Source organism: Paenibacillus cymbidii (genome assembly GCF_004764705.1).
In the GTDB taxonomy this organism is placed as follows: Bacteria; Bacillota; Bacilli; order Paenibacillales; family NBRC-103111; genus Paenibacillus_AN; species Paenibacillus_AN cymbidii.
This window is the reverse complement of record NZ_SHLX01000016.1, coordinates 57,672-172,690: the sequence shown is the minus strand read 5'-3', so window position 1 is coordinate 172,690 and position 115,019 is coordinate 57,672. Positions and strand designations below refer to the sequence as shown.

Genomic DNA, 115,019 nt, shown 5'->3' with positions numbered 1-115,019 from the left:
AGTGGTCGTTGGCAACATCGGCTCCTATTTGCGGGTCGACTATACGGCAATCGGCGACAACGTCAACACGGCGGCGCGGATCGAATCGAACACGCAGCCGAACCAGGTGCTTGTTTCCGAAGCTACCTACGAATTGACGAAAGATTATTTCGAATACAACTGCATCGGCGAAAAAATGATGAAAGGCAAATCGGTGCCGGTCAAGCTGTACGAAGTGCTCGGCATCGTCAAGGCGCCGGCCTAAGCGTCCCCGTCACGAAATAGCCATCAAAAAATGGCTTATTCGCCTGCTTTCACCCCATTCATTACAAATAGCCAGTAAAAATACTGGCTATTGGGGCCAAATCGCTTCAAAATCAAGCTTTTCAAAGAAATAGCCAGCGATTTCGCTGGCTATTTTGCTGCTACCCGCCATTTTTGGCGGAATAGCCAATCAAACATGGCTTATTTCAAAACAGACGAAAAAGGACCTCCTGTTCCGCCGCCAAGCGGAGCAGGAGGTCCTTTCATGATCGAGCTGCCTCAACCGCGTTTCACCCGCTCGAGAAATTGCGCCAGCCGCTCCATCTGCGCGTCGTCGAGCGAGCTGTAGGGCAACCGCCGCCACCTTTCGGCTACGCCGGCCAGCTCCATCGCGCCGTGAATGACGGCGTCGAAGTTCATGCCGAGCTCCGCGATGAACGCCATGAACGGCATGTCGACTTCCTGGACGATGCTCGCCGCTTCGGATATTGCGCCCGTCTCCACCGCGGCCCAGTAGCGGTGGGCGACAGACGGCATAAACCGCATATACATCGACAAGTACGCTTCCGCTCCATAAGGCAGCACATCCAGATGGTTCTCCTTGCGCCCCCCGGACAGAAACGACCAGCGACCGTTCGCCATACCGGCAAGCTTGCGTCCGTAAGCGCCGCAAATATCGTCCTTCACCGCCACGATGCCGTTGTCCCGCTCCAGCAGCCGCGCAATCGCAGGCAGCGGAACGCCGACGCCGGGGCCAAGCGCCGTCACCAGCATGACCGGCATAACTTCGGCAATTTGCTCGAAGTGAGCGATCAACGTTTCCTCCGTGCACGAGCCGGCCCAGTTCGGCGGCAGCGGCATGAAGACGTCGACGCCAATTTCGCGGCAATACGCCGCGAAACGAATCGATTCGCCGGTCCACCAGTTGCCGGCGCCCACGACCAGTCCGCGCCCGGCCGTTTGTTCGGTGACGATGCGCGTCACGTCCCCGATCTCGCGGTCGGTAAGGACGCTGAACAGGCTGTCTCCGTACGTCAGCAGAATCGTGCCGCTGTCTGCGGCGATCGCGTATTCCACGCAGTTGCGCAGCCCTCGCTCGTCGATATTGCCGTCCTTGTCGAACGGCGTGCTGATCGACGAAATCGGCCCTTGAATGCCATGCCGAATGCGTTCCCGGTCCATCATTGCCGCAACTCCCCCTCTTTTTGCCCGGCCGGTGCGATGCTGCGCAGCGATTCAATCAACAGCTCGCCTTCCGCCTCAAGATGAAAACGGACATAAGAAACGCCGCCGCCGCGCTCAAGCTGCGGCAGCATGCCGGCGAACGCGCCGTTTGCCCGCAAGGAGGCCAGCTCCCGCGTGCAATCCCAGCCAATGACAAACTCGCGCCAGCCGCCAGCGTCCGCAGCCGCAGCACCGTTCGCGCCCGCAACAGCCGCCGGCTTTTTCCCGGGCAGCGGCAAATACGGCCCTTCGTTGGCACGCTGAACCGACAAGCCTCCTTCCGGCTCAATCCGCATCCGGAACAGGCCCGCCTGACGGTTGCCCGGCAGCAGGAACGACTCCGCCAGCGTCAAGTAGGCGCCGGCGAATCTGTTCCCTGTGCGAAGCTTTATCGCAAGTTCTCCTTTGGCGAGCAACGGGAAATTCCAGGTCACGCCGGCTGAAGGCCCATTTTCCTCTACATTCAACCGCAACGCGCCGGCACCTTCCCGCCCGGGCGCCATGTCCACCCCTGCCTGCGTCGCCGCCACTTGCGCGAACTGTTCCTCCCCGTACAACTCCTTACCCAGCGCCGCCTCCGGCTCCGCCAGCCAGGCCGGATCGAAACGCACCGTTCGAAACACCAGCGATTGTTCAAACCGGGCCAGATGCACATCGTAATAGCCGACAAGCACGCCGCCGTCTTCCAGCTCGGCCATCCACGGATAACAATACAGCTGATCATCGTCGTCCCCGCGCCGCATGCCGACAATTTCGCGATATCCGCGCCATGTGCCGTCCGCGCCGCGAATCGCGGCAACAAGCGACTGCCGCGCATAGCTGATGCCGCCGCGGAACGGTTCGCCGTTGCAATGGTTCCAGACCATCACAATCGAGCCGTCCTTCAAACGCAGCAGTCCGGCCGGCGCGTTCGAGGAAACGAACGCCGTCGGCGACGGCGCGCTCCATGTCGTCCCGCCGTCCGCCGAATACGACTCGTACAGCTTGCCCGCTTGCGTGCGGATGACCATCCAGACGCGGCCGTCCGGCAGTTCGACGGTGACGGGTTCGACGGCGCCGGACTCGCTTTCGCTGCCGCCGTTATCGAGCGCCAAATCGCTGTCCGCACGCCGCCAAGACTCCCCGTGATCGTCCGAGTATATCGCCGTGCTGACGAAACAACCCGTTTGGCGCTGCGACAAATAAGAGAACGGCACAACGATGCGTCCGCTGCCCAGCACCGTAACGGCGTTGATCGAACCCGTATACGAATGGCCGTAATCGATCAGCCGCGGTTTCGACCAAGTGCGTCCTTCGTCCGTCGACGTTATCGCGCGCATCTCGATCTTCCGCTCCGCATACGGCAGATGCTCCTCCCAGTCGAACAACACCAGATACAACTGGTGAATGCGCCCGGCCGCATCCGCAAACAGCGCATAACCGAGCGCCAGCGCCCCTTGTTCGGGATGGGAGACGATCGCCTCCGGCTCGCTCCATGTACGTCCGCCATCGGACGATCGGCGCAACAGCAAATGCTGCGCGACGTCAAGCTTCCTCCACTCCGCCGACTTCCGTCCTTCCACGTAAATCGACAGCAAACTGCCGTCCCCGAGCACGATGAACGGCCCGATTTTTCCCGACGGCATCATGCGCCGCGGGGCTTGTGCCTGTTTCAAGGCCAGCACCTCCGTACCTTCCCTGGATTGAGGCCAAACTCATGGCCTACCCTTTGATCGAACCGATCAGAACGCCTTTGACGAAATGCTTCTGCAGAAACGGATAAACGAACAAAATCGGCAGCGTCGTTACGATAATCATCGCCCCGCGCAGCGACTGCGGCGACGGGCGATGCAACAGATCGGCCATCAGCTCGGCGTTCATGTCGCTGCTTGTCATCGACAGCACGACGCGCCGCATCAGCACCTGCACCGGCATCAAATCGAGATTGTTGATGAAGATCGCCGCGTCGAACCAGGCGTTCCAGTGCCACACGGCGTAAAACAGCCCGATCGTCGCCATCGTCGGCTTGCTGAGCGGCACGACGATGCGGATAAGCAGCTGCAACGGCGTCGCGCCGTCGATCGTTGCGGCTTCCTCCAGACTTTCCGGAATTTGCGCGAAGAAGCTTTTCATAATCAGCAAATTCCATGCGCTGATGAGCGAAGGGACGATCATTACCCAGAACGTATTGACGAGATACAACGATTTCAACAGCAGAAACGTCGGCACGAGGCCGCCGCCAAACAGCATCGTGGCGAAAACGAGCGAAATGAATGTCCCCCGCCCCGGCAACGATTTGCGCGACAGACCGTACGCCATCATCGCCGTAAACAGCAAATTCAGCATCGTGCCGATCGTCACGCGAAGCAATGTAATGCCGTATGCCCGATACAGCGCGGATCCTCCGTCCAGCAGCGTCCGATACGCCGCCCCGTCGAGCCGGTGCGGGAACAGAATGAAGCTGCCGCGACGGATCAGTTCGTCCTCGCCGACAAGCGAAGTCGCAGCGACGATCAGGAACGGCAGCACGAACAGCAGCGACAACGCCGCAAGAAAGCCGTAATTGAACACGCCGAACGCTTTTTCTCCGAATGACTGGCGCATGGGATCACCTACCAGATGCCTTCCTGGCCGAATTTGCGCGCCGCAGTGTTCGCCCCTACGATCAGGATCAGCGCGATCACCGATTTGAACAGGCCGACTGCGGTGCCGAACGAATATTTCAACTCCACGAGCCCCATCCGGTAAACGTACGTGTCGATGATGTCGGCCACCTCGTACACCGGCGGAGAATACAACAGAAAAATTTGCTCAAACCCCGCGTCCATCACATGCCCGATCTGCAGAATCAGCAAAATGATCGCGATCGGCCGAATGCCCGGCAGCGTAATATGCCAGGTCTGGCGCAGCCTGCCGGCGCCGTCGACCTTGGCGGCCTCGTACAGCTGCTGGTCGATGCCGGCGATGGCGGCCAAATAAATGATGCTGCCCCAGCCGATTTCCTTCCAGATGCCCGATACTACCAGCACCGAACGAAAATACGACTTGTCCGCGAGGAACATAACCGGCTCGATGCCGAGCTTTAGCAACACCGTATTGACGAAACCGCCATCCATGTTGAGCAGCGTGGTCGTCAATCCCGCGAGAACCACCATCGAAATAAAGTGAGGCAAATACGAAAGCGTCTGGACCGTCCGCCGGAACAGGACGTGATGTGCCTCATTCAGCAGCAGCGCGAGCACGATCGGCGCGGGAAACCCGAATCCGAGCCGGTAAGAGCTGATCGCAAGCGTATTGCCGATGATGTTCCAGAAGTAATAGGACTGGAAAAAATGGCGAAAGTGCATAAATCCGACCCAATCCGCCGCCAGCATGCCGGAAAGATTCGCAAACGGCGATACGTCCTTGAAGGCGATAATAATGCCGTACATCGGCGCATAATGGAACACGATAAAATAGGCCAGGCCCGGTACAACAAGCGCGTAATAAAGGCGATGGCGTTTGATCCTGCCGACGGATTGCGCAAACATGACGAACGATCCTCCTTCCGCCGGTCGCCGCGCCCGCCGCTATCGCTGCTTGCGCAAGGAAAGACGGACGCGGCATTCGCGCTTACTTCTTGAATTTGTTGTATTCCTCGGTAAGAACGGCGCTCAGGGTGTCATGGCCCGCCTTGCTAAGCTCGGCGAGAAACTTGTCGTATTCCGCCATCGGACGAGCGCCCATGACGAACTTGACAATTTCCTGGTCGATCGTCCGGTCGATATCCGCCATCATCGGTACCTTTCCCGAAATCGCCTTGCGGTCAAACTGATAATCGACGGTCGCGATGCCGTACGCCTTCGACTTGCTCGGATTGAACTGCACGTTTTTGATCAAATAGTCCGAATAATCCACTTTGCCCGGCAACGGCGCTTCGGTGACGATCACCGACTGCATCGTATAAGCGAGCGTCGTGAACGGAAGCAGATCGCCGAGATAATCGTAGTTGAGCCTGATTTGCACCTGATTTTTCGATTTGTCAAGGTATTTCCAGTTGTCGTTCTCAATGCCGAAGAACAACAGGAAATAGTTTTTGATATCGGAGAAAATCCAATCGAGCAAACGCATCGCAGCTTCCGGGTTCTTCGAGTTTTTGTTCAGCATGATTCCGGAGCGGCTGGCGCTGCCGCGGCTGGCGGCAATCCCCTTCGGTCCTTTCAGATCGAGCGCAACGTATTCGGCTTCCGGCGCAACCTTGCGAAGCTCGTTCAAGTTTGTGCCGCCCATGAGCGTTTGATAGATTGCCGCGGCACCGACCCGATTTTGTTTGATCAGTTCGTTCTGCCGGTCGCGGTTTAACGCAAACGATTCCTTGTAGATCAGCCCTTTTTTGTACCAATCGGCCATTGCGCCGACGAACGTCTTGTAGCCGGGATTGTAGACCACTTTCTTCACTTTGCCGTCCGTATCGAGGAAATCCCCGTAGCCGACGTCCATGAAACCGCCCGCCAGCGCGCCGTTCATGCCGTTCAATCCGGCCGAAGGATTGTAATCCGTCAGCAGCGGGATCGTCTGGCCGTTGCCTGCCGGATCTTTGTCTTTAAACGCCTGCAGCACGGTTTCGAGCTCCTCCATCGTCGTCGGCTGCGGCAATTTCAGTTTGTCCAGCCAGTCCTTGCGCACGAGCACCAGGTTGCCCGAATTGGCCATGTTGGTCGGAATGCCCCATATTTTTCCGTCCGGCGTCGTCAGCGCGTCCCAACCGATGCTCCAATCGGACCGCCATTGCTTGCGAATGTTCGATCCGTACTTGTTCAGCAGGTCGTTCAGCGGCATTGCCGCGCCGTTCACCTGGTGCTGCTCCATCGTGCCGACGAACAGATCGAGCGGATCGTTCGAGGCCAGCAGCAGGTTGAGCTTCTCGTTCGGCGAATCGGCCGACCGCGGTACAGTGACGATTTCGATGCCGGTCTGCTCAAGCACGATTTGCTGCACCTTCTTGACCGCTTCCGGCTTGCTCGATTTGCCGAGACTCGTTGCCAGCCCGATGTCGTAGATGTACACTTTTTCGGGCGCCTTCGGTTTTGCGCTGGCGCTTGCAGCCGGCGCTGACGATGCCGACGGGGAAACGGTCGCATTCGCCCCCTTCGAGCCGCCTTCCGAACAAGCGGACAGCGCCGTTACCGCGAACAGCGTCGTCGCCAGCAGCGCATACGGCAACGCGTGTTTCTTCATAGCCATGTCATGCCCTCCCTTGTGATGGTACAAACGTGCAACTGTCACCTTCGTCGCTTGCCCTTTGGCCGAGTGCAAACGATTTCATTCCGGCGTCCGCTTTGCCGGCGAAGCGGCCGTTGCCTGTATTGTAGGTCGGTTTCGGCGCAGGAAACAGGCCCGGGTCATTGTTTTTATGGCCACGTCGGTGACATCCGGGATGCCCGGTTGATTGCCGCAATGGCGGAGTATGAGTCGCCGGCCGGCCGGCATCATTCCTCCTGCGGCGCGTCGATCCCGTTCTGCTTGCGGAATTCGCCGGGCGATACGCCGCAGTACGTTTTGAACAATTTGATGAAATAGCTCGTTTTGTAATACCCGACCTGCTGGCTGATTTCCTTGATTTTGTCATTGCTGTCCAGCAGCAGCCGTTTGCTCTTTTCCATGCGGAGCCGGGTCAAATAATCGGAGAACGTTTCGCCCGTATTTTCCTTGAAAATGCGACTCAAGTACGAAGGGTTCAACCCCAGACGGTCGGCGACTACCGCCAGCGATATTTGTTCGCCGTAGTGCTGCTCGAGCAGACGCATCGTCTGGTCGATGTGACGGTTGTATTTTTCCCGGAAGGCATCGCCGATCCGCAGCGCCACATTGTCGATCATCCGTTCGAACCAGGAAACGATGGCGTGCCAGTCGTTCATTTGCAGCAGCACGCTGTACAAGTTGCGGTCGGTTTGCATCAGTTCGTTTAAATCGACCCGCAGTTCGTTTGCCGCCGCCACGAAGCTGCTCAGCAATCGCACGAACGTATGCTGGATATGGTGATGGGGGACGAACCCGTTCTGTGCCCGGATGTCCCGCAGCATTTCGGCGAATACGCCCCGGGCGCGGGCCGGTTCGCCGCCGATTACATAGCCCAGCAACGCCGTTTCCTTCTCCTTCGGATACGACAGCAGCGGCGTGCCTTCCAGACGAACGTCGTCGATATAAATGACGTCGCCCGTGCCCGTGACGCTGCGATAACGAAGCGCCTCCTGCGCCTGCTCGAACGCCCGCTTCAGCCCATACATGTCGCCGGCGTATTCGCCGATGCCAACCGAGCAGCGGATGCCGAATTGATGCCATGCCTGCGAAATGATTCGTTCGGCGATCGCCGTCTGCTCCTGCAAGTCGTGTTCGCTGCCGTTCAGCACAACGACGAATTGCCCTTCGGCCAGTTCCATCACGATCCGTTTCCGCCCGGCCGGCAGTTCTTCCTCGATTCGATCCAGAAGTCGCAGGGCGTCGATTTTTTCGCGTTCGATGTCGGGCTTGCCGAGTTTCGCCTCCTCCACCGCAACAAGCATCAGCAACAACCCGTCCAGCCCGATATCCAGTCCGAAAAACCGCAGCCGGTCTTCGATTTCCGCACGACCGATCGTTGTGCCCCGCAGCAGGGAGCGGACGAATTTCTCCTGGCTCGCCGGCATGCTGTCGCGCAGCCGCTGCTGCAAGTTCGTGCGATCCTCATAAGCTTGCTCGAGGCTGCCGCGAATCAACCCGAATTCCCCGGGCTCCTGCGAATCGTTCGAATCGGCATCCCGGCCCGGTACAAGCGGATCCTTGTTGCGGATAAATTGCAGCAGCCGGGGAATCGGGTGGTAAATACTGCGCGTGGTGACCATGACCAGCAGCCCGGTGGCGGCTGCGAGCAGCATGCAGGTAATCAGCGCAATCCGGCGCATATTGACGACGCTGCTGTACAAATCGTCAAGTGCGGTCGCCGTCACGAACGTCCAGCCCAGCTTGTCGGAAGCGAGCGCGGTAAGCAGCATCTTGTTGCCCGCGTACGTATTCACGACCGGGATGGCCGGAGCGGAACGCAGCTGCCGCAGCATCGATTCATCCGCGCCGATCGTCGCATTCAGCGGATTCGCCGAATCGTAAAGCATCATGCGGCCCGATTCCGACAAGATGAAGAATGCGCCGCTGCGCCCGTCGCTGAGCGGATTGACGAAGCTGCGGTAAAGCGCTTCCGCATCCAGATTGACGATCAAATAATTGCCGACGGCCGGAGACAAATAAACGATCGGAATCACTTCCTTGACGCTCCCGTCCTTCAACCGCGCCATCCGCGGCTCCGCGAACGTCGGAACGGACCTCATCGCATCGCCGAACGATTGCCAGCCGGGATCGTAAAATTGCTCCGGCCGATATTGCCCGCCGTTCGATTCGATCAATAATTGCTTGGCGCTGTCGAACAAGTAAACCGAATAAATGTACTCGTTCGCTTCCTTGAGCGCGTCAAGTCCCGCGTACAGCCGCTTTTTGGTGCTGATGTAGCTGTACAAACCGGGCAATTCCTCGTCGCGGTAAACGCCGTCCAGCGTTTCATAGTAGGCCCCCCGCGGGAAAGTTTCGAATTCGCGCAGCGCCTTGTCGAACGAAAGCAGGCGGAAGCTGTTGCCGATTTGGCGGCTGACGATTTCCATCGCATTGACCGTCTGCCGCAAATAATCGTTGTTGGCGTCCTGCAGCTCCCGCTGCATCGTCTCTTTGGCGTTGTAGTAAAACAACAGACTCGTCGCCACAATCGGAGGCAAGGAAACTAACAGCGTAAAGACGATCAGCTTGACATAAAATTGCCGTTTTACCATTGCGGTCCCCCCGGACTGGTTCAAGCAACCGTTTTCATCAGCGTAGCACAACGGCGGCAAGCCTCGCCAACCCAAATTGCGCCTCTCCCCGGGAAAGAGCCTGTCGCGTCATCAACCTGGCCACAAAAGTAAAAAAGCGGGTACGCCCCGGGCGTCCCGCAAACCGCTTGCATCGACCAAATCAGTTGTGCCCGAGTTGGCCGCAAACACGCAAAAGCCGGCATCCGCAATTGCGGTGCCGGCTTCGGTCGAGAGGAGGCTTATTTATTAAACGGCGAGTCGCCCACTTTGATTGAATCGGTCGGGCAGCCGTCTTGCGCGTCTTGCAGATCGTCGTACAGGTCTTCCGGAATTTCCGTCGTGCCGTGGTTGCCGTCGCCGTCGAAAATGACTTCCGCAAGTCCCTCGTCGTCGTAATCGTAAATGTCGGGTGCCGTCGCTCCGCATGCGCCGCAGGCGATACATGTATCTTTCTCCACCCAGGTGTATTTTGCCATGATAAAACCTCCTCAAAAGTGTCCTCTATGATATCCTCAAACTCAAATATAATATAATTCGTCCCAAAGTTCAAATACGGATAATCGATGAAATGTTTCGCCCGTACAGAACGATTGCCCTGCCGGAACGTATATCCCGCAAGGCCCGGAGCCGCTCGCATCCCCTCTCGGCTACTCTTCGAACGGATTGTCCCCGTCGCGCTTTTCTTTCAGATGATCCATCTGCAGCGAAGTCCCCCGCCGCTTCCGATCGCGGATCAGCGCGGAAGGGTCGTCGCCGATCATGCCCAGCGTCAGAATGGCGCTTTCGCCGAACTTGTCGCGAATACGGTCCATCGTCCGGTTGAGCTGCTCCTTGCGGGGCTGCTTCTCGTAATCGAACAGATCCAGCTGGATGGCCGCGCGCTCCCGCTCCACCAGCGATTGCAGCGTAATGCCGAGCAGCCGGACCGGCTTGCCTGGCGTCCAGTGCCGCTCGAACAACGCGCATGCTTCGCGGTAGAAAACATCGTAGTCGTTGGTCGGCGTATCCATCGTGCGCGAGCGGGTGATCGTTTTCATATCGGGGTCGCGAATCGTAATTTGCACAGTCGTCGCCACCAGCTCCTGCCGGCGCAGCCGGCGGCCGACCTGATCGGCCAGGTTGAGGAACACGCGGCGCACATCGGCGGCTTCGGTCAAATCGTGCGGCAGCGTCGTCGTATGGCCGATCGACTTGTTCGCTTCCTGCTCCGGGTTGACCGGGGACTCGTCGATGCCGTGCGCCGCCAGCTTCAGCCAGCTGCCGACCACGCCAAAATGGCGAACGAGCAGCTTCTCGTCCGCCGCCGCCAGCTCGCCGATCGTGCGGATGTTCAGCCGCTTAAGCTTGTCCTCGGTGCGCCCGCCGATGCCGTACAAATCGCGGCACGGCTTGCTCCACAGCACCTTCGGGACGTCGCGGCGGCGCAGCACGACAAGGCCGTTCGGCTTTTTCATATCGGAAGCGATCTTCGCCAGCAGCTTGTTCGGCGCAATGCCGATCGAACAAGGCAAGCCCAGTTCGCCGCGAATGCGCCGCTGGATCGTTTCCGCAATCTCAAGCGGCGTGCCGAACTGCTTGGAGCCGGTAACGTCGACGAACGTCTCGTCGATCGACATCGCTTCGATCAGCGGCGAGTAATCGTAGGCGATCGCCATAAACCGGCGGGAAAACTGGCGGTACAAGTCAAAGTCGGGGCGAATCAAAATAAGCTCCGGGCATAATTTCAGCGCTTCGCTGACAAGCATGCCGGTTCGGATCCCTCTCGCCCGCGCCGCATACGAGGACGTCACCAGAATGCCCTTGCGCAGCTCGACGCTGCCGGCAACGGCATTCGGCTTGCCAGCGTACAATTCCGGCTCGACCGCTTCGTGCACGGAGCAATAAAACGCGTTCATATCGATATGGAGGATGACGCGGCCCTGCTTCGGATAATAGTCGTCAATCCGCCGCATATTCGGCACGGACTGTCGTATAGATGCCCCCGCGCACGTTGAATTTGCCGACTACCTGAAGTTTGCGCGGCTGGATTTGCTCGACGAAATCTTTCAGGATGCGGTTCGTTACATCCTCATGGAAGTGGCCTTCGTCGCGGAAGCTCCACAAGTACAGCTTGAGCGACTTCAGCTCGACGATGGACGGGCCGGGAATATATTTGAACGTAATCGTCGCAAAATCGGGCTGGCCGGTTACCGGGCAAAGCGCCGTAAACTCCGGGCACTCGATTTCCACTTCGTAATCGCGGTCCGGATGCGGGTTAGGCACGGGCAGCAGTTCTCTGGTCGGTTTGGTCGACATGAAACAAACACCTCCGGGTAAGATACTATTCAGCATACCGAACGCGCACTGTCCGGTCAAGGCCACCTGGCCGTTCCGCCGCTGCCTTGATCCCGCTCCCATGCTTCTTCACGTGTGCAAAACGGATGCAATTGCCGGAAAAGTTATGGTATAATAATCTTTATTGATCGAATCTTAGGAGGACGTTTCATGGCCACTACCATCTCGGTGTTCGACACGACGCTGCGCGACGGAACGCAAGGCGAAGGAGTCAGCTTGTCGGCCGAAGACAAATTGAAGATCGCACTCAAACTAGACGCGCTCGGCGTTCATTATATTGAAGGCGGCAATCCGGGGAGCAACAGCAAGGACATCGAATTTTTCGAACGGGTCAAGGCGCTGCGCCTGCAAGCGAAAGTGACGGCATTCGGCAGCACGAGACGCAAAGGCATTCAAGCCGATCAGGACGTCAGCCTGAACCGGATTATCGATTCCGGGGTACGCGCCGCGACGCTGGTCGGCAAAGCATGGGACTTCCACGTCACGACGGCGCTGCAAACGACGCTGGAAGAAAACTTGGCGATGATTTACGACTCGTTCTCCTACTTGAAGCAGCAAGGGCTGGAAACGATCTACGACGCCGAACATTTTTTCGACGGCTACAAGCATAACCCGGATTATGCGCTGGCGGCGCTGCGCAAGGCAGCCGATGCCGGCGCCGAATGGATCGTGCTGTGCGATACGAACGGCGGCACGCTGCCGAACGAAGTTTTCGAGATCGTAGGGCGCGTGCGCGCGGAAATCAATGCCCCGATCGGCATCCACACCCACAACGACTGCGAACTGGCGGTCGCCAATACGCTTGCGGCCGTGCAAGCCGGCGCCAGACAAATTCAAGGCACGATCAACGGCTACGGCGAACGTTGCGGCAACGCCAATCTGTGTTCGATCATTCCGAACCTGCAGCTGAAGCTGAACTATCCGTGCCTGAGCCCGGAACAACTGCAGATGCTGACCGGAACGGCGCGTTACGTCAGCGAAATCGCCAATGTGCATTTGCCGGTCAACCAACCTTATGTCGGCGTCGCCGCATTCGCGCACAAGGGCGGCATTCACGTGTCGGCGATCATGAAGGATTCCAAAACCTACGAGCACATCGCCCCCGAGCTTGTCGGCAACAAACAGCGCGTCCTCGTATCGGAGCTGTCCGGCCAAAGCAACATCATCGTCAAGGCGCAGGAATTGAACTTGAACATGAACCTCGAGAACAAGGAAACGCGGGCAATCATCGACAAGATCAAGGATCTGGAGCATCAAGGCTACCAGTTCGAAGGCGCCGACGCCTCGCTGGAGCTGCTGCTGCGCGAAGCGAGCGGCGATCTGAAAGAAATTTTCAAGCTCGAGTCGTTCAAGATATTGGTCGAAAAAAATGCCGCCAGCGCCGTCGTGTCGGAAGCGATCGTCAAGCTCAAGGTACACGGCGAAACGGTTTATACGGCCGCCGAAGGCAACGGACCGGTGAACGCGCTCGACAGCGCGCTGCGCAAAGCGCTGCTGCAGTTTTATCCGGCCATTCAGGAGATGCACCTGTCCGACTACAAAGTGCGCGTGCTTGACGAGAAGGACGCCACCGCGGCCAAGGTGCGCGTTCTGATCGAATCGACGGGCTTCGGCAGCACATGGAATACCGTCGGCGTATCGGAGAACATGCTGGAAGCAAGCTGGCAGGCGCTCGTCGACAGCTTCCGTTACGCCCTCATCGGCAAAACGCGCATCGGCCAATCGCACGAAACGAACCGGGACCAACTCGGGTTGGTCAATCATTAATGGCAGGCAAAAACGCGAAAGCCGCTTAAAGACGAATCCTTCGTCTTCAAGCGGCTTTTTTCGTTTACCTGCCCGCCGGACGGCTAACCGTCGATCAAACGCTGCATCTTGCGCGACAGCTGCTCGTACGGGAGCCCATGGAACGTATCGACGACATAACCGTCGCGGTCGATCAGGAAGCTCGTCGGAATAACGGAGAAGCGGTATAACGACGCCGCCTCGAGTTTTTTGTCCAGCAGGATAGGGAAGGTGAGCTTGTTGCCCGCAACAAACGACCGCACCGCCTTCATCTCGTCCGTCTTCGTCACGTTAACGGCGTACAAGTCGAACTGCCCGCCGAACGCCTCGAACAGCCGCTGCAAATCCGGCGCTTCCTCCGCGCACGGGCCGCACCAGGACGCCCAGAAATTGAGCAGCACCGGCTTGTCCCTTTTGCCGCCGACCGTATACGTTTTGCCATCCAGTCCATCCAGCGCAAAAGCGGGAGCCAAAGCACCGACTTTCGGCGCAACGACCGCGTCAGCTTGCGGCGAAGACATCGCGGCAGCATTAACTGCCGGCAAAGGCACCAACGCCAGCCAAACAGCCGTGGCCACCAAAAGCCATCTCCATTGTCGTTTCATGTTCGCCGTCCTCCTCACGCGTTTCAAGACTGCCGGTTCTTCTTTTCCCAGCTTGCCCGATTTTACCGGTTTTATCCTTCTTTCACCGGTATGCCGGAGCCCGGCCCAGGGAAAACTGAAGCGGAAATCTTGTCCGCAGAGGAGTCGTAACGCCAATGGAAAAAACAAAACCGAAGCGGCTTTCCATTTCGTTCGAAAGTTTGATCGAGCCGCGGGAAGCAAGCGACCAGCGTTCGGCAAAAACAGCGGACAACAAACCGCAAAAATCCCGCGCGTTGTGGCTGGAGTTCGCTGCGCTGGCGACGGTGCCGCTCGTGCTGGTGCTCGGCAATTCCATGCTCGTGCCGGTGCTGCCGCAGCTCGCCGACAAGCTCGGCATCAGCAAGTTTCAAAGCAGCCTGGTCATTACGCTGTTTTCGCTGACGGCGGGCCTCGTTATCCCGATTTCCGGCTACTTGTCCGACCGCTTCACGCGCAAAGCCGTGCTGATTCCTTCGCTTATCGTTTACGGCGCGGCGGGCATATTGGCCGGATTCGGCGCCGTATGGGGTTCTTATACGATCGTCATCGTCTCCCGCGCGATTCAGGGCATCGGCGCCGCCGGCACCTCTTCCGTCGCCATGGCGCTCGTTGGGGACAAATACAAGGGCGGCACGGAAAGCCAGGCGCTTGGCTTGATCGAAGCGGCCAACGGCACCGGCAAAGTCGTCAGCCCGATCTTCGGCTCCTTGCTGGCGTTGATCGTCTGGTTCGCGCCGTTTTTCGCCTTTCCCGTCTTTTGCCTGCTGTCGCTGCTTGCCGTTATCTGGATGATCGACGAACCGGCCGATCAGTCTCCCCCGCTCAAGCTGAAAGCTTACGTCAGCGCCATCGGCGGTATTTTGAAAGAGAAGGGCCGTTGGTTGTTGACCTCGTTCGCCGCCGGATCGATTGCGCTGTTCCTGCTGTTCGGCGTGTTGTTTTATTTGTCCAACATGCTGGAGGAGAAGCCGTACGAGCTGGGCGGCGTCATCAAAGGGCTTGTGCTGGCGATTCCGCTGCTCGGCATGGTCGTTACCTCTTACACCACCGGAGCATCGATCAAAAAAAACGGCATGCTGATGCGATGGCTGATGAACATCGGATTGTTGACCATGACCGTTTGTCTGACGCTGGCCATTTTTTTCAATACCAATCTGTATGTGTTTATCGGCCTGCTGACGCTGAGCAGCATCGGCTCCGGCCTGGTGCTGCCTTGCCTGAACACGCTCATCACCGGCGCCGTCGAACGGGCGCAGCGCGGCATGATTACCTCGCTCTACAACAGCCTGCGCTTCTTCGGCGTCGCCGCCGGACCGCCGGTATTCGGCTGGATCATGGACCGCTCGCTCACGTGGATGTTCGCTTCCTGCGCCGCGCTGTCGCTGGCGATGCTTGCGCTCGTCTTTTTCCTCATTCGGCCGCCGAAGGAAGCGGGTTAAAACTCGTCCCCGTCGCCCGCCGTGCGCTATAATGATTTCATTGATCGAAGCAACTCAGCGAAGCAGGCTCGGCGCTAGTTGTAAAAATCATTGCCGATTGGCCCTGAAGAGCGGCCCAATGCGGTAATGGAAGAAAACCGATGGGGACGGGATTGTGTTGCAGGAAATTTCAATCGCAGCAAACGAGTATGCCGCGCTCATCGACTATTTGTCCGGCCAACTGCCGTACGAGGGCTGCGCCGCGCTCATCGGGTTTGGCGGCGGAACGGATGGCCCCTTGCACATCTTGCGCATCAAGCCGCTTGCGAATGTCGCGCCGGACAACCGCCGCAGCCGGTTCGTCGCCGATCCGCGCGAGTGGACGAAGCTGCTGTTCGCGGCGCCGACGGACGGCGCCCGGCTGGTCGGCATCGCCCATTCGCATCCGTCCGCCGCTCCCGCTCCGTCCGCGGAAGACGCCGGCACGTTGTGGCATACGCTGCCGACCCACTGGATCGTTTCCTTCGCCGCACCCGCTCGCCCCGTCGTCCGAGCTTACCAAATAAGACCCTGCCTCCCGGCGCGGGAGCAGAGTCTTCGGATTGTCAATGGATGAAGCCTCAATAGTCAATAATGGCTCAGCTTCGCATACAAATCGCCCAGCGTCGATACGTCGCGATCGCGGATGCGGCCCACCATCTTCGACCACATGCGCGCCGTCATGAGCGAATCCTCCAGCGCATGATGCCGCTTCGTCACCTGGATATCGTACGTTTCCAGCATCGAATCGAGGCAGTAGCTCGGCCGCTTCGGATGAAGCCATTTGGCGATCATCATCGTATCGAGCAGCCGGTGCGACAAGCTGACTTTGGACGTTTTCCACAGAGCGGAATTAAGGAAATGTTTGTCGTGTCCGGTGCCGTGAGCGATCAGCACCCGCTGCTTGACGAAATCGAGAAAATCGTGCAGCGCTTCGATCAAATCCGGCGCATCCGCCGCCAAACGATTCGTGATTCCGGTCAGTTGTTCGACGTCTTCGGATATTGTCCGCTTCGGATTGACGAAGCTATGGAACGTTTCGTTTTCCTTCACCTCGTCGCCGACCATCACAACCGCGCCGATCGAAATGATTTCGTCGCCATTGTACGGGGAAAAGCCCGTCGTCTCCAGATCGAACACAACGGACTCCATATCGTCAAGCGTCACCTCGTACAGCGAGTTTTTGCGCTGCTCCTTCATTGCCGATCGAATGAAAGCCATCTGCTGGGCGCTTTGCGCATTAAACATCGACGTAATCGCCGGCGTAATGCCGCCCATTTTGTACAAATGCCACATTCGCCCGGCAGGGGTCATGTCTTTCATCCTCTTCACCTTCTCTGCCGATTACTCCGTCCGTTATTCTCCCTTTTCAATCGCCTCGCGAATATGGGTATTCACGTATCTCTGCAGCTGCGTGCCAATCTTCAAACAAAGCTTCAAATCGTGCTTGCGCTCTTTCGTCAAGTCCGTCGCCGCCAACTTGCCGCGCGATGTATAACGGCCGTCCTCAAGCTGAAACGGCGTCAGCGAACGCAGCCGCAAGTTGATCTCGAGCGCCTTCTCCCAGGCCCGCATTTCTTCCGCCCTGTCCGGACACGCGGCGCCCAGCGCTTCGATTCTCCCGACCGTGCTCGTCGCCCCAATGCCGTGCGCCATCGCCAGCAGCCGGATGGCATTGACAAGCGGAATATACGACCCGTACTTGATGTCGACGCCGCCCGCGTCTTCTCCGTACCGCTCGCGGATCAACTGGCCGAACGGACCGAGCGACACCTTGCGGTGCAGCGTGTTGTGCAGCAGGTGCTCCAGTATGTCGCGATGCTCGTTTACGTAGGCAAGCAGGTACGCTCGAATCGCCGCCGCAAGCTTATCGTCACCGGCAAAACAACGCATATCGGCCACGATCAGCAAATAGCGCATGTGCTCCCAATCCGGTTCGGTCAGCCATGACCGCAGCGTCCCGATCCACGCCGACAACGGCTTGCGCCATGCCGGATTCGTGCACACCACATCGCCTTCGCAGCGCGGATACCCCGCCTCCTCCAGCCCCTCGACAAGTGCCCCTCCGAACTGCTCGTAGTAGCGCTCCGCCTCGGTCTCCTGCCCGTCTTCCGGGTCGGCGTAGACGAGGCCGTTGTCCTGGTCGCTCCAGAGAGTCTGTTCCCGCCTGCCGCCGCTGCCGAACAGAAGGAACGCATAGGGCGCCGCTTCCGGCATCGCCAGTCCGCCCTTCTGCAGCTTGCGCTCCGTCAAGGCGACAACCCGCGCGACGATCGCATCATGCACATCGTTCATCAACGCGTTCCAGGCGATGCCGTCCAGCAACAGCGGATACCCATGCAGCGTTTCATGCGCCCGATCCCTTATCGTCCGCAGATGTGCGATCGTTTCCGACCGCGCAACTTCCGAACGAAACGTCTCAAGCTGAAATCGCTGCATGGGTGGCATCCCCTTTATCGACTAAGGTGCTTATCTCTCGACGGCGGGTCTTACGCCGAAGTCGTATGCGAAGCTTTTTTCAGGTGCTCCGGATAACCGTACGTACCGTGCTCGCTCAAGTCGAGACCGATAATTTCTTCTTCTTCCGAAACGCGCAGACCGATCGTTGCCTTGATTATACCAAGGATAATGAAGCTGAGCACGAGGACAAAAGCGAATGCGCCGACCACGCCGAGCGCCTGCACGCCCAATTGATGCAAACCGCCTCCGTAGAATAAGCCCGCACCGCCTACTGCCGCACGCTCTGCCAGCTCCGGCGTTGCGAAGAAACCGGTGGACAACGTACCGATGACGCCGGCAATACCGTGAACGGAAAATGCATAGACCGGATCGTCGACTCCCATTTTCTCAAACCATTGCGAGGTGAAGAAGGTGATGATGCCCGCGATCGCGCCGATGACGGCCGCCGCCCACACTTCGACGAAGGCGCAGGATGCAGTGATGGCAACCAGTGCGGCCAGCACGCCGTTCAGCATCGCCGGAACGTCGGCTTTGCCGAAGTACATCCAAGATACGATGATCGCCGCTACGCCGCCTGCCGCCGCGGCCATGTTCGTCGTCATGGCAATATAGCCGAAGTAGCCGTCATTGAGTGCGCCAAGGCCGCTGCCGGGGTTGAAGCCGAACCAGCCGATCCACAGAATGATTACGCCGAGCACGGACAACACTTGGTTATGGCCCGGGATCATGTTCGGAGTTTTATCTTTATTGAATTTGCCGATCCGCGGCTTGAGCAGAATGGTGGCGACCAAAGCCGCCGTTGCGCCTTGCAGATGCACGACCGTCGAGCCGGCGTAATCTTGCATGCCGATCTTGGCGAGCCAGCCGCCGCCCCATACCCAGTGAGCTACGATCGGATAAATGATGGCCGTAAACAGAATACCGAAGATGAAGTAGACCGGCAGCTTGCCTCTTTCGGCGAAGCCGCCCCAGGCGATCGCAAGCGAAACGCCGGCGAAGGCGAGCTGGAACAGGAACTTGATGCTGATCGGCACATCGGAGAAGGACAACGAGCTGAAGGCCGCTTGTTCCTGCGCCGCCGTACCGTCGACGAAAAAGCCGTGAAGCCCCATAAAGCCGTTGCCGCCATCGTCGCCGAAGGCGAACGCAAAACCGAATGCCCAGAACACGATGGCGCAAATACCGAAGGTCAGAATCGTTTTGCCTGCGACGTGGCCGGCATTTTTCATCCGGGTCGACCCGGCTTCCAGCAGCGCAAAACCCGCCTGCATGAAAATGACGAGCACGGCCGCGAGCAAAATCCAGACCGAGTCGATGGCCGTTTGCAGTGCTGCCGGTGTCGCGTCGTCCGCAAACGCAAGCGTCGGGAAGAGCAGCGACATAATGCCTGTTGCCATTAGTAACTTCTTGACCAACGAGACCACATCCTTCTTCTTTGTGTTAGTTTATATAACACGTTTTGAAAATCTTAATGTCATTATATACAGAGGTGTAAGTTTTGACAACACATATTTTTGCAAAATACGAAAAATAACCGCCGTTTGACGAAAATAATTCGTGTTTTGACCCTATTGTGTAATGTATATTAACACTTACTCTCGTGTAGACCTATTCGTCGCCTGGCAAAAGCATCACGTTTGACTGTATGGTTCATTTTCAGTATCATGTGGCTATACGCGCTATATAGAGGAAGGAATCATTTGCGGCTTGCATGGGAAAGGACGGAGAAGCCAATGGGGAGTTGACGCTGTACCGCATCGGACAATTGGCGAAACTGTCGGGCGCCAGCCCGCGTACGATTGACTACTATACGAAGATCGGGCTGATCGAGCCGGAGAAACGATCGGATAGCAATTATCGGTTTTATAGCGATGAAACTTTGCTGCGGCTGAAACGTATTGAAGTGATGAAACGCGAGAAGTATACCTTAGAAGAGATCAAAGTCAGCCTGGACAACATGCACAAAGTAAGCAGCGACGAACACGTGGCAGATAAATTGACATCATTGCAGCTGCATTTGCGGCAGTTGGAGCAGGAAGCGAAGGAACTCAGTCCGATCATCGACCAGCTTAAGCCGACGCAGCTCAAACGCATGTACAAGCTGCTTACGCCGCAGAGTGTCGCTTGTATCGAGGCCTTACTGATTTTGCTCGGCAAGGGTCCGCTTCTTTAAAAGTACTTTTTAACGACTCGAGGAGGGAACGCGGTTATGCTTTTTCATCCGATGGACATCCTGATCTTTATCGCTTTCGGCCTGTCGATGTGGGCATCGTTCCGGGTCAGAAGCACCTTCAATCGCTGGGCGGAAGTTCGCGCGACGTCGGGCATGACCGGATATGACGCGGCGCGTCGCATGCTGGACGCGGGCGGGCTGTACGACGTGGCGATCGAAGCGGTTCCCGGCACGCTGAGCGACCATTACGATCCGGTCCATCGCGTGGTGCGGTTGTCCGAGCCGGTTTATTACGAAAGCTCGATTTCGGCCATTTCCGTCGCCTGCCACGAAATCGGCCATGCGATCCAGCACAAGGAGCACTACCCGATGCTCGTCGCCCGGCACAAAATTTTCCCGGTCGTCAACTTCGCATCCGGCGTGGCGCCCATCCTGCTCATTATCGGCATGCTGCTGTCGATGGCCAACCTGGTGCTGATCGGCATCATCTTCTTTTCGGTAGCGGTGGCGTTCCAGCTCATTACGCTTCCGGTCGAGTTTGACGCAAGCAACCGCGCCCGCAAGTTGATGCTGTCGTACGGGTTCGTGACACGCGAGGAAGAACACGGCGTCGCCAAAGTATTGAACGCCGCCGCGCTCACTTACGTCGCCGCCGCGCTGATCTCGCTGCTGCAGCTGCTCAAGTTCGTTATGATCTTCGCGAACAATCGCGATTGATGCGCTTTGCTCCACTCAGCTCAAAAAGGCAACCATCGGGACCCCGAGAGGTTGCCTTTTTTGTGTCGAACCGATCCCCGCCATACCTTTCCATCCAAAATAGGCCACAAAAAATAACTTATACGCGCCATTTTGCTGCTCTCGTCGAAAATAACCAGCGAAATCACTGGCTATTGTGATCCAACCTCGACAAAATCAACATTTCAGCGAAATAGCCAGTGAAACCACTGGTTATTTCGTCGCGGTCAGCCACTTTTGACGAAATAGCACGGAAAACATGGCCTATTTTGAATAGCAGCTCACGCTCTACCGCCCCTTCAACACCAGCAGCGCGCCTGGCAGCACTTCGATGCACTGTTCGCTCCCGTCCGCCTGCTCGCCGTCCGTATGCGTCACCAGCGGCCGCGCCGGCGTCAACCGAACCGTGCGCCCGCTGTAGAAGCTCACCTCCGGCCTCGCCGCATGTTTGCCGCTGTACACCAGCGGAAACAACAGCAGCAGCTTCAGCCGGCCGATTCCGCTGACGACGCACAGCTCCACAAGCCCGTCGTCGCAGCGGGCACGCGGCGCAATGTACATCCCGCCGCCATAAGGCGGGATGTTGCAGGAGGCGATCAGCCACACGTTGTCATGCCGGTATTCGGCATCGTCAACTGCAATAACGATCGAAGTCGGGCGATAGGTCGCCAGCACCCGTACCAGCGATAACACATAGCTGAGCTTCCCCAGGCGCAGCTTGTTCAGCAGCCGCTTGTACGACGCGCGGTTGGTCGTCTGCGCCACTTCGCCATCCAGCCCGGTGCCGGCCGCATTAACCGCCACCCGGTCGCCTAAGCGCAATAAATCGATTGCCGCCGGTTTGGCCGCCAGCAGCTCGTGAAGCGCTTCCAACGGTGCCGAACGCAGCCCGTGGCCGCGGGCAAAATCGTTGCCCGAGCCGGCGGCGATATGGCCGAAGGGGCAAACCGGCGTCAAGCCGGCCCGCCACAGCCCGTTGACCGTCTCGTGAACGGTGCCGTCCCCGCCGACGGCGACTACGGCCTCAGGCGCCCATTCGCGAACGAGCCGTATGGTCAGCTCGCCCGCTTCTCCGGGGCCAGTCGTCAGCGCCGCCCGATAGGCGACGCCAAGCCGCGTCAGCTCCGCCTCCACCTCGCGCCACACCCGTTCCCCCCGCCGATTGCCGGCGGCCGGGTTCACAACAAAAACGAACATTCCCGCTCCCCATCCCTGCCCGCCTGGCTTTGGCGCGACTGACACCCTACGTTTGAAAATAGGTCAGCAAAAACGACTGAAACTGTTCCGCAACCGGCGAAAGCTTCTCGTTCTTGCGGCGGATCAGCCCGATGGTGCGCGTGATGCACGGTTCGATGATTCTCACCTTGGCCGGCTGCAGCGGATTCGTTTCCATAAGCGCCATCTCCGGCAAGATGCTGACGCCAAGGCCGGCCGCCACCAACCCGCGGATCGTATCGGTTTCTTCGCCTTCGAACCCGAGCTTCGGCACGAAGCCGGCTGTTTTGCACGCATCGAGCACGATGGAGCGAAGCGAATATTCTTCGCTGAACATAACGAACGGTTCGTCGCGCAGCCGATGAAGCTCAATTTGCGATTCCGCCGCCAACGCATGATCGCTCGGCATAATGGCGAACAATTCCTCCGTAAGCAGCAGCTCGCCGGAAACGTGATCGTGCTTCTCCGGGAACGGCGAAATGAACGACAAGTCGATCTCCCCGCCGAGCACATCGCGAATCAAGCTGTTGAACGTCCCCTGCTTCAGCCGAAACTTGACGTTCGGATGCGAATCGCGATATTTGGCGACAACGGTTGGGATCAGATTGATGCCGAGACTATGCGGAAATCCGATGCGGATGACGCCCGTGGAAGGATCGAGAAACTCGTGCACCGCCGTAACGGCGCGTTCCAGCTCGTCCAGCACCGTCTCCACGCGGGCCAGAAACAGCTTTCCGGCCGGCGTCAATTGCAAATTTCGGCCTTTCTGGACGAACAACGTAACGCCCATCTCTTCCTCGAGCTGATGAATTTGCCGGCTTACCGCCGACTGCGCGACATGCAGCTCTTCCGAGGCTTGCGTCACGTGCTGTTTTTTGGCCACTTTCACAAAGTAATGCAGCTGTCTGAGCTCCACGATTGGTCCTCCGCATCCGATCCGTTATCCGATTGGACAATTGTTCTTTTCCAATATTATAATAGGAGTTGTATTTTTGCCACTCGATCGCCATTTCCCAAAAGGAGGAAGTTATCCGATGTCTCAAGAACGCACAGGCGTTGCCACATTCAAAGGCAACCCGCTCACACTGATCGGAAATGAAGTTAAAGTCGGCGATACCGCCCCCGATTTCACCGTGAACAAAAACTTGCTGGAGGAAGCGACACTTGCCACCTATGCCGGCAAGGTGAAGCTGATCAGCGTCGTTCCTTCCCTCGATACAGGCGTTTGCGACGCGCAAACACGCCGGTTTAACGAAGAAGCGGCCAAGCTTGGCGACAACGTCGTCGTCCTGACGGTCAGCGTCGACCTGCCCTTTGCCCAATCGCGCTGGTGCGGCGCCGCCGGCATCGACAAAGTCGTGACCCTGTCCGACTACAAAACGAACTCGTTCGGCAACGCTTACGGCGTCTTCATCAAAGAATTCCATCTCGACATGCGTTCGATTTTTGTAATCGATCAGAACGACAAGGTACAATACGTGGAATATTTGAAGGAAATGACCGAACATCCGAACTATGAGGCGGCCGTAGCGGCAGTCAAAGCGCTCGTGTAAGGGAACGTTTCCCTTCCATGGTCGCAGAAACAGCGGGATAGCTTGCGGCTTCCCGCTGTTTTTGCGTTTTTCGAACGATTGGTGTGCCGCAGTCGGCTTATCTGTCCTTGTAATTGGCGAGCCGCTGGTCGAGGATGCGATACAGCTGCAGAATGGTCCGGTAATTGGAACCGAGGTCGCCGAGCGAACCGCGCGAAGCCGAATAAATATCGATGGCTGTCTTGACTGGGGAAACGCTGATGACCGTCATCGTAATATCTTGCCTGCGTCCGGTAATCGTCTTCTTCTCCATCGTAATTTCGCCGACGTTCTTGACCTCGTGCAGCACGCGATAGCCGTTTAATTTCTTCAGCAAAGTCGTTACTTCTTCCCACGCCTTATCCTTGGAAAGCTTGTAAAATTTCGTCTTCAGCGCAGGATCCTTTGCCTTGTCCCCGGTCTGTTCATGACTGCGAAGCAAGCCAATCAACGTTCTCTTCAGCAAAAGCTTATCCCCCTCCAGGCAAGTGTCCATGTCACAAAAAGGGCAAGCGCATCATCAGCGTTTATCCCGTTATTCACGAACGTCCGCAGTGCGCAGATGGCCAAAAACCCGGCAACGGAGCCGGGACTTGACCTTCATGCACTATAGTCCATCTTACCATGGTTTCGGAGGAAGCAAAAGGGGAAAAGCGCGTCGCGCCGCAATTTGTTCGCCTCTCCCCCGGTCTGCCGCGCCTATTCTCGCCATTAGGAGCATGCCCTGCCGGCGCCCGGCATCTACCGTCCTGTAATCTCCCGCAATACGCGGCTCAGTTCCGTTTCGTCCGCGTACGGCAGCGAGTCGGCCTTATACAGTTCCCACGTTTCGGTATGCTTCACCGTTTCGCCGGGGGCGACCGGCTTCAGCTCGCCGAGCGTTTCCAACTCCAGAAACAGCTCGTTGGTATAGGTTTCGAACGATACGCCGTTATCGGGATACGTGCCTTCCTGCCGGTGCTCGTAACGCTTGACGAACAAGTTGCCGCCGTTGTGATAAGCGGCCCAGCCTTCTTCGTTGTTGGTGCCGATTTTGAACGGCGGCATCGTCCGGTCCTGCTGCAGCGTGATGAACCGCTCGCCCCAGGCGATGCGCGGATCGTTCATTCGGGCGTAGGACCAAACGGAGATGATCCGGTTGGCCAGCAGCCCCGTTTCGCGCTGCACTTGCGGGACGATCGCCTTGCCGCCCGGAGCCATGACCGACAGCGCCCACGGCGCAAACGTCACCGCCCACGGACCGGCGTTCGTAATGCGGTGAACGACTGTCACGGTGCTCGTTGCGGCATCAAGCCGCACTTCCATTTGCTTCTGCAGCTGGGTCCATTGCTCTTGCGGCGGCGTCAGCACGATGCCGTCGGCCAATGCCTCCCAGGCGACCGGCTCGTTGTCGGGATACGTGGTGCGCGGTTCCGCTTCCGGACCGGACCAGAGCCGATGGCCGCCGTAAATGTGCCAGCTGCCGCCGCCGACCGGCGCGAACCGCTCGCCGCTGCTGACGACCTTCCGCTCCGTATCTTCCAGGAACAGGTTGTCCCCGCCCGTAAACCCGAACCGGATGAGACGCGGGCCAAAATCGAGCGTCGCCACCACATCGACGATGCCGTTGGAAACTTCCACGCAATGACCCCACGGGCCGTACTCGATTTCCTTCACGGTTACTGCTGCTGCCACGATGATCGACTCCTTTAGAGGGAAAGATTTAGTCCGTCGTTGCAAACGGACGGTATCCGAGCGCATCGAACAGGCGGTCAAACGCCGCTTGTCCACCGCCCGTACGCTTGTACACGCCGGCGTCCTCGAGCACTTGCAGGAAGATGTCGCCGACCTCCCGGCGGAGCAGCGCTGCCGCCTCTTCGTCGCTCATCGCCTTTCCCGCCGCCGCGGTCAGCCGCGCGATCCAGGCCGCATGCTTATACAGCGGATGGCCCGGCTGCTGCGTCCAATCGGCAGGCAACGCTTCGACTCCCGTTAACATTCGCCGGATGGCGGCCATTTCCTGCTGCAAGCGGCCCGGCAGCACCGCCAGGCCCATCACTTCGATCAAACCGATATTTTCCTTCTTGATATGGTGCAGCGGCTCATGCGGATGGAACAAGCCGAACGGATGCTCCGCCGTCGTCCGGTTGTTGCGAAGCACAAGGTCGAGCTCGTAGCCGCCCGACGCGCTGCGCCGCGCGATCGGCGTTATCGTGTTGTGCGGCGTGGGCTCGCCGCCATTGCCGCCAGCGCTGGCCGTAAAGGCGGCGATATCGGCCGTCGGATCGCTGTAGCCGCGCCAGGAGTCCAGGAAATGCGAAGCGGCGCGCAACAAAGCGGCCGGCTCGTCGCCCGCCAGCCGGATGACCGACATCGGCCACCGCACGACGCCTGCCGTAACGCCGGGATGATCGTCGCTGACAAACGTCCGCTCGACCGGCGCCTTCTCCATCGGGAACACATGGCGCCCGCCCTGGAAATGGTCGTGGTTCAGAATCGAACCGCCGACAATCGGCAAATCCGCGTTCGAGCCGACAAAATAATGCGGGAACCGGCCGATAAAATCGAGCAGCCGTTCGAACGTCGCGGCGTTGATGCGCATCGGCGAATGCTTGCCGCTGAATACGATGCAGTGCTCGTTGTAGTACACATACGGTGAATACTGCATGTACCATGCAGATTCATCCAGTTCGACCGGAATAACGCGATGGTTTTGCCGCGCGGGATGATTGACGCGGCCGGCGTAGCCGACATTTTCGACGCAGAGCAGGCATTTCGGATAATGGCTTTGCGGGGCGCTGCGCTCCGCGGCGATTTCTGTCGGGTCTTTCTCCGGCTTGGACAAGTTGACGGTAATTTCCAGATCGCCGTAAGCTGTCGGCGTCAACCAGTAATCGTTTTTGCGGATGCGGTCCATCCGGATGTACGTCGAAGCGATCGACAGGCGGTAATAGTCGTCCGTCGCCTGCGTGATGCCAAACTGCCGCTCCGTCTCCAGGAAACGCCGCTCGATCTCCGACTGGCGCGGCATGAGCAAGCCCATGATTCGCGTATCGAGCAAATCGCGCTGTGTGGTTGTATTGTCCGGCAACAAGCCGGTCGCCAGGGCATAATCGAGCAGCCGCTCCAGCATCGGCACGGCGCTGTCCGGCGCGGCGGACGCCCATACGGCGTCGCTTGCCGCTTCATCCAGCGGCTCGGCAATGCCGAACAAATCGAGCAGCGCATTGCGCGCCGCAACAACGTCGGCACGCTCCAGCAGCCGCTCGCGCAAGGCGAACGCCAGAAGCCGCTCCAGTTCGCCGCGAATGTCTCCGCTTTCGTTGCCTAAGCCCACGGCTTGATCGCTAGTCATGGTAATGGATCCTCTCTTTATTCCGCGTATCCGTCCGGGTGATGGCGATGCCATTGCCACGCCGTCGAAATAATCGCTTCCAGGCTGTCGCGCTTCGGTACCCAGCCGAGCTCGGCGCGCGCCTTCTCCGAAGAGGCGATCAGCACGGCCGGATCGCCGGCGCGGCGGCCTTCCACCACCGCCGGAATCGGATGGCCGGTCACGCTGCGCGCCACTTCGATCATTGCCTTGACGGAGAAGCCTTTGCCGCTGCCAAGGTTGTAGACGGCGCTGTCGCCGCCTTCGCGCAGCCGCTTCAGCGCCAGCAGATGGGCGTCGGCCAGGTCGGAGACGTGCAGATAGTCGCGAATGCAGGTGCCGTCCTCCGTCGGATAGTCGTCGCCATAGACGGAAATGTGGCTGCGTTTGCCAAGCGGCACTTGCAGGATAAGCGGCACAAGATGCGTTTCCGGCGAATGGTCTTCGCCGATCGTGCCGCTTTCGTGCGCGCCGGCCGCGTTGAAATAGCGCAGCGACACGAATTTGACCCCGTGCGCGGTGTCGAACCAGCGCATCATCTTTTCCATCGCCAGCTTCGTTTCGCCGTAGGCGTTCGTCGGCAGCGTGCGGTCTTCCTCGCGGATCGGCACCCGTTCCGGTTCGCCGTAAGTAGCGGCCGTCGACGAAAACACGATGGCGCGAACGCCGTTTGCCGTCATTTTCTCCAGCAGGCAGAGCGTGCCGTACACGTTGTTGTGATAATATTTGCCGGGATTCTGCATGCTTTCCCCGACGAGCGAGTTGGCGGCAAAGTGGATGACGGCTTCGATTTCATTTTCGCGGAAAATGGTATCGAGAAACTCGCCGTCGCGAATGTCGCCGACATACAGCTTGCCGCCGAGCACCGCTTCCCGGTGCCCTTGATAAAGCGAGTCGGCGATGACGACCTCTTCGCCGTTCGCCAGCAATTCGGCTACCGTATGCGATCCGATATATCCGGCTCCGCCGGTGACGAGAATGGCCATTGTTTTATTCCCCCTCGCTAATTTCGGTCACTCCGTCGCCGATATCGGCGACGTAGAACGCCGGCTTCAACCCGGTCCGCGCTTCATACGCCTCGCCCACCTGGCGAATAAACGTTTCCACCTGATCTTCCTCGACCAACGATACCGTGCATCCGCCGAAGCCTGCGCCGGTCATGCGCGAACCGAGCACGCCTTCCGTGCGCAGCGCCTCTTCCACCATCACGTCAAGTTCCTTGCATGTCACTTCATATAAGTCGCGCAACGATTCGTGCGAAGCGATCATCAGCTTGCCGAAACGGACAAGGTCGTTGCCGCGCAGCGCCTCGACCGATTCGAGCACGCGATCGTTTTCTTCGATCACGTGGCGCGCCCGCTTGCGCACCGTTTCATCCGGAATGAGCGCGGCGCTTTCGGCGAACTGCGTCTTATTCAGCTCGCCCAGCAGGTTCAACTGCGGATAAGCCGCGCGCAAATCTTGCACCGCCTGCTCGCATTGCGCGCGGCGGGCGTTGTATTCGGAATCGACGAGACCGCGCTTCTTGTTCGTGTTGCCGATGACGATTTTGTAGCCTTGCGCCTGGAACGGCACATGCTCGTACGCCAGCGTCCCGCACATCAGCAGAATCGCATGGTCCTTGCGCCCCATCGCCACCGTGAACTGGTCCATAATGCCGCAATTGACGCCGATGAACTTGTTTTCGCATTCCTGGGCAATAAGCGCCAACTGCACTTTGTCGATATCGGCGACGCCTTCCGTTGCCAGCAGGCCGTAGCCGGTCACCACTTCAATCGACGCCGAGGAGGACAATCCGGCACCGTTCGGAATTTCGCCGTGGAACATGATGTCGTAGCCGCCGAACGTGTAGCCGCGCTGCCCGAGATGAACGAACATCGCTTTCGGGTAGTTGATCCAGTCGTCTTCCTTGGCGTAAGCCATCCCGTCTGCGGCGATGTCCTTGCGCAGCGGAAAGTTCGTCGAAGCAAACCGCACCGTGCGGTCGTCGCGCTTCCGAATCAGCATCGTCGTGCCGAAAGTAAGCGCAGCCGGAAACACGTAGCCGCCGTTGTAATCGGTATGTTCGCCGATCAGATTGACGCGGCCGGGAGCGTGAAACACGCGGATCGCGGCCCGGTCGCCGCCATACAGCTCGATAAATTGATCGAGCAAACGATTGGTATTGCTCATGAATGCGCCCTCCACATTTGATCGTTTGTGATAACTTCGTTTCGTTTACTTTCGTTTCAACCCTATTTTATGTCAAAAATGCGGTTTCGTCTAGACTAAAATAAGCTCGATGCCTAGCTCGCGAAGGCGATCGGCCGCCTGGTTCGGCAGCATTTTATCGGAAATGACGGTATGAACGGCGTCCAATCCGGCGATGCGGGAAAACATGACCCGGCCGAACTTGCTGTGGTCGGCGACGACGATCACTTGTTTGGCGATGTCGATCATCGTCCGGTTGATGCTCGCTTCCTGAATGTTCGGCGTGGTCAGGCCGGCGTCGAAGTCGAGGCCGTCCACGCCGAGGAACAGCTTGTCGACGCGAATGCCTCGCAGCGCCATTTCGCCTTGCGGACCGACCAGCCCGAACGACTTGCGCCGCATGATGCCGCCGATCAGATGGACGTCGGCGTCGCCGGTTTCGCTGAGCTGGATGGCGATGTTCGCCGCATTCGTCACGACCGTAAGCGCCCGTTTGCCGGCAAGCAGACGCGCCAGCAGCATGTTGGTCGTACCCGGCGTCAGCAGAATCGCTTCCTCGTCTTTCACGAGCTGCGCCGCGGCTTCGGCGATGCGCAGCTTCTCGGCGGCCAGCGCGCCCGCCTTTTCGTTGAACGAGCGCTCCTGCGCCACTTCGAGCGGCTCGTTGTCCGCCGGCATCGCGCCGCCATGGGTGCGCACGAGCAGCCGCCGCGCCTCCAGCGTCTCCAGATCGCGGCGAATCGTCACCGGCGACACGCCAAGCGCTGCGCTAAGCTCGCCTACGGTAGCTTTGCCCTGGCTGCTGACTTGCTCGACGATTCTGATATAACGTTCTTCCGCAAACATCCGGCACCTCCGAAACATGGCCCAAAATGGAAGAAAGCAGCCTCGGCTTCAGGATGCCGGACTGCTTGTCCTCGTTCGTTTCACTTGCGTATAGGCCCGGTGGGGATCGAACCCACGACCTGATGATTAAGAGTCAACTGCTCTGCCAGCTGAGCTACGGACCCGAAGAGCAATTATGACTTTACCACAAAAATCCGGACATTTCAACCTATTCCTATCCAGTTCCTGCTCTTCCGGCCAAGTCGAGGCCGCGAACGTTGTCAAGCCGTAACTGTATGGCACCAATTTTTCCAACATTATGGGGTTTCGATCGTGCAACCGATGCTTTATGATGGAACGGAACCGACTGGGCGGACCGTCAGCCGGCAACGGCGGCGCGAAACCCAAAAAACAACGTACAGGAGGAACGACACGTGCAAACTCGAACGTTCAAATGGATGCTCGCCACTTGCGCCATCGCCATGTCCGTATCGTTCGCCGCCTATCCGCGAACGTCGTCGGCCGCAAGCGCAACGAATTACACCGTCGTCTCCGGCGACACGCTTTGGAAAATCGCCGCCAAATTCCAGATCGGCTTGTCCGAGCTGACGGCTGCGAATCCCCAGCTCGCCGATCCGAACTTGATTTATCCGCAACAAACGATTCATATACCGGGCACCGCGGCCGAACAATCGTGGGAGACGCAAGTGGTCGACCTGATCAACGCCGAACGCGCCAAACAAGGCTTGTCGCCGCTCGCAAACGACTGGCAGCTGGCCCGCGTAGCCCGCTACAAATCCGAGGACATGCGCGACAACAACTACTTCTCGCACACCTCGCCAACGTACGGCTCGCCGTTCGATATGATGCAAAGCTTCGGCATTTCCTACGGCTACGCCGGCGAAAACATCGCCGCGGGACAAACGAGCCCGGCTGCGGTCGTCGATGCATGGATGAACTCCGCCGGACACCGCGCCAACATCCTGAACGCCAACTATACGAAAATCGGCGTCGGCTTGGCCCAGGGCGGATCCTACGGGTACTACTGGACGCAAGAATTTACGAGCTGATCTTGCCGCAACGAACGCGCAAAGGCTGCCTGCCCTGTTATGGGGCACGGCAGCCTTTGTGAGGTTACGCCGGCTGCCGGTCCTGCAGCTCGAACAACCGGCGAATGCCGAGAAATACGGCGCCGGTCGCACAAGCTTCGTCCCCGAGCACGGAGAAACGAATCGCAACCGAACCGTAGTCGACGAACGGCAAGCGATTGCCGAGCGCCTGTTCGATCGCCGGCGCCAGCCAGCGTTTGTAGCGGGCGATCGCATTGCCGACAACTACCGCCTGCGGATCGAAGGTGTGCATCATATTGACGATGCCGGATCCGAGACTGGCGCCGATATCGGCCAAAGCGGCATGAGCGCGCATATCGCCGGCTTCGAGCAGCTTCAGCGCCCGCTCCGTGAAGCCCGGCCGGTACGGCAAATCGAGCATGGCGGCGAACGCTTTCTCCGACGCGTACATTTCGAGGCAGCCCTTGTTGCCGCATGTGCACGCAAGGCCTCCCTGCACGATCGTCGTATGCCCGACTTCGCCCGCATAACCGCGCCGGCCGCGGAATACTTCGCCGGCGAGAATGAGTCCGGCGCCGATTCCGGCGCCGACGCTGACATACAGCATATCGGTCAAAGCGGCCGTTTCGTCCGTCTCCAGCTCGCCAAGCGCGGCCAAATTCGCCTCGTTGTCGATCCACACCGGCACGCCGAGCCGCGCCTCCATCTCCGCTTTCCAATCGACCCGCTTCCAGCCAAAATGCGGCACGAACCTTATCGTTTCGCCCGGATGCCGGACGAAGCCGTGAACGCCGATGCCCACGGCGCACAACCCGAGCGGCGAAGCCGGCAACCGGCCGCGCGCCTGCTCGATCAGCGAGAGCAACTGGTCGCGCGTCGCCTCCGGATCGTCCGGCCGCTCATATTCGGCGCAAATGCGCTCCACTTTGCCACCGGCCAGATCGGCGACAAGCAGCAGCAGCGAAGTAGCCTGCAAGTCGACGCCGATGACGTAGCCGCCGGATCGGTTTACTTCCAGCAGCAGCGGCTTGCGTCCGCCGCTGGACGGACCGATGCCGGTCTCCGCCACCAGATGGCGGGCGATGAGCGGCTCGACGAGCGCAGATACGGTCGCCCGGGTCAGCTTCGTCCGTTTGGCCAGCTCGGCCCGCGAGATCGGCGCATGATGGCGGATGATCGCCAGCAGCGTCGTCTGGTTGATCGATTTCAACAACGAGCTGTCGCCGGTCATATGCTGCCTTTCCATTGCTGCCCCACTCCCTTTATTATTCCGCCGCACGGTTGTCTCTCAAGCATTGTAGCCGATTTTTGCCGCGATCGAAAGCGGCAGGCAGGATTTTGCCGAAGCAGTCCGAATATATTACCTATCTACTTTGTAAAATAAATAAACAAAGATGGCACAAACAAACCACTGTGAAAGGCGAGGTGTTCGTTATGGGGTACTATTTGGGGATCGATTTGGGAACATCGGCGGTCAAATGCATTCTGGTAGGTGTTGACGGCAGCGTCCGGAGCAGTCATAGCGTCGAATATCCGCTGCTGCAGCCGCATCCCGGCTGGGCGGAGCAGCGTCCGGAAGATTGGTGGGACGGCACGGCGCGCGCCGTACGCGAGCTGCTGGCCCAATCGGGCGTTAACGGCGGCGAAGTGCTCGGCGTCGGCTTGTCGGGGCAAATGCACGGCTCCGTCTTCCTCGACGCGCAGCGGCGTGTGGTTCGCCCGGCGCTGCTGTGGTGCGACCAGCGCACCGGCGAGCAGTGCGAGTGGATCGAAGCGACGATCGGCCGCGAACGGCTCGGGCAGTTGACCGGCAACCGTGCGCTGACCGGCTTCACCGCGCCTAAGGTTGTTTGGCTGCGCCAGCATGAGCCGGAGCACTATGCCCGCGTCGCCCATTTGCTGCTGCCGAAAGATTATGTGCGGCTGAAGCTTACCGATGCGCTCGGCATGGACATGGCGGACGCCAGCGGCACGCTGCTGCTTGATGTAGCCGGACGCCGCTGGTCGCGCGACGTGACGGAGGCGCTCGGCATCCCGGCCGAGTGGCTGCCGCCGCTGTACGAAAGCAACGAAGTGGCCGGCGCGATCACCGCCGCCGCTGCCGAAGCTACCGGGCTGCGGGCGGGCACGCCGGTTGTCGCCGGCGGCGGCGATCAGGCGTGCGGCGCCGTTGGCGTCGGCGTCGTCAAGAGCGGCATCGCATCGGTCGCGCTTGGCACGTCCGGCGTCGTGTTTGTGCATGACGACAGTTACCAGGTCGATCCCGAATGCCGGCTGCATTCGTTCTGCCACGGCGTGCCCGGCAAATGGCACCGCATGGGCGTTATGCTGGCGGCCGGCGGATCGTTCCAATGGTGGAAAAATCATTTTGCCTACGAAGAACTTCAGCTCGCCGCGCGCGACGGCAAAGACGTGTACGAGTATTTGACCGCGCTTGCCGAACAAGCGCCGATCGGCAGCGAAGGGCTGCTGTTCCTGCCATACTTGACCGGCGAACGTACGCCGCATCCCGACCCGCAGGCGCGCGGCGCTTTTATCGGGCTGAATATGCGCCATACGAAGGCGCATTTGACCCGCGCCGTGCTGGAAGGCATCACGTTCGGCCTGCGCGACTCGCTGGAGTTGATGAAAGCGTCCTCCGTAAGCGTCAGCGAGCTGCGCGTGAGCGGCGGCGGCGCACGCAGCCCGTTCTGGCGGCAGATGATCGCCGACATCTTCGGTTACCCGGTCGTGACGGTCAATTCGACCGACGGCCCGGCTTACGGCGCAGCGGTGATGGCCGCCTCCGGCGTCAGCGGCGAAAGCATCGCTTCGCTGTGCGACCGCTGGATCGCCGTGACCGACCGGACGGAACCGTCGCCCGAACGCCGCGAAGCGTACGAGCGCTACTACGCAGTATACCGCAGCCTGTATCCGCTGCTCAAAAGTTCGTTCCACGAACTGGCCGGACTGGCCGGACACAAGTAAGGCACCGGCGCGAGCACCCGGCTCTACGGACGACTGTCCGCCCATTCCAGTCGCGGCTGCTGTTCCGGCGGCTGTTTGCCGCCGCGTCCGAGTTGTCGCCTCATGACAAGCAGCGTCAACAGCGCGGAGGCGGCTCCGAACGCGGCGACAACGCCCGCATCGCGCCAGAGCAGCGGCGTATCGCCGGTCGAAATGATGGCCCGCAGCCCCTCCACGGTATACGTGATCGGCAGGTAAGCGTGCACCGTTCGCAGAAAAGCCGGCACCAGCTCCACCGGAAACGTGCCCGACGTCGCCGTGAGCTGCAGCACGAGCAGCAAAATGCCGATGAACTTGCCGACATTGTCGAGCGCCGCCACAAGCAGTTGGATAAGCGCCATAAACGCCAGGCTGCAAACGAACATGAAGCCGACCAATTGGAAGGCGTTCAGCGGCTGCAAGCCAACGCCCCACGTCAGCACGAGCGCCGCAACGATCACCTGGCCAAGCGACAAGGCGGCGAGAATGGCGAACTTGGAGACGAACCAGATGCCGGCCGACGGAGCCGGCTGCGCCGTATCGCGCATTGGGAATACGGTGCTGAGCAGCAGCGCGCCGACATACAAGCTGACCGAAATAAAAAACGGCGCCATACCCGTCCCGTAGTTCGGCAGTCGGTGCACCGACTCCTCGCGCAGATGCACCGGGTTCGCCAGCATCGCGTAGAGCGGCTGCGCGCCGTTCACCGCTGCCAACCGGTCCGCACCGTCCGACAGCGAATCCGCCAGCTTCGTCCCGCCGTCCGCCAGCTGCCGCAGCCCGCCTTCCAGCGCCTGCAAATGCGCCGTCATGTCGCTCCAGCCGGCCGACAGCGTCTTCGTCCCTTGCGCCAGCGACTCGCTGCCCTTCTGCAATGATGCCGCCCCCGCCGTCAGCTCCTTCGACTTGGCGGCCAATTCGCCGGCGCCGGCGGACGCTTCCGCTTGTTTCTGCGCATAGGCGACCAGCCCGGCGGACAAGTCGCCGGCTCCTTTAACAAGCGGCGCCGCACCTGCGGCCAGCTGCTTCCCGCCGGCCTGCGCGGCCTGCAGCGCAGCGTCCTGCGCAAGCTCCGGGTGCGCCGCGGCCAAGCCGCCGAGCGCCTGGTCCAGCCGGCCGGCTCCGTCCGCCGCTTGCGTCAGGCCGCCGGCAAGCTGCGCGCCTCCCGCTTGCAGCGGCTTCAAGCCGTCGCCCAGCTGCGCGAGCCCGCCGGACAGCTGCCCGGCGCCGCTTTGCAGCGCTTGTGCTCCTGCCGATAGCCTTGCGGCGCCGCTCGCCGCATCCTGCGCCCCTTGCGCGAGCTGCGCAACCGCCGGCTGCTTCGCCGCGGCGGCGTCCGCGAGCTGCTTGGCGCCGTTATCCGCGCCCGCTGCGCCCGCCGCCAGCTCTCGCGCGCCGTCGGCCGCTTGCCGCATGCCGCCTCGCACTTCCTCGAACTGGGCGAAGATGCCTTCCGCGTAACTTTCGATCAGCCGCTGCGACAGCTTCTGGCGGATCGTTTCCACGCCGGTCTGGCCGATGCGCGACACCGAATAATTGACGCCTTCGTTGGCTTTAAACACCAGTTCAAGCGGAGTCGGCTGCGCGGCGCCGATCGTAGTCGCCCGCTGCGAGAACGAATCCGGTATCACCACTTCAAAATAATACCGGTACCGCATAAGCCCCTGCTCCGCTTCCTCGCGATCGACAAAATGCCAATCAAATGCCGCATCCTTTTTCAGTTCTGCGACCAACTCGTCGCCGATCGCAAACGTCTTCCCTTCGTAAACGACGCTGCGATCTTCGTTGACGACGGCGACCGGAAGCTTTTCCACACGTGCGTAGGGGTCCCAGAACGCCCATAAATAGGTGCCGCTGTACAGCATCGGGATCAGCAAAATCCCGAGCAGCGGAACGACTGTTTTGGGGGAGCGAACCACGCTTTTCCATTCCTGCAGCAGCCAGCGAATCGGTTTCATGGCGTCTCCTTTGCACCGCTGTCAGGCCGCGGCCGATTTCGGTTTGCGAATTTCGGCTGCATGCCTTTACTTGGAGTATGCCTTCCGCTGGAAGGATTATTACTGCATTTCGCCCCAAAAAAGAAAAAGCGCCCCAAGGAGCGCTTTTTTCGTTGTCTGTTCGGTTGCCCTTTTCCCTTTATACCTTGAAGCGATGGATGCCTTTTTGCAGCGCCAGCGACATCTCGTTGAGCGACTCCGCCGATGCTTCGATCGATTCCATCGTCGCCAATTGTTCCTGCGCCGTCGCGGCGATGGACTGCGTGGAATCGGCCGCGCGCGCCGCGCTGCGCTCCATTTCCAGCAGCGATGCGGCTACTTGCTCCGTCCCGGCCGACATTTGCTCCATGGCCGCCGACGTTTCCTGCACTTGATCGACGACATGGCGGGTCGCCTCGACGATGCGGCGGAACGCCTCGCTCGTCTCTCGCAGCGTCTCCACGCCGGTCTGCACTTCCCGCTCGCCGCGGTCCATCGCCGCTACGGCTCCGCCGATATCGGACTGAACCGCGGCGATCAACGTTTCCACTTCGACGGCCGACGCGTTCGAACGCGCCGCAAGCTTCTTGACCTCCGCGGCGACGACGGCGAATCCTTTGCCGTGCTCGCCGGCCCGCGCCGCTTCGATCGAAGCGTTAAGCGCCAGCAAATTCGTCTGGTACGACAACTCCTTGATTGATTGCACAATGGCGCCGATTTGCTCAGAACGATCGTTCAGCACATTGACGACGCCGGCCAGTTCGCCTACCGTCGAACGCACGGCATTCATCTGCTCCGCCATTCGTTCGCTGGCCGCATTGCCCGCTTCCGCTTCCTGCAGCGTTGCCGCCGACGATTCGTACGCAGTCGAAGAAGTGACGGCGATGCGCTGAATGCCGGTCGCCATTTCCTCCATCGTACGCGCGCTTTCCTGCACGCTGCGCGCTTGAACGTCGACCGAATCGGCCATTTCCTGAATCGCTACGGACATGCTGGTCGTTGCATCCGTCGTTTCGCGAATGGCTGTCGCCAATCTCACGGATGCTTCGGATACGCCGTCCGAGCTCGTCCCGAGCTGCCCGGTCAGCTGACGGAGCGTTCCCGTCATCCGGTTGAAGCTTTCGGACAGCCAGCCGATTTCGTCCTTGTTCGTTACGCGCAGCGCCGGTGCGGTCAAATCGCCTTCCGCCACGAATTCCGCCGTCCGCGCCATTTGGGCAAGCGGTCTGGAGATATGCAGCGAGAACAGCAGCAGTATGATCGCGCCAACGGCGAAACAGCCGATGAACGTCCACAAAATCGCGTGCAGAATACGCGTTTGTCCGGCGTTGTAATCCATCATGTAGGAGCCGGCGCAGACGACCCAGCCCCATTGCGGCGCCAACTCGGCATAGGTCACCTTCATGGCTTCTTTCGTCTGGTTCGGCAACGGCCAGTTATAGTAGGTAAAGCCGCCGCCTTGCTGCGCTTTGCCGATCATGTCGCGGATGAAATAGGTGCCGTCCTTCGTTTGTTTGTCCCAAATATTCTGGCCTTCCAGCGACGGATGCGCCAGTTCGGTTCCTTTTACGTCCATCACAAAAAAATACCCGTTCGGACCAAGATCGATGTCTTTGTTGATCGGGCGCTTGCCGTCCTGCTTCGGGCCGAGCAGCATCGTTTTCATGTTTTCCTGCGCCTGGTCGAGCGTAATCGTTCCTTTTTTGACCGATTCGTCCATCGATGCGATCTCGGCGAGCACCAGCTCCACGCTGTTCTGGATGTTTTTTTCGATCAGCTTGTTCGTTTCCTTGTATGAGACATAGTACCCAATCGAACCGAGCACGGCAATCGGCACAATCAGCAACACCAGCGTAATCGCCAGCAGCTTGCGGCGAATCGTAAAACGAATGTTGCGTTTTCTTGCGTTTTCCATGGTGAGCCTCCGGGCCATATTTTCTTTTTTCATTTCGATTGTACGACATATTTATCCAAAAATCGACGTGTTTACAACAAAATAACCCTTCCCTCGACTTCAGTTAACAGAATCTCCACACAAAGCGAGAGTCGATCATTCGAAGTGAATTCACGGACTTGGCGAAGCTCATCGATCGGCAAAAGAAAAAGCACCTCCAAAGAGGTGCCAAGTTCGCATATGGTGCGCAAAAACCCGCCTATGCCGTCCGATTTGGCGTTTCAAACCCGCTCTCGCAGGTGGGTGTCCGCAAAACCGCTTTTGAAGTCCCCTTTTGGGGGCGTGACAGCCGCGATTCGATATTGGTCTCCCAAGAAACAGTCATTGGTTCAAAACAACTTAAACCGTAACGAACATCGCAGGAAATCGCGCGTGAGCCTTATTATACTTCCTTGCGCGGCGTTTGTAAACCGCCGTTACTTGTTAGCCTGCCCATCTTCTGACGATCGATTCGCCGAGTCGTCCAAAGCGAGCGGTTCGATCTTCTCGGTTTCTTTCCCCTTGCCTTTGCCTTCCTTGCCTTCCTGCTCCTTCTGCGCCAGCTTCTCCATCTTGTCCTGGATGCGCTGGAAATTGCGGTAAAACTGCCAGAAGGCGACAAAAGCGATCAGGCTGCCCATAAAGAACGGGATCAGGAATGTGTACTTCGAGCTGATGTACATGATGAACCCGCTGCAGACCAGCGTCACGATCGTGCCGATCGGATTGCCGATCGTCAGCAGGAATGCGTTTTTGACGATTTGGAACAGTTTCATGTGGAAGTGCACGGTGATCGACAAAAAGTTCAGGAACGCCCCTACCAGCAGCACAAACAACATGATGAACAAATAGGACAACAGCTTCATCGTATCCGACTGGCTCGTGTAGAACAGGAAATTGATGTACAGGATGACGGCGATTGCAAGGAAAATCAGACCGCCGAGCATGCTCTGCAAATAATTCTGCTTGTAACCGCGAAAAAACGTTTTGAATAGCGGCACGTCTTCTTCTCCCATCACCCACTTGCGCACGACGGAGAACATGGCAGCGCTTGCCGGCACAAGCGTGAACGGAGCGACGATGGCCAGCGTAAGCAGCCATTGTTTCACTATATCACTCGTAACGCCGCCGTCTTCCGATACTCCCGGGCTGATCAGCATCGACAGGAGCAGGAAAAAGAACGGGCTCGAACAAATAACCCACAGAATGTTGGTGACGGACAATCGCATGATCCACTCCGAGATCTTGTAAAATCCGCCCATGATGCCGCGCATTTCCAAAGCCGTTTCCTCCTCTTATTGGCGAAAAGCGAACAAAGCGGGCGCTCCCGCTCGTTTACCCCCATTATAGCCTATTTTCGCGGGAATAGGTAGCTGTCTAATCCGCAGCCGCCATTTGACATATGATACATTACCAGCCGGCAATCCACTGAAGAAAAGGAGGCAGGAAACCATGTCGACAGGCGTAGGGTTTGGCGGTTTTACTTCGGCAGGCATTATTTTGGTGCTGTTCATTCTTCTGGTGATTGTCCTTCGCGGTTTCATCTAAATCCCGGACATTTCCGGAACGGGCCTTCGTGCGGATTAGCCGCACGAAGGCTTTTTTTGTCGTATAAGAGCCTCTTTCGCACTACAGGGCTATTTGTCGTATAACGTTCACTTGCGGCTTGCCGGCAACAGGCGTACAATTGGTTTCAAACGATTTGGAATTGTCCAAACTATTAGTGCGTGTTCAAAAAGCCGGCTTTTTGAACGACCTCTAGTAGGATCCGCTTGGGAGGAGAGTGTCAACGATGGCCTATCAACACGTCTTGGTTCCCTATGACGGCTCCGAGCCGTCCAATCATGCCCTGGATACCGCAATTGCCCTGGCATCGTACGAGCCGCAATCGCGCATCAGCGTGCTTCACGTCGGCCCTATCCCGCAAGCCGTCATCGGCGAGGCGCTTGTGGTTGCGCCCGAGTCCGTTCAGGCGGAATACGAGGAAGCCGCCGAAAGCGTGCTGCAGGAAGCCCGCAAGCGGCTTGCCGGCGTTCCGAACAAGTCGGATACGACCCGGACGACAGGCGCTCCCGGCCTGACGATCGTCGATTACGCTGCCGAAAACGGCTGCGATCTTATCGTCATCGGCAGCCGCGGTCTCGGCAATCTGCGCGAGTTGTTTCTCGGTAGTGTCAGCCACTATGTCGTGCAGCATGCCAAAGTTCCGGTGCTCGTTGTCAAATGAGCAGTCCGTTTTCCGAACATTCAAACCCTCCGTCCCGGTTCTGCCGCGGCGGAGGTTTTTTGCGTACTCGGCAGGCTTCGCCGCTGGTTATGCTCGGCAGAGCAGGCCGAATGGCGATGGACAACCACTTGGGCAAATAGGCCATTTTTAATTGGTTATTTCCGGAACCAAGCCGTCTCCCCCTTATCCTATCTGTCAGGTATTCCTGAATTCAGACCTAACCGAAGTGTCTTCTCCGAACTCCCCTTCTGCCCGCTATCCCCTTCGCTCAGACTGGAACCGGGTTGTCCTCTCCTAGCCTCCTTTCTGCCGAATCCCCTCGACTCAATCTCAACATCAACAACTTTTATCTCCCATTGAAAAAAAGTGCCCCCTTATGATGCAGTGACATCATTCAGGCTACACTTTGCACTCGATCCATACAAACGCCAACTGAGCCAACGGGATAACGAACAGACACGAACCGACGCCGACCTCCACTCGCCCCTCCCCCGCGCAGACTCAGCCGACCCACCAGTCTGAGCCAACGGGATAACCAGCAGACGCGAACCGCTACCAATAATATGCACGCTCGCCGCCACGCAAGAAAAAACCGGACAGCGCGAGCTGCCCGGTTTTTCACTTTTGCGCCCTAACGACTTACCGGTTGGCGAAATCTTCGCGGCCGCCGCGCGAGCCGTCGCCCTGCTTCGAGCCTTCGCTGCGGTAGCTGCGCTCGCCGCGGCTGCCGTAACCGCCGCCACCGCCGCGGTTATTGTCCCAACCGCCGTCGCGGCTGCCTTGACGCGGTCGCGAATCGCGGCTGCCGTAACCGCCGCCGCTTCCGCTTCCGCTGCCGTAACCGCCGCTGCGCGGCCGGCTGTCGCGGCTGCCGTAGCCCGAACTCGAGTTCGGACGGCGCCCGTTCGAACGTACATCCGGACGGCGCTTCTTCGCGCGGATCGGATCCTCCGGCGTCAATTCAATCTGAACATCCTTCTTGTCGCCGGTCAGCAGCTTTATCGCCGCCGCGAGCAAGTTGACGGAATCGTATTGCTCCAGCATCTGGATGGCTACTGCCTTGAATTCCTGGCTTTCTTCGTTCTGCAGCACGTTGATGATGCGTTCCGCCGTCATCTTCTGCTTGCCTTCGATCGCTTCCGCCAAGCTAGGCAGCGGTTTGCGCGCGATGCGATGGCGCGTGATCTTCTCGATGAAATGCAGATGGTCGATTTCGCGCGGCGTGACGAACGTCCACGACGTGCCTTCCTTGCCGGCGCGGCCCGTACGGCCGATGCGATGCACGTAGCTTTCCGGATCTTGCGGCAAGTCGAAGTTGACGACGTGCGTGACGCCGGAGACGTCAAGACCGCGAGCCGCTACGTCGGTAGCGACGAGCACATCGATGCTGTTGTCGCGGAACTTGCGCATGACGGCGTCGCGCTGGTTCTGCGACAGATCGCCGTGCAAGCCTTCCGCGGAATAACCGCGCTTCTGCAGCGCTTCGGCCAACTCGTCGACGCGGCGCTTCGTGCGGCCGAAAATGATCGCCAGATCGGGCGCTTCCATATCAATCAGGCGGCACAATACTTCGAACTTCTGCTTCTCTTGCAATTCGATGTAGAATTGCTCGATCAGCGGCGCACTGACTTGCTTCGGAATGACCGATACGTGCTCAGGTTCGCGCAGGAACTGCTGGGCGAGCTTCTGGATGTTGATCGGCATCGTTGCCGAGAACAGCATGGTGTGGCGTTCTTCCGGCACGAGGCTCAGAATCGACTGGATGTCTTCCATGAAGCCCATATCGAGCATTTCGTCCGCTTCGTCAAGAACGACCGTTTGCACATCGTCGAGTTTGATCGTTTTGCGGTTGATGTGGTCGAGCAGCCGTCCCGGCGTGCCGATAATGATTTGCGGGCGTTTCTTCAGCGCGCGGATCTGTTTGACAATGTCCTGACCGCCGTAGATCGGCAGCGAACGGATGCCTTTGAACCGGCCGAGTTTCTCGATTTCTTCCGCAACCTGAATCGCAAGCTCCCGCGTCGGGCACATAATCAGCGCGACAATCCGGTCTTCCTGCACTTCGATTTTATGAATAAGCGGCACGCCGAACGCTGCCGTCTTGCCGGTACCCGTTTGCGCCTGCCCGATCAAATCGCGACCTTCCATCGCGAGCGGAATCGTTTTCTCCTGGATCGGCGTCGCTTCCTCAAAGCCCATTTCCGTAATGGCGCGGAGTACCTTCGGCTCCAGGCCGAATTCGTTAAAAGTTTTCAATCGTTCATTCTCCTTATCCTTATTCGAAAGGCTTTCGCCTTTCTTTTCTTTGTCTCTTAAGCACGACTTGTCCCGAATGCTTCTTAGTATCCTCATCTGAGCGTACTGCCGATACACAACAAAAAAGTATTTTCCTAACCAGCAGGAAAATACCGCCGTCCTTAAGAACATCTATATTATAATACCACGAAACAAATAAAAAAAGCCAGCCTGTTTGCAGAAAAAGTTGACAAATTTTCAGAGGGCGAAACTTGCCGTCGACACAAAACGTAAGGTAAGGTACAGTTATCGTGTGAACCGCAAAGGAGCGCTGGAATCATGTCGATTTTCAAACGCATCGGATCTATCATCAGAAGCAACAAGGAGCAGCAGCCGCTGCCGTCCGTCAATCCTTTCGAAGATGCCAAGGTCGGCGATATCGTAACGGTCGATCTGGAAGAATACGTCGTCTCGGGCAAAGTCGCTTATTTCGACCGCGGTTATGCGCCTCATCGGTTCGCTTACTATCTGCAGAGCGGACGCAACATTTCCTGCCTGGTGGTAGAGAAAGGCCGGCAGTACGAATGTTTTCTTTGCGAATTCATCGAAGGCGCGCTCGACAACCCGAACGATGTGCCTACCCGGCTCGACGTCGACGGCGAAGTGAGCTACGACCTCGAAAGCCATCGCAGCGACATGGCTCGCTCGGAAGGCAATACCGATTTCCGCAGCGGCGACGAAGTGCTTGTGTGGCGCTATTTTTCTTCCAGGGATCGCTACTTCTTCCTGCAATGGCAGGACGGCAAGTTCATCGCCTTGCAAGGAGAACGGACACCGGCAGCGGAAGTGAAATGGCTCAAATCGGCCCACTGACGGCCATGGCCGCCCCCAGGCGGCTGCCCGCGCGGGAAGACGGGCTTCATCAGCAGGAGGTGACCGGCATTGGATCGTTTCCGTAAATATTCCGGCTGGCTAATCATGTTCGGCCTTGTCGCTTTTGCCATCATCGTGTTCTTTGCGTTTACCGGCAGCGGCAACGCAAGCGGCTACATGAAAGATCATTATCCGCTGGTCGACGTGCAGGGCGCCGGCAAGGAAAATGCCAAAGTGTACGCCGTCAGCGGCAAAACGGTGCCTGTTGTCGCAAATGAAATTGCGGCGGAGGAAACGCCAAAGGAAAAAAGCAAGGAAAACGAAGACCGCATGTTCCTGCTGTACGACGACAAAGTCATCAACGTGCAGAAGGACCCCGCAAACGAAGGCGGCACGCTCGTCGAAATTGATTCCGTTTCCTACGCGAAGAGTCACTACGATTCATCGTTCCTGAACGGTTATTTGACCGCATCGCTCGTGAACACGCTGCTTGGCAGTCTGGGCGACGCCCTTTCCGGAAGCTCGGGATCCGGTACCGGCTACGGGGGCTACAATACGACCGACGCCCCGCGCAACACGCAGGCGACAACGCCGCCCAAAGCGAAAGACACGCCGTCCACATCGGACCGCACCGGCACATTCAAGAGCAAGGACGCTGCCGATTCGGGCACCGCAGCCGTTCCGCCGGCAACAGGCTCCAGCGGCTCGACGTCAACGAGCACGAGCAAGCCAGGCACGTCATCCGGCTCGTCGACGGGAAGCTCCGGGACGTTTACGACGAACAAATCGGGCAGCACGAGCAGTTCCGGCAGCTCGAAGTCAAGTTCAAGCAGCTCTTCAAGCGTGCGCAAGAACGACGGCTCCAGCGTCAAGAAACCGGCAACGGCAACGAAACCGAGCACCAGCTCCCGCTCCGGATCGTTCACCAAGCGAAAATAATCGCCCGCCGTGACACATCGTTTTGAAATTGTGGTATACTGGTTAATGTAAGGAAGGGTATAATTTCATAGCGTTTCTGGGCTCGCATGCAGGCTTGCGCATTTTCCTCAACAGTCTTTTTCTAATCGCGTTACACATCTCGATTGGAAGGGTGATGCCTGTGGAAACGGTAAAGCTGTCCAGCATTGTGATGAAATTGACACCGGATTTATACCCCTTTTTGACACGTACCGAGCTTGAAACAGACATCGTCCTCGTCAACGGCATCGCCGCGCTTGACGTCGAAGACGCCGTCGAAATCGTACAATTCAGCATTTCCGAGCACCAGAAAGACGACTTGATTCACTGAAAGTGAACCACAAGCCGGTCACAACAACCCCCGCCATGGCGGGGGTTGTTTTTGCGTTCGCTACAGGGCGGCCGAGCTAGCCTGCCTGGCTTCCTTCCGGCGCATGCGGGCATGTGTCGCAAAGAAAAGCAGCATCGCCAACCCGGACAATATGGCGCCATAACCGTACATCGATCCGCCGCCGAACGTTTGCTGCATCCATCCTCCGAGGAAACCACCCGTGATGCCCGCCAGTCCGATGAAGCTGGCCGACAGCAGCGATTGCCCGGAAGACCCCATATCCGCGGGCACAAGCCGCATCACATACTGCACGGCGATGATCCAGAACGCGGCATACGTCACCGCATGCAGCGTCATCGCGAACATGAGCACCCACGGATCGTCAATCAACGCGTACAAAATCCAGCGCATGGTGAACAAGCCGGACACAATGCCGAGCAGCGGCAGCTCGTGGAACCGCTGAATAAAACGGCTCAGCAGCGCAAACGTCGGCACTTCGCTCATCGCCGCAAGCGACCAGCCGAGCGACACCATCCACGGGCTTGCGCCAAGATCGGTGATGAACAGCCCGAATTGCGCATCGTTCATCCGGTGCGGGACGGAGAGCAGGAACACCATCGCAAGAAACCAGACGAACCGGCGGTCGCGAAGCAGCGCGTTCATCGAACGGAACGTGATCGGCTTGCGGCCCGCCACCCTCTGTTCGTCGCGTTGAAAAGCGAGCAGCGACAGCGGCACCAGCCAGATGATCCAATACATCCAGCCAATGTGCGTAATGCCGCCGAACAGCGGCAGCAGCAGGCCCGCGACAATGGCGAACGTGCTGAAGCCGACCGATCCCCACAACCGGATCGAACCGTAGGAAACTCCCGCTTGCTGACCGATCTTGATCGACATGCTGTCAAGCAGCGGCGTTGACGGAAGCATGAAGAAATAGAGCAGCAGCATGAAAGTGAACGTCAGCGAAAAACTGTGCGTCGTAAACAGACCGACACTGGACGCTACCGTAAGCAGCCACAGCAAATAAATAATCCGTTTCGTCGTATGAAACCGGTCGCTCAGAAACCCCCAGATCGGCTGGGCAAAAACGGCCACGAACGGGCCGACCATCATAAACAGGCCGATTTCGGCCTTCGAGTACCCTTCCGCGGCCAAATAAAGCGGCAGCAGCGGTGTCAAAACGGCCGTCGTGGTGTAATAAGTAAAATTGAGTCCGCTGGCTAAAACAATCGGTCGGTTCATCGATGACGCCCTGCTTTTCTGAAAAGTAGACATGCCTTTGCCAATACGTTCTATCCTAACGCATCTCGCAGCAAAATAGAAGATGGCAGCAGCCGACAAAATGCGTCAAATTTCCTCTGTGCCTGACGGGACCCTTGCACTATAATAAAATTTATTGATCGATGCAATTTGAAAGCACAGCAATCATAGCACTCGAAAGGAAGCGGCCGGACACCATGGAAATGTTGCTTGCACTGCTTATGATGATTTGGGGGAATTTGACCGGCGCCCACCCCGATTTGACCCTCGATCAACTTGTACTGGCTGCCGAGGAAGCGAACAAGCCGCCGATCGTGTCGCAGATGGCGCCCGGAGCGACGCCCGACCCGCTGCGGCCGATCAACAAAGTCGACCCGCAGAAGGACGCGCCGGTCGTCAAAGGCATATACGCCACCGCTTACAGCGCCGGCGGCAGCCGTTTCAATACGCTGCTGAAGCTGCTCGACGATACCGATCTGAACGCCATGGTCGTCGACATCAAGGACGATCGCGGGTACATTACTTACAGAACGGGCAATCCCGAGTTGGAAGCGATGGGCACAACGGAGAAGCTGATCCCCGACATCGGCAAAATGATGGCCGCCATGAACGAACATCAGGTGTACCCGATCGCGCGGATCGTCGTGTTCAAGGATACGGTGCTGGCGGGCAAGCGGCCGGACTTGTCTTTTGTAAACCCGGACGGCTCCGTCTGGACCAACAGCAAAAAGGACAGCTTCGTCAATCCGTACAGCAAGGAAATATGGGATTACAACATTGCGGTAGCCAAGGAAGCGGCCAAAGCCGGCTTCAAGGAAATCCAGTTCGATTACGTACGTTTCCCCGAAGGCTTCGAGACGCGCGCCGACAAACTCAAGTACACGAAGGATGAACGGTCTCGCATCGATGCCGTCGCCTCCTTCGTCAAATATGCGCGTGAGCAGCTGACGCCGCTCGGGGTGCGCGTATCGGTCGATATTTTCGGCTATGCCGCCTCCGTACCGGCCGCGGAAGGCATCGGGCAAGATTTTAACAAAATCGCGGAAAATACCGACGTCATCTGCCCGATGATTTATCCGAGCCATTACGATACCGGCTGGTTCAAGCAGAAAGTGCCCGATGCCGCTCCTTACGCCACCATCAACGGCGCGGCCATCGACACGCTAAACAAGATGAAGCCGATCGAAGACATCAAGCCGGTTGTGCGGCCATGGATCCAGGATTTTACCGCCACCTGGGTGCCCGGCCATATCGCTTACGGCAAACACGAAGTCGAAGAGCAAATTCGTGCGCTCAAGGACAATGGAATCCAGGAATTTCTGCTCTGGGATGCGGGCAATTCGTACACGCCGGGCGTCAATTACAAATGAACGGCAAAAACCGCGCCTGCGAGGCGCGGTTTTTTGCAAGCCGCCGAAACTTCCCTTAACCGATAACGCCGCAGGCGACACGCGCGCCGGAGTTGCCGGCTGGATCAGTTTGATAATCGTCGGGGTCGGCGTGGATGACGAGCGAGGTCCCTTCCGAGTTCAACAGCGAGTTCGGTTTGCCCCTTACGAGGGTGACGCGCTTGTCGATCGCCTCCGCCGTCGCTTTGCCGTCGCTGCCGACGTTGATGTTCGGCAAGTCGCCGGCATGCGGCCCTTGCGGGTTGTGGAAACCGTGCTTTTTCATCTGCGGATTGAAGTGGTCTCCGGCCGTTTTAAAGTCCGGAATGTCGCACTTCCCTTTCGCGTGAATGTGGAAGCCGTGAATGCCCGGTGTCAATCCGGATACTTGCAGGCGAATCTGCACGCCGGCCGGCGTTTCCGCAAACTCGGCCATCCCGATCGTTTCCCCCTTGCCGTTAATGATGTTCGCTTTTGCCGCGAGCGGCGCAGCCGGTTCGGCATGCTGGCCGTGCCCGTCGTGACCGCCGGTCATGACGCTCGCCCCCGTCGTGCTGCTGCAGCCGGCCAGCGCCGCGAAGCAGATGGCGGCGAGCCATTTGTTCGAGTTGCGCATCGATATGCTCATCCTTCCGCTGGAAAAAGTTGCGTTGCTCCCGCTTAGGATGTTCAATATACGGCAAATGCAAACATCGAACGCAAATAAACGCCGTATTCCCCCGCTTTCAACAATGACAACAAAAGCCATCCCGCCGGGATGGCCTTCGCTGATGGCTTGTATCAGGACGGTTACGAGTCGATGCCGCGCAATTGGCGAGCCAGCCCGACAAAATAATGAAGCACCCGCTTCACGCGTTCCTTCACCTTGTCCTGCTCCGGTTCGCCGTCCGGTCCGAACCGGCGCTGCTCCGCGCCGATCGAAATCCACTCCGGGCAATTGACGCCATGCACGTTGCGGACGATCGCCTGCATGTGAGTAAGCGAGCTGGTGCCGACGGCGCCTCCCGCCGAGCTGACCGACAGCACGAGTTTGGAATCGAACTGGTCTTTGCCGAGAAAATCGAGCGCGTTCTTCAGCACGCCGGACAAGCTGCCGTGATAGTCCGGCGTCGCCAGTATGATCGCGTCGGCTCGCCCTGCCGCTTCGCGCATTTCATGCACATTCGCATCTTCCGCATCTTCATCCGGGCTATAAAAAGGCAGCGGTTTGCCGTAAAGATCGAAAACGGTCACCTCGATGTCCATCTCCGCAAGCAGCCTGCCGATATAGGTTGTCAGCTTGGTGCTTGTTGCATGCCGGCGATTGCTTCCGTTCAGGATAAACACATTCATCCGTTACCCCCCCTCCCACTTAATATACATAGTAGTATATAAAGTGTGAAATGGCAACGGGATTAGGCCGCAACGGCTGCGGCCCCTTCGGCTTACTGCGAGAGCCGCAGCGCCAGCTCGTACATCTCCTGGTTGAACACTTTTTTGGTGTGGACGACGGTATCAATATCGGTCGCCACCAGTTGGCCGTGAATGACGCCGCACGCCTTGCCCGACTCGCCGGCAATCAGCTGGCGCACGGCAAAGTCGCCCAGCCGGCTCGCCAGAATCCGGTCATTGTGCGTCGGCGTGCCGCCGCGCTGAATGTGGCCGAGCACCGTAACGCGCGGCTCGATGCCGACAAGCTCGGTAATGCGCGCCGAGACGTCTTCGCCTTTGCCTACGCCTTCGGCAACGATGATAATGCTGTGCCGTTTGCCGTGCTCGAAATTTTGTTTCATTCGATGCGCCACATCGTCGACGTTGACGTTCATTTCCGGCACAAGAATCGCTTCCGCACCGCTCGCAAGTCCCGCATAAAGCGCAATATCGCCGCAGTGGCGGCCCATTACCTCAACGACCGATGCCCGCTCGTGCGACGACATCGTGTCGCGCAGCTTGTTGATCGCATCGACGACGATGCTGACCGCCGTATCGAAGCCGATGGTAAAGTCGGTGAACGGAATATCGTTGTCGATCGTGCCCGGCAAGCCCATCGTGCGGATGCCCAGCTTGCCGAGCTTGTTCGCGCCCTGGTACGAACCGTCGCCGCCGATGACGACGAGCCCGTCGATGCCGCGCCGGCGCAAGTTGTCGGCCGCCAGCTGCTGGCCTTCCGGCGTCGTCATTTCCTTGCAGCGCGCCGTTTGCAGAATGGTGCCGCCGCGCTGAATAATGTCGCCCACGCTGCGCAAGTCCATCGGCCGGATGTCGTCGTGGATGAGCCCGTAATAGCCGCGCTGCACGCCGTAAACTTCCAGCCCGTTAAACAGCGCGCTACGCACGACGGAACGCACCGCCGCGTTCATGCCTTGCGAATCGCCTCCGCTGGTCAATACCGCAATCGATTTGATCGTCATAAACTCCCTGCTCCCTTATGGTAATGGTGAAACTGCCAAAGAAACGTCGCTCCGCAATCAGCTGCGTCCGGTCAACCGCCGAATCCAATAGCTGTTCGCCCAAAAAAACAGGCGCGTCATCGGACTGCCTTTCATCAGCAGCCGGGATACGCTGCGCACTTCGCGCTGGGAACGCACTTTCGGATCGGATAAATAAAGCGCCAGCAGCCCTTCGATAATCATCCGGTGAAACGCCGGCGTCTTCAGCTGCGCCACTTGCTCGCGTGCCTTCTTCACGATGTCGGCAATGCGGGCGACAGCCGTTTCCGTGCTTTCGTAGTAGCTGCAGAAGTTCAGGTCGCCGCCGATGCGGTCCTCCTCCTGGTCGATCAAATAATCGAGCAGAATGTGCAGCCCGCATACGTACGGAAAATAAGACTCGCGAATGGCGGCCGTCCGCTCCCGGGTCAAGCCGGGTTCGGCCGCGGCAAGAAACAGCGCAAACACGCCGAGCGTCGAGCCCGTCGCCGCCGCGAACTCGTTCCAGCGCAGCGACGAATAGCCGCTTTCGTTCGCCGACCACCAGCGGGCCAGTTCATCCTCGCGCTTGTCGGGGCGGATGTGCTTGTACACCTGCAGGTCGCAGTAAAGCGAAACGAGCCAGGACACATCCTCTTTCACCGCGTCGTACGAAGGCAGCAAACCGACGCACGACTGGCACGTCTTGACAAGCGCTGCCAAATAGCCGCCATCCTCTTGCTCCGCACGGTGGGCGTAGTAGTCGCCGAGCGGCCGCTGCGGGTGGACGGCATCCAGCATCGATTGATGCAGCGCGCGAAAATCGGCGGGATCAAGCGATGTGCTGCGATCGCATAAATTGTCCAAATAGTCGCTTATCGTCTGGAACGCGACGATGAGCGGAATGAGCACGTGCCGCTTCGGCAAATTGGCGGCGGCGTATACGGCCCCGCCTTCGCAATGAAACCGCTTGTCCGTCATGCTGGCGATCGCTTGCCGGCGCAGCTCCTCGTCCGGCATCGTCTCCGCGAAGCGGCGCCAGGCGGCGAGTTGTTCGCTCACCTCCGGCAGCACGTAGCGGTACACGCGGCTCATCAAGGAGAGCGGCTGCTTCGGCACGAGATTCTTGGTGTCAGTCGAGTGATTCAAATAACGTACCTCCGCAGCATGCCATGCAGCAGGCGTTCAGCAGCAGCTTGCATTCCAGCGCCTGCAAGCGCCTGAGCAGCGCGCCGGTTTCGGCGCTGCCGCCGCGGTCGACCTGCGTGCGGACCAAGTCGACGAAGTCGTACGGCTGCCAGCTCCCGCCCTGCACAAGCCGCCCGAAATCCGCAGCGCCGATCCGGCTGCGCCCGTTCGGCTCCGGCACAACGCTTCCGCGGATGACGGCAGCCGCCTCCCGCTGCAGCTGCTCGTACACCGGATGATCGCCTACGCGGCGAAACCAGTATTTGGCGTTGTCGAAATCGCCTTCCATCCGGTGCATGATGCCGTGCCAGAAGCTTCCGGTCCGGTCGTGCAAATCTTGCGAAATGGCGTGCGAAGCGTCAAGGCTGCCATTCCACAAATAAAGGCCGGATTTGACGGCCAGCGCGTCCGTCCGGCTCCCGTGCGCCGTCGCCGTCATTGCCGCCGGCTCGAGCGCCGCAATCCGCGCGTCGGCCGTCGTTATGCGCACTGCTGTCGGCGCCAGCTCCGGCGTTTCCGAAAGCAGCTCGCGCAGCCAAACGGCGGTCGTCCAATGTTCCATGCGTTATCCCACCCTTGCCTTTGTTACATGTGCATGCGCACGCCGTAATCCTGCTGCGTGCGGTACCAGATGTGCAAGTCGTTGATGATGCTTGCTTGTTCGGCAATTTCCCACGTCAAACGGCAGCTGGCGGCAAAATCGTCCTCCCGGTCGAGCTGCGCCTGCTTGGCGATGATGATCGCTTCCAGTTGCATGATCCGATCGGGAATGGCGCCGCGAATATGCTCCCATCGCTCCAGAATGGCCGAACGGTCGGCTTCGCCGTACTGCTCCCAGTCGCGGTCAAGCTCGGGAATATGGATGCCCAGTCTCTCGTCGTATATGAATTCCGCCCTCACACGGCATCTCCCTTCCGCGAGCGGTCGCCCATCCAGAGCTTCATGCTGTTGTTTGCCGTAACGATGGAAGCTTTCGTTCCACGAATGATGGCTTCATTCTACTTTATCACGTTGCCGCCTATCATGCCAGTCGACCGAATCATGCGCTCCCGGCTCATTTTCATCCTCGGCTCCGGACAATTTGTGCTATACTAGTGCAATCGTATTCGTCCAGGCAGATGAAGCAAGGAGCGCGGTTATGTCGATTCAAGCCTCACTAAGCGCACACAAAGCGCAACCGGAACGCGCCGTCCGGATGCGCCAGCTGTTCGTTTTTTTCGTTCCGCTCGGTTTGTCGGCCACACTTGTGACCGTTTCCCATCTTATCATCAACAGTACGCTGGCCCGTTCCGCACAGCCGGAACTGGTGATCTCCACCTATGCGCTGGCCATGAGCCTGCAGGGCATAACGGAACGCCCGGCGACGCTGCTGCGGCAAACATGTTCGGCGCTTGTGCGCGATCGCGTTTCGTTCCGCGCGATGAGCAGCATTGCCGTCTATGTGTTCATGAGCATCGTGGCGATCGGCTTGCTGCTGAGCTATACGCCGCTCGGCCCGCTATGGTTCGCCCACGTGCTCGGCGCGCCGAAGGAGAACGTGCCGATGGTGATGGACGCGTACCGGATCCTGATTTTTGTCGGCTTGTTCTCCGGCATTCGCTGCCTCTACCACGGCATTATTATTTATAACAAACGGACCGCCTGGCTGACGGCCGGCATGGGCATCCGGCTGGTCGGCATGTATGCGGTGGCGCAGTTTTTTCTGCAGACGGACCGGGTGACGAGCGGCAGCGTGGGCGCCGTCATCTTCCTCACCGGCATGATCATCGAAGCGATCGTGAGCTTCTTGGAAGGCAACTCGCTGTCGAAGAAGCTGCCGGAGAAGCTCGAAGACCATCCGGTCACGCGGAAGCGGCACGTCTTCGGCTTCTACAAGCCGCTCCTGTATTCGTCGGTCATCGCCGTGTTCGCCGGCCCTGCCATCAATTCCGCGCTTGGCAAAACGAGCGACATCCAGCTCGCCATCGCTTCGTTTGCCATCGCGTCCAATTTGACGCAGCTGGTCATCAGCTTTTTTTCATACCTGCATCAGATCGTCATCAACTTCTACAAGGCCGACCGCGCCGTCGTGCTGCGCTTCATCCTGGTGCTCGGCTTCATACCGTCGCTTCTGATCGGTATTATCGCCTATACGCCCGTCGGCCCCTTGTTCATGGAGCATGTCATGGGCGTCAACGAACGGCTCATGCATGCCAGCATTCATGCCATGCGGGTGCTGATGCTGCTTACGCTCGTTTTCCCCTGGCTCGACTTCTGCAACGGCATTCTGATGCTGCGCGGCGAAACGCGGGTGATGATGTGGTCGCAAACGGCGAACGTTACCGTCACCTTAATTACGCTGATCGCCTGCATCACGGCGTCTCCGGGCTGGAACGGCGTTATCGGGGCGCTCGCGCAGTCGCTCGGGCTGTGCGCCGAGCTGGCGCTCGTGCTTGTCGTGCTGCGGCTGACGGCGCAGCAGCCGATGCGGCCGGCCGGTCAGGCCGGTCGTTAAATCAACCAGAATGGCGGAAGGTGTTGGCATGGCATTCGAACAACCCGCGGAAGCGACAGCGCCGCAAACGAACCAAGGCCGTACGCGCAGCGGCGCGCTGCGGTCGTTTACGTTTTCGATCTATTTTTCGCTGGCTGTGCTTACTTCGTTTTTCCCCGGCTATTTCGACTCGCTGGGTTTTACGAAGCTGCAGATCGGCGTGTTGTTTTCGGTCGGGCCCGGCATCGGCATCGCCGCCAACCTGATATGGGCGATCGTCAGCGACAAGTGGCAAACGCTCAAAAAAACGATTATCGCCGTCCTGATCGGTCAATTCGTGCTGATGGCGCTGCTGCTGCAGACGGACTCGTTTCCGCTGGCGCTGGCGCTGATGGCGGTGTTTTACTTTTTCCAGACGCCGATGAGCGGCTTGAACGACAGCCAACTGCTGCTGGCTACCAAAGCAAGCGGCCAAAACTACGCCTCGTACCGGCTGATGGGATCGCTCGGCTTCGCGCTTTCGGCGCTTGTGGTCGGCTTGCTGCTGGAGCGATTCGGCATCGGGCTCATTCCGATTGTGATCCTCGTTGCCCTCGGCTGTTCGCTGGCGCTGGCGTTCCTGCTTGCCGAACGGCAGGGCAGCCTGAAGAAGGTGTCGTTTTCCGGTCTCGGCAATGTACTGCTGGCGCGCAAGGCGCTCATGTTCCTGCTGCTCGTGTTTGGCATCGCCACGGCCAGCCGGGCGAACGACGGCTTCCTGTCGCTGCACCTTGCCCAGCTTGGCGCAGATCCGTCAATCATCGGCTACACGTGGACCGTGTCGGCCATTTGCGAAATTCCCGTGTTCCTGCTGCTGGCCAAATACGGCAACCGATACCACGAGCTGCCGCTGCTTGCTGCGGCGACGCTGATGTATACGCTGCGCTTCGGGCTGATGGGCTTCGTAAACGATCCGGCCTGGATCGTCGCCGTACAAATGCTGAACAGCTTGTCGTTCGGCATCTTCTTTTTTACAGCGCTGCGCTATATGCAGCAGTTGGTGCCGGATCGATTCCGCGCCACCGGCCAGGCGGTATTCGCCATCGCCTGGAGCGGCTTGCCGGGGCTGATCGGGGGCATTGTCGGGGGACGAGTCTTCGACGAGTGGGGCGGGCATGTGCTTTACCGCTGTTCGGCTACTATCGCCGCGGTTGTGTGCGTGGTGTTCGTGTGGAAGGCTATCGCCAATTACGGGCGCAAGCACGAAGGGTGAACCGCCAGACGGGTTGGAATCCCGGTTCAGGTAGGGGTGTGCCGGCTGGAAAACTTGTAGCCGAACCCGCGAACATTGTGGATCCAGCGCGGTTTGACCGGATTCGGTTCGATTTTTTTGCGGATGTTGCTCAAATGCACCATAACGGTGCGCAAATCGCCGTTGCTTTCCGCGCCCCAAACCTTTGTATACAAATCTTCCAATGTGAAAATGTGATCCGGATTTTGCGCCAAAAAAATAAGCAGCTGCATCTCTTTGGCCGAAAACGTAATATTTTCGCCGCCGATTGTCACTTCGTAATTGCCGACGTCGATCGCCAGGTTGCCGAACGTCAGCTTGGCCGCTTCGCGTACGGCGGCCGTCTCGTCGACTCGCGACCGGCGATAAATCGGCGCCCGCCGCAGCAGCGCCGCAAGGCGGGCCAGCAGCACCGCCGGTTCGAACGGCACCGGGACGAAGTCGTCGGCGCCCAGCTCGAAGCAGCGAACGACCGTCTCCGGATCGACGCCTTCGCCGAACATCACGATCGGCACATTCGAATACGACCGCAGCCGCTCGCAAACGCCAAGGCCGTCCGGCAGCATCAAGCCGCTGTCCAGCAGCACCAGTTCGGGCAAAACCTCTTCGTACAGCCGCAGCGCTTCCTGGCCGTTCGCAGCAAGCGCCAGCTGAAAGCGGTGCTTGTCCAGATGCGGCGCTATCGCGTCGCGAACGGCGGAACCGGATTCCGCCAGCAAGATCGTCGTGCCCTGATTGCGTTCGTTCAATGCTCCGTTACCCCCGCTCACGCATGCTTACTGCTCCCATTATAGCAAGAGGTCCCGTCGTTGGTAAGCGAATGTTTCTTGACAACCGCCTGCCCCTAACCGCCCGGCAACGGCCGCCGCACAAACGCGACTTCGCGGATTTGTTTCGTTCGCGATTCGGCATCGATCGCGATCGAATGCCCGATCTGGAATACGGTCGATGCCGAAATTCCGATCACATCGACGAACCCGATCCGCGGCGTCGCCTCATAAGCGACGCTCATGGCGGCCGGCGTCACTTCCGGCGGCTTCGGCAGCGGCCGGCTAAACAGCGAATAGTCGGCGAAATCGTACTCTTTGCCTTCCAGCAGCGGAACCGTCCGCTTCACCGCAATTGCCTTCGAGCGCAGCTCCGTAACCGCATTGTCGCCGATCAGCGCCGTGGAGCCCGAATCGATGCTGATGATTTTGACGCAGCCGACCGCGACGTCCCGCTCGAATCCGGGCGGATCTCCCGCCGCGACGATGTTTCGCCCGGATTCCGTCATACCGTTTCTCCCGTCGGCGCAAACGGCACCAGCGGTCCGGTCAGCGACTCCGGCGGCGTGTCGGAAATCGACGACAACTGAACGATATGAACATCCCCGATCAAAAAAACAGACGAACTTGCGACGCCAATCACTTTGATCGCGCCGACGCACACTTCCTTGTTTACCACGTTCAAAATCATGCTTCATCCTCCCCGGAGTTTTCGTTCGTTTCCGCCGCCTTCGCCTCTTTAAAGTGATTGGCCAGTGCGGTTTCGATATCGCGTTTGACTTTGGCGACTATCCCCGCTACGGTATCGGGCGAACGGCCTTCTTTTTTTTCGATGCCAAATTGCTTGTAGTAATGATCGATCCGTTCGTCGACCTGCTTGCGGATATCGTCCATCACCAGCTTGCGGTACTCTGCGCCGAACGTACGCTTCAGCTGCCCGGTGAGCCGGTCGATGTGCTGCGGCAGCTCCGTGTCGATGTACTGCCCGATTTGCCGGTTTGCTTCCGCAACAGCCGGGTCTGCCGCCGCCGTCTCGCCCGCATTCGCTCGCGATTCGCCGTTCACCGCCAAATCCTCGATATTGCCCGTCCCCGGCGCCATGCCGATGGTCAGCGTTCCTTCCAGCTTCTCGACTTTCAACTGGTCGAACGAATACTCGATTTTGTCGATGCGCGTTTTTGGCTGATCCTTCAGCGCCTGCACGTCGCGTTCGATGCCGCGAAGCAGCTGCTCGAGCTCGAGCAGCTTGTTGTTTTGCCAGCATAAATGAACGTTCAACTGCTCGACGAATCGGATCCACGCACTGTCCGCCGTCATGGTGCCGCACCCCCTTGCCTTATCCTATGTCCGGCTTCCGCGCGTTCATGCCAGCGGCGGCCTTGGGCTAGGAAGTCGCCGGCAGCGGCACGACGAACGGCGATATTTTCTGGCCTACCTCCCCCTTGCCCTCCGGGAAGGCGCCGGAATTGTAGCTGTTGGCGAGCGAGCTGATCGTGCCGGCCGTACCGATAATCAGCACCGAGGCATCGGATACCGAATCGACGCGGAACTGGCCGATGGCGATGCTCTGATGTACCGTGATGGTCACGCTTCGTTCTCCCCTTTGGCGGCGCTGTCGATCTGGTCGGGATCGTTCGTGTTCGTGCTGCTGATCAAATTGTTCGTATTCGGCAAGTCGCCCGTATTGAACGAACCGGAGCCGGCATACGATTTGGACGTGCTGATCGGGTTGATGATGAGACAATCGCCGAGGATGACGACGGAGCTGGAGCTGACGCTGACGATTTTGATATTGCCTACTATGGAAGGCATCGCGAACACCCTTTACCGCATTGTCATTACGATAGTGTATGACGGCCGCGCCCAGATGTTCTTCACAATCGCCGGCGGCAAACACTTCGCGGATGCCTTGCATATAGTGAGGCATAACGGCGTGTAGGATACGGGCGGAATGGACTTGCGCCGGCTTGTACGGAGGTGAGCGGATGATGGCGAGATGGGGAGAGCAAGGTCCGGGGGAATTCGATTGGAAATCGTTCGAAACGAATTTGCGCCGCGATATGGCCGCAATGCAAGCCGGTATCGATCGGCTGCCGGGAGGCGATTGGGTGCAATCGCTGGTGCGCGGCGCCGTCAAACGGACGATGGCGACCGTTTCCGATCTAGGCGATGAATCTGGAGAGAAGCTGCATAAAGAGATGTTCGAAACATCGCGGTACATCATCGTCAAATGGAAGCTGCCCAAGCAAACGAAGCGCGAGGAAATCCGGCTGTTTCTGGCCGCAGACGTGGTGAGGCTGGAGCTGCCCGGCCGCAAGCCCGAGCGGATGAAGCTGCCGGCGTTAGTCGATGCGAGCCGCAGCCGGGCGGAAATCGTCGGCGACCAGTTGGAGCTTTTCCTTTTCAAGCAGAAAAAAAAGCGCAAGGAGAGGGAATTGTTCATTACGTATTGACGCGGCACGGGGGCCGCTCGCTGTGTAAGGCTGGGCTCAGCCTTATTTCGTCCGCCGCTTGCCATTGGGCGGCTACAAGGCTGATTTCAGCCTTCTTTCGCCGACTGAGCCCAACACGACGCGGACGCTCCTCTCCTGCAACAAAACCACTCTTCGTTATTGCTCTGACAGGGGCCTAAGTGCAATTTTGCGCTTAAAAATCTCTGAAACGAGCATATGCGCTTGCTTAAGTGTAAAAATGCATTAAACTCTCCAAATCCAGACCATATTTGTGAATTCCCTTACGCGTTTATTGCATAAATACATTTAAACATGCGGAAGGAACGAAAATGCGGCTATTTAAGCGCATTTTTGCATTAAGAGGTTGGGGCGACTCGGCACGGTGCGTGGTGACTGGCGACACGACGCTACTACTGCATCCGCCGATGCGGCAGGATCAATCTCCCCGCAAAAAAATAGAAACGGGACGAATCCGGCTTGCGCCGTTCTCGTCCCGCAGTCTTACATTCGTGTTTATCAATGAATCGAAAGATTACAGTTTGGTAACATTGGCAGCTTGTGGACCGCGGTTGCCTTGCGTCACGTCGAATTCCACTTCTTGACCTTCTTCAAGCGTTTTAAAGCCTTCTCCTTGAATGGCAGAGTAGTGAACGAATACGTCTTCTCCGTTCTCCACACGAATGAAGCCGTAGCCTTTCTCTGCGTTGAACCATTTGACATTACCTTTCAAGTAGACAACCTCCCATTGACTTTCGATCGAAAGCCTTCATCGTAAGCGTCATCAAGGTGACGAGTAACAACATAATACCACTATTCATTTATGCGAATCAAGACTTAAACGTGCCGAAACGCAACAAACGTTTTATTTTTCGCCGAACGGGCGAATCGCCAGCAGCTCGGACGAGCCGGGAATGAACGGCAGCCGGGAAGCCGGCAGCCGCACGTCCGCTCCCGAGCCGCGAACGAATGCCAACAGCTCATCCATGCCGGCATAAGGCATCCAGCGCAAGCTGCGAAGCGGATACACCCGCACTTCGCCGCCGGGCTTGCATACGCGCATCAACTCGGCCAACGCTGCACGGTGAAAGGCATCGTCGAACTGGTCGGCATACAGGAACAGGAAGTGGCTGCATGTCACCATCGCGAACGTGCCGTCCGCAAACGGCAAGTGCGGCAGCGACGCCGGAACGTACGCCGCTCTCGCGTCCGGCGACCGGTAATCGTCGCAGAACAGCCGCAGCGACTGTCTCCGGTTCGCCTCGTGCCGCTCCAGGCTGCCGTAATAGCTCCAGTCGAACCGCTCGCGGATCGCCGCAAGCTTCGCCGTCGAAACGGCAATTTCCTCCGTGCCGTACGCTTCGATGTCGGCCGCCGCCATCGCATACAACGGGTCGGCCGCAAACGCCGCCACTCCCCGCTGCCGCGCCGTCGCCACGAACGACGACGCGCCGCCGGCCACGTCCAGCAGCGGTCCCTGCAAATCCGCTTCGTCCAGCGCAAACATGGCGACATACTCTTCAAACGACCGGCACGTCATGGCGACGCCGGTTTGCTCATAACCCTTCTCCTTGTAATCCATCGCTCCGCTCTCCTCTTCTCTTCTGTACTCGGCTCATCTCGTCTCCTCTTTCGTCGGCGCCGCTTGCGCGCCTTTCGAAAGATTATCGTCATCGTAGGGCATATTCGGGCGGAACGCAATCCTTATTTTAGAAAACGCGCCCGACCGAACGCCGCCGGCCCCGATTCGCTTTGATAACGATGGCAAATCATGCTAAAGTTAAGCGTATAGCTTGACCGATTTTCACGAAACGAGGGATCGGCTGTTGAAAAACAATTCAAACATCAAAACCTACCAAATCTACAAAAAAGACAAGTGGAATATGCTTTCCGTCGAAGTGAACGGCAAGTCGCTCATCGTCCGCGAAATTTCCGACCAATGGGGCGAAGAATGCCATACGTTCCTCAGCCGGCCGGAAATGATGCACTGGGTCGAACGCCGCTTCCCGCCCGGCGACTTCGTCGGCAAAGAAGACGAACGCGAATCGCTGCTGACGGCGTTCCGCGACATTTGACGGAAGGGGCTGCAGCTCGCCATGGTCGACTCCGCCTCGATCCTTACGTTTCTGATCGTCTCGTTTTCGCTCGCGCTCGTGCTCATCATGAAGCGCGACACGATTCCGCCGCAGATGAAGCGGTATTTGGCGCTCATCGCCATCGTTATGGTAGGCGTTTCGTTCTTCCTGATCGTCTACAGCTTTCTGCGCGTTTAAGCGCACAGCTTCCCGTAATGCTCACATAATGCACCCGCCACCCGCTTATAATAAAGGGAAAAATGGCGGCCTGTGGCGTCGCCGGCTTGGAGTGAAGCGGGTGCGACTGATTTGTTTGGCAACGGCGGCAGCGCTGCTTGTATGCGCGCTGCCCGTCCACGCGGCACGTCCCGCCGATCAGGCGGCAATACCGAAACAGACGAGGAGGCCCCCCATGAGTCAAGTGATCAAACGCAGCGATGTAAAACCGGAAAACAAATGGAATCTGGAAGACATTTATGCCAGCCAGGCCGATTGGGACCGCGATTATGCAGCGGTCAAGGAGAAGCTCAAATCGGTTGCCTCTTACCAGGGCAAGCTGCACGACGCAGCCGCGCTGAAGGCATGTTTTGCACTGGAGGACAACATTTCGGAAATGACCGAAAAGCTGTACGTATACGCCAATATGAAGCATCATGAGGATACGGCGGAACCGGCCTACCAGGCGCTGTCGGAAAAGTCGAAAAAGCTCAGCGTCGAAACCGGCGAAGCGACATCGTTCATCACGCCGGAGATACTAAGCCTGTCCGATGAGCAGCTTGCGGCGCTGGTGGCCGATCCGTCCCTCAGCTTCTACAAGCGTACGCTGCAGGAAACGATCCGCGAGAAAGCCCATGTCCTCTCCAAACAGGAGGAAGCGCTGCTCGCCCAGGTCGGCAATATTGCGCAAGCGCCGAGTACGATCTTCGGCATGCTTAACAACGCGGACATGAAGTTTCCGAAGGTGAAGAACGAAAACGGCGAAGAAATCGAACTGACGCACGGGCGATACATCCAGTTCCTCGAATCGAAAAACCGCGACGTGCGCAAAGCCGCCTTCGAAGCGATGTACGCTACATACAGCAAGCAAAAAAATACGATCGGCGCCACGCTGAACGCGAACATTACGAAAAACGTGTTCTACGCCCACGCCCGCAAGTATCCGTCCGTGCTGGAGATGTCGCTGTTCGGAGACAACATTTCGCCGGAAGTGTACACGAACCTGATCGATACGATCCATGAGTCGCTGCCGCTGCTGCACCGCTACTTCAAGCTGCGCAAGAAGCTGCTCAAAGTCGACGAGCTGCACATGTACGACTTGTTCGCGCCGCTGGTCGACGAGTTCAAGATGGACATCACGTACGACGAAGCGAAGGCGAAAGTGGCGGAAAGCTTGAAGCCGCTGGGCCAGAACTATTTGAACATCCTGCAGGAAGGCTTCGACAAAGGCTGGATCGACATTTACGAAAACGAAGGCAAACGCAGCGGCGCCTACAGCTGGGGCGCTTACGGCACTCATCCGTATGTGCTGCTCAACCACAAGGACAATCTGAACAGCATGTTTACGCTCGCGCACGAAATGGGCCACGCAATCCATTCGTACTTGTCCGACAGCACCCAGGAGTACCGGTATGCGCAGTATACGATTTTCCTTGCGGAAGTGGCGTCGACGCTGAACGAAGCGCTGCTCATGCACAACCTGCTGGGCAACACGACCGATCCCAAGGAGAAAATGTACCTGCTCACTTATTACGCCGACCAGTTCCGCACGACCGTGTTCCGCCAGACGATGTTCGCCGAATTCGAGAAAATTACGCACGAGAAGGCCGAACAAGGCGAATCACTGACGCCGCAAGAGCTGAGCGCGATTTACTACGAGCTGAACAAGAAGTATCACGGCGAAGACATGGTCGTCGACAAGGACATCGAAATGGAATGGGCGCGCATCCCCCATTTCTACAACAGCTTCTACGTGTACAAATACGCGACGGGCTTCTCCGCCGCGACAAGCTTCGCCAAACAAATTATCGACGAAGGCCAGCCGGCCGTCGATCGTTACCTCGGCTTCCTGAAGAGCGGCGGCAGCGACTATTCGATTGAAATATTGAAGCGCGCCGGCGTCGACATGTCGTCGCCCGAACCGATCAAACAAGCGATGAGCGTGTTCAAGGAACTGATCGAGCAGATGGAGCAGCTGGCCGGCGCATAAGCGGGAGCCGAAGCGCTCGGTCGGAACTAACGAAAGGGCTCGCGCCGCAGCGGTTAGACGCTGACGGGCGAGCCCTTCTTTGCGAGCCGATCAATAATAACGTTTGGCGCCGATGTAGCGCGAGCCCCAATAGCCGGAGTCGATCGGATTGATCGCAATGCCTTTCGAGCCGGTAGCCGAAATAAACTTGTTGTTGCCGACGTAAAAACCGACATGCGACACTTTGCCTTTCGTGCTCGTGCTGAAGAACACGAGGTCTCCCGGCATCAGCTTCGACTTGCTGACGGACGCGCCTTTTTTGTACATGTCCGCCGCGCTTGTGCGCGAGATGTCGACGCCGAATTTATTGAACATGTAATAGACGAAGCCCGAGCAGTCAAAGCCGGTTTTCGGCGACTCGGCGCCCCATACGTATTTTACCCCTTTGTACTTGTTCGCATCCGCAAGCAGCTTCTTCTTCAGGATGGCGTGGGCGATGGCCGTTTGCGTCGTGCCGGTCGCCTCCCCGCTTGCCGTCAAACCGTAAGCCCGCTGAAACGCGGCTACCGCGGATTCGGTAATGGAGCCGAAGTTGCCGGTTGCTTTGGAGTAGTTGAAAAACCCTAGTGTCATCAAATCGTTCTGTAATTTGGTTACGCTCGAGCCGTTGTCTCCTTGCGACAGCGTGGCGGTTGCGGCGTAAGCGCTGCCGGCAGGCAAAGCAAACGGAATCGCAGAAGCGAATACGAACGAAGCGACGGTCAGTGCGATCATCTTTTTCTTCATTTGGACTCTCCTCCTTGGAATGTGCCTCTCGACTGTGCCCATTGTAGCCGCATCCAAAAGCCTCATTCAATAGCAAATTCCTTCCAAAGTCTGTGATCGCTTGGGAATCATGGGCTCGCCGGTGCCCGGCCATATTTTTCCGCCATGTCGAAAAGCGGGTCTTTGCGCCTGCAACCAAACGCCGGGCAAGTTCGTCTGAAGGGCAAGATTGGAAATATCCGTTCCATTTCCTGCATACAAGGAGGGTTTAGCATGATGAAAAAGAAGTTTGCCGCACTGACCGTCGCGCTCGCGCTGACGGTGATGCCCGCCGTATCCGGCATCTCGACCGCGGCCGGCACCGAAGCCGATTACGCCATCGTCATCGACGGCGCCCAAGTCGCCTTCGATCCGCCGCCGCGCCTGTCGGGCGACACGATGATGGTGCCGCTCCGCAGCATTGCGGACGTGCTCGGCATTACGCTCGACTGGTCGGACTCGGCCCGCACGATCTCCGCCGTCAAAGGCGACACGAGCGTCACTCTGACAATCGGCAGCACGGCCGCCGAACGCAACGGGCAGCCGATGCGGCTGGCCGCCGCGCCGGCGATCAGCCACGACAAGACATTGGTGCCGCTGCGGTTTTTCGCCCAGACGTTCGGCATGATCGTCGCCTGGGACGGCATCAACCAAACGGTGACGCTCGATTCGGAAAGCGGCGCGCTGCCGACCGTCGGCAGTTATGCCCAATTGAAAGAACTGCTGCAAGAAATGCCGGATGGATATGCACTGACCGGGGTCATGGTCAAGTCGGCTGACGGCTTCATCAACCAGGCCGGGGCAGAAATGCCGATGCCCGCTCCGCAAGCAAGCGCCGCCGGATCCGCCGCCAAAGAATCCGGCGCAGCGCCGGCGGACCACTCGGAAACAAACGTGCAAGTGCAAGGCGTCGATGAAGGCGATATCGTCAAAACGGACGGGACGTACATTTATCAAGTGAACGGACAGCGGATCGTCATCGCCCAAGCTTATCCGGCCAGCGAAATGAAGCTGGTCGCCACGCTGCCTTTCGCCGATCGTTCCTTTCAGCCGCAGGAGTTGTACATTGACGACAACCGGCTGATCGTCATCGGCATGTCTTACAGCCAAATCGGCATCGCCGTTCCGGAAGGCGGACCGGCCGTAGACGTTGCCCCCGGCATCATGGAAAAACGGCTGATTGCGCCGTATCCGTCCGGCATGCAGACGACGAAAGCGATCGTCTATGACACAAGCGATAAAGCGGCGGTCAAACAAGTGCGCGAAGTTGAGCTGCAAGGCAATTATTTGACCAGCCGCAAAATCGGTTCGAGCTTGTATTTGCTGGCGAACCAGTATGTCAACGTATACGCCGTGCTGAACGAAAAGGCGGAAACGCCGGCGCCGATGGTCAAGGATTCGGCTGCAGGCAGCGACTTTCAGTCGATCGGTTATGACCAGGTGCGTTATTTCCCGCACGCGGCGCGGCCGAACTATTTGCTAGTCGCCGGCATCGATCTCGGACAGCCGGACAGCCAGGCGCAAGTGAACGCCTATCTTGGCGCGGGCGACAATGTATACGCGTCGACGGACAACTTATACGTGACGCTGACGCAATACCCGGCTTATGACGTGGTGCCAATGCCGGCCATTTCGGTGCTCCCGGCACCTGCGTCGGCCCCTGCGTCAATGCCGTCCTCGGCTCCGGCGACTGCTGCGGGGCAGGCAAGCGGCAGCGCCGCCTCGCAGGAAATACCCGCCGCGCCGCCGGTCAACCCGCCGGAAGCGCCGCCGATCCAGGAAGAAGCGTCCAGCACCGTGTACAAGTTCAGGCTGGACGGCGGCCGCACCGCTTATGCCGGCAGCGGCAGCGTGCCGGGAACGGTGCTCAATCAATTTTCGATGGATGAATACGGCGGTTACTTCCGCATCGCCACCACAAGCGGCAATGGCTGGTCGGGCCAAACCGAACGGAATAATATGTACGTGCTGGACGAAGCGCTTCATGTCACCGGCAAAATCGAAGGCATCGCCCCGGGCGAAAAAATATATTCGGTTCGTTTCATGGGCAAACGCGGCTATATGGTGACGTTCAAAAAAGTCGATCCGCTGTTCGCCATCGACTTGTCCGACCCGCAGCAGCCGGCCATTCTCGGCCAGTTGAAAATTCCCGGCTACAGCGATTATTTGCACCCGTTCGACGAAACGCACCTGATCGGCTTCGGCAAAGACGCGATCGAAGTCGCGAACGAATGGGCGAAGCCCGCACCAGGCAGCACGACGCCGGCGACAACCGCTTATTACCAAGGCATGAAACTCGCGCTGTTCGATGTCACCGACGTCACCAAACCGGTTCAGCTGTACCAGGAACTGATCGGCGACCGCGGCACCGATTCCGAGGTGCTGCACAACCATAAGGCGCTGCTGTTCGATCAAGCGAAAGGGCTGCTTGCCTTCCCGGTGACGCTGATGAAGGTGCCGGCCAATCAGCAGCAGCAGTCCGGCGGTTTCCCGGCCTACGGCCAATTCGCCTACCAGGGAGCTTATGTATACGACTTGAGCCTGGAGCACGGCTTCAAGCTTGAAGGCACGATCACGCACATGAGCACGGACGATATCGCAAAAGCCGGCACCTACGGCTATGATATGAACCGCTACGTGCAGCGCGTCCTGTATATCGGCGATACGCTGTACACGCTGTCGAACGGCGAAATTCGCGCGAACGACATGGCGACGCTGGCGCAAACCGGAAGCGTCCGCATCCCGTAACGGCGCGGCGCGCCGAAAGAAGCCCCTGCCAAACGATCGAACTCGTTGGGCAGGGGCTGTTTTGCCCGCGCCACTACAGCGCCAACGCCAGCAGCGCCGCCGTGCCGGCGCCAATCAGCGTCGCCAGCGCGTTGACGGCGTCGTTGCCGAGCCAGCGCCAGCCGCGGGCGTAGTCGGTCGGCTCGCCGCAATGGCGGGCCGCTTCGACTTCGCGGCCGCAGACGCGGCAGCGCTGCATGCGCTGGCGCCAAGCGCCAAGCAGCGAGTCGGCGAATGCGCCGCACAGGCCGCCGGCAAGGCCGAGCAGCGCCAGCGCGGCCAGCGACGCCGGCGCTTCCGCGGCGACGCTGGCGCCAAGCTGCTGCGGCCACAGCGCGAGCAGCGCCCACGCGGCGACGCCGACGAACAAGCCGCCGCAAGCGGCTGCGGCCGTACCGGCCGCCGTGACGCCCCCGCTCGTGCCGGGGGCGACTTGCCGCCCCGACAGGACCGAGCGCGGCGGCCGGGCGCTCAAGCCGCCAAGCTCCGTCGCCCACGTGTCGGCGTTCGCCGCCGCGAGCGCGCCTACGAAGGCGGCCCACCAGAGCGGATGCGGCCCCAGCGCATGGGCCGCGCACAGCAGCACCGCCGCGCCTCCGTTGGCGGCGACTTGCCCGGCGTCGCGCCGGCCGCTCTTGGCGTAGCCGGATTCCGCTTCGGCACGGCGGTGCTTCTTCCACACCGACAGCGCCGTGGAAGAAACGAAAAACGCGAGCAGCGTGCCGAACCAGGCCGTGCTCCCCAATCCGACGAGCGCCGTGCCGACGACAACGGCGGCCGCAACGCCCGAAGCGGACAACGAACGCCGGCGATACGCCAGCCAGGCGATCAAACCGCTGCAGATTGCCCCCGCGATCCATCCGAGCATCGGCCATCTCCCCCTTTTCGACAAAAAAATCGCCGTTTGGCTCAATTTCATGCAGGAACCTGAACAGGTACTGCGGAACTATAACAATGAAGGCATACCCGGGAGGAATCCGCATGGTATATCACGACGAATATACGATCGAGCAGAAGATCAAGGAAGATCCGACACCTGAAGAAATGCTCCGCATCATATTCGATTATACGGCCAAAATCGCCAACGAACGGCATCTCGACAATGTGCTGATGCTGATGGCCAACATGGGCCGCGAAATGATCGTGTCCGACCGCTGCAGCGTGTGGCTCGTCGACAAAATCCGCAAAGAACTGTACACGACCGTCGCGCACGGCGTCAGCGGCATCCGGATTCCGCTGGCGGCGGGATTGGTCGGCCACTCGATTGCGATGGGCGAACCGATTTTCATTGACGATGCCTACTCGAACGAACCGTACCGGGAAGTGCTCGATAACGGAGCGCTGGCGACCGACCGCAAAACCGGCTACCGTTCGAAAGCGCTCATGGTCGTGCCGTTCCGCAACAACGACGGCGACATTATCGGCGCTTACCAGGCCGTCAACAAAATGACCGTTTCGGAAACGTTCTCCCAGAAGGACCTGGAATACTTGACCTTGGCCGCCTCCTATGCCGGCAAGTCGCTCGAATCGGTGCAGCTGCATCACGAAATCGAAGAGACGCAGAAGGAAATCATCTTTACGATGGGTGAAATCGGCGAAAGCCGCTCCAAGGAAACCGGCAACCATGTGAAGCGGGTCGCCGAATATTCCTATTTGCTCGCCAAAGGGCTGGGCATGGGCCAGGAGGAATGCGACCTGATCAAAATGGCGTCGCCGATGCACGACATCGGCAAAGTCGCCATCCCCGACAGCGTGCTGAAAAAGCCGGGCAAGCTGACCGAAGAAGAATTCGACATCATGAAGGCGCATACCGATATCGGGTACGGCCTGCTCAAAAACTCGACCCGGCGCATCCTGAAAACGGCGGCGATCCTCGCCTACGAGCATCACGAGAAATGGAACGGCAAAGGATATCCGCGCGGCCTGAAGGGCGAAGAAATCCACATCTACGGCCGCATCACGGCCATCGCCGACGTGTTCGACGCGCTGGCCAGCGACCGCGTCTACAAAAAAGCGTGGGAACTCGACCGCATTCTCAATCTCTTCATTGAAGAGCGAGGGCACCACTTCGATCCGCGGGTCGTCGACACTTTCATGGAGCAACTGCCCAAAATTTTAAAAATACGCGACGACTACCAGGACATCATCGAAGATCACGGTTGATGACGGCGGCAATCCATATCTACATAGGAACATCCCGCCGGCCTCGGTTTCGAGGCGGCGGGATGTTCGGTTTTATACGAGCGCGAACCGGCAGGAACCCGCCTCTTCGCCGTCCCACAGCAGCTCGAACCGATCGCCGTCCGCAACCGCGCCGACGCCGGCCGGCGTGCCGGTGAAAATCAGATCGCCTTCGCCGAGGCCGTAATGCATGGCGCAATAGTCGACGATCGTCTGCAGATCGAAGATCATCATGCCCGTCGTGCCGCGCTGCACCTCTTCCCCATTGCGCTTCAGCGCAAACGACGTGTCCCGGATCGCCGCAGCGCCCGGGAACGGACGGAACGGGCCGAGCGGCGCGGAGCCGCGGAAGCCTTTGGCGGCGAGCCACGGCTGCCCTTTCTTCTTCAGCGTGTCCTGCACCTCGCGCAGCGTCATGTCGAGGCCGAGCGCAAAGCGGTCGACCAGTTCGTCGACGGTCAACCCTTCGCGATAATCGCGGCCGACATGCAGTACGACTTCGGCTTCGTAGTGGATCGCGCCGTGACCGGCAGGAAGCGTGATCGCGCTGCCGTCCATCGCTGCCGCGGCGTGCGACGGCTTCATGAACAGCATCGGCGCTTCCGGCACCGCATTGCCCAGCTCGGCGGCATGCTCGCGGTAGTTGCGCCCGACACAATAAATATTGCGTATCGCTCTCGTCGTCATTGTTCCTCTCCCCGCTTCTTCTTCATTTCGGGCTCGATTTCGGGCTCGGCGAAGTCGCTTTTGCCTTCGTTGCTACCCGCCCCTGCTCGTCCACGGCCGCGCCGAACGAAATGCCGGACAGCCGATTGAACAGCTTCTTGCCGTCCGCTTCGTTCATGACGACCGGCTTCGCCCACTGGGTAAAGATCGGCACCGCGTTCAAACTGCAGGAGCGTTCCTTCGTGCAGGACGCTTGCAGCACGACCGTCTCCAGTGTATCTTTTACCTCATTCGTCGTAAAAATAAAGTTGCCCAGGCTGTAAGCGATCCACTTGCCTTTGTACGACTCGAACCCTTGCAGCACGTGCGGGTGGTGGCCGATGACAAGATCGGCTCCGGCGTCGATGAACCGGTGCGCCAGGTCGGTCTGGTACGGCTCCGGCTTGCTGTTGCGCTCGACGCCCCAGTGGGCCGATACGACGACAAGATCGGCGTCCTTGCGCGCCGCTTCGATCGCCGCCACTGCCGGCACGTAGCTGTACGTGTCCGCAACGCCGGGATGGTTGATTCCGGCTTTCCACGACTGCTCCGGCACCACGCGGCTGAAGCCGAGGAAGGCGATGCGGATGCCGTTTTTCTCGACGATAACGGGGCTGAACGCTTCTTTCGCGTCGCGGCCGGCGCCGATCCGTTTGATCCCGGCTTTGTCGAGCGCGTCGAACGTGTCCAGCAGCCCTTCTGTGCCCATGTCGATCGAATGGTTGTTCGCCAGGTTCACGATGTCGAAACCGGCGTCTACGAATGCCGGAAGCGCTTCCGGCGGCGACTTGTACACGTACTCTTTGGATTGCGCCGTGCCGCGCTTCGTGATCGGCGTCTCCAGGTTGGCGATCGTCAGATCCGGGCTCTGCAGCAGCGGCAGCACGTCTTTATACGGGTAATCGTACCCGTTCTTCTGCAGCAGCGTCTCGACGGTGCTCGCCATGATGACATCGCCGACGAACGCCATCTTCACCTGCGCCCCCGCCGGCGTGGCGCTCCCGACTGCCGGCGTCGACGATGGGGTCGCCGTTGGCGTCGGCGACGCGCTTGCACTCGCGGACGGCGACGGCGCCACGCTCTTCTGCGGCGTAGCCGTTGCGCTCGCCTTCGGCACGGAAACAGCAGGCGTTGCCGTGTTCGCCGGCTTGCCCGAAGGCGATTCGCCGCGTTCGTGCAGCAGCTTCCAGCCGCCGAAGCCGGCAGCCGCCAAACCGACCAGCAGCACAATCGGCAGCAGCTTGATGCGGCGCCGTTTGCGCCTTCTTCTCGAAGCGGACCTTGTAACGGATCGCTGTTCGTCCATTCGAATCTCCTTCGCCAAGCGTTCTCAATCTCCCAAACTCTTCTCGTATTATAGCACGGGTGGAAACGTTTTTCAGCGTCTCCCTTATACGATGGCGGCTTGCTTCATCGGCCGCGAGGAAACCAAAGCTCCCCTCGTCCGTATGTAGAACAAACGCGTTCATACAGATCATAAAGGAGTGGAAGTGGATGGAGTGGTTGACCGGCGATTTTTTGGCCGCGCTATTGTCAATCGTATTAATCGATTTGATGCTGGCGGGGGACAACGCGATTGTGATCGGCATGGCGGCGCGCAATTTGCCCAAGGAGAAGCAACGATCGGCTATCCTGTGGGGAACGGTAGGCGCCGTCGTCATTCGTACGATCGCTACGGTGATCGTGGTCTGGCTGCTGAAGATTCCGGCCGTGCTGCTGATCGGCGGCGCCGTGCTGATCTGGATCGCTTATAAATTGCTTGTGGAGAAGAAGGATCATGACATCCCCGCACAAAGCCAGCTTCGCCAGGCGATTCAAACGATCGTCGTCGCCGACTTCGTGATGGGGCTCGACAACGTCATCGCCGTAGCGGGTGCGGCGCACGGCAGCTTCCTGCTTGTGGTGATCGGGCTCATCATTTCCGTGCCGATCATGCTGTGGTGCAGCACGCTCTTCATCAAGATCGTCGACAAGTTCCCTTGGATCATCTACATCGGCTCCGCCCTGCTGGCCTTTACCGCGGGCAAGATGGTGGCGGACGACCCGCTCGTCAAACACTGGTTTGAAGCGAACGGCTTCTTCAAATGGGCGCTGATCGTGATCGTTGTCGCCGCTGTCATGTCATTCGGCCATTGGCGCAAAACGATGATCGAACGAAAGCTGCAGCTCAGCGGCCATACGGCCGGCAAATAAGCCCCGCAAAGCGGGACAAGCGAAACGGCCTGCGCACCGCGGCCTCCTGACAGGAGGCGCGGCGCGCAGGCCGTTGTTGTGCTGCCGCCCGGGCGTCAGCCGGGAAAGTTACCCGGCTACGTCGCGTTTGGCGAACAGCGTCCACGAAATCACGTTGAACACGACGAAGTAAATCGCCAGCATCGTTATCGAAAAACCCATCGTCATGTCGTCCCGCAGCGGAATCGCTCCGCCCAGGTACTGCGACAAATCCATATTGGCGAACAGCACGTACTTGACCCACGCGTACCGGCTGAGCGCTCCCACAATGATGGAGCCGGCCAGCAGCAGGCCGATCGAGAAGCCTACCGCCATAATGCCGCTGCGGAAGGCAGCCGAAATCATGAACGCGAACGTCACCATCATCAGCAGGCTGACGCATTGCAAGCCATATGTTTTGAGCACGCTCGCAATCATGTTGCGCTCATGCGCGAATCCGTCCGAGCCGACGTAAACGTCGGGCTGCGACAAATTGCCGAAGCCGTGCAGAATGCCGCCTAGAATGAGCGCCGCAACGAACAGCATCACCAGCATGAGCAGCGAATAAAGCAGCGTCGCCGCATATTTGGTCAACAATATTTTCGACCGGCTGGCCGGACGGATCAGCAGCAGCTTGATCGTTCCCCACGTGAACTCGCCCGCCACCATGTCGCCGGCGATGATGATCGTGAAGATGGAAATGATCATGATCATATTGGCGGCTTCGCTCGCCGTCGTCCACGGGCTCTTCTCCTGCGGATTCAGGTTATGTTCGATCCGATACTTGTCGATGGCGATCTGGTGTTTGAAATAAGTGATCGTTTTTTCGTCCATATTTTTCTGATTGGCGACCATTTGTTCGTTCTGGGAGATTCGCGACTGCAGCTGGCTTTTCCAATCGTCGTTGCTTCGTTTGCTCGATTCCGCGTTGTCGATGATGAAGTACGCCAGCATCAGCGCGAGCAGCAGCCCCGCCATGATCCAGGTGCGCAGCCTCCGGTAGATCTTCATGTTCTCATTCTGCAAGAGCGGAAAAAAATTAGACAATTTGCTCCCTCCCCGTCATTTCCAAGAACTTGTCCTCAAGCGACATGCCGACGGTGCGAATGCCGTACACCTTGACGCCGGCTTGCACGAGCGCCGCTACGACCTGCGGAATTTGCTCCCGCTCCAGCAGCACTTCCAGCTCGCTGTCGCCCGATGGCGTCGCCGCGGCGGAAGAATAATCCGACGCCACACGCACGGCCTCCTGCACGTTGTCCACTTCCAGCGCCACTTTGTTCGCGCCGCTCTCCTCGCGCATCTCCTGCATTTTGCGTACGTCGATCAGCTTGCCGGCCTGAATGATGGCGACACGATCGCACATCAATTCCATTTCGGACAGCAGATGGCTCGAAACGATGACGGCGATGCCTTCGCTCCGCGCCAGCCCGCGCAAGTAGTCGCGCAGCTCGCGGATGCCCGCCGGGTCGAGCCCGTTCGTCGGTTCGTCGAGGATCAGCACGGACGGACGGTGAAGAATCGCCTGCGCCACGCCGAGCCGCTGCCGCATGCCAAGCGAATAGCGTTTCACTTTTTCGTGGATGCGGTTTTTCAGCCCGACCAGCGCAACGACTTCGTCGATCCGCTGCCGGGTAACGCCGGGGTGCATGCGCGCGAAGTGGATCAGGTTCTGGTAACCGGTCAGAAACTTGTACATTTCCGGATTTTCGACGATGGCGCCAACGTGGGTCATCGCCTTTTCGAACTCTTTGGCCACGCTCAAGCCGTTTACATATACTTCGCCTTCTGTCATCGTGATGAGACCGACGATCATGCGGATCGTCGTCGTTTTGCCTGCGCCGTTCGGTCCGAGGAAGCCGAATACTTCCCCTTTCGGCACGTCGAACGTCAGATGGTCGACGATCGTTTTGCCGCCGATTTTTTTGGTCAAATTGCGGATTTGCACTACCGTATTTGCCGACATGCGATACCTCCCATTTTTCCATCGGTCCAAGCCATTTCCAACGGTTTCATTATAGCTTACTTTTCTTGCCAACGGAATGCTGGCGTGAATTGCCCTGCCGTCATTCAGTATAGTCAAAGGAGACCGCTCCCATCAATCGACTTCGGTCGGTCCGGCAACTGGACTTTGGTCGGGCACGCAGGCTATAATGGAAAATACGGAAACAAACGTTCGGATAGGATAGAAACGGAGGAGCGGTCATGAACGATTCGCGCGTTTCGGTCGGTTCGAAGCCGGCAAGGCGGCTGCTCAATCCGGCTGGCGGTTTTCTCGAAGGCTATTCGCATACGCTGAACCCGTATGTCGGATGCGCGTTCGCGTGCTCTTATTGCTACGTGAGGGAGATGCCCGTCGCCAAATTCCGCGCGGCGCCCTGGGGAAGCTGGGTCGATGCGAAAGAGGGAGCGGCGGGCTTGCTGCGCAAGGAGCTCAAGCTGGCCAAGCGTAAAGGCCCCGTAACGATCTTCATGTCCTCGGCTACCGATCCTTATCAACCGCTGGAGTATAGCGCTCGACTCACCCGCTCGCTGCTGGAAGTCATGACCGAGGAGCCGCCGGACTTCGTCTTCGTGCAAACGCGAAGCCCGCTCGTCGCGCGCGACATCGACTTGCTGCGCCTGCTTGCGGCGGAAGGGCGCGTTCGCGTCAGCGTGACGGTCGAAACGGATCTCGAGGAGATTCGCCGCGCGTTCGCTCCGGCAGCGCCGCCGATTGCGGGACGGATTCGCGCTCTTCGCGAGCTGCGTGAGGCCGGCGTGCCGACGCAGGCGGCCGTTGCGCCGCTCTTGCCAAGCTCGGAACGGCTGCCGGCGATGCTGGCGGAAGTCACAGGCCGCGTCTGCATCGACGACTATTTTATGGGCGACGGGAGCGGAGGCAAACGCACCGAACGTCTGCAAATCAAGCGCCTCTATGAACAGCTCGGGCAAGCGGAATGGTACGACCGGCAGATGGCCGACCGGCTGCTCGCGGCATTCGCCGAAGTGTTCCCGCGCGAGCGGCTGTTCGTCAGCCGCGACGGGTTTATGCCGTGACTCCGAAAGTAGATGCGGGGGACAGGGATAGGGATTGCGACGGCGAACGCCCATGCGGCACGGATTTCGCCGAGATTCGCATAAGTCAGGTTGGCACATCCGCCGAGTTGGGTTAAAGTTAGAGTTATCCGTCAGCCAGCAGGAGCGTGCCTCATGACCGCAACGCAAGCGCAACACCGGCGCCGATTCGCCATTTATTCGTTTGTCACCGTGCTTTATTGGGTCACCTTGTACATTTACGTGCCGATTCTGTCCCCCTACATGGAGGCCAAGGGCATCGGCTACACGCTGGCCGGCATCGTGCTCGGCAGCTACGGGCTCGTGCAAATTTTCGTCCGCCTGCCGATCGGCGTATGGAGCGACCGGCTGCGCGTGCGCCGGCCGTTCGTCGTGCTCGGGCTCGCCTCCGGCGCCGTCAGCTGCCTGTTGTTCGCCGCCGGGGCGCATTGGGGCTGGACGCTTGCCGCGCGAGCCGTCGGCGGCGTTTCGGCTTCCTGCTGGGTCGCCTACACCGTGCTGTTCGCCAGCTACTACGACAAGAACGACACCACCCGCGCGATGGGCCACATCAGCACGCTGACGGTCGTCGGCCAATTGATCGGCATGGGGCTGAGCGGCTGGATCGCCGGCGTTTGGGGATGGACAGCGACGTTCTGGACAGGCCTTGCCATCGGCACGATCGGCGCCATTTGCGCTTTCGCCGTTTACGAACCGCGCGAAGGCGTCGACCGCGAGCCCATCCGGCCATCGGAGCTGAAGGCGGTCATGCGGCTGCCGATTTTGCTGAAGGCGTCGCTTCTGTCCATCCTCGGACACAGCGTGCTGTTCATCACCATGTTCGGCTTTACCCCGCTCCAGGCGGTCAAGCTGGGGGCCACGCCCGGCCAGCTCAGCCTGCTCGTCTTCGCATTCATGATTCCGCACGCGGCCGCCGCGTCGGTGACAAGCCGCTGGATCGTGCCGCGAATCGGCGTCTGGGGCAGCGTCATCACCGGCTTCGCGCTTAGCGCCGTCTGTACGCTGGCGATTTCGCTCATGCCGACGTTCGGCGGGCTCGCCGCCACCCAAATCGTCAACGGCTTCGCCCAAGGCATGCACTTGCCGCTGCTGCTCGGACTGGCCATTCGCCACGTCGAACCCCGGCTGCGAGCGACGGCGATGGGCTTTTATCAGGCCGTGTACGCGATCGGCATGTTCGCCGGGCCGTTCGTCGCCGGCATCATCAGCAAAGCCGCCGGACTGGCCGGCGGCTTCTATCTCGGCGGCGCGCTCGGACTGGCGGCGGCCGGCATCGGCTTGTATTGGAGCGCCAGGGAACGGCGCAGCGCCAAAGCGGCCGCGTCCGTGTCGCTATAAGCGGCGCGTCAGTCGAAGCGGCGCAGCGGCAGCAGCGACATGACCGCGGCAAGCGCCACGCCGGCGACGAAGCCGCCGAGATGGGCGGACACGTTCACTTGCCGCGAAATGAACGTAAACACGATCCCGATGATGACGATCGTATACATCGTTTTGCGCGATTGGATGTCAAGCACCTCAGGCTTGAACAGACCAATGTAAATGTAAGCGCCGTACACGCCGAATATCGCACCCGATGCGCCGATGGCCATGTACGGTTCGCTGTGAAACAGATCGGTGGCAATATTGCCGATGATGCCGGTCAATAAATAAAACGCCGCATACCGGAGCGGGCCGAACAGCCGTTCCAGCGGCGGAGCGAATACGAGCAGCGCAAAGCTGTTGAACAACAGATGCTCGATGCCGCTGTGCAGGAATATCGGCGCAATGTAGCGCCACCATTCGGGCGCAGAACCGCCGTCGCGGAACAGCGCGCCGAAATGCTCCAGCGTCAGCTCGTCCTTGGAGCTCCCATACACTTCCGTCGCGATGTACAAGGCGATCTGGATCGCCAGCAGCAGCGTCGTGACCGGATAACGCCGAACATACTCGCGAAACGATTCTTTGCGCAAAAAAAGCATGCCGTCCGGCGGCCCCCTTTCGATATCGGTTTGCACAGCTGGTTGCACCTTGGCGAGCAAGAAAGAAGGAATCGCATTGATTAACTGGAAAGTCAACTTGTCGGTGCTATGGATCGGCCAATTTCTGACGATGGCCGGCATGACGATGATTGTCCCGTTCATGCCGCTGTATTTGCAGGAAATGGGCATGCAAAACGAGCATGAAGTCGCGCTTTGGGCCAGTCTGATTTTCTCCGCCAACTTCGTCACGTCGCTGTTCGCCCAGCCGATCTGGGGCGGCCTTGCCGATCGCTACGGCCGCAAAATGATGCTGCTGCGCTCCGGCTTCGGCATGGCCATCGTCATGACGCTGATGGGCTTTGCTCACAGTCCGTGGCAGCTGTTGCTGCTGCGGATGCTGAACGGCACCATCTCCGGCTTCGCGCCGGCGGCGATTGCCTTGATTTCGATCAATACGCCAAAAGAACGAATTGGTTTCGCGATGGGAACGCTGCAATCGGGCGGCGTCGCCGGCACGATTCTCGGGCCGCTGATCGGCGGCTTGCTGGCCGAAGCGTTCGGCTACCGGCCTATCTTCTATATCACCGGCTCGCTGTTGTTCGCCGCATCGATCATTGCGCTGCTGCTCGTGCGCGAATCGTTCGACCGCACGAAAGCGAAGCTGAAGGAGCGCGTCTCCGTGCTCGCCGGCGCCCGCGAGCTGGCCAAGATCCCCCAGCTGCCCGCGCTGTTCTCCGTCACCTTCCTGATCCAGTTCGCGCTGCTCGGCCCGATGACGCTGATGCCGCTGTTCGTGCAGGACCTCCACGGCAAAACGGCGATGCTTGCCTTTTTTGCCGGGCTCGTCGGCTCGGTGAACGGCTTCTCGAACATGATCGCCTCACCGCTGCTCGGCCGGCTCGGCGACAAGCTCGGCGCCGAAAAAATTCTCGGCATCTGCCTGATCGGCGCCGCGCTCAGCTTCGTGCCGCAGGCGCTTGTCGAGAATGTGTGGCAGCTGATCGCCTCGCGTTTCCTGCTTGGCGTGTTTATGGGCGGCCTGCTGCCGTCGGTATACACGCTCATCCGCCGCTTTACGCCGGACGGCATGGAAAGCCGCGCCTACAGCCTGAACACGAGCACGCTCAGCCTCGGCAACATGCTTGGCCCGCTCGTCGGCGGTTTGCTTGGCGGCTGGGTGTCGATTCGCGGCGTGTTCGTTTTGTCCGGAATTTTGCTGCTGATGAACAGCGTCTGGGTCAAACGGACGCTCGGCTCCGGCAAGCGCAAGGCAGCAAAGGCGTAAGGCTGCGCAAAGTGCAGCAAACGTTTGCCCCGCCCCGCTCAATCCGTTACGCGGGTTTAGCGAAACCGGGCGATCGTCAGCCCGTCGTAAGCGGGCAGCAGCACGCCTTCGAGCCGCGGATCGCCCGTCATGCGCGCGTTGAACGCGCGCATCTGCGTGACGGCGTTGCCGCGCTCTTCTTCGTTCAACGTTTTGCCGTTCATGAACGCGTTGTCGCCGATGACGATCGCCCCCGGTTTGCCGAGCCGAAGCGCCCAATCGAGGTAGTTCGGGTAGTTCCCTTTGTCCGCGTCGATAAAGAAGAAGTCGAACGTCCTTCCTTCCGCGCCCAGCTGTTCCAGGCTGTCCAGCGCTTCTCCCACCCGGTATTCGACCTTCTCCCCAAGCCCCGCCTGCCGCAAATGCTCATGGGCGAGCGCCGCGTATTCCGGCTTCAGTTCGAGCGATGTCAACGTGCCGCCGTCCGCAAGCCCCCGCGCCAGACAAATGCCGCTGTAGCCGCCAAGGGCGCCGATCTCCAGCACGCGGCTTGCTCCCGTCATTCTCACGAGCATCGTCAGCAGCTTGCCGTAACCCGGCGCAATCGATATTTCCGGCATGCCGTGGCGGCGAATGCCTTCCTTCACCCGTTCCAACTCGGCGTCGTGCGCCGCAAGCGATTCCGCATATTGTTCGCGTTGTTTGGTTTCCATCACGATCATCCTTCCCCAAGCGGACCGATGCGGTTCCGCACAATTGTATGCAGCCCTCTTTTCGCCTATACTACTGTATTGTATGGCTTTTCCGGCCGGATCACAACTTGATGCCAAGAGGTTAGAAGATGCCCAAATTGCAATTGATCGCTACCGTCCCGATGGGACTTGAAGCCGTTGTCGCCCGCGAAATCAAGGAGCTCGGCTATGAGGATATGCAGGTGGAGAACGGGCGGGTGACGTTCGCCGGCGACGAAGCCGCCATTTGCCGCGCCAACCTGTGGCTGCGCACGGCCGACCGCCTCCTGGTCAAAATGGGCGAGTTCCGCGCGACAACGTTCGACGAACTGTTCGAAGGGGTAAAGGCGCTGCCGTGGCCGGACTGGATTCCGGAGCGCGGGGAGTTTCCGGTGGAAGGCCGCTCTCACAAGTCGCAGCTGTCGAGCGTGCCGGCGTGCCAAGGGATCGTGAAGAAAGCGATTGTGGAAAAGATGAAGCAGCGCTACCGCACCGACTGGTTCGAGGAAACCGGGGCGCGGTACGTCGTCGATGTGGCGCTGCTGAACGACATCGCCACGCTGACCATCGATACGACCGGCCCCAGCCTGCACAAACGCGGCTATCGCAAGCTCGTCACCGAAGCGCCGCTGAAGGAAACGATGGCGGCGGCCATCGTGCTGTTGAGCCGCTGGAACGCGGAACGACCGTTCGTCGATCCGTTCTGCGGCTCGGGCACATTCCCGATCGAAGCGGCGATGATCGGCTGGAACATCGCGCCGGGGCTGCGCCGCAGCTTCCCGGCGGAGGCGTGGCCGAACGTGCCGCAGCGGCTGTGGCAGGAGGCGCGCGACGAGGCGTACGACTTGCTGCGCGACGATGTGCCGCTCGATATCGCCGGCAGCGACATCGATCCGGCCGCAATCGAAGTGGCGCAAGCCGCCGCCAAAGCGGCCGGGCTTGCCAAAGAGCTGCGGCTCACCGTCCAGCCGGTCGCCAAAACGCGCCTGGTCGGCGAGTTCGGCTGCATCGCAACGAACCCGCCGTACGGGGAGCGGATTGGCGACCGCGACGAAGTGGAGAAGGCGCTGCGCCAGCTTGGCTCCGTCGCCGCCGGCCATCCGGATTGGTCGATGTTCGTGCTATCGCCAAGCCGTCAGTTGGAGCATTACATCGGTCGGCCCGCCACGAAGAAACGCAAGCTGTTCAACGGCCGCATCGAATGCGCGTTGTACCAGTTCCACGCGCCCGGCGGTTTGTATCGCCGCAGCACGAACTCATGAACAAATCGCCTTTCTCCCGGCCCGAAGGGTTCGGGGAGAAAGGCGATTCTCATGTTGAAGCGTCTTCCGCCGGTTGCGGAAACCGGAACACCCGGTGCTGCCGGGGTCCGGTCGGCGGTTCGTCGGGCAAGGCGATATTGTGCAGCCGATCGTGCCGGTAACGGTCGCGAAACTGGCTCGGCGTCATGCCTTTGATGCGTCGGAAGCAACGCGAAAAGTAATGCTCGTCTTCGAAGCCGACCGCATAAGCGATTTGTTTCACGCTCCACTTGCCGAACGGCAGCAGTTCGCTCGCCCGTTCGATGCGCAGCCGCATGATCAGCATTTGCGGCGTTTCGCCGAAATAGTGGCGCACCTGGCGCGTGAAATGGGCATGCGTCCAGCCGGCATGCTCGCAAAGCTCGGAGACGCGAATGGTCCGATACAGATGCGTACCGATATAATCGTACGCCCGCTGCAGTTGCTCCGGGAGCAGCTTGCCGTGGCCTCCGGGCGCCGCCGCCCCGAGCTCGTAAAGCGCCGCCAACTCGTCGAGCAGCACGTAGAGCAGCTTGTTGCAGCGTGTCTCCCAGCGATGCGCCTTGGCTTCGCCGTATTGAAAGATACGCTGCAGCAGGTCGATGAGGAGCGGACTCGTTTCCGGCACGTAGTGCGCCTCCGCCAACAGCGTCGAATACTCGCGGGGAGGAAGCGGGTCCCAGACGAAATGGGCGAACAAATGCCGGGTCGGCACGTCCGGATCGAATTCATACGTATGCCCTTCGCCGGGCCGGGTCACAATGTAACCCGGCCGGTCGATCCGGATGCGTTTGCCGCCAACTTCATAGACGGTGCGAGAACCGATCGGAAAATAAACCAGTTCGTAATCTTCCAGCTCCCGATACGGCAAGCTTGCGCCTGCCGCGGCAAACACGTCGCCGCAAATGATAAGGCGCGGCAACGGCGCGGCCTTGCGAATCTGTTCGGTCATCGCCTCACACCGACCTGTCCCGACGTTTTCCTCCACTATAGCCGATAACGCCGGCCCGGGAAAGTCCGTTCAATCGTGGTCGTCGGTCATCCCCGGCGGCTGCTGCCGTTCTTCCATATTGCCGTCCGGCGACGCCATCATGACGGGCAGTCCGCCTTTGCCGATGCCGCTCCCGGGTTCGGGCAAATCGAGCGGCGTGCCGAACGCCGGCTTGGCATAAGGCAAATGCGTTTGCCCCCTGGCCAAAATATGCAAGTAATTCGCAGAATCGCCTTCATAAGGCGAACCGTGGTTCCACGGCACCCAGGAGCGTGCGTTGCAGTAATGGCACACATAGGCGCGGCGCAACCGGTCCTCCGTGCGATTCGGGTAGGAACGGTGCAGCAGATGCGATTCAAAAAACAGCACGTCGCCCGGCTTCATCGGCACCGGCGTCACATCAGGGTAACGGGCCGCCACTTTGGAAAGCGAGTTCAGTTCGTCGTCCAGGTTGCTTGCGTTCACCGCAAACTGCATGTCGCCGAAGACGCCGTTCGCGTGCACCCAGCCGTCCTGGCCTTCCGCCATATAAATCGGTTCGCGGCTGCTGCCCGGCGCCACCCACAAGCAGCCGTTGTCGACGTCGGCCTCCTCAAGCGCAATCCATGCGCCTATCAACGTCTCGGGATAAGTGCGGATATAATAAGCGTCCTGGTGCCAGCCTTGCCCGCCGCGGCCCGGCGGATTAAAAAACAGCATCGATTGCAGCGCCGTCACGTCAGGTCCGATCAACGCTTCGAGGACGTCCAGGACACGCGGATGCAGCAGCCCCCACTCCGCCGTTTCATGCAGGCGATGCAGCATATGGACCCGTGTAAACTTTTGCAAAAAATCGGGATTCGGCTTGTCGGAGGGCTGAAATTCCGCTCCAGGCACTTGCACGCGCCCCGTCATCAAATCTTCGGTCCACGCCAGCAATCGTGCGATATCGTCCGCGGCGATCAGCCCCGGCACCTTCAGAAACCCGTTCTGCTTGTAGGATGAATATTGATCTGCGCCTACCAAATACCGATCCGGCCGTGCTGTCGCTTGCGCCATGTAGCTCACACTGTTCGCCTCCGCCATGTTCAAGAATCGCTTTCATTATCCGCAAAATAAGCGGCGGCAACAATAGAGCGATTCGATAGAATGGTGGACTCATTTGCTATTCAGCGAACCCGGTGGACGCCGACATATTCATGAATGCTGCCGATAATCGTGATCGGAACATCTTCTGTTTTAACAATGCCGTTCGCATAACGAAGACGGAACCGGATCTGGTAAACGCCGTTCGGCAAACGGCCGGGTACCGTCAGCATCCGTTCGTCGAACAACTCGCCGTCGAACCGGTAGCCGGAGCTGTCCGGAGCAAGCGCGACTTCGAGATCGTACGGCGTTCCGTCCGCGCCTGTCGCCTGCAGCCGGGCTGTCGCTTCCTCAACCGGCGCCGGCGCGCTGGCGGCGCTCAATACCAGGCGTTCGCCGGAATAAAAATCTTGCGGACGCCCCGTAGTAACATGCCCAAGCGCTTCGTGGTTGGCCAGCCACTCCGGCGTATGCCGAACGTCCGCCTGAATGGTCAGCGGCAGCACATCGATCGTATGCAAGGCGCTTGCAGTCGTACGGCCGTCGGAAACCGTCAGCGTCGTCTTGTATGCGCCGGGCGCGGCAGCCGGGACGACAAGGGTTGGCGCCGCACCCGTCAGCAAGCCGCCGTCCGGCTTCTCGACCGCCCACACGTAGCTTAGCGGATCTCCGTCAGGATCGGACGACTGGCTGGCTATCATTACCGTGTCTCCCTCCCACGCCGGCTTCGGGGTCCAATCGAATGCAGCCGTCGGCGGACGGTTGATGTACATCCACTTCTGCGTCGACCAGTTGCTCCAAACGGCTTTATCGTCCTGCACCCGTACGCGTACCCGGTAATACTGGCCGCCGGCCAGCGGCATCGCGGCATGTACCGCCCAGCTTTGCGCGGGTGCGGACGTGTTCTGCGCCATCGCGCCGGACGATGTGGCCGCAACATTGGACGACCAGCCGGCGCTCGTCCACGTCAGCGTATTCGCTTCATTCGTGATCTGCACCTCATATCCTTTGAACACGGTGCCTGCATCAGGATCGGTTTGGCTCCACTGGATCGTTGGCGTCGTCGTGCTGACAATTGTCGCCGTCGCTTTGGCCGTTCCGCTTGGATTTGTTACGTCGGCCGAAGGCGGTTGGTTGAGTACGATTTTGAAATACTTTTTCGCCGCCGGCGCCGAATCGGCATAACCGTCGTTCGCTTTCACCTGAACCGAGTAAGTCTGGCCGTCTGTCAAATAGTATGCTGGCATCATACGTGTTTGCGCGACGGACGTTACCCAACCGGAATCGTAGATTTGCGTGTTGCTGCTGTTGTACACGTACAGCTCGTATTTAACCTGCGGATCATTTTCCGCGTCCGTATACGTCCACTCGAATGTCGGCGTCGTGGTGCTGACGATCGTCGGGTTCGTCGGATCGGCGCTGGCCGGGTTCGTTATCGTCACAACCGGCGGATGGTTCGGTGTGATATTGGCCGGGCCTGTGTCGAACGAAATCGTATACGGCATGCTGTCCGCGCCTTCAATGTCGGTAACGGTCAGCGACAGCATGTACGTCGTGTTTTTCGCCAGCGGCGACGGCAAGGTGCCGTCCGTCCATTCCGTGTCGGCGGCGAGCTTCCATTTCCACGCTTTTGCTGCAATGCCTTTTGTTGTTGTCGCCATTGTGATCGAATGGTCCGCATCGTACGAATCTTCTTTGATCGTCGCCGTCGCTTGCAACGGGTTGGCCGGATTGTCGCGCAGCACGACGCTGAAATGAGCAATCGGTCGCCGGTGCACATAGAACGTCAGCGGATCGGCCGGGATCGCGCTCCATTTGGCATACGGGTTCACCGCGGCGTTTCCTTGCGTCGGATCGTCCTGCGCCCGGAAATAGACGGTGTACATGCCGACCTTGTTCAGTCCGGATAACGGCGTCTCGATGTCCTGCCCGCTCTCCGGCACCGTGCCCTGGTTGTTGTCGAACACGTTCGGGTCGTGGGTGAAGCGGAACTTGCCCGCCTGCATCGGATCGGACTCGTAATCCTGATACACCCCGGCAAAATCGACCGAGTCTCCCTGCAGAAAATAAAGCGCGCCGCCGGACGGATCCGACTGTTTGATATCCGCGGCGATGTACGCGGCGATATCGTCCAGCGCTGCGGCTGCGGACGTATAAGGCAGGTACGTGCCGCCGCTTTGTTTGACCAGGGTTTGCACCGCGCCCCAGATGGATGACGGTCCGGTGAAGATCGTGCGGATGTTTTGCCCGCCGACCGTGTTGACGAACGCCGGATCGTTCTGGCTCATATCGATCGCGCCAGCTGCCTTGACCGAAACGTTGCCGTTGTTGTCCGAGGAAAGATAAATGACTTTCCCTTTCGCTTTCAACGGGAATGCCGACTGAGGGTAACTGACCGCCGGCAGCCATCCGGCATCGAGCAGCGTCATGTCCGCTTTGTTGAACCGATATAACATCCCCGAGCCGACCAGATACAAGTCGTAATCGTCGAGCAGGAAACTATAGCCCGGCAATCGTTGATTGAGCGCTGTAGAGATGAAGCCGGGGTAATAGACATTTTGTCCCCAGTCGTCGACCCAGACGTTGTACTGGCCTACGGCAAAGAAATTTTTCCCGTCGTAAGCGATATTGGTGATGTTGTACAGCCCTTGGGTAAGGAGGGTACTGGTAGCCGTTCCGGTCGAGAGATCCGAAAGTTTAATATACCGGAACACTTGCCCGGAGTACCCCTGCAAAGCAACGCTATAACCATTGCAAGTAAAAGCGATATAGCCGCCGGATAAGAAAAGCTTGGAAGTCAGGAGACAGCCATTTGTAGGTAACAACTGCATCGTGACGAAAGTACCGCTGCGATTCGTACGCAAATACGTGATGAAATCGGTAACGTAGGACGAACCGTTCCAGGTACTTGTGGAAGTACTATAAACCGTATAAGTATATCCGGCATCGTCCTGAATCGAAGAGATCCCGGAGTACAGACTAACACCCGTAATGGTATCCACTAACGAGGTGCCATTGCGAGTCGTTTTGTAGATACTGTAAGGCGCACTGCCATTATATCGCATATACAGGTAGGCGCCGTTGCGGAACGTTTTGAGACTCTCCTCGATCGCCAGTCCATTTTTGGGCAATGATGTGCGCGCATAAGATTTCGTGCCTGGGTTGAAGAACGTAAAATCATACGCGTCCGTTGTCCCGTTGTATTTCAGTCTGCTGTAAGAATTCGAGCTGGAATCGAATTCGATTCGATTATTCTGGTAGTTTCCGGAATCGTAGATCAAGTCGTCTTTGGTTGCGCCTACAGTCTGATCGACGAGATAGGACGGAATGGGCGGCTGCGGCTTGGCGGCAGGCAAGTTCGTGTACCCGGCACTGGCCACATATTCGGTGTTGCCGATAAACTGTTTGATCGATACCGTCGAGTTCATGATCGCACCTGTCCGCGTGAGGCTGCCGGTATAGGCGACTCCAGGATTGAGCCGATAGATTGCTGCGGGTCCGGTCCCCGCGTACACATATAAATTGTTGTCAGCGCCGAACTTAACCCGGACATTGTTCTTGCCGTAGATCGCCATCCCGTTCGTTTGCGTACCGTCGGAACCGTACAAAGAATAGCTCGGGGTATTGGCTGTTGTAGGGTGCATGACCTCCATTTGTGAGACAAACTCCGGACGATTCGTATAGAAATAGGTCCGGTAGGTGTAACTGTCATCCACGATCGTTATGGTTGCCGCGTAATAGCCATCCTTGTCGTAATCGAGGGAGCCTGACGCATAACTCGGCATACTGTAATTGTTTATCACGCTTTCTGTAGTCCCGGCCCTCACGATCTTCCCGTTTAGATCCAGTTGGTACATATTGTTCGTACCATACTGCTGCCAAAAGCCGGATAAAGCATTGGATTTGACTTGTTGATCGTCGGTGATGTACAAGCCCATTTCCGAACTTGCGTAATGTGTCGCGAGATTAGGCCCAAACTTTCCCGTCGTTTTGTCAAAATAGTACACGCCGCCGTTCGCCAAAAGATAGGGTCGCCCCAGTTTGTCCCGGTATGTGCGTAAATTGGGCTGATTGGGAGAAAAGTAAGGATTACTCTCGAGTGCAAACTTGATTTGGTAATGCTCCTCCTCCAAGGCGTAAAAAATCTTGTTGTTTGTGACGCCGAAAATGGCCACATTGCCGTCTTCATAGGTATAGGTAGCAAAAATGAACGTGCCATCAGCTGCCGGGAAAGCTTTGTACGTTTCCTTGCCATTGCGGTCCATCTTGTGAACCTGGATGACCGTACCCTTGGTTGTTGTCGCGCATCCCCCATATGGGCAGTCATTGGCATAATAGTAGGCTTGGTAACTATTGAACCAGGAGTAGTCTCCCTGCGTGTTGTACGAAATAGCGTTTGGCGGAATCGACTCTTGCGTCATTTGATTCATGATATTGGTGGTGCCGGACGATGCCGCGCCTTCTTTGCTGATGTACAGCACCGTTGACGTCAGCGCGTGCTTGAATAAATAAATGGGCTGGCCGTCATAATCGAGGCCAATATCCATGAAGGACACATTGACGTCAGCCGTTTTCGTCCAGAGCACCGTTTTGCTCGTCATGTCGTAAGCGGTCACCGTGCGTTTGTCGTAACCGACGGCGTAAATTTTATTTTGGTTGATGCTGTACCGGATCGGGTAGCCGGTCGGCGCCCCGGTCAATGCCTCGGAGCTAATGACGTTGCCAATTTGCAAGGTAATTTTGTGCGGCACGTTTCCGGTTATTTTGTTGGCGATGATGACCATTTTGTCGCCGACCACTTCGGCGTCATAGATTTGTGGGTAGAAATCAGTCATTGTCCGCAAGCTGCCGTTGTAGCGATAGCCTAAATACTGGGTGTTGACCGTGCCTTGGGCGCCAAACCAGTAGGTGTTGGAACCGACATTGTAGCCATCCACGTACGTATCGACGACTCCGCTGGAAACCACGTAGTTGTCAGGGGAAGTTGTCGGCGCGTAATGGTTCGATGCTTTGCGGAAGTAGTTCGCCTGCTGCTGGTAGGTGTCGAAATAATAGATTCCTTCCGCCGACCAGATCACCCACTCGCCATTCACGTAGCTGGGATGGCCGACAATTTGATTCAGTCCGTTGAATGCTCCCACAAGCGGGAACGATCCCATGCTGGAAGAAATCATCTGATACTTGTGGCGGAACTGGTCGCCGGTATCTTCGATTTCCAAGATAAACGGGTTGCCTTTGCTGTCCTTTTGCAGCGACCATTGTTTATTCGGTGCATAGTCGTAATTGATGACCGTTGGATTCGGTCCGACCTTCGGAAACAGCGCTTGTGTTGTACTGCCCACCTGCACGGATGTCGGGTACTGATTCAGCGCCAATGCCAGCGGAGCGACCGGCGGTCCGATCGAGCCTTGCTCGGCCAGTGTGTTGGTGGCTCCGACGAAATATTTGTGGTCGACCGGGTTGCTCCAGCTCATGTCGTGGTTCAGCTTCGTATTGCTGTCCTTCAAGTAGTCGCTTTCTCCGATTGGATCCCACGTACTTGTTTTGATGTTCGCCTTCACTTGGTTCGCTTGCAACGTCGTTTTCAGCGTGTTGATGTTGTTGCGGAAGTAATTCTGTTCGGCCGCCGAAAGATTGCCGATGTTCACGTAGATGTCCGCCTTGTACTCCTTGCTCGCATTGAGCCCGGTGGTTGGCGCCTGGTTATCCGCTTCGGCCTCGGCAAACGTCACGTCGGACCACAGATAATCGCTGTCGTGGATGTACGCGGCGAACGGGCCGGGATCGAACGTTTCGCGCACACGGAACGCGAACAGGTAGTGCCCAACTTGCGTCGCTTCTGCGGTTGCCTTGCCGGTGACCATATTCATATTGATCGTCATCCGGTCGTCCTCGTCGAGCCAGGAGCCGTCGTTGTCGGCATCGTAAATGCCGGTAAGCTCCAGCGTGCCGAGCGTATCGCTGTCGGGTGAATAAGAGTCGCTGCTCAAATTGAACGTGATTTTGTTGTCGTTGTCCGGGTCGCGGTACACTTTAGCCGCCGTGTCCAGAACCGCTACGGGCAGTTGGTCGGGCGCGATGGTGAACGTTTTTTCGGCGGTGTCGCAGCCAATTGCGTTGCAGACCGTGTAAGCGGCTTTGAAATCGCCCGGTTTGCGGAACATCACGTCCAGCCTTGTGGTGCCGGACAAGCTGCCGATCGTCACAATATCCGCTGCGGTGACGCCGGCGGAAACTGGCGTTACCGTGAACGTGCGGCTCGTGATCGGAAAAGCGGCAGGCGTTGAGCTGCCGGAGCCGTCAAGCACCATCGGCCGTTTTTCCTTTTTGTCGCCGGTAACGAGAATGCTCGCATCCGGACCGGGCGACTTGATCTGGAGCGTCATGTTCGTTTGTGCGCCGCAGGCAGGCTTGTCCAGATCGGTGACGCCGAGCCACACTCGATATGTGCCGATTGAATCGAACGTAATGATCACATCGCGGCCAATCGGGCCTGTGATAAGGCTGCCGACGTTGCCGCTGCCGTCTTGCAAACCATAGTACCATTGATACGACAAGTTTGTGCCGCCGCCGTTTTGTTTCGAGCCGGAGCCGGAAAAATAGACTTCCGCGCCTTGCTTGGCGCTGCTCGGGCCGTTGATGGCTGCCGTTGCCGGCGTGCTGCATGATGGCGGAGTCGGAGTTGGTGTTGACGTCGGCGTCGGTGTCGCGGTTGGAGCCGGCGATGGTGTGGAACTGTCCTTGGTAATGGTGAGCGTACAAGACTTGCTTGTTTCGTAATTACCTCCTGACGTATATACAGTCGCTTTCGTGTCGATGGTGAGGGTCTGCGTTGGTTGGCTGGAGAGATCGATATCTGCCGCTGCGATCGTCAGATTGAGCGTCTTGCTGCCGCCACTCGCGCTCGTTGATGCGTAGCTGCTGCTCTGCGAGCCTTTGCCTCCGCTGTAGGAGGCGTCTGCTCGCCAGCCGTTAATTGGGGCTGCGGGCGGGTTGTTCAGCGTCGATGGGCCGACGGTTACGGCGACAAGAACGTTGCCGCTGGTGTAGTTGACTACGCTGGTGGGGGAGACGGCGCAGTTTGTCGTCACATAAGGTGTGGCGTCGTCAGCGTACTCGACCGTTAATTTTGTTGGATATTTATAAGTTTTCGAAGATATATCGACAAAAAAAGCGGCATAATAGACCATTACAGCTGCACCTGGAGCTGCAAGTCGGATCCAATCAGCTTCGTGATTGAAGTTCTGTGAGTACTTGACAGAGAAGTTGTCTAACGTACCAGTGGTAGTGATGATGGATGTCGTGTAATCGGTTTTGCCAGATGCAACGCCTGCAGGGCCGGGAATATCATCCTGCGTATTTTTTGTTGTTGTAAAGGTAATATCTGATGATGACACTGCACTTGCAGGAATCTGATCTGAACCTGCAAAATACTGAGCGGTTCTCGAACCAGACATCAATAAGTTGCTGTCTGAACAGGCCGGAAAAAGTGGCAACGAAGGATATGATGGATCAAACTGAGTTGCTGCGCCACCACAAGGGGAAGCTGTTACACCGTCTGCATACCATAGATTCCCCATTGTTCCGACCCCATATCGGTACCATGCGTAATATCCGAGTGTAGTTTTATTTTTTTCCGATTTTACATTCAGAGATGAACCAGATACATAGATTGTTCCGTTCCATGAATGTTGTCCAACCGCGCCAGGTGTTATATTGTCCTGATAGAGAGTACCGTCTCCGTAGTATAAGCTGATCTTGTTTATTTTCTTTCCTGCTGCAGCTGAAACAGTCACATCGTTCGATGTCAAATATGAACTAGATGAATATGAGTGTGATCCCACGACTGAACTTTCCGGATAAGAAACGCTCAATTGTGTTTGTCCTGCTGTACTGGCAAAGTTCCATATATTCAAAGGAACTAAGCTGGACAGAAGAATGATGATTTGAAAAAAGGCAATCAGAGTTCGGCGTTTCTTCATGCAAGTGTACTCTCCTTCCACATCCATTTAACGTTTTCTATCCCTACTCCTTTCGTGGACGAACAATCAACAGGGTCTTTCTCGCAATATCCGCAGGTGGGCGAGCAGGAGCATAGATTGAAATATCGATTTGAGTAGCATTTGCGGCAATTATTTTTGGGATAATGTAAGCTTCGGTATCCCCATCTTTTGTAAGGAAAATGCTTGTGATGCGGTTTAACTCACCATTCATGAATGCTTGATCTTTGTCTTCAGGTGATTCTAATCCACTCAAACTTTTACTAATGTGATTGCTTTCTACATAGACATTCTTGTCCGTATTGTAATCGACGTGTGATTGATAGATAAGAACATAGCTGTTCGGATAATCTTTCACCGGATATCCTACCGTTTTTGATGTCCACTTGTACCACTGCATTTTATTTAGTTCCGGCAATAGTCTTCTATTAGGGTCATTAGGGTCTGCGAGATCAATAGCCACTAGAGCATCAAGTTCGCCACGATAATTCCCATCTGTCGTCTCGACGAATAAATTGTTCGGATTCCACTGACCATCAGCAGTCATTTCTTCCATTTTGAAAAACTCCGGCATTACGGTAAAGATATTAGTTTTGTGCCAAGCCAGTTCGGCGTTGCTAATCGCGTACTTATCTGCCACCAGTTTCCCGCCGCTGTTCACCGTTAATATCCGTTCAATGATCGTCACACTCTGCGCCCTTGTCGTCGGCTGATCCATGCCGAGCATGCCGGTATCGTCCATACCTTGAATAAGCCCCGCCTTCGTCGCCGCGTACATATACTTCTTTTGGTCGAATGCTACTGCATCCCGCACATCCTTCACTGCCGCGCGCACGGCCAGCATCGCCATTTCTTCGCGAGTGATCGGATCGTCCCACGTCCCCGACGCAAAATCATACTTGTACATGCCCGCCGACACTGCGCCACGCACATAGGTGTCGTACCAGACGCCGCCTGCGGGACCAAGCGGCAGCTTCAGCGCCGTCATTGCCATCTTCACAAACTCCGCACGCGTCACGCTTTGTTCGGGCTTGAAGGTCCCGTCGAGGTAACCGTCGACATACCCTTGGTAAACGGCATCCGAAACGGATGAAGCCGCCCAATGCCCGGCCAAATCCGAGAATACGCCGGATGCCGTAATACCGGCCCCTGCCGTTTGCCCTTGCCCCGCGCCCGCCGCCGCATGCCCGACCGCCCCGCCGCCCGCCGCGCCCACTGCAATGCTTGCCAACAACACAAAACCGGCCGCCAACTCAAACCCTTTGACTCTCATCCTTTTCACACTCCGTCCCCTTTATTGGCCATCCGACGCCGCCTTCTCGATCGACGGACTATCAAGATCAACGACAAAAGGACGCACCCCAACCAAATACGGTTCGGTGCGTCCTTCGCTACTCGACAACGGATGGGAAAATTACCCTTTCCACACAGTACCATATTTCCCACAGGATTGATAGCCCCTTGCAAAAAAATTGTCGGATCGATCCGGCGTATGTTTTACCTGCGGCCCGACTTTTTGCTACAATAGCGTCAGATTGCAGACGGGAATCTCACCGGGACAGCGCACAAACAGGAACTCTCTCAAAAATAAGCCATCTTTTATTGGCTATTCCCCCCAAAATAGCCCCCAACAACAAAATAGCCAGTGAAATCGCTGGCTATTTCGCTGAAATTAGCGTTTGAGGGGCATTTGGGCCACAATAGCCAGTGTTTTCACTGGCTATTTCCCCCGGACCGCATAAAAAGTGACGAATAAGCCATTTTTTATGGCCTATTTCGGTGGCAGCGAGAGCGAATGTATAACGAATGTCGACAAAAAAGGAGCAAGCCGATGAAAGCATTGGTACTGGCGGAAAAACCGAGTGTCGCCAAAGAAATCGCCCGCGTGCTGGGCTGCCATAACAAGCAAAAATCTTACCACGAAGGGCCGAACTACGTCGTCACCTGGGCGCTTGGCCATTTGGTGACGCTGGCGGAGCCCGAGGATTACGACGACAAATACAAAACGTGGAAGCTGGAAGATTTGCCGATCATCCCGGACAAAATGAAGCTCAAGGTAATCAAGGAAACTTCGCACCAATTCCGAGCCATCGAGCAGCTCAGCAAACGCGCCGATTTGTCCGAGCTTGTCATCGCTACTGATGCGGGACGCGAAGGCGAACTGGTCGCGCGCTGGATCATGGAGCTGATCCGCTGGAAGAAGCCGTTCAAGCGGCTGTGGATTTCGTCGCAGACGGATCAGGCGATTCGCGAAGGCTTCGCCAAACTGAAGCCGGGCGCCGAATACAACCGGCTGTTCCAGTCGGCGGTGTGCCGCTCGGAAGCCGATTGGCTGATCGGGCTGAACATCACGCGCGCCCTGACGAGCAAGTACGATGCCCAGCTCGCCGCCGGGCGCGTGCAAACGCCGACGCTGGCGACGATGATCGCCCGCGAAGAGGAAATTCGCCGCTTCCAGCCGGTCGAATACTGGACGCTGACCGCCGATTTTGGCGGCTTTCAGGGGCAATGGCGCGGCGCCAACCAGGAGGCGCGCATCTTCGACAAGGCGAAGGCCGAAGCGATCCGGGCCAAAGTGAGCGGCAAACAAGGCCGCATCGTCCGCGTGCGCAAAACGGAAAAAACGATCCCCCAGCCGCTCGCTTACGATTTGACGGAGCTGCAGCGGGATGCCAGCAACCGGTACGGCTTTTCGGCCAAACAAACATCGTCGCTGCTGCAGCGGCTGTACGAGCAGCACAAACTGGTCACCTACCCGCGCACGGACTCCCGCTACTTGACATCCGACATGGCGCCGACGCTGAAAGGAAGGCTGGAGCGCATCGCCGTCGGCCCGTACGCCCAGCTCGCCGGGGCGCTGCTGCGCAAGCCGCTGGCGATCGGCAAACGAATCGTCGACGACAGCAAGGTCAGCGATCACCACGCGATCATCCCGACCGACCAGTATGTCAACATGAGCGCCTTGTCCAATGAGGAGCGCAAGTTGTACGATTTGATTGTGAGGCGGTTTATCGCTTTGTTCTACGCGCCATGCCGGTTCGATCAAACGTCCGTCGTCGTCGATGTGGCGGGCGAGTCGTTTCACGCTTCCGGCAGCATTATGAAAGAAGCCGGCTGGAAGGAAGTATACGGAACGATCGACTTATCCGATCCGGACGACAACGAAGACGGCGCGAACGGCGAAACGGCCGACCGGCTGCAGGAGCAGGCGCTGCCGCCGGTTCGCGAAGGCGAAACCGTTGCCATGCGCGAATGCCGCGAGCGCAGCCAGTTCACGAAGCCGCCCGGCCGCTACACCGAAGCGGCGCTGCTTACCGCGATGGAGCGCGGCAACCTCGGCACGCCGGCGACGCGCGCGGACATCATCGAGAAGCTGCTCGGCACCGATACGATCGAACGCAGCGGCAGCACGCTGCGGCCGACCGGCAAAGGCACGCAGCTGATCGAGCTCGCCGCAAGCGAGCTGCGTTCGCCCGAGCTCACCGCGCAGTGGGAGCTGGAGTTGGAGCGAATCGCCAAAGGGCAAGGCAGCATGGAGAAGTTTCTGTCCGGCATCCGCGGCATGACGCAAACGATGGTGCAGGCGGTCAAAGCGAGCGATGCCGTCTACAAACCGCACAATTTGACGCACAGCCGATGCCCGCAGTGCAGCCAACTGCTGCAGGAAATCAAAGGAAAACGCGGCTTGATGCTCGTGTGCAGCAACCGCGAATGCGATTACCGCCGGGCCGGCGAGCCGCAGCTGATCAACAAACGCTGCCCGACGTGCAGCAAGAAGATGGAGATCCACACCGGCAAAGCGGGCAAATACGCGCAGTGCCGGCGCTGCAACGTAATTGAAATGCTTGAAGGGGACAAGGCGAGCAGCGGCGGCGGACGCAAAGCGGCTCGCAACAACCGCGAGCTGATCAATCAATACAGCGATAAAGAATCGCTGGGATCCAGCCTGGCCGACGCGTTGAAAGCGGCGATGGAGAAAAACAATTCATAACCAACAAAAGGCCTTGCCGACACCAAACCGGCAAGGCCTCCCGTATTAATCGCCACCGCCCCCGCAACTGCTGCAGCTGCTGCCTCCGCTGTCGCCCGAACTGCACGACGACCCGCCGCCTCCGTCCGAACTGTCCGAGCCGCCACCGTCACCCGATTCGCCATCCCGATCGTCCGAGTAATCCCCGTCCGCCGCGCCGAACCCGGTGCCGCAAGCGGCATCGTTGCGCCGCGCCTCGTCCTCCTGATAAATATCGGCCATATGCCGGTCGTAGAGACCATCGCCCATTAATGAATAGCCGATCATCGCGCCGGCCATATAAGACATGGGATCGCTGGTGAAAGCCGTCCGATCGTTCCGCTGTTCGTTGTACGAAGGCGCCCGATCGATCTGGTTCCGGGCCTGATCGATCAGCCAGTCGATCGTTTGCGCAAGATCGTCGTGACGCGCTGCGGCTTCCCGGTTGAACAATTCGTCCAGCAGCTGTTCCCGACTGCCGTTCTGCAGCCTGTGCAGCCGTTCCTTCGCCAGCGGGTGGCGGCAGAACGGTCCCCAAATCACGCTGCTGAACGGCGTTTCCGCAAACAGCTGGATGTAAACCCAATCGAACCACGCCCGCTCCTGCGGCATCGGCTGAGGCGCGGCATGCGGCGCATGATGCAGGAACACGCCGGAGAACCGCTCGCAGAACCGCTGGTAATCCAGCGTAAACATCAGCATTTCATGCCAAACGGCGTCGACCGCCGCGCTGAACATCGGCAGCTTCCGCAGCACGGCGCTCATCAGGAAATAGCGCTTCAGCTCCACCAGCTTCCATTCATACTCCGCCTCCGACATCCCCGGATGCGCGGACATCACGCGCTGCTTCAAGCGCTCGCGAAAAGCCGGCGACAGCGCCGTCTCCAGCCGCTCCACCGCCGCGGCAAGCGGCGCTTCAGGGCGAAGGCCGACGGATTCCGGCAGCCCGGCGCTCGTATATCCGAACCTCCTGCCGTCTCGTTGTCCGCCAGCCCCCCCGCGACCGTTATTGACCGATCCGCCGGTCCGCCGACGCTGCGAAACAACGGATAACAGCAATAAAACAACTACCACGACAAGGGCAAGCCCGATAATATTTCCCACGTCATTTCCTCCGATCCCGGTATGTACGAGCCAAGCGGGAAGTCATGTACGCCGCGCCTCCCCGACTCTTTCTTTCACTATACCATAAACCGTTCCGGTCAGTTGAGACGGGTGAACGATGTTTCCCCGCGCCACCTTTTCCCGCACAGGACCAAAACTGTTTCTCTAGACCCACATGATAGCGGTATTGTAAGATGGCAATAATGATTGGAGGACGCGAGGGGAGGTGCCTTCCTTGACAGCAAACGACGACAAAGCAAGCGACATCAAAGCCGGGGAGAAAGGCGCTCTCGTCAGCATCGGCGCCTACTTGCTGCTGGCCGCCGCCAAAATCGCCTTCGGCTACTTTTCCGGCTCGAAAGCGCTGACGGCCGACGGTTTGAACAATACAACCGACATTATCGCTTCCGTCGCCATCCTGATCGGGCTGCGCATTTCGCAGAAGCCGCCTGACCGCGACCATCCGTACGGCCATTTGCGCGCCCAGACAATCAGCTCGCTCGTGGCGTCGTTCATTATGGCAACGGTCAGCATCCAGGTGCTCATCCAGGCCGTGCGCGCATTGTTCCAGGACGCCGGCGAAGCGCCCGGCATGATCGCCGGTTGGGTATCGCTCGGCTCCGCAGTCTGCATGTATGCGGTCTACCGCTATAACCGCGGCGTCGCCAAACGGATCAACAACAACGCGCTGATGGCCGCGGCGCAGGACAACCGTTCGGACATGCTCGTCAGCATCGGCGTGGCGGTCGGCGTCTTCGGCTCCGGTTTCGGCGTCTCCTGGCTCGATCCGGTCGCCGCGATCGTCGTCGGCTTCATGATCGCCAAAACGGCGTGGGATATTTTCAAGGAAGCGTCCCATGCCCTGTCCGACGGCTTCGACGTCGGCGAGCTCGACAGCTTCCGCCAAACCGCCGCCAGCGTGCCCGGCGTAAGCCGGATCAAGGACATTCGCGCGCGCATTCACGGCAACCATGTGCTGGTCGACATTATCGTGCTGGTCGACCCCGAGCTCAGCGTGGCCGACAGCCACGCAATCGCCGACCACATCGAGCGGCGCATGCGCAAACGGCACAACGTCTATTACGCCCATGTACATATCGAACCCTTGCGCCCGATGGACATGCAGCTGACGCAGCCGCAGCCGTAGGCAGCACCGGCACATCCCGGCAACGAGGCCGAGGTGCGCCGCCGCTCCGCACCTAATAGCCGCAATGCCCGTCCGCCGGGCGCTGCGGCTATTATCGTTGTTGCGGCTGAAGCGAGCCGGCTCAGAACAGATCGGTTTTGACGTCGATTGTCAGCAGTTGTGTCGGCACGCCGGTAAACGTCAGGTTGGCGTTTTCGTCGTAGTTGACTTGATAGTCGTTGTCGTTGACGACGGCAATCGTCCGCTTGTCGATGACGGTAAGCCCTTCGAATTTCTCCGGCTGGTAGCCGAGCTTGACCAGATCGACCGCAAGTTCCTTCGTGACCGGTACGATACCGAGATCTTTCAGCTGCTGAACCGAATAGCCTTCCAGCTTGTCGCTCCATTCGGTGCCGAGCAGGTTCGTTGCCTTGCTGAAGTCGGACTTGTAGACGCGTTTGATTTGCGAATCGGCGCCGGACAGCTTGTCGCGCTCGTCGACGAGCAGCACGCTGCCGCTCAGCGCGTGCAGGTCGCTGATGACTTCGTCTTTCTGCTCCGTTTTGACGTAATCCTTGGCATTCTCCGCTACGTAAACATACTCGCCGGTCACTTTCACCGTTTCGAGATCGACTTTCAGGATGCGCAGGTTGCGCGACGCTTCGCCGGTCTTTTTGTCCGGCACGGCAAGCGGGCTTTGGATCGACGTATACAGCGTCTTGCCATCGGGCGAAATCGCCACGCCTTCAAACCCGCGATTGGCGATGCGGTTGTTGTAAATGGCAGGGAGCAGCTCGACGAGATTCATTTGCGCGCCGGCGGCTTCCAGCTTCGCTTTCATCCCCTGCGGCACATAACGGGCGATGACGGTGCCGTCGCGCTTCACATGCACGAGCGAAGGACGGTACTCCTCGCTGATCCAGAACGTGTCGTCGTTCGGGTTGTAGGCGATGCTTTCCGGATCGAGGCCGTCGGGATCGTATGACAGCACCTTGACGCCTTTTTCATCGTACGGAATTTCATCCGGGCCGGCCAGATTGGACAAACCGGTAACCGCCGTGTCGCCGGTCACGACGTTAGCTTTGCCTTCCGGCAGCTTCAGCTTGATCGTATCGACAATTTCGATTGCGCCGTTCTCCACCTTGATTTTGTAAATCGCCGGGTTGAACCGTTCGACCGGGAACGTGCGCACCTTGTCTTTGCCGATTTGCCCGTTCGGTCCGCGGTCGCCCATCGTATAGAACACGTTGTCCGGATCGCCGGGCAAACGGGTCAGCGCCGAAAAACCGCCCATGCTGATGCCGCTGCCGATCGGCCCTGGATTGCGCAGCTCATACGTATTCGTAATGACCGGCTTCTCCTGGAGCGTAATCGTCCGGTTCCAATCGTTCCAGTCCAACTGCTTGCCGAGCGCCTCGCCAAGCGAACGCAGCGGCACGTACGCGCTGCCGTCGATGACGACCGGGTCCTTTTCCAACTTCACCTGTTTGCCTGCCGAAAAAACCGGAAATTGCACCGTTACCGCCTGAAGCGTCGCTTCGCCGGCGGCGTAGGCAAACGGGGAAATCGCGGCGCAAATAAGGACAATGCCTGCGGCGATCGTGCGTTTGCTGCGGACCATCTTGTTCCAAGACATGAAAAAAGCCCTCCCGAGAATAAAGTAATCGAAGTCGATTGCTCTTCTCAGCGTAGGGCTTCCGTATTATCGCGACATCAAACCGGTATGGAGAATTTGTAAAGGCTTCATGCACAATCAGCGTTTGATGTACTTGCTCGCCTTGTCCACCGCTTCGTCTTCGGTCGCTCCGGTAATGTACCGGCCGTTGATGAACACGAAGGCGAACCGGGAACATGGGCCGCAGTACGACTTGCAGCCGACTTTGATATCCGCGTCCGGCGCAAGCTTCTCCAGCCTCGGCACGATCGTCTTGAGCCGCGTGTGCTTGCACTTGTCGCAGACGCGAATGTCGTTTTTGGCCATTGGATTAGTGATCCCCGTGGTTTCCTTTGCTCGGATTCGTCACGACGAATCCTTCCTGCGGCATATACAGATAATCGATCTTGACTCCGTCGAGCAGCGGTACGTTCGGGTCGAGAATGACATCGATTTCCTTATCCGTCGAAACGACGACGTCCCACTCTTTCGGCGTATCGAGATCGAGTCCGTAGTGCGCGTGATCGCCGTGGCTGTGCGTAATGTAAACGCGCAGCTTCAGCTCCTTGTTGTCTTGCTTGTCCAATTCCTGTTTGATGATTTTCGCGGCGTTGCGGGTAATTTTGCATTCCATAGCATTCCATCTCCTGTTCCTTGTCCGCATTTCTTTTATTTTATAGAATGAAGGGCCCGAACGCAACCGAAACAACGGCAAAAGAAAGCGGCAACCGCATGTTCCGGCGCGATTAATCGATCCCGGATTGGACACGCTACAGGAGGAACCTGGTATTGCGCGGGTTTATAGCCATACTTTCTATACGGGAAAGTTGATTTAGCGGCGCGCTCGGTTCATAATAGAGTTGTTTGCGGCAATCAAAACGCTAGGAGGGATTAATCGATGTACGACATTGCGATTATCGGAGCGGGACCCGCGGGAGCCAGCGCAGCGCTGTTCGCCGCCAAAGCGGGCAAAAAAGTCGTCGTGATCGACAGCGACCAAAGCGTAACAAGACGCGCCTGGATCGAAAACCACTACGGCGTAGCGGAAATTACCGGTCCCGATCTGGTGGAAACCGGGAAGAAGCAAGCGGCCAAATTCGGCGCGGAATTCATCACGGACAAGGCTACCGCCATTTCCGGCGAAGCGGGCGGCTTTACGGTCAAAACCGAAGCCGGCGAATACGCCGCTTCCCATGTCATCGTCGCTTCCGGTCTGATGACCGACGTGGCCGAAGCTTCCGGCCTGCAGACGAAGGATGGCACGGAGCCGCGGATCAAAACGATTTTTGACGTGGATGCCCAAGGGAAAACGAACAAAGCCGGGATTTGGGCCGCCGGCACTTGCGCGGGCGTCAGCATGCATACGATCGTTACCGCCGGTCACGGCGCTGCGGTCGCGATCAACGTCATCAGCGAGCTGAACGGCGCTCGTTATGTCGATCACGACGTACTTAAAGCGTAGCAACACACAATCAACAGCCCGGACGCCTTGTCCGGGCTTCTTATGTTTCTCCCGCCGTCTCATCCCCAAGCAGCTTCCGCACCCATACGCACCATTCGATATTCGTACGCACGACCGCAATCGCCTTTTGCAGCAAAATGAACTTGCCGAACTGATCCGACGTGTGCGCCAAATACGATTCGCTCTTGTCTTCCCGCAGCTCCCCGGCCATCTTATCGTAGAGAGCCCGTTTGTCACGGTACAGACGTTCGCGCTCGGCAAACATCCGAATCATCGTCGGCGCGTCGGACAGCCGGATGCAATACGTCTTGAGCAGCAGCTCGTCGCGGCTCGCCGGCTCCGCCGTTGGCGCGGCAATCCAGACACGAATGGCGTCGATGCCGGCATCGGTGATGGCGTAAATTTTTTTGTCCGGCTTGTCGTCCTGGCGATAGACGTTGTACCGTACGTATTCGAGCCGCTCGAGCTTGGCTAGCAACGGATAAATTTGGCTGTGCTTCGCCTGCCAGAACGGCTGGATGCGCAGCATCATGTCGTAGCCGGACAGCCGCTCCTTGCTGAGCAGCGCCAGCAAGCCGTAGGCAAGCGTGTTCAGTTCCGGCGGCCCGCCGCGCTCCGTGTTTCCATCTCGCATTGACAACTTCTCCTCTTGAGGAGTATCATTTCTCGTGCAGCGATGACCATATGTCAATATATACATAACGCCAGCTGTCATGTCAACCAACGTCCGGAGGAGCTCCATGTCAACCGATTCTACGCATCACATCCGCTTTTGGCCGGTTATGATCGCGATCTTTCTCGGCTCGTTCGTAACCGTACTCAGCATGAGCACCATCAATATCGCCATACCGGTGCTGATGAACGAATTGAACAGCAGCTTGTCGACGATGCAGTGGACCATCACCGGGTTCATGCTGGCGATGGGCACCGTTGCCCCGCTGACGGGCTTTCTCGGCGACCGGTTCAGCTACAAGCGGCTGTATGTGTTCGCCCTTGTCGGCTTTACGGTCACGTCGGCGCTGTGCGCGCTTGCCTGGGACCCGGCTTCGCTCGTCTTTTTCCGTATTCTGCAGGGCTGCTTTACCGGGCTTGTCATGCCGGCGACGATGACGATCATTTACCAGGTGGTGCCGCGCGAACGGCAGGCGATGGCCATCAGCCTGTGGTCGCTGTCCGCAATGCTGGCGCCGGCGTTCGGGCCGACGATCAGCGGCTGGCTGATCGACAACTGGAACTGGCAGTTCATGTTCTGGTTCAATGTGCCTTTCGGCATCGTGTCCATCGTCCTTGCCTTTATCCTCATTCCTTATTACCGGCTTAACGTGCCGAAGGCGTTCGATTTCATCGGATTGCTGACCGTTGTCGTCGGCAGCCTGTCGCTGCTCATCGCCATCAGCGAAGGCCACAAGTGGGGCTGGTCCGATGTCAAAACGATCGGGCTCATCGCGCTCGGCATCATCGTCATCGGCTTGTTTATCTGGCGCGAGCTGAAAGTCAAGGTGCCGCTGCTCAACCTGCGCGTGTTCCGCAACGGTCGCTATACGATTACGCTGATTATTGCCAGCATCATCACGATCAGCTTGTACTCGGGCACGTATTTGACGCCGCTGTTTTTGCAGCAAATCCAGCATGTAACGCCGCTTGACAGCGGGTTGATCTTGCTTCCCGCCTCGCTTGCGATGGCGATCGCCATGCCGGCCGTAGGCAAGCTGTACGGCAAAATCGGTCCGATGCGGCTCATGATCGCCGGCATCGCGCTGATCGCCGTCGGTACGCTGGCGCTGAGCTGGCTGAGCGTAGACGTTTCGCACGGCTACATCATCTTCTGGATGCTCGTGCGCAACATCGGCATTGCGCTGTCGACGATGCCGGCCAGCAATGCGGGCATGGAGGAAATTCCGCGCGAGCTGTCGGGCCACGCTTCTTCGATCAACAACTGGATCCGCAACGTGCTTGGCTCGTTTGCGATTGCGTTGTTCACATCGATGCTGGCCAGCCGCCAAACGGTTCACGTCGCCGATCTGAAGTCGGCCGCGGAGGGCGCAGGCGACCAGGCGGCCATCGGCGTCCAGGCGTTTACGATGAGCGTCAACGACGTCTACCTGCTCGCCACGATCATCGTGCTGGTCAGCTTGCCGATCGCGCTGCTGGTGCGCAAGAAGCCGAAGCCGGAGATGGCCGTCGCCTCGGCGGCGGACAGCGGCAAAAGCGCTACCGCGTAACGGCAGCAGTTGCCGAAGCATGGATTATTCCGCAGGGCCGGTATCGGCCCTGTTTTTTTCGTGTTGACAAGGCTGCTCAAGAGGCCACTGAGGCCACTACTCGCCTCGCTTCTCCGCAGACACTCCACCCGCTTCTCTTCGCTGTCCGGATGAGGACAAAATAGGCCATAAAAAATGGCTTATTAGCCCCATTTCGCCTGCCTCGTCGGAAATAGCCAGTGAAAACACTGGCTATTTGAGCCAAAAGACTCCAATCTGGGCAGACTGACGCGAATAGCCAGTGAAATCACTGGCTATTTTCAATGATGCGCCTGAAATGGAGCCAATAAGCCATTTTTTGTTGGCTATTTCATTGCCAAACTTGTTCGCGCCCAGCCAAAGCACAAACAGAGCCGATCTGTCGATCGGCCCCGCTTGCCTCGCTTCCTTACCCTTGCAGCACTTGCTCGATATCGCGGATATCTTCCGCGCTCAGCTTGACGCCCGACGCCTTGGCGTTGTCTTCGATCTGGTCCGGGCGCGACGCGCCGACGATGCAGCTCGAAATGTTCGGCAAGCGCAGAATCCACGCCAGCGCCAGCTGCGCCAGCGTAATATCGTTGCGCTCGGCGATCGGCCGCAGCCGTTCGACCTTCTTCAGCTGCTCTTCCTTCAGCAGCGCCTCCATGAACATGTTGGACTTCGGGTCGAGCGCACGCGAGCCTTCCGGCGCCGGCGCCCCCGGCTTGTATTTGCCGGTCAGCACGCCTTGCGCCAGCGGCGAAAACACGACCTGCCCCACCCCGTCGCGCTCGCTCACCGGGACGATCTCCGCTTCGATTTTGCGATTGAACATATGGTACTGCGGCTGGTTCGACACGATCCGGTCGAGGTTCATTTCCTTCGCCGTATGCACGGCGTCGGCAATTTGCACCGCGCTCCACTCGCTGACGCCGACGTACAGCACCTTGCCCTGCGTTACCAGATCGTCAAGCGCGCGCAGCGTTTCGTCCAGCGGCGTGTTCGGATCGTAGCGGTGGCACTGGTACAAGTCGAAATATTCGACGTTCATCCGCTTCAGACTCGCTTCGCACTGCTCCATGATGTGCTTGCGCGACAAGCCGCGATCGTTCGGACCGTCGCCCATCGGGAAAAACACTTTGGTCGCCAGCACGTACGAATCCCGCTTGTATTTGGCCAGCGCCTTGCCGTAAATTTCTTCCGCCGCGCCGCGCATGTACACGTTCGCCGTATCGAAAAAATTGATGCCCAGCTCATATGCCTTATCGACGACTTCCTCCGCCGTTTGTCCGCCTACCGATCCGCCGTACGTCAGCCAACTGCCGAGCCCGATTTCGCTGACCTTCATCCCGCTTCTTCCCAATCGACGATATTCCACTTCCGATGACCTCTTTTCCATTTGAAAATAGTGCTGCCGTATTGCTATTGCCATTGTACCCGTTCTTCTATACTATGAAAAGTAGTGAAAAGATTGTACCATTATTACACCGATCATAGCTGCTTACCTTGGCGTAAGTAACTGCCGAAAGGAGAGAACCCGTATTGGCCAAACAGGAAGAAGCGCTCGCCGCCTCCCGCCACCTGGACAATTACGTGCCGAAGCAGCCGACGAAGATCGCCTGCTCGATCGAACAGACGCTGAACGTCATCGGCGGCAAATGGTCGTTCCTCGTGCTGCGCGAGCTGTTCTGCGGCACGCGCCGGTTCGGCGAGCTGCAGCGCAGCATCGCCGGCGTCAGCCCGAAGGCGCTCACCGACACGTTGCGCCACCTTGAGGACAAGGGCGTGCTCGAACGCCACGCGTATCCGACCGTGCCTGTCACCGTCGAGTATACGCTGACGCCCAAAGGGGAAGATTTGCACCAAATATTAAAGGAAATGAAGCTTTGGGCGGCCAAATGGACCTAGGCGGGGGATCCCCCCGGCCTGTCCGCAACTGACGAAGAGGAGGAGCAGCTTTGCTCGCGTTTTACAAAAAGTATTACAAAACGGTGTTCGACATCGCCTTGATCGGACTCACGATTTATTTGTTCATGCTGCTGTTCAGCTTCCTGTACAAGCTGGCGACGCCGATTTTCCTCGCATTGATCATTTTTGCGATTATCGAGCCGCTGGCCCGCTGGCTGCACCGCCGCGGCTTCAAGAAGTCGATCGCCACCGCGCTGTCGATGACGCTGTTCGTGCTTGTGATCGTCGCCGCGCTGTTCGGCGCCGGCTTCATCTTCACCCAGCAAGTGTACAACCTCGTCGATAAAATCCCGGCCTACAAACAAGCGCTGCAGCAGCAAATCGACATCAACGCCGATTTCCTCGAACAGCGGCTGGATGCGCTCCCTCCCGACCTGGCGGAGAAAGGCAAAGAATACATAGGCGTCGTTACCGATTACGGCTCCAAGCTGGCGCAAACGTTTCTCAAATGGCTCGTCGGCAAAATATCGTCGATTTCGTCGTTTGTGGTCAACTTTACGATCGGCATCATTCTCGCCTATTTCCTCAGCATCGAAATCGGCACCTGGAAGCGGCTCGCCCGCGACAAGACGCCGCGCACGTTCAAAACCGCCTTCACGTTCATTCGCGTCAACGTGCTTGCCGGCATCGGCGGTTATTTGAAAGCGCAGATGAAGCTCATTTCGATCACGTTTGTCGTCATCCTGCTCGCGCTGCTGGCGCTGGGGGTCAAAAACGCGTTTTCGATCGCGCTGCTCTCGGCCGTTTTCGACCTGTTGCCCTTGCTCGGCGTTTCGACCGTGTTCGTGCCGTGGATCATTTACTTGTTCTTTACCGGCGACACGACGCTGGCGATTTGGCTGACCGCGCTGCTCGGCATCGTAATTGGCGCCCGGCAAATTCTCGAGCCGAAAATTACCGGCGACACGCTCGGGGTCTCCGCGTTTACGATGCTGTCGTTCATGATCATTTCGCTCTCGCTGTTCGGCGTATCCGGATTGATCCTGTCGCCGATTCTGATCATTTCGCTGAAGGCGCTGCACGAGCAAGGATATTTGAAACGATGGATCCGGCTGCCGGAGGACTACGAGCCGTATGAACCGTACGAGCCGGACGGGCCTAACGGACCGGACGCGCCCGGCGCGCAACCGGAGCAAGCCAAAGAGCCGCGCGCCTGACCCTGTGCAAGGGATCGGCGCCGGCTCGGTTCAACAGGAAAAGGAGGGATTCCGTGCCCATCGATTTCAGTCAGGTCAAAGCGGGCGACATCCTGCCGGTACAACCGGCGGATAAAGAAATCAAGCTGTTTCTGGAACGGCAAGGCTACCTGGTCGGCATGGCCGCGCAGGTGCTCGAAATCAGCGAGCCGATCGAATCGTTTAATCCGCGCACCGGCACGGACGACACGTATTTGCACGTGGTCGTCACCAACGGCAAACGCCCGCTCGAATTCGGCGTGCGCAAGTCGGAAGGGTATCATTCCGACTATTTCTAAAGGGCCGCGCTACCCCGCCAGCTCCTCGAGCCGGCTTCGGATATCCGCAGCTGCGCCGGTAACGACGCCGCCGTGGTAGCAGACGACCGTTTCGATGTCGTACGGCAGCAGCTTGCGCAGCGAAGCGAGCGCAAGCGGCATGTCCGGCGTTGCGCTTTCGTTCGGGCCAATCAGCTTTCCGTCCGCGGCCATCAGCGCGTCGCCGGCGATCAGCACTTTGCTGGCGTGCAGATAGAAGCTGAGATGGCCGGGCGTATGGCCCGGGGTATGGATGGTGGTGATGCCGCCGCAATACGGCAGCTTCTCGCCGTCCGCCAGCAAGGTGTCGACTTTGGAAACCGGCGGGGACGCCAGCACATGTTCGACGATCGTGCGGAACGATTCCGGCAGCGTGTCGAAACGGGGCGACTGGCGCAGCATACTCATCTTCAGAATCGGCTTCTCGCCTTCGATCGACGGCTTGTCCTCGGCATGGGCGAACACTTCAAGTGTTTGCGGCAATTCTTCGCGCAGCTTGGGCATGCTGCCAAGGTGGTCGATGTCCTGATGCGTCAGCACCACCTTGTCGAGCCGGGCGATGTCGATGCCGAGCCGTTCGATTTCCTCGCGGATCGGTTTCGATTGCCCCGGCGTGCCGGTGTCGAACAGCAGCACGTTCGTTTCGTCCCAGACAAGCGTCGGATGAATGACGCTCGGCGTTCCCGAAAACGACATTGTCAATTCCAACGTAGCTACTCCTTCGGCGATTTTCATCTTGTCGCCACTCCTCCTTCGGATGAGCACAACAAACGGGCCGATCGATTTCGGCCCGTTTGCTGCTTTTCCTCCATTATATCACGGCACGATAATGATCGCATGCACCTTGCCCGGCCCGTGGATGCCGATGGTCAAGTCGTTTTCGATATCGGCGCTGCGGCTCGGGCCGGTAATCAAATTGATCGAGGACGGCAAATCGCCGAGATCGGGGTATTGCTCCTTGATGCGGGCGAACACTTCGCCCATGCGCGTCACGAGCTGGTCCTGACGGAAAATCGCCAGCAGCGCGCCGGGCAGCAAGCTCACCGAGCGGCCTTTGCCGCCGCGGGCGAGCAGCGCCAGCGTGCCGGTGTTGGCGATCGCCCAGTCGGCCCAGACGATGCCGAGCTGGCTGCGCTCCGCGGCGCGCAGCAGCGGGCTGCGCTTCGCCCAGTTCGACGGGCGCTGCTCCGCTTCTTCGGCGATGGCCGCGGCGGCGCCCGGCGAGGCGGCCGCCTTCGCCGCGCTCGGCATCGCTTCGCCCACCGCCGCTTCGGCCGCATTCGCCGCCTGCGGCTGCAGCGCCAAGGCTTCGGCCGCGCTCAGCTCGCGCCACGGCACGTAGTCGACGCCGGCTTCGCGCAGCGCATCCTCAATGCCAAGCGCGGCCAGCTCTTCGTGCTCCCACGCCGCCGCTCGCGACAGCGCAAGCTCCGTCTTCAGCTCGCGCAAATAAGCGGCGATCGCCTCTTTCGCTTCCGCTTCCTTGACGATCAGCACTTTGCCGGTGAGCGCGGACCAGCTTTTGGCGAACAGGCCGACGTTTTCGTCCGGCGTCAGCTTGATGTCGCGGTAATGCTCCGGCACGCCGCGCACCGGATGGGGCGGCGCCTCGGCAAGCGGCTTGCTGCGGCCGAGCCGCCGGGCGATATTGTTCATGAACGCTTCGCGTCCGGTGATCGTGCCTGGCTGTGTCATCGTCCGTTCCCCCGTTGTCCGTCGTGTCCCGCTTGCTTCGCGCCGGCTCCGCCGCCGGTTTTGCCGCCGCCGGCCTTCAGCTCCTGCTGCAGCGCCTCCCAGCGGTCGCGGAACGATTGCTTCGGCTTCATCGGGAAAAACCGCGCGTCGGTCCAGCCGGCCATCGGGCCCGGCCCCTTGCGGATGAACCCGCCGCGCACGAACGGCTTCTGCAAATAATAAGCCGATTTCGTCGCCATTTTATAGAATGTGACGTTGCCGAACATCGTTTGGAATGTGCGGAAAGCGATCCGTTCGACAAGAGGCGTCAGCTTCATTTGCACCTTGCGGTGGCGAAGATGGACGAGCATGTCGTGCAGCGGAATTTTCACCGGGCACGCTTCCCAGCACGCGCCGCACAAGCTCGACGCATTGGCGAGCGCTCCCGCTTCCTTCATGTCTTGCTGCAAGAGCGGCGTCAGCACGGCGCCGATCGGGCCGCTGTAGACGCTGCCGTACGCATGGCCGCCGATGTGGCGATACACCGGGCACACGTTCAGGCAAGCCGCGCAGCGGATGCAGTGCAGCACTTCCTGGAACGTTTCGTCGCCGAGCTGCGCCGAACGTCCGTTGTCGAGCACGATGACGTGAAGCTCCTCCGGCCCGTCGAGATCTTCCGGCCGCTTCGGCCCGGTGACCAGCGACGTGTACGTCGTCAGCTTCTGCCCCGTGGCGCTGCGCGCCAGCAGGTTGAGCATCACTTCGAGATCGTCGAACGTCGGGATCAGCCGCTCCATGCCCATCACGACGACGTGCACCTTCGGCAGCGTCGATACCATGCGCCCGTTGCCTTCGTTCGACACGAGCGTAATCGAACCCGATTCCGCCACGCCGAAGTTGCAGCCGGTCAGCCCGATGTCCGCTTCGAGGAAGTAGTTGCGCAGCTTGCCGCGGGCGTAAGCGGCGAGCGGCTTCGTCTCCGGCGGGAACTTCTGTCCCGAATCGGCCGTGAACAGGTCGGCGATTTGCTGCTTGTTTTTGTGGATGGCCGGGATAATCAAGTGCGAAGGCGTTTCCTTCGCCAGCTGCAAAATATATTCGCCCAAATCGGTTTCGATCGCTTCGATGCCGATTTCTTCGAGATGGTGGTTCAGATGCATTTCTTCGGACACCATCGACTTGCCTTTGGCCACCAGCTTCGCTTCGTTCGCCAGCGCGATGTCGATGAATTGTTTCACCGCCTGTTTGCCGTCGTTGCAGAAGTAAACGTGTCCGCCCGCTTTGGCCACATTGTCGGTGAACTGGGTCAAATAGTAGTCGAGATGGTTGATCGTGTGGCGGCGAATGTCGCTGCCGCGCTCGCGCCACTTCTCCCAGTTGCCGATGTCGGCCATGGCGTCAAGCCGGCCGTTCTTCAGCTTGTCGGTCGTAAACGCAACCGCCTTGCGCAGAAACTCGTCGGCAAGCGCCAGCTCCGTCCGTTTCTTCAGCCCGGTGCCGATCAGCTCCAGCTTCGGGTCGTGCGCATGATCCTTAACGGCCTGACTCACGGTTGTTCACTCCTTCCTCCAGCAGCTGGGCGATATGCATGATGCGAATCGGTTTGCCTTCTTTGTTGAGCCGGCCGCCGATGTTCATCAGGCAGCCCATGTCGGTGCCGCACAGCACGTTCGCGTTCGTCGCGCAGACGTTGGCCGCTTTTTCGCATACCATCGCTTCGGACATGTCGGCCATCTTCACCGCAAACGTACCGCCGAACCCGCAGCAGTCTTCCTTGCGCGGCAGTTCGACGAAGTCCATGCCGTCGACGTTGGCGAGCAGCTCGCGCGGCTCCTCCTTCACCCCAAGCAAACGCATGGCGTGGCAGGAAGGATGGTACGTCACTTTCTCGCGGAACACCGCGTCGAGATCGGTAACGCCCAGGACGTTGACAAGAAATTGCGAAAACTCGTACGTCTTCTCGACCAGTTGTTCCGCCTTGCGCAACCATTCCGGTTCGTCCTTGAACAGATGCGGATAATAATGGTGCACCATACCGGTGCAGGAGCCCGACGGCGACACGACATAGTCGCTGTGCTCGAACGCGCGGATCATCGCGCGCGCCACTTCGCGCGCTTCGTCCTGGTAGCCGCTGTTGAACGCCGGCTGGCCGCAGCACGTCTGCGCCTGCGGAAAATCGACCTCGCACCCGTAACGGGAGAGCAGCCGGACGACGCTTTCGCCCACTTCGGGGTACAACTGGTCGGCCAGGCACGTAACAAACAAGGAAACTCTCATTGGTAACGTTCCTTTCGACATCTTTTATACTTGTCAGGTTATCAGATAAGTTGCGATTTGAAAAGCCCTTGTTGCGCAAGGGCGCCAGTTTAGTTGGAGAAATTTTATTTGAGAAAACGGATCAGCACGCGTTCTACGTGGAACAGATGCTGCTTCATCTTTTCCTGGGCTAACGCCGCGTCGCGCGCGCAAATCGCGTCGAATATTTCTTCATGCTCGCGCAGCAGCTGTTCGGATACGGTGCGGCTGGCGTACATTTGCAGCCGGCGCGTTTCGCGGATGGCCAGCTCCATCTGCGCGGAAATCGTTTCGAGCAGGCGCGCCATGATCGAATTGCCCGTAGCGCCGGCGAGCGACAAGTGAAACGCCATGTCGGCGCGTTCGCCTTCCTCTTCGTTGCCGAGGTGGTCTTTCATCGTTTTCAGTATGCCCCGAAACGCTGCCAAATCTTCCTCGCTCCGCTTCTCGGCGGCAAGCGCCGCGTTGGCCACTTCCAGCGCCTTGCGCGCTTCGAGCAGCTCAAGGATCGTGTCGCTGCCCAGCAGCAGCGATTGCAGATCCGGCATGTTCACTTCGTCGGGCGCCACTTTGCGCACGTAGCTGCCTTCGCCCTGGCGGCTTTCGACGAGCCCCATCGCTTTGAGCGCGCTGAGCGCCTCGCGGATCGTCGAACGGCCGACTTCGAACGTTTCGGCCAGCTCGCGCGCCGCCGGCAGCTTGTCCCCCGGCTTGAACTGGCCGCCGGCGATCATCGTTTTGATGCGGCCGGCTATTTGGTCGGATATGCGATCCTGTTTGATTTTGCCCAGTTCCATCACGGCTTCACGTTCCCCGCTTCTCCATCGATTCGAATGTTGTACTTCCGCTCCATCCAGCTCGCGAACCAGCCGGCCAGAAGCATCGTCACCGCGATATCGTCGATCGGGATGAACGGCATGACATCGGGCAGCACCCAATACAGCAACACCGGCACAACGAACAGCAGCTTCATGCCGAGCGGCACCTCCTTCGACCGAAGCACGCGCCACACGACGCGAAACACATGCGACCATTGCCGCAGCGACAACCATTTGCGCATCCGGGACACCTCCTCGGGCAAGTTGCGGTACCTTTTCATCATATCAGAAATCGGGAAACAACACGAATGGCGGCAAAAAGCGCGTGAGGCGGTGGCGGGGACGGGGACAGTGCGCGGTGATGGAAAAGCAACTGAAAAACCTGGTGGAGAGCGGGAATAGTGGCGGAATGGCGAGATTCGTGACGAGGACGGGAAAGTAGCTGATACAACTGGTGGGGGACGGAGAAGTGGCGCATTGGCGAGGTTCGTGACGAGGACGGAGGGAAGTAGCGAGTACAACTGGTACTGACAGCTAGCGAAGCACAGTGGCGAGGGCCGCGACGAAACAGGGAAAAGCACCCCGCTAAAGGATGAGCGCTGAAAATAGCCCATAAAAAATGGCCTATTCGCCAGAAAACACTCGCCTCAACGAAAATAGCCAGCGAAAATAGGGCCTATTTCGTAAAAATGGCCCCGAAATCGAGCTTTTCAGCCGAATAGCCAGTGTTTTTACTGGCTATTTTTCGGCTGAAGCTCATTTTCAACGAAATAAGCCACAAAACATGGCTTATTTCTCCGAAGGCGGCGGCTCAGGCCACGCGCCCCTGGAAACAGCAGCCAAATCTGCTCCACGCCGCCGCACCGGCCGGCTGCGCAGCAGCCCCGCTCACGCATCAAACGCCGCCAGCAAAATCGCTGCCGCTTCCTCGTACAGGTCGTCGAGCTGCGACACCGGCAGCGGGTTGACGCCGAAGCCGAGCTCCACCGTAAAACCGGGGCGGCGATATTCCGCAATGAACCAGTCCTTGTAGCCGGCATCGCTGCCGGACAGCTTCACCGGCCGATAGCCGCTGACCCGGCCGAAGCGTTCGGCCAGCTCCTCCGCCTCCGGCGGCTCATAGTCGCGGTAGTTCCAATAAATTTCCCGCCCCTGCGTGTGAAACGCCAGGACGAGTCGAAAATCGCGCTCGCGCGTAAACCGCGCCAACGCCTCCGCTTCCGGCTCGCTGAGCGGCGCCGGGCCGCCGTAGTCGCGCGCCCCAGGCCCTTCCGCCGCGCGGCGATCTCGTTCCGTTTCCCAGCCGGCGGGAAACTGGTCGTTCAAATCGACGCCGCGAATGTTCGCTTTCCAGCGCGTGAACCGCGGCACGCCGTGGTTCCACTGCAGCAACTGCGCGTCGTAAGCCGGCTCGCCCGGCAACCCGGTCAGCACAAGCTCGACGCCGTCCGGGTTGACCAACGGCACGAGCCATACGGACGACTCCGCCAGCAGCCGCGCCATGTCCCGTCCGCGAAACCGCTCGCCCGCTTCCAGCGCGGCGGCGCAATCGGCGGCGAACCGGACAAGCAGCGGCGCCGTGATCCACTCGTTCGCATGCATCGCCGCATTGGCGAACCATACCTTCCCGCCGGTGCCGATGCGCAGCGCAACGATCCGTCGCCCGAGCACGCTGGTGCCAATCGTCTCCGTATGCAAGAATGAAAACCGCCGCTGCAGCGCCGCCACGTCGTCCATCAACTCGGCAAACCCGTACGGCGCGGGCTCGTCGGCATGCAGCCCCCTGCCCGGCGGAGGCTGGCTTTCCGCCAGCCCAACCGCAGAAGGCACAACCAACTCCGTGCCGGCTTGCAGCGCTTCCCCTTCCGTCACAAGCGGATTCGCCGCCAGAAGTGCCGTCATATTGATCCCGAATCGGCGGGCGACTCGCACGATCGTATCTCCTTGCCGGCTGACATATCGCTGTTGGTCCTTCCCATCCTTTTGCTGCATCTTGATCCTCCGCCCCCCGCAAAATGAAACGCCTCCGCACGCTCTACACCCGAGCGTTGCGGAGGCGCTTTCGCTGCCCTATATCCTTATGCGGCAAGTCAAATAATATTCGGCACCTGCCAGACGACAGGCGATACCATGATGTGCTCGCCAAGCCACGTTTGCGCAATTTGCTGAAACATCCTCGCGTCGCCGCTGCAAAAAAACTGGTGCACCGGCAGCTGCTTCGACCGCGCCAGCTGGCCGCGGTGATACAGAATCGTGCTGACCTCGCGCGCCGTTTCTTCGGCGGAGCTGATGAGCGCAACGGGACGTTCCATGACAGCTTCGATATCTTTGCTCAGAAACGGGTAATGCGTGCAGCCAAGAATCAGGCAATCGAGCGGATAAGTGCGAATCGGCGTCAATGCTTCCCTTACTGCGGCGCGCGACTCATCCGTGTTGAACTTGCCTTCCTCGACGAGCGGGACAAGTGTCGGGCAGGCAAGACTGACTACCTCGATATAAGGCGATATTTCCTTTAGCGCATGCTCGTACGCCTTGCTTCGAATCGTGCCTTCCGTGCCGATGACGCCGACGATGCCGCGGCGCGACATTTTGATTGCCGCCCTTGCGCCGGGATGGATGACGCCGACGACCGGGATATTGACAACGGAACGAATCCGGTCTATGGCGACCGCAGTTGCGGTGTTGCAGGCGATGACGATCATTTTGGGCCGAAACTGCAGCAAATAATCGACGATTTGACGCGTAAACAGGTTGATCTCCTCATACGGACGAGGACCGTACGGCGTTCTTGCAGTATCGCCAAAATAAATAATTTTTTCCTGCGGCAGCTGCCGCATGACTTCCTTGACGACGGTAAGCCCGCCGACGCCCGAATCCAATATCGCGATAGCCTGCTCCAAGCAAATACGCTTCCTTTGCGTCAAAGTTAGAATTCATCCATAGCGTATGAGCGGTTCGCTCGAAACGTACCGGGACATATGTTCCGATTATGCTATGCGCGAAAGCCGTTGTCAAACCCGGAGCGCCGTGCGGCAGACGATCATTTGGCCAAATCGGTCATCGGCGCCAGCTCGTAGCCTTGCCGCTGAATTTCTTTGATAATCCGGTCAAGCGCGTTGATGTTGTCTTCCGAACCTTCGTGCATCAGGATGACGGCGCCGTCGTGAAGCTGGCCGATGACGTCCTGGTAGGCTTCTTCCGCGCCGCCTGCGCGCGGCTCCCAGTCGCGCATGGCGACCGACCAGAAGACGGACGTATACCCCATGTTCGAAACGAGCGTCATCAGATGATAATTGTAAGTCCCGTACGGGAAGCGGTAGAAAGGTGCAACATCCTTGCCGGTAATCTGCTTGTAAAGGACGTTGAAATCTTCGATTTCCTTCTTTACGGCTTCGTCGGACAACGTCGTTTGGTCTTTATGCGTCATCGTATGGTTGGCGACGATGTGGCCGTCCGCCGCCAGCTTGCGGATGAAGTCCGGGTAAGCCTTCATATTGTAGCCGGCGATAAAAAAGTTGCCGACCGCATGATTGTCCTTAAACGCCTTCAGCAGTTTGTCCGTATCGCCCATCGGCCCGCCGGCGTCGATCGTCAAATACACTTTTTTGCCTTTGCCGACCCAGGCCGCCTTGTCCGTCGGCTGCAGCTTCTTGACGTCTGCCGGGAAATCCGGTACGACGCCTTTTCCTTTTTTCATGTAGTACCAGGAAATCGGCTTCTTGTCTGCCGGCAGCGGCGCGACCGATTTCACCGGCGTTGGGGTCGGCGTCGGTGTTGGCGTTGGGGTCGGCGTTGGCGTGGGTGTCGGCGTCGGGGTCGGCGTTGGTGTTGGAGTAGGCGTCGGTGTTGGCGACGGCGTAAGCGTCGCGGTCGGTGTAGCCGTGGCGGTAGGCACGGCGATTGCCGGTTCCGATCCGTTGCAGGCGGCGAGCAGCAGCGATATGGAAACGGAGGTCATGATCGTGGCGGCAAACTTGCGTTGCATAGTAAAACGCCTCCCGGAAATGGACTCGAATGGATGATACAAAAGGTTGCCCTTGTATATTCGACAAAAACCGAGCGATTCCTCCGCGACAAAAAACCGGCCTCCGCCTCGACCATGGTCGGGCGGCAAATTCGGCCCGCGGCCCGATAACCGCGGCTGCCCGCACAGTTATACTGGGAACATTCCGGAAAACGAGGCGAACGATCATGAACGGTTTGGAGCAATTGTTTGAGCAATACGGTTATTGGCTGCTATTCCTGGGGCTCTTGGCCGAATCGGTAGCGCTGCCGTTTCCCGGCGAGCTTGCCATGGCATACGCAAGCCATCTGGCGGACGGCGGAAATTTGGCGCTGTGGGCCGTATACGCGGTCGTCTTCGCCGGCGCCACCGCGGGCACTACAATAACGTATGCGCTAGGGCGCAAACTTGGGCTTCCTTTTTTCGAACGCTACGGGAAGTTCATCTTCCTGAGTCCGGCGCGCATCGCCAACATGCAAACCTGGTTCGCCAAATACGGCACCAAGCTGCTGCTCGTCAGCTATTTTATCCCGGGCCTGCGCCATTTCACCGGGTATTTGTCGGGCATGCTGCACATCCGGCTGCGCACGTTTCTGCTGTTCAACCATACCGGAGCGCTGCTGTGGGTGCTCGTCTATTGCACGATCGGTTATCTGCTCGGCGACAATTGGGAGCGGGGCATCCATCTTGTCAGCAAATACTCGCTGCGGGCGGGCATCTGCGCCGCAGTCATTCTGATTGTTTATTTAACGGTCAAAAAAATGCGTTCGACGCGCTCGCAACATCCCGGCGGCTGAAGGGGTACAAAAAAGAGTCCCTCGCAAGATGGGACTCGCTCGCATGTATGCTCGAATTCTGACTCTCCTGCCGGTTTCGACTCCTTAAGTTTCCGTTGGCATGCACCGCACACCGAACTTCAGCAGCATCTGATACAGCATATTTAATGGAAGCCCCATCACGCTGTAAAAGTCACCTTCGATTTTTTCGACAAAACAAGCTCCCAATCCCTGTGCCCCGTAACTTCCCGCCTTATCGAGCGGCTCGCCGGTTTCTACATAAGCGGCAATTTCCCTGTCGCTCATCGGCCGGAATGTCACGCGGCTGACCGTATGCCCGACCGCAATGTTGGCTTCCGCGCCCGGCGGCTCCGGCCATACGCGGTACCGGCCGATATCGCCGAAGCGAGTGCCTTCCTCCCACTGGAGCGGCTCCGTTGCCGGCGCGGCCGCATCGACGCAGGCGACGCCGGTGTAGACGTTGTGCGTTCGCCCTTGCAGAGCAGCCAGCATCCGCCGCGCGTCCGCTTCGTCCGCCGGCTTGCCGAGCACGACGCCGTCCAGCACAACGATCGTGTCGGAGCCGATCACGATCCCCGCAGCCGGAGACGATCCCGGCTCGCAGGTCCGCATTTTGCCGCAAACGGCTTCGGCCTTGCGCAGCGACAGCGCTTCGACGATTTGCTCCGGCGCAAGCCCCGGCTCCACCGATTCGTCCGCATCGCTGACGATTACGCGATAAGGCAAGCCGAACGTACGAATCAGTTCTTGCCGGCGCGGCGAAGAAGAAGCGAGCACCAGCGCCCGTGTTGCAATTGTTGCCTGTTCAACCATGAACGAATCTCCTTTCGACGCCGGCTTCGATGCGCCGCTAAAGCTTCCGGTAAATCCAGAACGCCGCGGCGACGCCGATGATGCACAACAAATTCAGCTTGATCTGCAAATCGAGATCGTATTTGATGACGCTAAGGTCCGCCTTCGGCTGCCACGTGAGCGAAACCGACTTGGTCAGCACCGACAGTCCCGACACGGGAGCGAGCAACTCCGAAACGATCATCCCCGCCACCAATCCGAGGATAAGGCAAATCAGCAGCACCCAATTGTTTTTTTTCACCTGATATCCTCTTCCCATTCGTCCAACGTTATCCTTGCCGGGCCTGCTACGCCGACTTGCTTCGAGCTATAACTATTATATGAAATCGCGACTACGGTCGTCTACTGGAGGTGCTCATCGTGCAATCGCGCGGACTCTGGATGAAATTTCCGGATTCCTTCTCTCTCTCATTCCTAGTACAATTGTGAGATAACCCTGCAAACCGATTACATTTTA

Annotated in this window: 106 protein-coding genes, 1 tRNA gene and 1 other RNA gene (1 of these 108 only partly in view); 36 read left to right on the top strand and 72 right to left on the bottom strand. The window is 58.6% G+C overall.

Annotated elements, in window-relative coordinates; genetic code table 11:
* Positions 1-244, top strand: partial view of an adenylate/guanylate cyclase domain-containing protein gene (locus tag EXY20_RS21905; RefSeq protein WP_135554241.1) — the final stretch only. It extends 1,550 nt beyond the left edge of the window; 244 of the gene's 1,794 nt are visible here — the last part of the coding sequence; its start codon lies off the left edge, out of view; it ends in the stop codon at positions 242-244.
* Positions 245-522: 278 nt separating this feature from the next.
* On the opposite strand, the gene EXY20_RS21900 is transcribed toward EXY20_RS21905, so the two are convergent.
* From EXY20_RS21900 to queF, 9 genes are all read right to left on the bottom strand, one after another.
* The gene (locus tag EXY20_RS21900; RefSeq protein ID WP_135554240.1) at positions 523-1,428 is read right to left on the bottom strand and encodes a dihydrodipicolinate synthase family protein; all 906 of its coding nucleotides are present in this window, start codon (positions 1,426-1,428) and stop codon (positions 523-525) included.
* The gene (locus tag EXY20_RS21895) at positions 1,425-3,122 is read right to left on the bottom strand and encodes a sialidase family protein (RefSeq protein WP_135554239.1); all 1,698 of its coding nucleotides are present in this window, start codon (positions 3,120-3,122) and stop codon (positions 1,425-1,427) included. The genes EXY20_RS21900 and EXY20_RS21895 overlap by 4 nt, the downstream gene beginning before the upstream one ends.
* A 46-nt stretch (positions 3,123-3,168) precedes the next feature.
* Positions 3,169-4,050 carry a carbohydrate ABC transporter permease gene (locus EXY20_RS21890; protein ID WP_135554238.1) on the bottom strand — a complete coding sequence of 294 codons (882 nt, stop codon included), beginning with the start codon at positions 4,048-4,050 and terminating at the stop codon, positions 3,169-3,171.
* A gap of 8 nt (positions 4,051-4,058) precedes the next feature.
* Positions 4,059-4,976, bottom strand: a complete 918-nt coding sequence (locus tag EXY20_RS21885; protein WP_135554237.1) for an ABC transporter permease — start codon at positions 4,974-4,976, stop codon at positions 4,059-4,061.
* 82 nt (positions 4,977-5,058) lie between these two features.
* Positions 5,059-6,669: an extracellular solute-binding protein gene (locus EXY20_RS21880; protein WP_135554236.1), complete on the bottom strand. Its 1,611-nt coding sequence runs from the start codon at positions 6,667-6,669 to the stop codon at positions 5,059-5,061.
* A gap of 245 nt (positions 6,670-6,914) precedes the next feature.
* On the bottom strand, positions 6,915-9,278 hold the full coding sequence (locus EXY20_RS21875) for a helix-turn-helix domain-containing protein (RefSeq protein ID WP_135554235.1): 2,364 nt from the start codon (positions 9,276-9,278) through the stop codon (positions 6,915-6,917).
* Positions 9,279-9,538: 260 nt separating this feature from the next.
* A complete protein-coding gene (locus tag EXY20_RS21870; RefSeq protein ID WP_135554234.1) occupies positions 9,539-9,775 on the bottom strand; it encodes a ferredoxin in 237 nt (78 codons plus the stop codon).
* Between the two features lie 171 nt (positions 9,776-9,946).
* Positions 9,947-11,251: a DNA polymerase IV gene (locus tag EXY20_RS21865; RefSeq protein WP_135554233.1), complete on the bottom strand. Its 1,305-nt coding sequence runs from the start codon at positions 11,249-11,251 to the stop codon at positions 9,947-9,949.
* On the bottom strand, positions 11,238-11,594 hold the full coding sequence (gene queF, locus EXY20_RS21860; RefSeq protein WP_135554232.1) for a preQ(1) synthase: 357 nt from the start codon (positions 11,592-11,594) through the stop codon (positions 11,238-11,240). Before queF ends, EXY20_RS21865 begins: the two co-directional genes overlap by 14 nt.
* 189 nt (positions 11,595-11,783) lie before the next feature.
* On the opposite strand from queF, the gene cimA reads away from it, so the two are divergent.
* Positions 11,784-13,400, top strand: coding sequence for a citramalate synthase (cimA, locus tag EXY20_RS21855; RefSeq protein WP_135554231.1), 1,617 nt, complete (start codon positions 11,784-11,786; stop codon positions 13,398-13,400).
* An 83-nt stretch (positions 13,401-13,483) separates the two neighbouring features.
* Here cimA and EXY20_RS21850 read toward each other — a convergent pair whose 3' ends face one another.
* Positions 13,484-14,023, bottom strand: coding sequence for a TlpA family protein disulfide reductase (locus EXY20_RS21850; RefSeq protein ID WP_235886133.1), 540 nt, complete (start codon positions 14,021-14,023; stop codon positions 13,484-13,486).
* Positions 14,024-14,178: 155 nt separating this feature from the next.
* On the opposite strand from EXY20_RS21850, the gene EXY20_RS21845 reads away from it, so the two are divergent.
* Positions 14,179-15,483, top strand: coding sequence for an MFS transporter (locus EXY20_RS21845; RefSeq protein WP_135554230.1), 1,305 nt, complete (start codon positions 14,179-14,181; stop codon positions 15,481-15,483).
* 154 nt (positions 15,484-15,637) lie between these two features.
* The gene (locus tag EXY20_RS21840; RefSeq protein ID WP_167859418.1) at positions 15,638-16,078 is read left to right on the top strand and encodes a Mov34/MPN/PAD-1 family protein; all 441 of its coding nucleotides are present in this window, start codon (positions 15,638-15,640) and stop codon (positions 16,076-16,078) included.
* Between the two features lie 11 nt (positions 16,079-16,089).
* On the opposite strand, the gene EXY20_RS21835 is transcribed toward EXY20_RS21840, so the two are convergent.
* From EXY20_RS21835 to EXY20_RS21825, 3 genes are read right to left on the bottom strand one after another with little or no spacing between them, the layout of a single operon-like run.
* Positions 16,090-16,824 (bottom strand): exonuclease domain-containing protein, encoded by a 735-nt coding sequence (locus EXY20_RS21835; protein WP_135554228.1) that lies wholly within the window; start codon positions 16,822-16,824, stop codon positions 16,090-16,092.
* A gap of 33 nt (positions 16,825-16,857) precedes the next feature.
* A complete protein-coding gene (locus tag EXY20_RS21830; protein ID WP_135554227.1) occupies positions 16,858-17,940 on the bottom strand; it encodes a DUF294 nucleotidyltransferase-like domain-containing protein in 1,083 nt (360 codons plus the stop codon).
* Between the two features lie 50 nt (positions 17,941-17,990).
* Positions 17,991-19,376: an ammonium transporter gene (locus tag EXY20_RS21825; protein WP_135554226.1), complete on the bottom strand. Its 1,386-nt coding sequence runs from the start codon at positions 19,374-19,376 to the stop codon at positions 17,991-17,993.
* Between the two features lie 296 nt (positions 19,377-19,672).
* Here EXY20_RS21825 and EXY20_RS21820 point away from each other — a divergent pair, with 296 nt between their 5' ends.
* Both EXY20_RS21820 and EXY20_RS21815 read left to right on the top strand, forming a co-directional pair.
* Complete coding sequence (locus EXY20_RS21820; protein ID WP_207671317.1) at positions 19,673-20,134, top strand: MerR family transcriptional regulator; 462 nt, start codon at positions 19,673-19,675, stop codon at positions 20,132-20,134.
* 36 nt (positions 20,135-20,170) lie between these two features.
* Positions 20,171-20,851, top strand: coding sequence for a zinc metallopeptidase (locus EXY20_RS21815; RefSeq protein WP_135554225.1), 681 nt, complete (start codon positions 20,171-20,173; stop codon positions 20,849-20,851).
* A gap of 306 nt (positions 20,852-21,157) precedes the next feature.
* Here the strand turns inward: EXY20_RS21815 and EXY20_RS21810 are convergent, their stop codons facing one another.
* Positions 21,158-22,066: a diacylglycerol/lipid kinase family protein gene (locus tag EXY20_RS21810; protein WP_135554224.1), complete on the bottom strand. Its 909-nt coding sequence runs from the start codon at positions 22,064-22,066 to the stop codon at positions 21,158-21,160.
* A 46-nt stretch (positions 22,067-22,112) separates the two neighbouring features.
* The gene (locus EXY20_RS21805; protein WP_135554223.1) at positions 22,113-23,000 is read right to left on the bottom strand and encodes a LysR family transcriptional regulator; all 888 of its coding nucleotides are present in this window, start codon (positions 22,998-23,000) and stop codon (positions 22,113-22,115) included.
* A 118-nt stretch (positions 23,001-23,118) separates the two neighbouring features.
* Between EXY20_RS21805 and tpx the strand changes: the two genes are divergently transcribed.
* Positions 23,119-23,637, top strand: a complete 519-nt coding sequence (gene tpx, locus EXY20_RS21800; protein WP_135554222.1) for a thiol peroxidase — start codon at positions 23,119-23,121, stop codon at positions 23,635-23,637.
* 97 nt (positions 23,638-23,734) lie between these two features.
* On the opposite strand, the gene EXY20_RS21795 is transcribed toward tpx, so the two are convergent.
* From EXY20_RS21795 to EXY20_RS21765, 7 genes are all read right to left on the bottom strand, one after another.
* On the bottom strand, positions 23,735-24,121 hold the full coding sequence (locus tag EXY20_RS21795) for a DUF1499 domain-containing protein (protein WP_135554221.1): 387 nt from the start codon (positions 24,119-24,121) through the stop codon (positions 23,735-23,737).
* 275 nt (positions 24,122-24,396) lie between these two features.
* A complete protein-coding gene (locus EXY20_RS21790) occupies positions 24,397-25,329 on the bottom strand; it encodes a hypothetical protein (protein ID WP_135554220.1) in 933 nt (310 codons plus the stop codon).
* A 28-nt stretch (positions 25,330-25,357) separates the two neighbouring features.
* Positions 25,358-26,989 carry a UDP-glucose--hexose-1-phosphate uridylyltransferase gene (locus tag EXY20_RS21785; protein ID WP_135554219.1) on the bottom strand — a complete coding sequence of 544 codons (1,632 nt, stop codon included), beginning with the start codon at positions 26,987-26,989 and terminating at the stop codon, positions 25,358-25,360.
* A 17-nt stretch (positions 26,990-27,006) separates the two neighbouring features.
* Positions 27,007-27,993 carry a UDP-glucose 4-epimerase GalE gene (gene galE, locus EXY20_RS21780; RefSeq protein ID WP_135554218.1) on the bottom strand — a complete coding sequence of 329 codons (987 nt, stop codon included), beginning with the start codon at positions 27,991-27,993 and terminating at the stop codon, positions 27,007-27,009.
* A 4-nt stretch (positions 27,994-27,997) separates the two neighbouring features.
* Positions 27,998-29,179: a galactokinase gene (locus EXY20_RS21775; RefSeq protein WP_135554217.1), complete on the bottom strand. Its 1,182-nt coding sequence runs from the start codon at positions 29,177-29,179 to the stop codon at positions 27,998-28,000.
* A gap of 90 nt (positions 29,180-29,269) precedes the next feature.
* Positions 29,270-30,043 (bottom strand): DeoR/GlpR family DNA-binding transcription regulator, encoded by a 774-nt coding sequence (locus EXY20_RS21770; RefSeq protein WP_167859417.1) that lies wholly within the window; start codon positions 30,041-30,043, stop codon positions 29,270-29,272.
* Positions 30,044-30,134: 91 nt separating this feature from the next.
* Positions 30,135-30,207: transfer RNA gene (locus tag EXY20_RS21765), tRNA-Lys, on the bottom strand.
* A gap of 297 nt (positions 30,208-30,504) precedes the next feature.
* Between EXY20_RS21765 and safA the strand changes: the two genes are divergently transcribed.
* Positions 30,505-31,092 carry a SafA/ExsA family spore coat assembly protein gene (gene safA / locus EXY20_RS21760; RefSeq protein WP_235886141.1) on the top strand — a complete coding sequence of 196 codons (588 nt, stop codon included), beginning with the start codon at positions 30,505-30,507 and terminating at the stop codon, positions 31,090-31,092.
* 64 nt (positions 31,093-31,156) lie between these two features.
* Here the strand turns inward: safA and EXY20_RS21755 are convergent, their stop codons facing one another.
* Positions 31,157-32,338 carry an ROK family transcriptional regulator gene (locus EXY20_RS21755; protein ID WP_135554215.1) on the bottom strand — a complete coding sequence of 394 codons (1,182 nt, stop codon included), beginning with the start codon at positions 32,336-32,338 and terminating at the stop codon, positions 31,157-31,159.
* A 188-nt stretch (positions 32,339-32,526) separates the two neighbouring features.
* On the opposite strand from EXY20_RS21755, the gene xylB reads away from it, so the two are divergent.
* Positions 32,527-34,059, top strand: a complete 1,533-nt coding sequence (gene xylB, locus EXY20_RS21750; protein ID WP_135554214.1) for a xylulokinase — start codon at positions 32,527-32,529, stop codon at positions 34,057-34,059.
* A 23-nt stretch (positions 34,060-34,082) separates the two neighbouring features.
* On the opposite strand, the gene EXY20_RS21745 is transcribed toward xylB, so the two are convergent.
* The 4 genes from EXY20_RS21745 to EXY20_RS21730 all read right to left on the bottom strand — a co-directional run bounded on the left by EXY20_RS21745 (position 34,083) and on the right by EXY20_RS21730 (position 39,260).
* The gene (locus EXY20_RS21745; RefSeq protein ID WP_135554213.1) at positions 34,083-36,035 is read right to left on the bottom strand and encodes a YhgE/Pip domain-containing protein; all 1,953 of its coding nucleotides are present in this window, start codon (positions 36,033-36,035) and stop codon (positions 34,083-34,085) included.
* A 178-nt stretch (positions 36,036-36,213) separates the two neighbouring features.
* Positions 36,214-37,968, bottom strand: coding sequence for a methyl-accepting chemotaxis protein (locus tag EXY20_RS21740; RefSeq protein WP_167859416.1), 1,755 nt, complete (start codon positions 37,966-37,968; stop codon positions 36,214-36,216).
* A gap of 227 nt (positions 37,969-38,195) precedes the next feature.
* A non-coding RNA gene (gene ssrS, locus EXY20_RS21735) (6S RNA) lies at positions 38,196-38,375 on the bottom strand.
* A 48-nt stretch (positions 38,376-38,423) separates the two neighbouring features.
* Positions 38,424-39,260 (bottom strand): YesL family protein, encoded by an 837-nt coding sequence (locus tag EXY20_RS21730; protein WP_235886140.1) that lies wholly within the window; start codon positions 39,258-39,260, stop codon positions 38,424-38,426.
* Positions 39,261-39,438: 178 nt separating this feature from the next.
* Between EXY20_RS21730 and EXY20_RS21725 the strand changes: the two genes are divergently transcribed.
* Positions 39,439-39,534, top strand: coding sequence for a sporulation protein YjcZ (locus tag EXY20_RS21725; protein ID WP_135554210.1), 96 nt, complete (start codon positions 39,439-39,441; stop codon positions 39,532-39,534).
* A 244-nt stretch (positions 39,535-39,778) separates the two neighbouring features.
* A complete protein-coding gene (locus EXY20_RS21720; RefSeq protein WP_135554209.1) occupies positions 39,779-40,213 on the top strand; it encodes a universal stress protein in 435 nt (144 codons plus the stop codon).
* 639 nt (positions 40,214-40,852) lie between these two features.
* Here the strand turns inward: EXY20_RS21720 and EXY20_RS21715 are convergent.
* Positions 40,853-42,469: a DEAD/DEAH box helicase gene (locus EXY20_RS21715; RefSeq protein WP_135554208.1), complete on the bottom strand. Its 1,617-nt coding sequence runs from the start codon at positions 42,467-42,469 to the stop codon at positions 40,853-40,855.
* 318 nt (positions 42,470-42,787) lie between these two features.
* Here EXY20_RS21715 and EXY20_RS21710 point away from each other — a divergent pair, with 318 nt between their 5' ends.
* The 3 genes from EXY20_RS21710 (at position 42,788) to EXY20_RS21700 (ending at position 44,609) form a co-directional block, all read left to right on the top strand.
* On the top strand, positions 42,788-43,321 hold the full coding sequence (locus EXY20_RS21710; protein ID WP_135554207.1) for a DUF4178 domain-containing protein: 534 nt from the start codon (positions 42,788-42,790) through the stop codon (positions 43,319-43,321).
* A 69-nt stretch (positions 43,322-43,390) separates the two neighbouring features.
* Positions 43,391-44,260: a DUF4247 domain-containing protein gene (locus tag EXY20_RS21705; RefSeq protein WP_135554206.1), complete on the top strand. Its 870-nt coding sequence runs from the start codon at positions 43,391-43,393 to the stop codon at positions 44,258-44,260.
* A 154-nt stretch (positions 44,261-44,414) separates the two neighbouring features.
* Positions 44,415-44,609, top strand: a complete 195-nt coding sequence (locus tag EXY20_RS21700) for a hypothetical protein (RefSeq protein ID WP_135554205.1) — start codon at positions 44,415-44,417, stop codon at positions 44,607-44,609.
* 60 nt (positions 44,610-44,669) lie between these two features.
* Here EXY20_RS21700 and EXY20_RS21695 read toward each other — a convergent pair whose 3' ends face one another.
* Positions 44,670-45,851 carry an MFS transporter gene (locus EXY20_RS21695; protein WP_135554204.1) on the bottom strand — a complete coding sequence of 394 codons (1,182 nt, stop codon included), beginning with the start codon at positions 45,849-45,851 and terminating at the stop codon, positions 44,670-44,672.
* Between the two features lie 215 nt (positions 45,852-46,066).
* Between EXY20_RS21695 and EXY20_RS21690 the strand changes: the two genes are divergently transcribed.
* Positions 46,067-47,239 (top strand): putative glycoside hydrolase, encoded by a 1,173-nt coding sequence (locus tag EXY20_RS21690; RefSeq protein WP_135554203.1) that lies wholly within the window; start codon positions 46,067-46,069, stop codon positions 47,237-47,239.
* Positions 47,240-47,294: 55 nt separating this feature from the next.
* On the opposite strand, the gene EXY20_RS21685 is transcribed toward EXY20_RS21690, so the two are convergent.
* From EXY20_RS21685 to EXY20_RS21660, 6 genes are all read right to left on the bottom strand, one after another.
* Positions 47,295-47,873 carry a superoxide dismutase family protein gene (locus EXY20_RS21685; protein ID WP_235886132.1) on the bottom strand — a complete coding sequence of 193 codons (579 nt, stop codon included), beginning with the start codon at positions 47,871-47,873 and terminating at the stop codon, positions 47,295-47,297.
* A gap of 173 nt (positions 47,874-48,046) precedes the next feature.
* The gene (locus EXY20_RS21680) at positions 48,047-48,589 is read right to left on the bottom strand and encodes an NADPH-dependent FMN reductase (RefSeq protein ID WP_135554201.1); all 543 of its coding nucleotides are present in this window, start codon (positions 48,587-48,589) and stop codon (positions 48,047-48,049) included.
* A gap of 92 nt (positions 48,590-48,681) precedes the next feature.
* Positions 48,682-49,647, bottom strand: coding sequence for a 6-phosphofructokinase (gene pfkA, locus EXY20_RS21675; RefSeq protein ID WP_135554200.1), 966 nt, complete (start codon positions 49,645-49,647; stop codon positions 48,682-48,684).
* Between the two features lie 57 nt (positions 49,648-49,704).
* Positions 49,705-50,739, bottom strand: a complete 1,035-nt coding sequence (locus tag EXY20_RS21670) for a tetraprenyl-beta-curcumene synthase family protein (RefSeq protein ID WP_135554289.1) — start codon at positions 50,737-50,739, stop codon at positions 49,705-49,707.
* Between the two features lie 37 nt (positions 50,740-50,776).
* Positions 50,777-51,394: a hypothetical protein gene (locus tag EXY20_RS21665; protein ID WP_135554199.1), complete on the bottom strand. Its 618-nt coding sequence runs from the start codon at positions 51,392-51,394 to the stop codon at positions 50,777-50,779.
* Between the two features lie 23 nt (positions 51,395-51,417).
* On the bottom strand, positions 51,418-51,732 hold the full coding sequence (locus tag EXY20_RS21660; protein WP_135554198.1) for a hypothetical protein: 315 nt from the start codon (positions 51,730-51,732) through the stop codon (positions 51,418-51,420).
* A gap of 238 nt (positions 51,733-51,970) precedes the next feature.
* Between EXY20_RS21660 and EXY20_RS21655 the strand changes: the two genes are divergently transcribed.
* Together EXY20_RS21655 and EXY20_RS21650 are read left to right on the top strand one after the other, a co-directional pair.
* The gene (locus tag EXY20_RS21655) at positions 51,971-53,326 is read left to right on the top strand and encodes a multi antimicrobial extrusion protein MatE (protein ID WP_135554197.1); all 1,356 of its coding nucleotides are present in this window, start codon (positions 51,971-51,973) and stop codon (positions 53,324-53,326) included.
* A 28-nt stretch (positions 53,327-53,354) separates the two neighbouring features.
* Positions 53,355-54,557, top strand: coding sequence for an MFS transporter (locus EXY20_RS21650; RefSeq protein WP_167859415.1), 1,203 nt, complete (start codon positions 53,355-53,357; stop codon positions 54,555-54,557).
* Positions 54,558-54,583: 26 nt separating this feature from the next.
* Here the strand turns inward: EXY20_RS21650 and EXY20_RS21645 are convergent, their stop codons facing one another.
* The 6 genes from EXY20_RS21645 to EXY20_RS21620 form a co-directional block, all read right to left on the bottom strand.
* Positions 54,584-55,324, bottom strand: a complete 741-nt coding sequence (locus EXY20_RS21645; RefSeq protein WP_207671316.1) for a response regulator transcription factor — start codon at positions 55,322-55,324, stop codon at positions 54,584-54,586.
* A 95-nt stretch (positions 55,325-55,419) separates the two neighbouring features.
* A complete protein-coding gene (locus EXY20_RS21640) occupies positions 55,420-55,851 on the bottom strand; it encodes a spore germination protein GerPE (RefSeq protein WP_135554195.1) in 432 nt (143 codons plus the stop codon).
* Positions 55,848-56,033 carry a spore gernimation protein GerPD gene (locus tag EXY20_RS21635; protein WP_135554194.1) on the bottom strand — a complete coding sequence of 62 codons (186 nt, stop codon included), beginning with the start codon at positions 56,031-56,033 and terminating at the stop codon, positions 55,848-55,850. Before EXY20_RS21635 ends, EXY20_RS21640 begins: the two co-directional genes overlap by 4 nt.
* Positions 56,030-56,659 carry a spore germination protein GerPC gene (gene gerPC, locus EXY20_RS21630; protein WP_135554193.1) on the bottom strand — a complete coding sequence of 210 codons (630 nt, stop codon included), beginning with the start codon at positions 56,657-56,659 and terminating at the stop codon, positions 56,030-56,032. The genes EXY20_RS21635 and gerPC overlap by 4 nt, the downstream gene beginning before the upstream one ends.
* 67 nt (positions 56,660-56,726) lie before the next feature.
* Complete coding sequence (locus EXY20_RS21625; protein ID WP_135554192.1) at positions 56,727-56,930, bottom strand: spore germination protein GerPB; 204 nt, start codon at positions 56,928-56,930, stop codon at positions 56,727-56,729.
* Positions 56,927-57,154, bottom strand: a complete 228-nt coding sequence (locus EXY20_RS21620; protein WP_135554191.1) for a spore germination protein — start codon at positions 57,152-57,154, stop codon at positions 56,927-56,929. Before EXY20_RS21620 ends, EXY20_RS21625 begins: the two co-directional genes overlap by 4 nt.
* 173 nt (positions 57,155-57,327) lie before the next feature.
* Here EXY20_RS21620 and EXY20_RS21615 point away from each other — a divergent pair, with 173 nt between their 5' ends.
* Positions 57,328-57,795 (top strand): hypothetical protein, encoded by a 468-nt coding sequence (locus EXY20_RS21615; protein WP_135554190.1) that lies wholly within the window; start codon positions 57,328-57,330, stop codon positions 57,793-57,795.
* A gap of 532 nt (positions 57,796-58,327) precedes the next feature.
* Here EXY20_RS21615 and EXY20_RS21610 read toward each other — a convergent pair.
* Positions 58,328-58,525, bottom strand: a complete 198-nt coding sequence (locus EXY20_RS21610; protein ID WP_135554189.1) for a cold shock domain-containing protein — start codon at positions 58,523-58,525, stop codon at positions 58,328-58,330.
* A 132-nt stretch (positions 58,526-58,657) separates the two neighbouring features.
* The gene (locus tag EXY20_RS21605; RefSeq protein ID WP_135554188.1) at positions 58,658-59,374 is read right to left on the bottom strand and encodes a class I SAM-dependent methyltransferase; all 717 of its coding nucleotides are present in this window, start codon (positions 59,372-59,374) and stop codon (positions 58,658-58,660) included.
* A 301-nt stretch (positions 59,375-59,675) separates the two neighbouring features.
* Here EXY20_RS21605 and EXY20_RS21600 point away from each other — a divergent pair, with 301 nt between their 5' ends.
* The 3 genes from EXY20_RS21600 to pepF all read left to right on the top strand — a co-directional run bounded on the left by EXY20_RS21600 (position 59,676) and on the right by pepF (position 62,073).
* Positions 59,676-59,867, top strand: a complete 192-nt coding sequence (locus EXY20_RS21600; protein WP_135554287.1) for a hypothetical protein — start codon at positions 59,676-59,678, stop codon at positions 59,865-59,867.
* Between the two features lie 21 nt (positions 59,868-59,888).
* Positions 59,889-60,065, top strand: a complete 177-nt coding sequence (locus tag EXY20_RS39095) for a hypothetical protein (protein ID WP_167859414.1) — start codon at positions 59,889-59,891, stop codon at positions 60,063-60,065.
* Positions 60,066-60,279: 214 nt separating this feature from the next.
* Positions 60,280-62,073 carry an oligoendopeptidase F gene (gene pepF / locus EXY20_RS21595; protein ID WP_135554187.1) on the top strand — a complete coding sequence of 598 codons (1,794 nt, stop codon included), beginning with the start codon at positions 60,280-60,282 and terminating at the stop codon, positions 62,071-62,073.
* A gap of 90 nt (positions 62,074-62,163) precedes the next feature.
* Here the strand turns inward: pepF and EXY20_RS21590 are convergent, their stop codons facing one another.
* Positions 62,164-62,838 carry a C40 family peptidase gene (locus tag EXY20_RS21590; RefSeq protein ID WP_135554186.1) on the bottom strand — a complete coding sequence of 225 codons (675 nt, stop codon included), beginning with the start codon at positions 62,836-62,838 and terminating at the stop codon, positions 62,164-62,166.
* Positions 62,839-63,090: 252 nt separating this feature from the next.
* On the opposite strand from EXY20_RS21590, the gene EXY20_RS21585 reads away from it, so the two are divergent.
* On the top strand, positions 63,091-65,604 hold the full coding sequence (locus EXY20_RS21585) for a beta-propeller domain-containing protein (protein WP_135554185.1): 2,514 nt from the start codon (positions 63,091-63,093) through the stop codon (positions 65,602-65,604).
* A gap of 73 nt (positions 65,605-65,677) precedes the next feature.
* On the opposite strand, the gene EXY20_RS21580 is transcribed toward EXY20_RS21585, so the two are convergent.
* Entirely contained in the window at positions 65,678-66,511 is an 834-nt protein-coding gene (locus EXY20_RS21580) for a DUF92 domain-containing protein (RefSeq protein WP_135554184.1), read from the bottom strand.
* Positions 66,512-66,624: 113 nt separating this feature from the next.
* Between EXY20_RS21580 and EXY20_RS21575 the strand changes: the two genes are divergently transcribed.
* Positions 66,625-67,806: an HD domain-containing phosphohydrolase gene (locus EXY20_RS21575; RefSeq protein ID WP_135554183.1), complete on the top strand. Its 1,182-nt coding sequence runs from the start codon at positions 66,625-66,627 to the stop codon at positions 67,804-67,806.
* A 72-nt stretch (positions 67,807-67,878) separates the two neighbouring features.
* Here the strand turns inward: EXY20_RS21575 and EXY20_RS21570 are convergent, their stop codons facing one another.
* Both EXY20_RS21570 and EXY20_RS21565 read right to left on the bottom strand, forming a co-directional pair.
* Positions 67,879-68,511 (bottom strand): fumarylacetoacetate hydrolase family protein, encoded by a 633-nt coding sequence (locus tag EXY20_RS21570; RefSeq protein ID WP_135554182.1) that lies wholly within the window; start codon positions 68,509-68,511, stop codon positions 67,879-67,881.
* Positions 68,512-68,533: 22 nt separating this feature from the next.
* Complete coding sequence (locus EXY20_RS21565) at positions 68,534-69,835, bottom strand: CapA family protein (RefSeq protein ID WP_135554181.1); 1,302 nt, start codon at positions 69,833-69,835, stop codon at positions 68,534-68,536.
* A gap of 188 nt (positions 69,836-70,023) precedes the next feature.
* On the opposite strand from EXY20_RS21565, the gene EXY20_RS21560 reads away from it, so the two are divergent.
* The gene (locus tag EXY20_RS21560) at positions 70,024-70,722 is read left to right on the top strand and encodes a TerC family protein (RefSeq protein ID WP_135554180.1); all 699 of its coding nucleotides are present in this window, start codon (positions 70,024-70,026) and stop codon (positions 70,720-70,722) included.
* 108 nt (positions 70,723-70,830) lie between these two features.
* Here the strand turns inward: EXY20_RS21560 and EXY20_RS21555 are convergent, their stop codons facing one another.
* Positions 70,831-71,787 carry an ABC transporter permease gene (locus EXY20_RS21555; protein ID WP_135554179.1) on the bottom strand — a complete coding sequence of 319 codons (957 nt, stop codon included), beginning with the start codon at positions 71,785-71,787 and terminating at the stop codon, positions 70,831-70,833.
* Positions 71,780-72,706 (bottom strand): ABC transporter ATP-binding protein, encoded by a 927-nt coding sequence (locus EXY20_RS21550; RefSeq protein ID WP_135554178.1) that lies wholly within the window; start codon positions 72,704-72,706, stop codon positions 71,780-71,782. The genes EXY20_RS21555 and EXY20_RS21550 overlap by 8 nt, the downstream gene beginning before the upstream one ends.
* A 239-nt stretch (positions 72,707-72,945) precedes the next feature.
* Here EXY20_RS21550 and EXY20_RS21545 point away from each other — a divergent pair, with 239 nt between their 5' ends.
* Positions 72,946-73,779: an SPL family radical SAM protein gene (locus tag EXY20_RS21545; protein WP_135554177.1), complete on the top strand. Its 834-nt coding sequence runs from the start codon at positions 72,946-72,948 to the stop codon at positions 73,777-73,779.
* 153 nt (positions 73,780-73,932) lie between these two features.
* Positions 73,933-75,135 carry an MFS transporter gene (locus EXY20_RS21540; protein ID WP_135554176.1) on the top strand — a complete coding sequence of 401 codons (1,203 nt, stop codon included), beginning with the start codon at positions 73,933-73,935 and terminating at the stop codon, positions 75,133-75,135.
* Between the two features lie 8 nt (positions 75,136-75,143).
* Here EXY20_RS21540 and EXY20_RS21535 read toward each other — a convergent pair whose 3' ends face one another.
* Entirely contained in the window at positions 75,144-75,791 is a 648-nt protein-coding gene (locus EXY20_RS21535) for a rhomboid family intramembrane serine protease (protein ID WP_235886131.1), read from the bottom strand.
* 40 nt (positions 75,792-75,831) lie between these two features.
* Here EXY20_RS21535 and EXY20_RS21530 point away from each other — a divergent pair, with 40 nt between their 5' ends.
* Positions 75,832-77,040: an MFS transporter gene (locus EXY20_RS21530; protein WP_135554175.1), complete on the top strand. Its 1,209-nt coding sequence runs from the start codon at positions 75,832-75,834 to the stop codon at positions 77,038-77,040.
* A gap of 56 nt (positions 77,041-77,096) precedes the next feature.
* Here EXY20_RS21530 and EXY20_RS21525 read toward each other — a convergent pair whose 3' ends face one another.
* The gene (locus tag EXY20_RS21525; protein WP_135554174.1) at positions 77,097-77,732 is read right to left on the bottom strand and encodes an O-methyltransferase; all 636 of its coding nucleotides are present in this window, start codon (positions 77,730-77,732) and stop codon (positions 77,097-77,099) included.
* Positions 77,733-77,860: 128 nt separating this feature from the next.
* On the opposite strand from EXY20_RS21525, the gene EXY20_RS21520 reads away from it, so the two are divergent.
* Positions 77,861-79,012 (top strand): THUMP domain-containing class I SAM-dependent RNA methyltransferase, encoded by a 1,152-nt coding sequence (locus EXY20_RS21520; protein ID WP_135554173.1) that lies wholly within the window; start codon positions 77,861-77,863, stop codon positions 79,010-79,012.
* Positions 79,013-79,061: 49 nt separating this feature from the next.
* Here the strand turns inward: EXY20_RS21520 and EXY20_RS21515 are convergent, their stop codons facing one another.
* The 4 genes from EXY20_RS21515 to EXY20_RS21500 all read right to left on the bottom strand — a co-directional run bounded on the left by EXY20_RS21515 (position 79,062) and on the right by EXY20_RS21500 (position 90,359).
* Complete coding sequence (locus EXY20_RS21515; protein ID WP_135554172.1) at positions 79,062-79,982, bottom strand: helix-turn-helix domain-containing protein; 921 nt, start codon at positions 79,980-79,982, stop codon at positions 79,062-79,064.
* Positions 79,983-80,051: 69 nt separating this feature from the next.
* Positions 80,052-81,059 (bottom strand): phytanoyl-CoA dioxygenase family protein, encoded by a 1,008-nt coding sequence (locus EXY20_RS21510; RefSeq protein ID WP_235886139.1) that lies wholly within the window; start codon positions 81,057-81,059, stop codon positions 80,052-80,054.
* Positions 81,060-81,169: 110 nt separating this feature from the next.
* Entirely contained in the window at positions 81,170-88,177 is a 7,008-nt protein-coding gene (locus tag EXY20_RS21505) for a glycoside hydrolase family 78 protein (RefSeq protein ID WP_135554170.1), read from the bottom strand.
* 934 nt (positions 88,178-89,111) lie between these two features.
* Positions 89,112-90,359, bottom strand: coding sequence for an S-layer homology domain-containing protein (locus EXY20_RS21500; RefSeq protein WP_135554169.1), 1,248 nt, complete (start codon positions 90,357-90,359; stop codon positions 89,112-89,114).
* Between the two features lie 558 nt (positions 90,360-90,917).
* Between EXY20_RS21500 and EXY20_RS21495 the strand changes: the two genes are divergently transcribed.
* Complete coding sequence (locus tag EXY20_RS21495) at positions 90,918-93,077, top strand: DNA topoisomerase III (protein ID WP_135554168.1); 2,160 nt, start codon at positions 90,918-90,920, stop codon at positions 93,075-93,077.
* A 45-nt stretch (positions 93,078-93,122) separates the two neighbouring features.
* Here EXY20_RS21495 and EXY20_RS21490 read toward each other — a convergent pair whose 3' ends face one another.
* Positions 93,123-94,199: a glycine-rich domain-containing protein gene (locus EXY20_RS21490; RefSeq protein WP_135554167.1), complete on the bottom strand. Its 1,077-nt coding sequence runs from the start codon at positions 94,197-94,199 to the stop codon at positions 93,123-93,125.
* Between the two features lie 235 nt (positions 94,200-94,434).
* Here EXY20_RS21490 and EXY20_RS21485 point away from each other — a divergent pair, with 235 nt between their 5' ends.
* A complete protein-coding gene (locus EXY20_RS21485; RefSeq protein ID WP_167859411.1) occupies positions 94,435-95,346 on the top strand; it encodes a cation diffusion facilitator family transporter in 912 nt (303 codons plus the stop codon).
* 121 nt (positions 95,347-95,467) lie between these two features.
* Here EXY20_RS21485 and EXY20_RS21480 read toward each other — a convergent pair whose 3' ends face one another.
* The 3 genes from EXY20_RS21480 to EXY20_RS21470 form a co-directional block, all read right to left on the bottom strand.
* Positions 95,468-96,961 (bottom strand): esterase-like activity of phytase family protein, encoded by a 1,494-nt coding sequence (locus tag EXY20_RS21480; RefSeq protein ID WP_235886130.1) that lies wholly within the window; start codon positions 96,959-96,961, stop codon positions 95,468-95,470.
* A 117-nt stretch (positions 96,962-97,078) separates the two neighbouring features.
* Positions 97,079-97,306: a DUF1450 domain-containing protein gene (locus tag EXY20_RS21475; protein WP_135554166.1), complete on the bottom strand. Its 228-nt coding sequence runs from the start codon at positions 97,304-97,306 to the stop codon at positions 97,079-97,081.
* A gap of 4 nt (positions 97,307-97,310) precedes the next feature.
* Entirely contained in the window at positions 97,311-97,613 is a 303-nt protein-coding gene (locus EXY20_RS21470; protein WP_135554165.1) for a HesB/IscA family protein, read from the bottom strand.
* Between the two features lie 264 nt (positions 97,614-97,877).
* On the opposite strand from EXY20_RS21470, the gene EXY20_RS21465 reads away from it, so the two are divergent.
* On the top strand, positions 97,878-98,441 hold the full coding sequence (locus tag EXY20_RS21465; RefSeq protein WP_135554164.1) for an FAD-dependent oxidoreductase: 564 nt from the start codon (positions 97,878-97,880) through the stop codon (positions 98,439-98,441).
* 40 nt (positions 98,442-98,481) lie between these two features.
* On the opposite strand, the gene EXY20_RS21460 is transcribed toward EXY20_RS21465, so the two are convergent.
* On the bottom strand, positions 98,482-99,075 hold the full coding sequence (locus EXY20_RS21460) for a PadR family transcriptional regulator (RefSeq protein WP_135554163.1): 594 nt from the start codon (positions 99,073-99,075) through the stop codon (positions 98,482-98,484).
* Positions 99,076-99,181: 106 nt separating this feature from the next.
* On the opposite strand from EXY20_RS21460, the gene EXY20_RS21455 reads away from it, so the two are divergent.
* Positions 99,182-100,663: an MDR family MFS transporter gene (locus tag EXY20_RS21455; protein ID WP_135554162.1), complete on the top strand. Its 1,482-nt coding sequence runs from the start codon at positions 99,182-99,184 to the stop codon at positions 100,661-100,663.
* 427 nt (positions 100,664-101,090) lie between these two features.
* Here the strand turns inward: EXY20_RS21455 and EXY20_RS21450 are convergent, their stop codons facing one another.
* A complete protein-coding gene (locus EXY20_RS21450) occupies positions 101,091-102,041 on the bottom strand; it encodes an aldo/keto reductase family protein (protein ID WP_135554161.1) in 951 nt (316 codons plus the stop codon).
* A 164-nt stretch (positions 102,042-102,205) separates the two neighbouring features.
* Between EXY20_RS21450 and EXY20_RS21445 the strand changes: the two genes are divergently transcribed.
* From EXY20_RS21445 to EXY20_RS21435, 3 genes are read left to right on the top strand one after another with little or no spacing between them, the layout of a single operon-like run.
* The gene (locus tag EXY20_RS21445; RefSeq protein WP_135554160.1) at positions 102,206-102,571 is read left to right on the top strand and encodes a winged helix-turn-helix transcriptional regulator; all 366 of its coding nucleotides are present in this window, start codon (positions 102,206-102,208) and stop codon (positions 102,569-102,571) included.
* A gap of 50 nt (positions 102,572-102,621) precedes the next feature.
* Positions 102,622-103,788 (top strand): sporulation integral membrane protein YtvI, encoded by a 1,167-nt coding sequence (ytvI, locus tag EXY20_RS21440; RefSeq protein ID WP_135554159.1) that lies wholly within the window; start codon positions 102,622-102,624, stop codon positions 103,786-103,788.
* A 53-nt stretch (positions 103,789-103,841) separates the two neighbouring features.
* Positions 103,842-104,105 carry a hypothetical protein gene (locus EXY20_RS21435; RefSeq protein WP_135554158.1) on the top strand — a complete coding sequence of 88 codons (264 nt, stop codon included), beginning with the start codon at positions 103,842-103,844 and terminating at the stop codon, positions 104,103-104,105.
* A gap of 9 nt (positions 104,106-104,114) precedes the next feature.
* On the opposite strand, the gene EXY20_RS21430 is transcribed toward EXY20_RS21435, so the two are convergent.
* From EXY20_RS21430 to EXY20_RS21390, 9 genes are all read right to left on the bottom strand, one after another.
* Positions 104,115-104,858, bottom strand: coding sequence for an MBL fold metallo-hydrolase (locus EXY20_RS21430; protein WP_135554157.1), 744 nt, complete (start codon positions 104,856-104,858; stop codon positions 104,115-104,117).
* Between the two features lie 81 nt (positions 104,859-104,939).
* Complete coding sequence (locus EXY20_RS21425; protein WP_135554156.1) at positions 104,940-105,818, bottom strand: LutC/YkgG family protein; 879 nt, start codon at positions 105,816-105,818, stop codon at positions 104,940-104,942.
* Positions 105,815-107,347, bottom strand: a complete 1,533-nt coding sequence (locus tag EXY20_RS21420; protein ID WP_207671315.1) for a LutB/LldF family L-lactate oxidation iron-sulfur protein — start codon at positions 107,345-107,347, stop codon at positions 105,815-105,817. The genes EXY20_RS21425 and EXY20_RS21420 overlap by 4 nt, the downstream gene beginning before the upstream one ends.
* On the bottom strand, positions 107,331-108,074 hold the full coding sequence (locus EXY20_RS21415) for a (Fe-S)-binding protein (RefSeq protein ID WP_135554155.1): 744 nt from the start codon (positions 108,072-108,074) through the stop codon (positions 107,331-107,333). Before EXY20_RS21415 ends, EXY20_RS21420 begins: the two co-directional genes overlap by 17 nt.
* Before the next feature lie 104 nt (positions 108,075-108,178).
* Positions 108,179-108,889: a FadR/GntR family transcriptional regulator gene (locus EXY20_RS21410; RefSeq protein ID WP_135554282.1), complete on the bottom strand. Its 711-nt coding sequence runs from the start codon at positions 108,887-108,889 to the stop codon at positions 108,179-108,181.
* On the bottom strand, positions 108,889-109,152 hold the full coding sequence (locus EXY20_RS21405; RefSeq protein WP_135554154.1) for a hypothetical protein: 264 nt from the start codon (positions 109,150-109,152) through the stop codon (positions 108,889-108,891). Before EXY20_RS21405 ends, EXY20_RS21410 begins: the two co-directional genes overlap by 1 nt.
* 646 nt (positions 109,153-109,798) lie before the next feature.
* Complete coding sequence (locus tag EXY20_RS21400) at positions 109,799-110,902, bottom strand: M14 family zinc carboxypeptidase (RefSeq protein WP_135554153.1); 1,104 nt, start codon at positions 110,900-110,902, stop codon at positions 109,799-109,801.
* 98 nt (positions 110,903-111,000) lie between these two features.
* Entirely contained in the window at positions 111,001-111,810 is an 810-nt protein-coding gene (gene racE, locus EXY20_RS21395) for a glutamate racemase (protein ID WP_135554152.1), read from the bottom strand.
* A gap of 140 nt (positions 111,811-111,950) precedes the next feature.
* The gene (locus EXY20_RS21390; protein WP_135554151.1) at positions 111,951-112,895 is read right to left on the bottom strand and encodes a polysaccharide deacetylase family protein; all 945 of its coding nucleotides are present in this window, start codon (positions 112,893-112,895) and stop codon (positions 111,951-111,953) included.
* A gap of 206 nt (positions 112,896-113,101) precedes the next feature.
* Between EXY20_RS21390 and EXY20_RS21385 the strand changes: the two genes are divergently transcribed.
* Entirely contained in the window at positions 113,102-113,710 is a 609-nt protein-coding gene (locus tag EXY20_RS21385) for a DedA family protein (RefSeq protein WP_167859410.1), read from the top strand.
* A gap of 84 nt (positions 113,711-113,794) precedes the next feature.
* Here EXY20_RS21385 and EXY20_RS21380 read toward each other — a convergent pair whose 3' ends face one another.
* Positions 113,795-114,523: a Maf family protein gene (locus EXY20_RS21380; protein WP_135554149.1), complete on the bottom strand. Its 729-nt coding sequence runs from the start codon at positions 114,521-114,523 to the stop codon at positions 113,795-113,797.
* Positions 114,524-114,560: 37 nt separating this feature from the next.
* Positions 114,561-114,803 carry a DUF4321 domain-containing protein gene (locus tag EXY20_RS21375; protein ID WP_135554148.1) on the bottom strand — a complete coding sequence of 81 codons (243 nt, stop codon included), beginning with the start codon at positions 114,801-114,803 and terminating at the stop codon, positions 114,561-114,563.
* Positions 114,804-115,019: the final 216 nt, after the last annotated feature.

Excerpts from the sequence above, each read along its gene's own strand:
- EXY20_RS21900 (WP_135554240.1), bottom strand. The coding sequence starts at position 1,428 with ATGATGGACCGGGAACGCATTCGGCATGGCATTCAAGGGCCGATTTCG.
- EXY20_RS21890 (WP_135554238.1), bottom strand. The coding sequence starts at position 4,050 with ATGCGCCAGTCATTCGGAGAAAAAGCGTTCGGCGTGTTCAATTACGGC.
- EXY20_RS21885 (WP_135554237.1), bottom strand. The coding sequence starts at position 4,976 with ATGTTTGCGCAATCCGTCGGCAGGATCAAACGCCATCGCCTTTATTAC.
- EXY20_RS21880 (WP_135554236.1), bottom strand. The coding sequence starts at position 6,669 with ATGGCTATGAAGAAACACGCGTTGCCGTATGCGCTGCTGGCGACGACG.
- EXY20_RS21875 (WP_135554235.1), bottom strand. The coding sequence starts at position 9,278 with ATGGTAAAACGGCAATTTTATGTCAAGCTGATCGTCTTTACGCTGTTA.
- EXY20_RS21870 (WP_135554234.1), bottom strand. The coding sequence starts at position 9,775 with ATGGCAAAATACACCTGGGTGGAGAAAGATACATGTATCGCCTGCGGC.
- EXY20_RS21865 (WP_135554233.1), bottom strand. The coding sequence starts at position 11,251 with ATGCGGCGGATTGACGACTATTATCCGAAGCAGGGCCGCGTCATCCTC.
- queF (WP_135554232.1), bottom strand. The coding sequence starts at position 11,594 with ATGTCGACCAAACCGACCAGAGAACTGCTGCCCGTGCCTAACCCGCAT.
- cimA (WP_135554231.1), top strand. The coding sequence starts at position 11,784 with ATGGCCACTACCATCTCGGTGTTCGACACGACGCTGCGCGACGGAACG.
- EXY20_RS21850 (WP_235886133.1), bottom strand. The coding sequence starts at position 14,023 with ATGAAACGACAATGGAGATGGCTTTTGGTGGCCACGGCTGTTTGGCTG.
- EXY20_RS21845 (WP_135554230.1), top strand. The coding sequence starts at position 14,179 with ATGGAAAAAACAAAACCGAAGCGGCTTTCCATTTCGTTCGAAAGTTTG.
- EXY20_RS21835 (WP_135554228.1), bottom strand. The coding sequence starts at position 16,824 with ATGAAAGACATGACCCCTGCCGGGCGAATGTGGCATTTGTACAAAATG.
- EXY20_RS21830 (WP_135554227.1), bottom strand. The coding sequence starts at position 17,940 with ATGCAGCGATTTCAGCTTGAGACGTTTCGTTCGGAAGTTGCGCGGTCG.
- EXY20_RS21820 (WP_207671317.1), top strand. The coding sequence starts at position 19,673 with ATGGGAAAGGACGGAGAAGCCAATGGGGAGTTGACGCTGTACCGCATC.
- EXY20_RS21815 (WP_135554225.1), top strand. The coding sequence starts at position 20,171 with ATGCTTTTTCATCCGATGGACATCCTGATCTTTATCGCTTTCGGCCTG.
- EXY20_RS21810 (WP_135554224.1), bottom strand. The coding sequence starts at position 22,066 with ATGTTCGTTTTTGTTGTGAACCCGGCCGCCGGCAATCGGCGGGGGGAA.
- tpx (WP_135554222.1), top strand. The coding sequence starts at position 23,119 with ATGTCTCAAGAACGCACAGGCGTTGCCACATTCAAAGGCAACCCGCTC.
- EXY20_RS21785 (WP_135554219.1), bottom strand. The coding sequence starts at position 26,989 with ATGACTAGCGATCAAGCCGTGGGCTTAGGCAACGAAAGCGGAGACATT.
- galE (WP_135554218.1), bottom strand. The coding sequence starts at position 27,993 with ATGGCCATTCTCGTCACCGGCGGAGCCGGATATATCGGATCGCATACG.
- EXY20_RS21775 (WP_135554217.1), bottom strand. The coding sequence starts at position 29,179 with ATGAGCAATACCAATCGTTTGCTCGATCAATTTATCGAGCTGTATGGC.
- EXY20_RS21770 (WP_167859417.1), bottom strand. The coding sequence starts at position 30,043 with ATGTTTGCGGAAGAACGTTATATCAGAATCGTCGAGCAAGTCAGCAGC.
- safA (WP_235886141.1), top strand. The coding sequence starts at position 30,505 with ATGTCCGTATCGTTCGCCGCCTATCCGCGAACGTCGTCGGCCGCAAGC.
- EXY20_RS21755 (WP_135554215.1), bottom strand. The coding sequence starts at position 32,338 with ATGGAAAGGCAGCATATGACCGGCGACAGCTCGTTGTTGAAATCGATC.
- xylB (WP_135554214.1), top strand. The coding sequence starts at position 32,527 with ATGGGGTACTATTTGGGGATCGATTTGGGAACATCGGCGGTCAAATGC.
- EXY20_RS21745 (WP_135554213.1), bottom strand. The coding sequence starts at position 36,035 with ATGAAACCGATTCGCTGGCTGCTGCAGGAATGGAAAAGCGTGGTTCGC.
- EXY20_RS21740 (WP_167859416.1), bottom strand. The coding sequence starts at position 37,968 with ATGGAAAACGCAAGAAAACGCAACATTCGTTTTACGATTCGCCGCAAG.
- EXY20_RS21730 (WP_235886140.1), bottom strand. The coding sequence starts at position 39,260 with ATGCGCGGCATCATGGGCGGATTTTACAAGATCTCGGAGTGGATCATG.
- EXY20_RS21725 (WP_135554210.1), top strand. The coding sequence starts at position 39,439 with ATGTCGACAGGCGTAGGGTTTGGCGGTTTTACTTCGGCAGGCATTATT.
- EXY20_RS21720 (WP_135554209.1), top strand. The coding sequence starts at position 39,779 with ATGGCCTATCAACACGTCTTGGTTCCCTATGACGGCTCCGAGCCGTCC.
- EXY20_RS21710 (WP_135554207.1), top strand. The coding sequence starts at position 42,788 with ATGTCGATTTTCAAACGCATCGGATCTATCATCAGAAGCAACAAGGAG.
- EXY20_RS21700 (WP_135554205.1), top strand. The coding sequence starts at position 44,415 with ATGCCTGTGGAAACGGTAAAGCTGTCCAGCATTGTGATGAAATTGACA.
- EXY20_RS21695 (WP_135554204.1), bottom strand. The coding sequence starts at position 45,851 with ATGAACCGACCGATTGTTTTAGCCAGCGGACTCAATTTTACTTATTAC.
- EXY20_RS21690 (WP_135554203.1), top strand. The coding sequence starts at position 46,067 with ATGGAAATGTTGCTTGCACTGCTTATGATGATTTGGGGGAATTTGACC.
- EXY20_RS21685 (WP_235886132.1), bottom strand. The coding sequence starts at position 47,873 with ATGCGCAACTCGAACAAATGGCTCGCCGCCATCTGCTTCGCGGCGCTG.
- EXY20_RS21680 (WP_135554201.1), bottom strand. The coding sequence starts at position 48,589 with ATGAATGTGTTTATCCTGAACGGAAGCAATCGCCGGCATGCAACAAGC.
- pfkA (WP_135554200.1), bottom strand. The coding sequence starts at position 49,647 with ATGACGATCAAATCGATTGCGGTATTGACCAGCGGAGGCGATTCGCAA.
- EXY20_RS21670 (WP_135554289.1), bottom strand. The coding sequence starts at position 50,739 with ATGAGCCGCGTGTACCGCTACGTGCTGCCGGAGGTGAGCGAACAACTC.
- EXY20_RS21665 (WP_135554199.1), bottom strand. The coding sequence starts at position 51,394 with ATGGAACATTGGACGACCGCCGTTTGGCTGCGCGAGCTGCTTTCGGAA.
- EXY20_RS21655 (WP_135554197.1), top strand. The coding sequence starts at position 51,971 with ATGTCGATTCAAGCCTCACTAAGCGCACACAAAGCGCAACCGGAACGC.
- EXY20_RS21650 (WP_167859415.1), top strand. The coding sequence starts at position 53,355 with ATGGCATTCGAACAACCCGCGGAAGCGACAGCGCCGCAAACGAACCAA.
- EXY20_RS21640 (WP_135554195.1), bottom strand. The coding sequence starts at position 55,851 with ATGACGGAATCCGGGCGAAACATCGTCGCGGCGGGAGATCCGCCCGGA.
- EXY20_RS21635 (WP_135554194.1), bottom strand. The coding sequence starts at position 56,033 with ATGATTTTGAACGTGGTAAACAAGGAAGTGTGCGTCGGCGCGATCAAA.
- gerPC (WP_135554193.1), bottom strand. The coding sequence starts at position 56,659 with ATGACGGCGGACAGTGCGTGGATCCGATTCGTCGAGCAGTTGAACGTT.
- EXY20_RS21620 (WP_135554191.1), bottom strand. The coding sequence starts at position 57,154 with ATGCCTTCCATAGTAGGCAATATCAAAATCGTCAGCGTCAGCTCCAGC.
- EXY20_RS21615 (WP_135554190.1), top strand. The coding sequence starts at position 57,328 with ATGATGGCGAGATGGGGAGAGCAAGGTCCGGGGGAATTCGATTGGAAA.
- EXY20_RS21605 (WP_135554188.1), bottom strand. The coding sequence starts at position 59,374 with ATGGATTACAAGGAGAAGGGTTATGAGCAAACCGGCGTCGCCATGACG.
- EXY20_RS21600 (WP_135554287.1), top strand. The coding sequence starts at position 59,676 with ATGCTTTCCGTCGAAGTGAACGGCAAGTCGCTCATCGTCCGCGAAATT.
- EXY20_RS39095 (WP_167859414.1), top strand. The coding sequence starts at position 59,889 with ATGGTCGACTCCGCCTCGATCCTTACGTTTCTGATCGTCTCGTTTTCG.
- pepF (WP_135554187.1), top strand. The coding sequence starts at position 60,280 with ATGAGTCAAGTGATCAAACGCAGCGATGTAAAACCGGAAAACAAATGG.
- EXY20_RS21590 (WP_135554186.1), bottom strand. The coding sequence starts at position 62,838 with ATGAAGAAAAAGATGATCGCACTGACCGTCGCTTCGTTCGTATTCGCT.
- EXY20_RS21585 (WP_135554185.1), top strand. The coding sequence starts at position 63,091 with ATGATGAAAAAGAAGTTTGCCGCACTGACCGTCGCGCTCGCGCTGACG.
- EXY20_RS21580 (WP_135554184.1), bottom strand. The coding sequence starts at position 66,511 with ATGCTCGGATGGATCGCGGGGGCAATCTGCAGCGGTTTGATCGCCTGG.
- EXY20_RS21575 (WP_135554183.1), top strand. The coding sequence starts at position 66,625 with ATGGTATATCACGACGAATATACGATCGAGCAGAAGATCAAGGAAGAT.
- EXY20_RS21570 (WP_135554182.1), bottom strand. The coding sequence starts at position 68,511 with ATGACGACGAGAGCGATACGCAATATTTATTGTGTCGGGCGCAACTAC.
- EXY20_RS21565 (WP_135554181.1), bottom strand. The coding sequence starts at position 69,835 with ATGGACGAACAGCGATCCGTTACAAGGTCCGCTTCGAGAAGAAGGCGC.
- EXY20_RS21560 (WP_135554180.1), top strand. The coding sequence starts at position 70,024 with ATGGAGTGGTTGACCGGCGATTTTTTGGCCGCGCTATTGTCAATCGTA.
- EXY20_RS21550 (WP_135554178.1), bottom strand. The coding sequence starts at position 72,706 with ATGTCGGCAAATACGGTAGTGCAAATCCGCAATTTGACCAAAAAAATC.
- EXY20_RS21545 (WP_135554177.1), top strand. The coding sequence starts at position 72,946 with ATGAACGATTCGCGCGTTTCGGTCGGTTCGAAGCCGGCAAGGCGGCTG.
- EXY20_RS21540 (WP_135554176.1), top strand. The coding sequence starts at position 73,933 with ATGACCGCAACGCAAGCGCAACACCGGCGCCGATTCGCCATTTATTCG.
- EXY20_RS21525 (WP_135554174.1), bottom strand. The coding sequence starts at position 77,732 with ATGGAAACCAAACAACGCGAACAATATGCGGAATCGCTTGCGGCGCAC.
- EXY20_RS21520 (WP_135554173.1), top strand. The coding sequence starts at position 77,861 with ATGCCCAAATTGCAATTGATCGCTACCGTCCCGATGGGACTTGAAGCC.
- EXY20_RS21515 (WP_135554172.1), bottom strand. The coding sequence starts at position 79,982 with ATGACCGAACAGATTCGCAAGGCCGCGCCGTTGCCGCGCCTTATCATT.
- EXY20_RS21510 (WP_235886139.1), bottom strand. The coding sequence starts at position 81,059 with ATGGCGCAAGCGACAGCACGGCCGGATCGGTATTTGGTAGGCGCAGAT.
- EXY20_RS21500 (WP_135554169.1), bottom strand. The coding sequence starts at position 90,359 with ATGAGAGTCAAAGGGTTTGAGTTGGCGGCCGGTTTTGTGTTGTTGGCA.
- EXY20_RS21495 (WP_135554168.1), top strand. The coding sequence starts at position 90,918 with ATGAAAGCATTGGTACTGGCGGAAAAACCGAGTGTCGCCAAAGAAATC.
- EXY20_RS21480 (WP_235886130.1), bottom strand. The coding sequence starts at position 96,961 with ATGTCTTGGAACAAGATGGTCCGCAGCAAACGCACGATCGCCGCAGGC.
- EXY20_RS21475 (WP_135554166.1), bottom strand. The coding sequence starts at position 97,306 with ATGGCCAAAAACGACATTCGCGTCTGCGACAAGTGCAAGCACACGCGG.
- EXY20_RS21470 (WP_135554165.1), bottom strand. The coding sequence starts at position 97,613 with ATGGAATGCAAAATTACCCGCAACGCCGCGAAAATCATCAAACAGGAA.
- EXY20_RS21465 (WP_135554164.1), top strand. The coding sequence starts at position 97,878 with ATGTACGACATTGCGATTATCGGAGCGGGACCCGCGGGAGCCAGCGCA.
- EXY20_RS21460 (WP_135554163.1), bottom strand. The coding sequence starts at position 99,075 with ATGCGAGATGGAAACACGGAGCGCGGCGGGCCGCCGGAACTGAACACG.
- EXY20_RS21455 (WP_135554162.1), top strand. The coding sequence starts at position 99,182 with ATGTCAACCGATTCTACGCATCACATCCGCTTTTGGCCGGTTATGATC.
- EXY20_RS21430 (WP_135554157.1), bottom strand. The coding sequence starts at position 104,858 with ATGAAAATCGCCGAAGGAGTAGCTACGTTGGAATTGACAATGTCGTTT.
- EXY20_RS21425 (WP_135554156.1), bottom strand. The coding sequence starts at position 105,818 with ATGACACAGCCAGGCACGATCACCGGACGCGAAGCGTTCATGAACAAT.
- EXY20_RS21415 (WP_135554155.1), bottom strand. The coding sequence starts at position 108,074 with ATGAGAGTTTCCTTGTTTGTTACGTGCCTGGCCGACCAGTTGTACCCC.
- EXY20_RS21410 (WP_135554282.1), bottom strand. The coding sequence starts at position 108,889 with ATGGAACTGGGCAAAATCAAACAGGATCGCATATCCGACCAAATAGCC.
- EXY20_RS21405 (WP_135554154.1), bottom strand. The coding sequence starts at position 109,152 with ATGCGCAAATGGTTGTCGCTGCGGCAATGGTCGCATGTGTTTCGCGTC.
- EXY20_RS21400 (WP_135554153.1), bottom strand. The coding sequence starts at position 110,902 with ATGCAGCAAAAGGATGGGAAGGACCAACAGCGATATGTCAGCCGGCAA.
- EXY20_RS21390 (WP_135554151.1), bottom strand. The coding sequence starts at position 112,895 with ATGCAACGCAAGTTTGCCGCCACGATCATGACCTCCGTTTCCATATCG.
- EXY20_RS21385 (WP_167859410.1), top strand. The coding sequence starts at position 113,102 with ATGAACGGTTTGGAGCAATTGTTTGAGCAATACGGTTATTGGCTGCTA.
- EXY20_RS21380 (WP_135554149.1), bottom strand. The coding sequence starts at position 114,523 with ATGGTTGAACAGGCAACAATTGCAACACGGGCGCTGGTGCTCGCTTCT.